This is a genomic window from Paraburkholderia gardini (genome assembly GCF_907164575.1).
Taxonomy (GTDB): Bacteria; Pseudomonadota; Gammaproteobacteria; order Burkholderiales; family Burkholderiaceae; genus Paraburkholderia; species Paraburkholderia gardini.
In genome coordinates this window covers 115,344-203,883 of record NZ_CAJQYY010000007.1, presented here as the reverse complement: position 1 = coordinate 203,883, position 88,540 = coordinate 115,344, and the positions used below count along the sequence as shown (strand labels likewise).

General features: G+C 61.4%; 78 protein-coding genes and 4 pseudogenes. 26 read left to right on the top strand and 56 right to left on the bottom strand.

Annotation, left to right across the window (positions count from 1 at the left end; genetic code table 11):
- Positions 1-22 precede the first annotated feature (22 nt).
- From LPA34_RS08100 to aspA, 4 genes and pseudogenes are all read right to left on the bottom strand, one after another.
- Entirely contained in the window at positions 23-568 is a 546-nt protein-coding gene (locus tag LPA34_RS08100; protein ID WP_228976820.1) for an alpha-amylase family glycosyl hydrolase, read from the bottom strand.
- 82 nt (positions 569-650) lie between these two features.
- A pseudogene (locus LPA34_RS08095) lies at positions 651-1,967 on the bottom strand (phage integrase family protein); the annotation flags it as partial.
- 141 nt (positions 1,968-2,108) lie between these two features.
- Positions 2,109-3,596 carry an amino acid permease gene (locus LPA34_RS08090; protein ID WP_228976787.1) on the bottom strand — a complete coding sequence of 496 codons (1,488 nt, stop codon included), beginning with the start codon at positions 3,594-3,596 and terminating at the stop codon, positions 2,109-2,111.
- Between the two features lie 93 nt (positions 3,597-3,689).
- Positions 3,690-5,090, bottom strand: coding sequence for an aspartate ammonia-lyase (gene aspA, locus LPA34_RS08085; RefSeq protein WP_228976786.1), 1,401 nt, complete (start codon positions 5,088-5,090; stop codon positions 3,690-3,692).
- 151 nt (positions 5,091-5,241) lie between these two features.
- Between aspA and LPA34_RS08080 the strand changes: the two genes are divergently transcribed.
- On the top strand, positions 5,242-6,207 hold the full coding sequence (locus LPA34_RS08080; RefSeq protein WP_228976783.1) for a LysR family transcriptional regulator: 966 nt from the start codon (positions 5,242-5,244) through the stop codon (positions 6,205-6,207).
- Positions 6,208-6,268: 61 nt separating this feature from the next.
- Here the strand turns inward: LPA34_RS08080 and LPA34_RS08075 are convergent, their stop codons facing one another.
- The 4 genes and pseudogenes from LPA34_RS08075 to LPA34_RS08060 all read right to left on the bottom strand — a co-directional run bounded on the left by LPA34_RS08075 (position 6,269) and on the right by LPA34_RS08060 (position 11,685).
- Positions 6,269-7,333, bottom strand: coding sequence for an asparaginase (locus LPA34_RS08075; RefSeq protein ID WP_228976782.1), 1,065 nt, complete (start codon positions 7,331-7,333; stop codon positions 6,269-6,271).
- A 154-nt stretch (positions 7,334-7,487) separates the two neighbouring features.
- A pseudogene (locus LPA34_RS08070) lies at positions 7,488-8,599 on the bottom strand (DUF4158 domain-containing protein); the annotation flags it as partial.
- 133 nt (positions 8,600-8,732) lie between these two features.
- The gene (locus tag LPA34_RS08065) at positions 8,733-8,936 is read right to left on the bottom strand and encodes a hypothetical protein (RefSeq protein ID WP_228976777.1); all 204 of its coding nucleotides are present in this window, start codon (positions 8,934-8,936) and stop codon (positions 8,733-8,735) included.
- A 10-nt stretch (positions 8,937-8,946) separates the two neighbouring features.
- Complete coding sequence (locus LPA34_RS08060; protein ID WP_228976774.1) at positions 8,947-11,685, bottom strand: MGH1-like glycoside hydrolase domain-containing protein; 2,739 nt, start codon at positions 11,683-11,685, stop codon at positions 8,947-8,949.
- A 917-nt stretch (positions 11,686-12,602) separates the two neighbouring features.
- Here LPA34_RS08060 and LPA34_RS08055 point away from each other — a divergent pair.
- From LPA34_RS08055 to LPA34_RS08040, 4 genes are all read left to right on the top strand, one after another.
- Complete coding sequence (locus tag LPA34_RS08055; protein WP_228976772.1) at positions 12,603-13,967, top strand: DUF3300 domain-containing protein; 1,365 nt, start codon at positions 12,603-12,605, stop codon at positions 13,965-13,967.
- A 12-nt stretch (positions 13,968-13,979) separates the two neighbouring features.
- Complete coding sequence (locus tag LPA34_RS08050) at positions 13,980-14,897, top strand: DUF2950 domain-containing protein (protein ID WP_228976770.1); 918 nt, start codon at positions 13,980-13,982, stop codon at positions 14,895-14,897.
- Positions 14,897-15,235 carry a hypothetical protein gene (locus tag LPA34_RS08045; RefSeq protein ID WP_228976768.1) on the top strand — a complete coding sequence of 113 codons (339 nt, stop codon included), beginning with the start codon at positions 14,897-14,899 and terminating at the stop codon, positions 15,233-15,235. The genes LPA34_RS08050 and LPA34_RS08045 overlap by 1 nt, the downstream gene beginning before the upstream one ends.
- A 135-nt stretch (positions 15,236-15,370) precedes the next feature.
- The gene (locus LPA34_RS08040; protein WP_228976767.1) at positions 15,371-16,015 is read left to right on the top strand and encodes a VIT1/CCC1 transporter family protein; all 645 of its coding nucleotides are present in this window, start codon (positions 15,371-15,373) and stop codon (positions 16,013-16,015) included.
- Positions 16,016-16,201: 186 nt separating this feature from the next.
- Here the strand turns inward: LPA34_RS08040 and LPA34_RS08035 are convergent, their stop codons facing one another.
- The gene (locus LPA34_RS08035) at positions 16,202-16,786 is read right to left on the bottom strand and encodes a BPSL1445 family SYLF domain-containing lipoprotein (RefSeq protein ID WP_228976765.1); all 585 of its coding nucleotides are present in this window, start codon (positions 16,784-16,786) and stop codon (positions 16,202-16,204) included.
- A gap of 644 nt (positions 16,787-17,430) precedes the next feature.
- On the opposite strand from LPA34_RS08035, the gene LPA34_RS08030 reads away from it, so the two are divergent.
- Positions 17,431-17,904, top strand: a complete 474-nt coding sequence (locus LPA34_RS08030; protein WP_228976763.1) for a glycine zipper family protein — start codon at positions 17,431-17,433, stop codon at positions 17,902-17,904.
- A gap of 100 nt (positions 17,905-18,004) precedes the next feature.
- Positions 18,005-18,592: a hypothetical protein gene (locus LPA34_RS08025; protein ID WP_228976761.1), complete on the top strand. Its 588-nt coding sequence runs from the start codon at positions 18,005-18,007 to the stop codon at positions 18,590-18,592.
- A 379-nt stretch (positions 18,593-18,971) separates the two neighbouring features.
- On the opposite strand, the gene LPA34_RS08020 is transcribed toward LPA34_RS08025, so the two are convergent.
- From LPA34_RS08020 to LPA34_RS07935, 18 genes and pseudogenes are all read right to left on the bottom strand, one after another.
- The gene (locus LPA34_RS08020; RefSeq protein WP_228976759.1) at positions 18,972-19,559 is read right to left on the bottom strand and encodes a PqiC family protein; all 588 of its coding nucleotides are present in this window, start codon (positions 19,557-19,559) and stop codon (positions 18,972-18,974) included.
- The gene (locus tag LPA34_RS08015; protein ID WP_228976757.1) at positions 19,556-21,175 is read right to left on the bottom strand and encodes a PqiB family protein; all 1,620 of its coding nucleotides are present in this window, start codon (positions 21,173-21,175) and stop codon (positions 19,556-19,558) included. The genes LPA34_RS08020 and LPA34_RS08015 overlap by 4 nt, the downstream gene beginning before the upstream one ends.
- Positions 21,159-22,442: a paraquat-inducible protein A gene (locus LPA34_RS08010; RefSeq protein ID WP_228976755.1), complete on the bottom strand. Its 1,284-nt coding sequence runs from the start codon at positions 22,440-22,442 to the stop codon at positions 21,159-21,161. The genes LPA34_RS08015 and LPA34_RS08010 overlap by 17 nt, the downstream gene beginning before the upstream one ends.
- The gene (locus LPA34_RS08005) at positions 22,439-23,950 is read right to left on the bottom strand and encodes an efflux transporter outer membrane subunit (RefSeq protein ID WP_228976752.1); all 1,512 of its coding nucleotides are present in this window, start codon (positions 23,948-23,950) and stop codon (positions 22,439-22,441) included. The genes LPA34_RS08010 and LPA34_RS08005 overlap by 4 nt, the downstream gene beginning before the upstream one ends.
- 1 nt (position 23,951) lies before the next feature.
- A complete protein-coding gene (locus tag LPA34_RS08000; RefSeq protein WP_228976746.1) occupies positions 23,952-27,185 on the bottom strand; it encodes an efflux RND transporter permease subunit in 3,234 nt (1,077 codons plus the stop codon).
- A 12-nt stretch (positions 27,186-27,197) separates the two neighbouring features.
- Positions 27,198-28,502 carry an efflux RND transporter periplasmic adaptor subunit gene (locus tag LPA34_RS07995; protein WP_411178864.1) on the bottom strand — a complete coding sequence of 435 codons (1,305 nt, stop codon included), beginning with the start codon at positions 28,500-28,502 and terminating at the stop codon, positions 27,198-27,200.
- Positions 28,503-28,518: 16 nt separating this feature from the next.
- Positions 28,519-28,980, bottom strand: coding sequence for a hypothetical protein (locus LPA34_RS07990; protein WP_228976744.1), 462 nt, complete (start codon positions 28,978-28,980; stop codon positions 28,519-28,521).
- 142 nt (positions 28,981-29,122) lie between these two features.
- Positions 29,123-29,509 (bottom strand): response regulator transcription factor, encoded by a 387-nt coding sequence (locus LPA34_RS07985; RefSeq protein ID WP_228976742.1) that lies wholly within the window; start codon positions 29,507-29,509, stop codon positions 29,123-29,125.
- A 181-nt stretch (positions 29,510-29,690) separates the two neighbouring features.
- A complete protein-coding gene (locus LPA34_RS07980) occupies positions 29,691-30,314 on the bottom strand; it encodes a response regulator transcription factor (protein ID WP_228976740.1) in 624 nt (207 codons plus the stop codon).
- Positions 30,311-31,768 carry an ATP-binding protein gene (locus LPA34_RS07975; RefSeq protein ID WP_228976738.1) on the bottom strand — a complete coding sequence of 486 codons (1,458 nt, stop codon included), beginning with the start codon at positions 31,766-31,768 and terminating at the stop codon, positions 30,311-30,313. The genes LPA34_RS07980 and LPA34_RS07975 overlap by 4 nt, the downstream gene beginning before the upstream one ends.
- A gap of 127 nt (positions 31,769-31,895) precedes the next feature.
- Positions 31,896-32,207, bottom strand: a pseudogene (locus LPA34_RS27135) (hypothetical protein); the annotation flags it as partial.
- Positions 32,208-32,632: 425 nt separating this feature from the next.
- A complete protein-coding gene (locus LPA34_RS07965; protein WP_228976737.1) occupies positions 32,633-34,054 on the bottom strand; it encodes a DUF2252 domain-containing protein in 1,422 nt (473 codons plus the stop codon).
- A gap of 253 nt (positions 34,055-34,307) precedes the next feature.
- Positions 34,308-34,691: a potassium channel family protein gene (locus LPA34_RS07960; RefSeq protein WP_228976734.1), complete on the bottom strand. Its 384-nt coding sequence runs from the start codon at positions 34,689-34,691 to the stop codon at positions 34,308-34,310.
- Positions 34,692-34,839: 148 nt separating this feature from the next.
- Positions 34,840-35,853 carry a DUF2955 domain-containing protein gene (locus LPA34_RS07955; protein WP_228976732.1) on the bottom strand — a complete coding sequence of 338 codons (1,014 nt, stop codon included), beginning with the start codon at positions 35,851-35,853 and terminating at the stop codon, positions 34,840-34,842.
- An 8-nt stretch (positions 35,854-35,861) separates the two neighbouring features.
- Positions 35,862-36,986, bottom strand: coding sequence for an HlyD family secretion protein (locus LPA34_RS07950; RefSeq protein WP_228976731.1), 1,125 nt, complete (start codon positions 36,984-36,986; stop codon positions 35,862-35,864).
- Complete coding sequence (locus LPA34_RS07945; protein WP_228976730.1) at positions 36,979-38,535, bottom strand: TolC family protein; 1,557 nt, start codon at positions 38,533-38,535, stop codon at positions 36,979-36,981. The genes LPA34_RS07950 and LPA34_RS07945 overlap by 8 nt, the downstream gene beginning before the upstream one ends.
- Positions 38,536-38,553: 18 nt before the next feature.
- Positions 38,554-39,657 (bottom strand): AI-2E family transporter, encoded by a 1,104-nt coding sequence (locus LPA34_RS07940; protein WP_228976729.1) that lies wholly within the window; start codon positions 39,655-39,657, stop codon positions 38,554-38,556.
- 74 nt (positions 39,658-39,731) lie between these two features.
- Positions 39,732-40,298 (bottom strand): lipid-binding SYLF domain-containing protein, encoded by a 567-nt coding sequence (locus LPA34_RS07935; RefSeq protein WP_228976728.1) that lies wholly within the window; start codon positions 40,296-40,298, stop codon positions 39,732-39,734.
- A gap of 686 nt (positions 40,299-40,984) precedes the next feature.
- Here LPA34_RS07935 and LPA34_RS07930 point away from each other — a divergent pair.
- The 7 genes from LPA34_RS07930 (at position 40,985) to LPA34_RS07900 (ending at position 48,010) form a co-directional block, all read left to right on the top strand.
- A complete protein-coding gene (locus LPA34_RS07930) occupies positions 40,985-42,241 on the top strand; it encodes an ABC transporter substrate-binding protein (protein WP_407672554.1) in 1,257 nt (418 codons plus the stop codon).
- 28 nt (positions 42,242-42,269) lie between these two features.
- On the top strand, positions 42,270-43,139 hold the full coding sequence (locus LPA34_RS07925; RefSeq protein ID WP_228976727.1) for a carbohydrate ABC transporter permease: 870 nt from the start codon (positions 42,270-42,272) through the stop codon (positions 43,137-43,139).
- Positions 43,109-43,990, top strand: coding sequence for a carbohydrate ABC transporter permease (locus LPA34_RS07920; RefSeq protein WP_411178863.1), 882 nt, complete (start codon positions 43,109-43,111; stop codon positions 43,988-43,990). The genes LPA34_RS07925 and LPA34_RS07920 overlap by 31 nt, the downstream gene beginning before the upstream one ends.
- A 57-nt stretch (positions 43,991-44,047) precedes the next feature.
- Entirely contained in the window at positions 44,048-44,602 is a 555-nt protein-coding gene (locus tag LPA34_RS07915) for a PI-PLC domain-containing protein (RefSeq protein WP_228976725.1), read from the top strand.
- A 281-nt stretch (positions 44,603-44,883) separates the two neighbouring features.
- A complete protein-coding gene (locus tag LPA34_RS07910; protein ID WP_228976723.1) occupies positions 44,884-46,089 on the top strand; it encodes a paraquat-inducible protein A in 1,206 nt (401 codons plus the stop codon).
- Positions 46,086-47,378 carry an MlaD family protein gene (locus LPA34_RS07905; protein ID WP_228976721.1) on the top strand — a complete coding sequence of 431 codons (1,293 nt, stop codon included), beginning with the start codon at positions 46,086-46,088 and terminating at the stop codon, positions 47,376-47,378. Before LPA34_RS07910 ends, LPA34_RS07905 begins: the two co-directional genes overlap by 4 nt.
- Complete coding sequence (locus tag LPA34_RS07900; RefSeq protein WP_228976719.1) at positions 47,375-48,010, top strand: PqiC family protein; 636 nt, start codon at positions 47,375-47,377, stop codon at positions 48,008-48,010. Before LPA34_RS07905 ends, LPA34_RS07900 begins: the two co-directional genes overlap by 4 nt.
- A gap of 102 nt (positions 48,011-48,112) precedes the next feature.
- Here the strand turns inward: LPA34_RS07900 and LPA34_RS07895 are convergent, their stop codons facing one another.
- Positions 48,113-48,667: a type 1 glutamine amidotransferase domain-containing protein gene (locus LPA34_RS07895; protein WP_228976808.1), complete on the bottom strand. Its 555-nt coding sequence runs from the start codon at positions 48,665-48,667 to the stop codon at positions 48,113-48,115.
- Positions 48,668-48,871: 204 nt separating this feature from the next.
- Here LPA34_RS07895 and LPA34_RS07890 point away from each other — a divergent pair, with 204 nt between their 5' ends.
- Positions 48,872-50,170 carry a DNA topoisomerase IB gene (locus LPA34_RS07890; protein ID WP_228976717.1) on the top strand — a complete coding sequence of 433 codons (1,299 nt, stop codon included), beginning with the start codon at positions 48,872-48,874 and terminating at the stop codon, positions 50,168-50,170.
- A 17-nt stretch (positions 50,171-50,187) separates the two neighbouring features.
- Here the strand turns inward: LPA34_RS07890 and LPA34_RS07885 are convergent, their stop codons facing one another.
- On the bottom strand, positions 50,188-50,460 hold the full coding sequence (locus LPA34_RS07885; protein ID WP_228976715.1) for a hypothetical protein: 273 nt from the start codon (positions 50,458-50,460) through the stop codon (positions 50,188-50,190).
- 14 nt (positions 50,461-50,474) lie between these two features.
- Positions 50,475-50,582 (bottom strand): four-helix bundle copper-binding protein, encoded by a 108-nt coding sequence (locus LPA34_RS27065; protein ID WP_411178861.1) that lies wholly within the window; start codon positions 50,580-50,582, stop codon positions 50,475-50,477.
- A gap of 425 nt (positions 50,583-51,007) precedes the next feature.
- Between LPA34_RS27065 and LPA34_RS07880 the strand changes: the two genes are divergently transcribed.
- Positions 51,008-51,160, top strand: a complete 153-nt coding sequence (locus tag LPA34_RS07880; RefSeq protein ID WP_228976714.1) for a DUF6496 domain-containing protein — start codon at positions 51,008-51,010, stop codon at positions 51,158-51,160.
- A 91-nt stretch (positions 51,161-51,251) separates the two neighbouring features.
- Here the strand turns inward: LPA34_RS07880 and LPA34_RS07875 are convergent, their stop codons facing one another.
- A complete protein-coding gene (locus LPA34_RS07875) occupies positions 51,252-51,560 on the bottom strand; it encodes a chemotaxis protein (RefSeq protein ID WP_228976713.1) in 309 nt (102 codons plus the stop codon).
- 558 nt (positions 51,561-52,118) lie between these two features.
- Entirely contained in the window at positions 52,119-53,135 is a 1,017-nt protein-coding gene (gene kdgT / locus LPA34_RS07870) for a 2-keto-3-deoxygluconate transporter (protein ID WP_228976710.1), read from the bottom strand.
- 271 nt (positions 53,136-53,406) lie between these two features.
- Here kdgT and kduI point away from each other — a divergent pair, with 271 nt between their 5' ends.
- The 3 genes from kduI to kdgR all read left to right on the top strand — a co-directional run bounded on the left by kduI (position 53,407) and on the right by kdgR (position 56,058).
- Entirely contained in the window at positions 53,407-54,243 is an 837-nt protein-coding gene (kduI, locus tag LPA34_RS07865) for a 5-dehydro-4-deoxy-D-glucuronate isomerase (protein WP_228976707.1), read from the top strand.
- A gap of 64 nt (positions 54,244-54,307) precedes the next feature.
- Entirely contained in the window at positions 54,308-55,063 is a 756-nt protein-coding gene (kduD, locus tag LPA34_RS07860) for a 2-dehydro-3-deoxy-D-gluconate 5-dehydrogenase KduD (protein WP_228976705.1), read from the top strand.
- 107 nt (positions 55,064-55,170) lie between these two features.
- A complete protein-coding gene (kdgR, locus tag LPA34_RS07855) occupies positions 55,171-56,058 on the top strand; it encodes a DNA-binding transcriptional regulator KdgR (protein ID WP_228976702.1) in 888 nt (295 codons plus the stop codon).
- A gap of 33 nt (positions 56,059-56,091) precedes the next feature.
- Here the strand turns inward: kdgR and LPA34_RS07850 are convergent, their stop codons facing one another.
- Together LPA34_RS07850 and LPA34_RS07845 are read right to left on the bottom strand one after the other, a co-directional pair.
- Entirely contained in the window at positions 56,092-56,535 is a 444-nt protein-coding gene (locus LPA34_RS07850) for a cupin domain-containing protein (RefSeq protein ID WP_228976700.1), read from the bottom strand.
- Positions 56,536-56,632: 97 nt separating this feature from the next.
- The gene (locus tag LPA34_RS07845; protein ID WP_228976699.1) at positions 56,633-57,535 is read right to left on the bottom strand and encodes a DMT family transporter; all 903 of its coding nucleotides are present in this window, start codon (positions 57,533-57,535) and stop codon (positions 56,633-56,635) included.
- 219 nt (positions 57,536-57,754) lie between these two features.
- Between LPA34_RS07845 and LPA34_RS07840 the strand changes: the two genes are divergently transcribed.
- The gene (locus LPA34_RS07840; protein WP_228976696.1) at positions 57,755-58,705 is read left to right on the top strand and encodes an RNA polymerase sigma-70 factor; all 951 of its coding nucleotides are present in this window, start codon (positions 57,755-57,757) and stop codon (positions 58,703-58,705) included.
- Positions 58,706-58,748: 43 nt separating this feature from the next.
- On the opposite strand, the gene LPA34_RS07835 is transcribed toward LPA34_RS07840, so the two are convergent.
- From LPA34_RS07835 to LPA34_RS07825, 3 genes and pseudogenes are all read right to left on the bottom strand, one after another.
- Positions 58,749-59,375, bottom strand: coding sequence for a glutathione S-transferase family protein (locus LPA34_RS07835; RefSeq protein ID WP_228976694.1), 627 nt, complete (start codon positions 59,373-59,375; stop codon positions 58,749-58,751).
- Positions 59,376-59,486: 111 nt separating this feature from the next.
- Entirely contained in the window at positions 59,487-59,873 is a 387-nt protein-coding gene (locus tag LPA34_RS07830; RefSeq protein WP_228976692.1) for an ArsR/SmtB family transcription factor, read from the bottom strand.
- A gap of 79 nt (positions 59,874-59,952) precedes the next feature.
- Positions 59,953-60,191, bottom strand: a pseudogene (locus tag LPA34_RS07825) (efflux transporter outer membrane subunit); the annotation flags it as partial.
- A 206-nt stretch (positions 60,192-60,397) separates the two neighbouring features.
- On the opposite strand from LPA34_RS07825, the gene LPA34_RS07820 reads away from it, so the two are divergent.
- Positions 60,398-61,951, top strand: coding sequence for a phospholipase D family protein (locus LPA34_RS07820; protein WP_228976690.1), 1,554 nt, complete (start codon positions 60,398-60,400; stop codon positions 61,949-61,951).
- A 166-nt stretch (positions 61,952-62,117) separates the two neighbouring features.
- Positions 62,118-62,885 (top strand): bestrophin-like domain, encoded by a 768-nt coding sequence (locus LPA34_RS07815; protein ID WP_228976687.1) that lies wholly within the window; start codon positions 62,118-62,120, stop codon positions 62,883-62,885.
- A gap of 65 nt (positions 62,886-62,950) precedes the next feature.
- Here LPA34_RS07815 and LPA34_RS07810 read toward each other — a convergent pair whose 3' ends face one another.
- The 3 genes from LPA34_RS07810 to LPA34_RS07800 all read right to left on the bottom strand — a co-directional run bounded on the left by LPA34_RS07810 (position 62,951) and on the right by LPA34_RS07800 (position 66,924).
- Positions 62,951-64,129 carry an MFS transporter gene (locus LPA34_RS07810; RefSeq protein ID WP_228976684.1) on the bottom strand — a complete coding sequence of 393 codons (1,179 nt, stop codon included), beginning with the start codon at positions 64,127-64,129 and terminating at the stop codon, positions 62,951-62,953.
- A gap of 132 nt (positions 64,130-64,261) precedes the next feature.
- Positions 64,262-65,044 (bottom strand): SDR family oxidoreductase, encoded by a 783-nt coding sequence (locus tag LPA34_RS07805; RefSeq protein WP_228976681.1) that lies wholly within the window; start codon positions 65,042-65,044, stop codon positions 64,262-64,264.
- A 50-nt stretch (positions 65,045-65,094) separates the two neighbouring features.
- A complete protein-coding gene (locus tag LPA34_RS07800; RefSeq protein WP_228976679.1) occupies positions 65,095-66,924 on the bottom strand; it encodes an acyl-CoA dehydrogenase in 1,830 nt (609 codons plus the stop codon).
- Between the two features lie 303 nt (positions 66,925-67,227).
- On the opposite strand from LPA34_RS07800, the gene LPA34_RS07795 reads away from it, so the two are divergent.
- Together LPA34_RS07795 and LPA34_RS07790 are read left to right on the top strand one after the other, a co-directional pair.
- Positions 67,228-67,734, top strand: coding sequence for a YgjP-like metallopeptidase domain-containing protein (locus LPA34_RS07795; protein WP_228976677.1), 507 nt, complete (start codon positions 67,228-67,230; stop codon positions 67,732-67,734).
- Positions 67,735-67,845: 111 nt separating this feature from the next.
- A complete protein-coding gene (locus LPA34_RS07790) occupies positions 67,846-68,877 on the top strand; it encodes a class I fructose-bisphosphate aldolase (protein WP_228976675.1) in 1,032 nt (343 codons plus the stop codon).
- A 51-nt stretch (positions 68,878-68,928) separates the two neighbouring features.
- Here the strand turns inward: LPA34_RS07790 and LPA34_RS07785 are convergent, their stop codons facing one another.
- From LPA34_RS07785 to LPA34_RS07725, 13 genes are all read right to left on the bottom strand, one after another.
- Entirely contained in the window at positions 68,929-70,263 is a 1,335-nt protein-coding gene (locus tag LPA34_RS07785) for a vWA domain-containing protein (protein WP_228976674.1), read from the bottom strand.
- A 21-nt stretch (positions 70,264-70,284) separates the two neighbouring features.
- The gene (locus LPA34_RS07780; protein ID WP_228976668.1) at positions 70,285-70,917 is read right to left on the bottom strand and encodes a TadE/TadG family type IV pilus assembly protein; all 633 of its coding nucleotides are present in this window, start codon (positions 70,915-70,917) and stop codon (positions 70,285-70,287) included.
- 1 nt (position 70,918) lies between these two features.
- Entirely contained in the window at positions 70,919-71,413 is a 495-nt protein-coding gene (locus tag LPA34_RS07775) for a TadE/TadG family type IV pilus assembly protein (RefSeq protein ID WP_228976666.1), read from the bottom strand.
- 69 nt (positions 71,414-71,482) lie between these two features.
- Positions 71,483-72,442 (bottom strand): type II secretion system F family protein, encoded by a 960-nt coding sequence (locus LPA34_RS07770; RefSeq protein WP_228976664.1) that lies wholly within the window; start codon positions 72,440-72,442, stop codon positions 71,483-71,485.
- A gap of 49 nt (positions 72,443-72,491) precedes the next feature.
- Entirely contained in the window at positions 72,492-73,469 is a 978-nt protein-coding gene (locus LPA34_RS07765) for a type II secretion system F family protein (RefSeq protein WP_228976663.1), read from the bottom strand.
- Positions 73,470-73,499: 30 nt separating this feature from the next.
- Complete coding sequence (locus LPA34_RS07760) at positions 73,500-74,876, bottom strand: CpaF family protein (RefSeq protein ID WP_228976661.1); 1,377 nt, start codon at positions 74,874-74,876, stop codon at positions 73,500-73,502.
- A gap of 19 nt (positions 74,877-74,895) precedes the next feature.
- The gene (locus LPA34_RS07755) at positions 74,896-76,098 is read right to left on the bottom strand and encodes an AAA family ATPase (RefSeq protein WP_228976656.1); all 1,203 of its coding nucleotides are present in this window, start codon (positions 76,096-76,098) and stop codon (positions 74,896-74,898) included.
- A 36-nt stretch (positions 76,099-76,134) separates the two neighbouring features.
- Positions 76,135-76,428 carry a hypothetical protein gene (locus LPA34_RS07750; RefSeq protein WP_228976653.1) on the bottom strand — a complete coding sequence of 98 codons (294 nt, stop codon included), beginning with the start codon at positions 76,426-76,428 and terminating at the stop codon, positions 76,135-76,137.
- A 35-nt stretch (positions 76,429-76,463) separates the two neighbouring features.
- Positions 76,464-78,578 carry a pilus assembly protein N-terminal domain-containing protein gene (locus LPA34_RS07745; RefSeq protein WP_411178857.1) on the bottom strand — a complete coding sequence of 705 codons (2,115 nt, stop codon included), beginning with the start codon at positions 78,576-78,578 and terminating at the stop codon, positions 76,464-76,466.
- Between the two features lie 71 nt (positions 78,579-78,649).
- Positions 78,650-79,477 carry a Flp pilus assembly protein CpaB gene (gene cpaB / locus LPA34_RS07740; RefSeq protein ID WP_228976652.1) on the bottom strand — a complete coding sequence of 276 codons (828 nt, stop codon included), beginning with the start codon at positions 79,475-79,477 and terminating at the stop codon, positions 78,650-78,652.
- A 54-nt stretch (positions 79,478-79,531) separates the two neighbouring features.
- On the bottom strand, positions 79,532-80,950 hold the full coding sequence (locus LPA34_RS07735) for an ATP-binding protein (protein WP_228976650.1): 1,419 nt from the start codon (positions 80,948-80,950) through the stop codon (positions 79,532-79,534).
- 180 nt (positions 80,951-81,130) lie between these two features.
- Complete coding sequence (locus LPA34_RS07730; RefSeq protein ID WP_228976648.1) at positions 81,131-81,664, bottom strand: A24 family peptidase; 534 nt, start codon at positions 81,662-81,664, stop codon at positions 81,131-81,133.
- A gap of 108 nt (positions 81,665-81,772) precedes the next feature.
- The gene (locus LPA34_RS07725) at positions 81,773-81,964 is read right to left on the bottom strand and encodes a Flp family type IVb pilin (protein WP_228976646.1); all 192 of its coding nucleotides are present in this window, start codon (positions 81,962-81,964) and stop codon (positions 81,773-81,775) included.
- Positions 81,965-83,341: 1,377 nt separating this feature from the next.
- Between LPA34_RS07725 and LPA34_RS07720 the strand changes: the two genes are divergently transcribed.
- Positions 83,342-84,793, top strand: coding sequence for a sigma-54-dependent transcriptional regulator (locus LPA34_RS07720; RefSeq protein ID WP_228976642.1), 1,452 nt, complete (start codon positions 83,342-83,344; stop codon positions 84,791-84,793).
- A 28-nt stretch (positions 84,794-84,821) separates the two neighbouring features.
- On the opposite strand, the gene pip is transcribed toward LPA34_RS07720, so the two are convergent.
- Positions 84,822-85,799, bottom strand: a complete 978-nt coding sequence (gene pip / locus LPA34_RS07715) for a prolyl aminopeptidase (RefSeq protein WP_228976641.1) — start codon at positions 85,797-85,799, stop codon at positions 84,822-84,824.
- 213 nt (positions 85,800-86,012) lie between these two features.
- On the opposite strand from pip, the gene LPA34_RS07710 reads away from it, so the two are divergent.
- Positions 86,013-86,636 carry a LysE family translocator gene (locus tag LPA34_RS07710; RefSeq protein WP_228976639.1) on the top strand — a complete coding sequence of 208 codons (624 nt, stop codon included), beginning with the start codon at positions 86,013-86,015 and terminating at the stop codon, positions 86,634-86,636.
- 12 nt (positions 86,637-86,648) lie between these two features.
- Here the strand turns inward: LPA34_RS07710 and LPA34_RS07705 are convergent, their stop codons facing one another.
- Positions 86,649-87,482, bottom strand: a complete 834-nt coding sequence (locus LPA34_RS07705; RefSeq protein ID WP_228976637.1) for a class II glutamine amidotransferase — start codon at positions 87,480-87,482, stop codon at positions 86,649-86,651.
- Positions 87,483-87,561: 79 nt separating this feature from the next.
- Positions 87,562-88,233, bottom strand: a complete 672-nt coding sequence (locus tag LPA34_RS07700) for a MarC family protein (protein ID WP_228976635.1) — start codon at positions 88,231-88,233, stop codon at positions 87,562-87,564.
- Positions 88,234-88,540: the final 307 nt, after the last annotated feature.

Here is an 88,540-nt window from a genome sequence, read left to right as displayed (position 1 = left end):
TTCCAGATAAGATTTCTGAACCTCAGAACCGGACATTTCTAAAAAGTCCAGACCCGGACATTTGAAACCAGCCTCGACATGGTGTAACGGTTTGGCTCCTTAACGACGAAAGTTCACACCCGGCGATTCTCTCCAGTTCGCCAATCATGGCCTGCTGCAACTCCGGGTTGCCATAATTCAGCTGAACCGTGTCGGGCCAGCCATCGAAGTATGGATCGCGACCGTGAGCCAGCAAAAGCGGCCCTGTCCTTGATTCGACCCAGCAGTAGTTTTGCGGTGAGCGAGCCAGGTCAGCCTCGTTGCCATGAACAAAGTAGTCCGGATGCTCGTCGATCCATGGGTGATCCGGCGCCATGTGATTCGGCACGAAGTCGAGCATCAGTTTCAGTCCGCGCCGCTGCAGCCGCTGTCGCAATCGGGCGAGCGATTCAGGGGTGCCGAGATCGCGATGGATGCTGTAGCTCTGAATGGCGAAGCCCGAACCCGCGATGTCTTCGATCTTGAGGTCCGACAGCGTTTGCGCGAACTCGTGTCGCCATTCAGGCTTTGCACGCGAAACTTGGGGCATGAACAAGGTAAGCGCAATTTCCTATCATAAGCCCTGAAGTTATGAAAGTTCGTGCACTTATGTGGATGTCTGTATAAACGGCCTACCGCTTTAAATCTCGTGCGGCGAACGCCTGATCAAACTGCCGGGCTCGCTGCACTTCGTCGCTGTGCAGATAGGTCGACGTCGTGGAGATCGAGGAATGGCGCAGATTGTCGCGCACCATGATCAGCTCGGCGCCTCGCGCCAGCGCGTGTGACGCGTGCGTGTGCCTCATCCAATGCGGGCTCGCCCGGCGCAGCCTCTCGGCCGTCGCGGGCCGCTCGTCCTGGATCGCGTCGGCCACCAGCACGAAGAACCGCCGCAGCACGCGCCAGAGCCGCGTGCTTTCGATGCCTGCGCCGTCCTCCTCAAGGCTTGCGACAAGCGGCGCCGCCGGGTTCCAGCGAGCGGGCGTGACCGGCAGGCCCCGCTGCACGAGATAGTGGTCGAGTGCCGTTCGCGCAAGCGGCGGCAATGCAACCTTACCGCGCTTGCCACCCTTGCCGAGCACGTGCAGCCAGTGATCGCCTTGCTCGTCCCAGCGAATGTCGGCGAGCGTCGCGCCAACCAGCTCGCTGGCGCGCAGGCCCGTCGCATAGCCGAAGTCCAGCAGAAACCGCAGGCGCTGCGCGGCCGGCTCGCTCCAGCCGCAGGACCATTCGAGGCCGTCGGCAACGGTGCGGATCAGCAGCCACTCGCCCTCCGAGAAGCCCCGCGACACGTCCAGTCCCGCGCCCAGCGCGTGGCTCTTGACCTTGACGCCGGCGAATGGATTCGCCAGCACGTAGCGCTGCTCGACCAGCCAGCGGAACAGCGCCGACAGGACGTTCAGTGCGTATGCCGCCGATCGGGGTGAGAGCGCGCCGGTGAACGGCCGCCATTCAATACTGCGCCGCGGCCGCGACGGCCCGACCCAACGCTCGCGCGGCGAAGGGCGGCGCAGGAAGGCACGATACGCGATCGCGTCGTCGGTAGTGAGCGACGACAGCGCACGGCCGCGCTCGACGATTGCCCACAGGATCAGACGTTCCGCTTCCTTGCGGTAGGCGCGCTGCGTGGCGGCCGATTCGTGCAGCGACAGCCAGGATTGGATCGCCTCGTAATCGTTGGACGCACTCAGCAGGCAGGGGGCCCGCGGCGCGCGGAACTGTCCTTGCGAGCCGTCGACTTCGTGCGGCACACCCAACTGTTCCCACGGCACGATGTTCCCGGCCGGTGCGGCGACGATCAACGCCCGCGCCCGTTCGGTCAACGCCGGGTACGTGGCAAAAAACGCCTCCACGCGGCGAGCGCCGGCGACGCCGAGCCCGGCGATACCTGTCCACCAGCGGCGCCGGCGCGGAATCCGCACGGTTAGATCAGCTAGCGTCCGGATGCCCGCATGAATTGAGAAGGAGCGCGAGGAATAGCAGAAGTGTCTTTCGGCACACGCCGCTGACTGCAAATCCTCGCCTGTCCCGTCCCAGCGTATGCTCACGCCGCTCATTTGCCGTCCGTCGGTATCGGTGGACAAACGAGCTTACGCTTTTTCGGGATTACGCCTACTGGCGGGCGGGTATGCCAATGCGTGCGCAGTCCGCCGCGTTTTGATGCGCCATCCGATAGCCAGAACCAGCCCCCAAACCGGGATCATGGCAACGGTCCACGTACCGCTCGGGTAGTCGAATGCCATCAGGACCAAAACTCCCAACAAAAACATCAGCGTCAGCCAGGAGGTGAAGGGAGCGCCCGGCATACGAAACGACACGTCTTCACACTCGCCCCGATTGACCGCGCGACGGAACAGGATCTGGCAACCGACGATGAAGCCCCAAGCCGAGATGATCCCGAGCGATGCGACATTCAGCACGATCTCGAACGCCTGTGCTGGCACGACGTAGTTCAACGGTACACCGATCGCATTGACCGCAACCGTGACAAGGATGCCCCCGTAAGGAACACCGTTGCGATTCATACGCGCGACGAAGCGCGGTGCGGAGCCACCCATTGCGAGGGACCGCAGGATCCGGCCTGTTGAATACAGCCCGGAATTGAGACTGGAGAATGCAGCGGTCAATACAACCACGTTCATGACCGTGCTGGCGTAGGGAACGCCGAGCTTCCCGAAGAAGGTCACGAACGGGCTTTCGTGCGCACTGTATGCCGTCCACGGCAACAACATGGTAAGCAGCACCACCGCGCCGACATAGAAGAGTGCGATCCGCCACATGACTCCATTGATTGCCTTCGGCAGAACCTTTCGCGGCTCCGCTGTCTCACCGGCTGCGATCCCGACTAGCTCGACGCTCGCGTAGGCGAAAACCACACCCTGAACAATCAGAACGGCAGGAAACAGTCCGTGCGGGAAGAAGCCGCCATTCTCAGCGACGAGATGAATGCCGGGCACCGATCCGGCAACCGGATGCCCGCTCGCCAGGAAGAAGATGCCGACGAGCAGGAACAAGCTCAATGCCCCGACCTTCACGAGAGAAAACCAGAACTCCATCTCCCCGAAAACCTTCACGCCTATCATGTTCATCAGGGACACGATAGCCAGGGCGCCAAGAGCGAACACCCACTGAGGAACGTCTGAGAATACGGCCCAATACTTCATGTAGATCGCGATAGCCGTAATGTCTACGATGCCGGTTGTCGCCCACGCTAGGTAATACATCCAGCCGGCCACATACGACGCACGCTCGCCCATGAACTCGCGCGCGTAAGACACGAAGCTCCCACTGGTTGGACGATGCATCACAAGCTCGCCCAAGGCTCGCATGATAAGGAAGGCGAACGCGCCGCACACGAGGTACACGATTGCCAGCGCCGGGCCAGCTAGCTGAAGCCGACTGCCAGCCCCAAGGAATAGGCCGGTGCCAATAGCACCTCCGATCGCTATCATCCGAACGTGGCGCGACTTCAGTTGCTTTGCGTATCCTGCTTCATGCGATGCAAACAGTGCTTCTTTGTCCGATTGCTTTCCATCGGCATCACGCTGTGCGTAAGCCGGAGTATTAGTGTCACTCATTGTTTCCTCCAGTGCGTCGCGCCGCGGAAAGGCGTTTTATTTAGGATCACTTATCCGAAACTACGTGGCGCCGTACGCTTTTGCTGATAATGGTCAGTACACTCGCGGCTTGATCAGTGCGTCGGGCCGGAGCGCTTCGTCCAACTTTTCGCTTGTCATGAGCTGTTTGCTGAGAACGACCTGCCTAACCGTCGCTCCCGTCTCATGCGCTTCGCGCGCCACGGACGTTGCGAGCTTGTAGCCGATATACGGGTTAAGCGCGGTTGCGAGAGAGGTGGAGCGTTCCACGGCTTCACGCATCCTTTCCGGGTTCGCGGTGATTCCCTTGACGCACTTGTCGGCCAGAGTCACGCTAGCTGCCGTGAGATGGTTAAAGCTCCTGAACAACGACGCGGCAATGATCGGCTCGAACGCATTGAGTTGCAGTTGGCCCGCCTCTGCTGCGAAGGTTACGGTAATGTCGTTGCCGAACACTTCGAACGCCACCTGATTTACGACTTCGGGGATGACCGGATTCACCTTCCCCGGCATGATCGAAGAACCTGCCTGCATCGGGGGAAGGTTGATCTCACCGAAGCCTGCGCGCGGGCCGCTCGCAAGCAACCGCAAGTCGTTACACGTCTTGGAGAGTTTGACGGCGATGCGCTTGAGGACCCCAGAAATCTGCACGAACGCGCCGCAATCTTGCGTAGCTTCGATGAGATTCGGCGCGATACTGAGGTCAATCCCGGTAATGCGCTTCAGTGTCTCCACTGCCCGGCCTGCATACTCGGGATGCGAGTTGATGCCTGTCCCAATTGCGGTCGCACCAAGGTTGATTTCACGAATCAAAGCGTCCGCTTCTTTTAGACGTGCCATGTCTTCTTCGACCATTGTGGCGAAAGCAGAGAACTCGAGGCCAAGCGTCATCGGAACCGCGTCCTGAAGCTGCGTGCGCCCGAGTTTCAGCAAGCCGGCGAATTCGACGGCCTTCTCTTCGAACGCATCATGCAAGCGGCCCATCGCCTCGATCAGGTGCTCGATCGCAAAGCTTGTCGCGATGCGCAATGCAGTGGGGTACACGTCGTTTGTACTTTGCGCGAGATTGACGTGCTCGTTGGGATGCAGGAAATCGTACTGCCCGCGCTCGTGCCCCAGGATTTCGAGCGCGCGGTTGCAGATGACTTCATTGGCATTCATGTTGGTGGACGTGCCTGCGCCACCTTGAATGATGTCCACCACAAACTGGTCGTGCAGCCGACCTTCGCGAATTTCGATGCACGCGCTCTCAATTGCGTCTCGGCGTTCTTTTGACAGTAGGCCCAACTGGTAGTTGGCCTCCGCGGCGGCTTGTTTGATCGATGCCAGCGCGCTAATCAGATAGGGAAATTTCGAAATGCTGACGCCGGAAATCTGGAAGTTTTCCTTCGCGCGCAGTGTATGAACTCCGTAGTAGGCGTCCGCGGGGACGTTCCGCTCGCCCAACAGGTCGTGCTCAACGCGATACTCTGTCACTGTCCCTCCTTCGTGTCTCGTCTTGGTTCGGCCGGGAAACTGGTCGAAGCCGGCTGTTTAGCCGACGTTGAAATTCTATGCTTTTGCGTCATGGCAACAATATCTGTATTATCGAACTCGGTTTTGCGTAGCGCGCAACAGTGGGGGAGCGATGAAACAGAAGCCGATTGATCCGGGCGTCGATCACCTTGGCGCTATGAGAGCGTTCGTAAGGGTCGTGGAGACAGGGAGCTTTTCTGCGGTCGCAAAGGAGACGCATGTTTCCACCTCTACCGTTGCGCGAAAGGTGTCCGCAATCGAGGAAGCGCTAGGCGTGCCGCTGTTGCACCGCACGACGCACAGCGTCACGCTGACGGAAGCGGGCCGCATCTATCATGAGCGAGCGATCACGCTCATCGCGGACCTGGACGACACTCTTCGGGTCGTTGCAGAACTTAATGCTCAGCCGAGTGGACCACTCAAATTGACCGCCCCCGTCGCATTCGGTCGCCGGTACCTGGCACCGCTGGTAGCGCCATTTCTCGAGCAGCACCCGACGATTCAGCTCGACGTCCGATTGACGGACAACCACAACGACCTCGTCGCCGGGGGATTCGATCTCGATATACACGAAGGGGAGAACTACCTCGATAACCTGATAGTCCATCGACTATCGCGTAACGACTCTATCCTGTGCGCGTCGCCTGCCTACCTGGATCGCTCGGGTCGCCCGAGCGTGCCTGAGGATCTCGCGAAATTGAATTGCTTAAGATACGTTCATCCGGAGGGCGATCCACGATGGCATTTTGTCAATGACGCAGGCCGGCAAAGTGTTCTGCCGGTTGGCAATCTGACTACCGACCATTCCGAACTGCTACTGGAAGCTACTTGCGCCGGGCTGGGAGTTGCCGAATTCGAAATCTGGCTAGTCCGAGACCTGTTGGCAAGCGGTCAGCTGGAAGCGGTTTTGCCGCGGTATCAAATGCAAAGCAAGTTGACCGGAGATTTCATTTATCTGGCCTACCTGACGAATAGGCGCAGCTCGGCGAAGCTGCGCGTTCTCAAAGACTTCCTTGCGGACCGACTGCGCAACGTCGGCGAACTTTCCGAAAAGGAAATCCAGAAAATACGCGGCTAGCCTGGCAACGGGCGGGCGAAAGTCTATGTGTCCACTCGTCGCATTGCGGCCCTGCGCGCCCTTAGTGCTTCGTCAATTCGAATGGGAACTCCGCATGTCCAATGGTGACGCCCTTCGTGTTCAGCATCTTCGGCCGATGATAGGCCTCGATCTGACTCCGTTGGCTTGGCGTCCCGATCTGAAGCCTCTCCAGCACTTCGCTCACGATCATGTACGCCACGTCGATATTGCCATCGCCGACCTTGACCGAGATACCGATCGCACCACTTGTACCCAAGCCCTGAGTTTGCTGCGATGCGCGAACCCCGACGCCGTAACAAGCATCCGCTCCGAGCTTGCCGACGAGTTCTCCTTCGAATGCATGCATCAGGACAGTGCAATATCTACCGTCGCCAGCAACCATTTCGGGATACTTCGTCATCGCCCGATAAATTCTCGCTAGCGCGGCTGATCGCTGGGTCAATTCCGTGTCCTGGGCCTCGGATGCGTCGGCAGCGTGGGCCAGCTGCGCGTAGAGGAACGCCAGCCGATCAAGCGGGAATGCAGGCGTAGGCAGGTTGCAGCCGTCGATACCCCACTGCACGAGGTCATCCGGCAACCCACATAGTTCCGCAGTTACGCGTTTCACCAGGCCTTGCATCGGGTGGTCAGGTAAGTGGTATCCCGCCATGGCAGCACCAAGCGCCTGTGCGCCGCCCAACATGCCAACATGCTTGCCCGAGCAGTTACTGCAAACAGCGGTCGGCTCGTAATCGCGCTTGACCCACGACCGATAAACGGCGTCCGACAGAGGCGCGTGGCCTCCACAGCGCATGTCCGATTCTTGCGCATCCACCTTCGTAAGCATGGACTTCGTTCGCTCAATATGGCGATCCTCGCTGTTATGCGATGCGCACATTAGAGCGAGGTCCCCTTCGTCAAATGCGAATCGGTCGAACGCTCCCGATTCGAGTACAGCAACCGCCTGAGCTGGCTTCGCAGCTGAGCGGGCGAGTGTCATTCGCGTGGGGTCTCCGAAGCTGTACAAAAGCTTCCCATAAGCGTCCACGATTGCAATGTGCGCGCTATGGACATTTTCAACTGACTTGTCGCGGTACGTGATCACCGCCTCATCATTCCTTTCCATCCTCGTACTCGCCTCCATTCGTCCCTCCTTGCGACCGCCAGAACATAGGGCCTGACTTCACCAGTACGCGAGTGTATCGGTCGCTTCCCGGTTCTGATTGCCCCCATTTGGAAATCCGTCTTGCGCGGAATGCAAAAGAAAGCGCGCGAGTCGGAGCAAACAAGGCCGCACAGCTTTCGCGCAGCGGCTCAGGTCGCCCTTCGGGGCGAGCAACTTGCGAACGGCCTTCGCGATGGCGGTCTCGTCGGATTCGTCGGCAAGGATGTCAACCACGCCGTCAAGCATGCCCACCAGGTCCTCGACCTGTTCGCGCTGCTTGCGCTGGATCACGTCCAGCTCGTCGCTCGCGCGCTTATGGATCGCTCCCACCCGGCGCACGAACATATCGGCGAGATCGTCGCGGGCGCGCACGCGCATTCGATTGAGCAACGCGATGATCAGCGTGTAGCGCTTTTCCGGGAGCGTATCGTTCTTGAGCGCCGATGCATCGAGCGCCATGGCCTGTTGCGCCAGCGAGCGCAGCTTCGCGGCGGGAATCCCGGCGACAGCCAGTGAGAAATCACCAAGCTCGTCGAGCCAGGCGATCTGGTCGATCAGCAGGTCCAGATGCTGGCGCGATGGGCGTTTCGCATGGCGTTTGATCCGGTTGTAGGCAGTCTGCCGGCTCGACAGGTCGCGCGCGAGCAGCCGGTCGAGCACAAGCTTCTGTTCATCGGTCAGGCGTCGCGTGACGCGCTTGAAGAGTCGCGACTGCGCCCTGGCGTGGATCTGTTCGGTGAGACGATCGAGCGTCGAGAACGCTGGCAGCTCGATATCGCGCGCAATGAGTTCGTCGATCGTCGCATTGATGATGTCGACCGGCTGGTCCATCGTCAGCGACGCAGTGTGCGCCGCCCGCGTCGCGATCGCGTTCGCGTCGGTGCCGTAATACGGCTTCACGTCCAGGTAGGCGCGAACTGCTGAGTAATGCCGGAACAGCGTTGGGGAGGTCTCAGTGTCGTAACCGAAATGCACGGTGTCGCCGATATCGGCAGCCGCCCGGACGTGATCAAGGATGGCAGTCGGGATGGTATCGAGCGGCGGGAAATAGTGCAGTTGCTGAAAGACCTTCAGCAGCACCAGCAGGCCCAGTCGACGTCGCTCGCCGCGCGTTGACCGGCGTGCCCATTCGAGCTCGTCGGGCAGTGGCGTGTAGCACGTTTGCAGTACCCGGGGTGCCAGAACCTCGGGAAAGCGCGGATAGGCGGTACGTTCGAGGGTAGCCATTGCGGATCGTCCGGATCGCAGAGGGCCGCTCAGCTTAGCGCAAGAAAAATCGGACGTTACTACCCCAGATAGTAATAACTAGGGCAGTTCTTATAACTTCGAGGCTTATGATAGGAATTTACGCTTACCTTGTTCATACCCCAACTTCCCGCGCTGCCTTGTCGGTCTGCCAGATGCTCAGGAACCAGACCCAATCGAAACCGAGGTCAGCCAGGCGATCCAGTTCGGCATCCGGAATATCGTCGAACGTCACGCGCTTACCCAGCTCACGAGACAACGCGGTAAACCAGACACGCGTGTTGATCTGATACAGCGCCGGATAGCGTACGTCGGACATCGATCCTCCGTCACCTCTGATTTACGGCTTCTCCGCCAACCTGCTCCTTGACGACCTTAGCCATCAGGTACCCGCGTTCTGTTTCAAGCATCGAATGAGCGTCGACGCGCGCAAACAGGTCAAGCAGGGGCGCGACCAGACCCGTCCACCCTGTCTGGTGGCTGGCTCCCAGCCCTGCGCCATTGTCACCGTGGAAGTACTCGTAAAACAGGATCAGGTCGCGCCAGTGCGGATCGTCCTGGAATTTGTCCGATCCACCATACACCGGCCTTCGCCCATTTTCATCGCGCAAGAACGTGCCCGTTAGCCGCCGGACAATTTCCTGGGCCGCCTCGAAGAGCGTCATCTGCGGACCCGAACCCGTGGGACACTGAACCTTGAACTCATCGCCGAAAAAGCTGTACAGGTTCACCAGTGCCCGGATGATAAGCATATTGACTGGCATCCAGACCGGACCTCGCCAGTTGGAGTTGCCCCCGAACATCCCGGTATCCGATTCGGCCGGCAGGTACTGTACTTTGTACTCTTCACCCCCAACCCTTAACACGAATGGATGTTCAAGGTGATAACGCGAAAGCGAGCGAATACCGTATGGCCCAAGGAACTCGTTCTCGTCAAGAAGACAGGCAAGTACGCGCACGAGCTTCTTTTTATTGAGGACGGACAACAGACGCCTTTCCTTATAACCGATGAAGCCGGTTTCCGTCGGGGCTATCTGGGCAATCAACTCGGGGTGACGTTTTCGGAACTGGGCGATCAGCTCCATCAGCTTCGGATAGCGAGTGGCATAATCCGCCTCGAACACCGTCGACGCGCATAGCGGCAACAGTCCTACCATCGACCTCACTTTCAAACGGCTCGCCTGCCCGTCCGGGAGGCGCAGCAAATCATAGAAAAAGCCGTCCTCCTCGTCCCACATTTCGTCATGGTGTTCGCCGCGGCGGTCCATTGCATAGGCGATCCACATAAAATGCCGGACAAACTTGAAGGCGACCTCTTCGTAGAACGGGTCGTACTCAGACAGAATAAGCGCGATCTCCAACATGTTCTGGCAATAGAATGCCATCCACGCCGTCCCGTCCGCCTGCTCCAGCGTTCCGCCGGTCGGAAGCTGCGCGCTGCGGTCGAAGACACCGATGTTGTCCAGACCCAGAAAGCCGCCTGCGAAGACGTTGCGCCCGGTGGGATCCTTGCGATTGATCCACCAGTTGAAATTGAGCATCAAACCCTGAAACGATCGCTCCAGGAAGTGCGGATCAGCGCGGCCCAGTTGTTTCTCGTACTTGTATAGCCAGAGTGTCGCGGCGGCATGCACCGGCGGATTCACGTCGCCGAAGTTCCACTCGTAAGCCGGAATTTGCCCGCTCGGGTGCGAGTACAGGCTGCGCAGCATCAGCAGTAGTTGATCCTTGGCGAAATCGAAATCCACCAGTGCCATGGAGACCGTGTGAAACGCAAGGTCCCAGGCGGCGTACCAGGGATATTCCCACTTGTCCGGCATGGAGATCACGTCGGCGTTCAGCATGTGGAACCAGTCTGTATTGCGCACGTCGCGACGAGCGGACTCGAGCAAAGGATGACTCTTGTGCTCACGTAGCCACTTGTCCAGGTCGAAGTAGTAATACTGCTTGCTCCATAGCATTCCAGCCAGCGCCTGGCGGTGCACACGGCGTTGATCTTCTGTCAGCGACTTTGGCGCAATCCGCTGGTAGAACTCGTCGGCTTCGGCGATACGGCTCTCGAATATTTTGTCGAAGCCATCGAAAGGATCATTCATTCTGGCGGCCGTCAGCCGCAGCCGGATCGTCCTGCTTGCCCCGGCAGGCAGTTCGAAAATATAGTGCGCCGCGGCCTTCGTGCCTGTCCTTGCGGGATTTACCGCATCGCGCTGCTTCGAAACGATGTAGCGGTGGAATGCATCCTTAACGTAAGGAGATGCGTTGGGCTCGCCCCACAGACGCTGCGCATTGCTTTCGTTCTCCGTGAACAGCGACTCCGGATCTCCCTCGCAATGGAGCCAGTACGGGTCCAGTTCATGATGCGTGACGGCAATCGTACCCGGTCCGGCTTCGTACAACGATGGCTTGCGATCGCCCTCTCCCCAGGACCAGGTGTTTCGAAACCACAGTGTCGGCAACACTCTTAGCGGTGCCGCCTCCGGTCCGCGGTTATGTATCGAAATCCGCACAAGAATATCGTCAGGATCTGCCTTGGCGTATTCGATGAACACGTCAAAATACCGGTCATCATCGAAGATCCCGGTATCAAGCAGCTCATACTCAAGCTCGCCCCGTGAACGGTTTCGGTTGGTCTCGACCAGGTCCTGGTAGGGATACTCCCGCTGCGGGTACTTATAGAGGTACTTCATGTAGGAGTGAGTCGGCGTGCTGTCGATATAGAAGTAATATTCTTTAACGTCCTCTCCATGGTTGCCCTCGCTATTCGTGAGGCCGAAAAGGCGTTCCTTCAAAATCGGGTCGCGCTCGTTCCACAGCGCCAGTGCAAAGCAAATCCGTTGGTGGTCGTCGCAAAGTCCGGCGAGTCCGTCCTCCCCCCACTTGTAGGCGCGTGCGCGCGCCTGATCATGAGTGAAGTAGTTCCAGGCGTCGCCGTTTTCGCTGTAGTCTTCCCGGACTGTCCCCCACTGCCTCTCGCTCAGATAGGGCCCCCACTTCTTCCACGGGACATGGGCCTCACGCGTTTCGTTCAAACGCATTTGCTCCGTTACATCCACGATGACAACCGCCATGGCTTTTTCTCCGCTACGGGGAACGAATGCAGCGCGACATCCGGGCAGGAATGCGTCCGTGGCAGACCGCAGACTTGAAAACTTTACACGAGAGAATACGTAATCCGGCTATCGAGGCATGTTCCGGTCTCTAACCGGATCGAGGTCGCCTGAATGACACGAGCCTGTCGCATCAATCCACAGGTGTGTCGCTACCGTGATAACAACAGATGCCCTGCCATTCAGAAAAATTGCTTAACCAGTTTATTTCTATTCCTGAATGCTCGACCTTGACGTGTTCATGGACAATAAGACTTTGGTCCCACGGTTTGCCGGATTTTTCGACCCCGTAGCGAATGAAACGCGGCTGGCTTCCAGCGTTGGCACGACGCAATCATCGACGCAGGAAGCGCGCTATCGCACGGGTATAGGACCAAAGGCTAATTGCAGGTCAACAATCCGGAGTTCAATAATGAAGCTGTAGAGATGTCGCGCCGCAATAGATCACGCGGTTCGGTATGGCGCTATCCCGCGCAAGGCGGCAGTGCGTATCACCTGGAAGTCGCGCCCTGGAAAGCGTCTGCTGGGAGTAGATCGCGGCTGTCGCAAAGGTCAGCGACGAAGCCATCGCTGCGGCCCATAGGGGTGTGGTTCATCGGCAAGGATCAGGGTTTTGACAGGCGACGCGGCATCCAGTGAAGAGCGGCGTGAATTCAAGATAACACTATGCATTACAAATGCGCCTGGCAAGTCAACCGGGCGATGTCAACTTCATCGCGCTCGCACAATTGGCTTCAACGAAACCGGGTGCGCCTGGGCCACAACGTACGTGTGCCACGCGAGCGGTCGAAACTGGTGCAGTCACCGGCTGGAACTCGCAACCGGCAACAGGAAATCCACAAGACAGCTGGCATTGTGATCAGTTGGGAGGAGTCGCCATGAACCGGTGGAGTGAAAGACTGTTGCGAGCGGTCCACATGTGGTTCCTCGTTGTACTGATGATGGGCGTGGGCAATGCGAGCGCCCAGAGCCAGCCGCAGCAGCAGCCCACCCAACCGCAGCAGCAGACATTCAAGCCAGAGGAGATCGAGGCGCTGGTGGCACCGATCGCGCTCTATCCGGATTCCGTTCTGTCCCAGGTACTGATGGCCTCCACGTATCCGCTGGAGATCGTGCATGCGGCGCGCTGGGTCAAGGACAATCCGAACGTCAAGGGCGATGCCGCGGTAAAAGCGGTACAGGGACAGCCGTGGGATGTCAGCGTGAAATCGCTGGTCGCGTTTCCGCAAGCACTCGAGCCGATGAATGACAAGCTCGAATGGACCCAGAAGCTTGGAGACGCCTTCCTCGCGCAGGAGAAGGACGTCCTCGCCGCGGTACAGCGACTACGCGCGCGTGCGCAGGAAGCGGGCAACCTGAAGTCCAATGAGCAACAGAATGTGACCGTGGAACCCGCGCCAGCGGGCGGGCAAACCACCCAGACCATCGTGCGCATCGAGCCGGCGAACCCGGCGGTCATATACGTGCCGGCCTACAACCCGACCGTCGTGTACGGTACGTGGGGCTATCCGGGCTACCCTCCATACTACTGGCCTCCGTACCCGGCTTATTATCCAGGCGCCGCGCTCGCCACTGGACTTGCCTTTGGTGTCGGCCTCGCCGCTGCCGGAGCAATTTTCGGCAACTGCAACTGGGGAGGTGGGGACGTCAATATCAACGTCAACAAGGCAGCCAATATCGATCGCAATTTCGATCGCACCAAGGTTCAGGGCGGCAAGTGGCAGCATGACGCGAGCCATCGCCAGGGTGTCGCCTACCGTGACAGCGCATCCCGTGAAAAATTCGCCAACAATGTCTCCGGTGCTGGCGCGCGCGATGACTTCCGTGGCCGCACCGGCGACGCAGGCGACCGGGCCGGCGCAGCCAATCGCGCAGGCGGAGCGAACAATGCCAATCTGGGCGAGCGTGGCGGTGGAAGGAACAACGCCAGTGCCGGCGAGCGCGGCGGTGGCGGGAACAACGCGGGCGTGGCCGACCGTGGCGGCGGAGGCAATGCCGCAGGTGTCAGCAATCGTGCCGGCGGAGCGAACACTGCCGGTGCCGGCAATCGCGCGGCCGTGTCCGACCGGGCCAGCACCGGAAGCGGTGGCCGCGACAGTGCCTTCCAGGGTGTGGGCGGCGGTGGCCGTGCCCAGCAGCAGGACTTGAACCGGGGCCGATCCAGCGCACAGTCTTCGAACTTTAACAGAGCGGGCGGCGGCGGAATGCGGGCGGGCGGTGGCGGCGGACGCGGCAGGCGCTAAGGAGACACGAGCATGAAGTCACCACTACGATTTCTCGCATCGCGGCCAGGCGCGATCGGCACTTCAGTCGCGCTTGCACTCGCACTCTGCCTTGGGACGCCCTCTTCTGCGTACGCCCAGAAGACCTTCAAGTCACCGGAAGCGGCGATGACGGCGTTTGGCAACGCTGTTGCCAGTAGCGACGAAGCAAAATTAAGGGCTTTGCTTGGCGCCAACTTTCGGGAACTCATCCCTCCGACCGGCTCCGAAATCCGGAGCCGCTTCCTGACGGCCTGGGACATGTCACATGCGATTCAGGTGGCGGATAGCGAACACGCCGATATCGCGGTGGGCAACGATGGCTGGACTCTTCCCATCCCCCTCGTGAAATCGGCCCACGGCTGGCATTTCGACACGCTCGCCGGCGTCGAGGAAATGCGCTTGCGCCGTATCGGACGCAACGAGCTTGCTGTCATCCAGACGATGCTGGCGATCTACGATGCGCAGCGCGAATATGCTGAGACGGACCACGACGGCAGTGGCATTCTCGCCTACGCGAACAGGTTATCGAGTTCGCCTGGCAAGCAGGATGGTCTGTACTGGCCGACTGCCCCCGGTGCTACGCCGAGCCCGCTTGGAGTCGCGTTCGCGACGGCGGGCGCGCGCCACACAGAGAGGGCAGGCTATTACGGCTACCACTACAAGCTGCTCACCTCGCAAGGCCCTCACGCTCCTGGCGGGGCCTACGACTATGTTGCAGACGGCAGACTCTTTGGTGGCTTCGCCGTCGTTGCGTGGCCTGTTCGCTACGGGGACACCGGCATCAAGAGCTTCATGGTCAGTCACAAAGGACAGGTCTACGAGCGTGATCTCGGACCCGACGGCGCGGCGAAAGCGGAGGGAATGCGGTCGTTCGACCCCGGTCCCGGATGGGCGAAGGTGTCACCTTGATGCGCCTCATGCTCACCGCTGCCTGCGGCGCCCTGGTCGCGCTATCGGCATGCACTTACTACGGCGTGCCGGCAGGCACCGTGGTGATGACGCCAGCCAGCTACGATCGCTCGTTCGCTGCGGCGGCGGGCGCAATGCGCGACGAAGGATTGACCATCACCGTCCAGGACCCGGCGAGCGGCACCGTCGTGGGCAACGTCGACAGTAGCGTCGTGACGGCCGGCGTGCGCCAGCAGGCCGATGGCAGCGTTCAGGTACGATTCGATTCCAGCAACACACACGACCCGACCTTGCTTCAGCGCGTCTCGCGCAGCTACGACCGTCGTATGGGCCGATGAGCAGTACCGGGATATCCGGCGAAGTCTGGAAATCACCCGCGCAAACGCCCGCATCGGCTCGACGAGCGTGAACACCGTCGCACGCCGGTACCTGAAAATCCGGGCAGCAAAACAGGACACGGCGAGAGAGTGTCAATGAAACGCGAAGCGTTGCTCGATCCAGTCGATAGGGTTTCCGAGATCCTGTTTGGTCTCATCATGGCGGTCACTATCGTGGGCTCCGCGTCGATCGCGTCCAGCACGGAAAACCCTGGCCGTGCAGCGACCATTGCGGCGTTGGGCTGCAATGTCGCATGGGGTCTCGTGGATGCGGTGATGTATCTGCTACGAACGGCGACAGAGCGGACCCATCTCAGGCGCATCGGCTATCAGGTCATCCAGGCAGATAATGAACACGCACGCCGCATCATCGAGAAAATCTTGCCCGATTACGTGCGCGCGATTGTCGGCGAGGAAGAGATTGAAGGCATGCGCAAACGAGTACACGATCTGTCTTCGGAAGGTCGTCGTCGCGCGCTCGAACCGCGGGACTATCTCGAGGCTTTCGGTATATTCCTGCTGGTCGTCATCGCCACTTTCCCCGTAGTATTGCCGTTCCTGATACTGAGTTCCACACCGCTTGCCATGCGGGTCTCACGCGTAATCGCGATCAGCATGCTGTTCGTACTGGGCTTCGCACTCGGGCGACACGCCGGGTATCGAAGCCCGCTGTATACGGGATTCGCGATGGCCGCGCTGGGCGTCGCGCTGATCGCGATGGTGATAGCGCTCGGCGGCTAATCCGATGGTATCGAAACGGGCTGTAACTCGGGCAACGGCACAGCCGCGCATGACCAGAACGCACCGCGCAGCGGGAATCAGCCTGCCCGAAGACCGTTCGCACCAGACACGCAATACACCGCTGCCCCGAGTTCGCCATTGCCCGTGAGGTCATTGGGCGTGCGTGAGACAAGCCGGTCTTCACCTTCACAATTTGAGCCGCGTTACCTTCGCGCCGTTGACCGAGGCGTCCGCCATCAGACCGGTATTGGTCAGCACGAGCGCCACGACCTGCGAGGAGACAGATGTTGTGTCGATTGTGCCGTTCGCGCCGACTTTTATGATCGACACCGCGACGTCGCTGCCAACCGACCACCCAGCCGCGTTGCGGAACGAATCGAGCGCGTCACGCGTCATGAACATGTAAATGACTGCCGTCGACTGCGCTCCAGCCTGAAATCCAAACGAAGCCGCCGCCGTGCTGTAATAGCCGGCCGTCACGCCACCCACACGCAATGCGCCTTCGCCATACGCCGCGCCTGCGATGAAGGCCGCCTTCTTCACGTCCGGAAACACCAGAATGCCCTGGGCCTTGGATGCGAGCTCGCGCGAACCCGAGACGGTCGCGAAGAGCCGGTTCAACGTGCCATCAACACTTGCGTCGATCGCCTGGCGCTTCGAGACATCGGTTTCCGGGCTTTTGCCGCTGTCTGGTGTCATGGTGCAGCCAGCGAGTGCCAACCCCAGGGCACTGACAGTTGCGCCGGTTATCACAAAGTCCCGTCTGTTCATGATTGACCTCCATTGAGTTGCCGGGGCGAGTCCCCGGTGGGTGAGTCTGGCCGCTACATCCTTCGATCCCGTTCGAGCCAGCGCTGGTTTCCTGCAGGGTGTACATGCAGCGTCGGCAGCGTGGCGTTTTCGTCATTTCTTTCGAGGAATTTGTGGGCGTCGACGATGTCGGCTGCGAGCAGGTTCGCGACATTGCGATTGATGTGAGGCCTTAACACAGCCCGCGGACTTGTGCCCTTCTCTCAAATCGGCCTCTCAGCTTCTACAATGATTCTTCTCATAGCCCGAAACAATACGACCTTGGTCTCACAGTCCATGCACCGCCCTGGAAAGCGGTTGCGACCTTGAGCAGCCTGATCCGACGGGTTATCTCGTGGAGTGAATAACTGCATCGGATCCTGGTCCTGGGTCATTTACCCAGAACGCACCCTGCTCTGCCGAAACGCACGATGCGCGGCAAATACGACCTTGGTCCGATTGCGCGCGGCATGCCGGGAACGCAATGATAAAAGCGAACCTGCCGCTGCTGCACACACATCGTCCAGCGCGAGATCCGCCAGAACTGACCTGACCGGTGCCGGTTACGGCATCACTTTCAGGCAGTCGACGACCTGCATTAGCGCGGACTCAAGCAAGGAGCTGCCATGAATAAATTAGCGAAATGCTGCGTTTTAGCCGTTCTAGCCGGCTCCATACCATTGGACGGAGCAGCGCAAGGAAGACCGATCGCCTATCCCGCCAAGGGACAAAGCCAGCAACAACAGCAGAAGGACGACGGCGCATGTTATTCATGGGCCAAGACCAACACCGGCATAGATCCCGCTGCCATGTCCTCGGCCCCGCCTCCGCCTTCTGGACCGGCGGTGGGCGGAGGCGAACGCGTTCAAGGCGCTGCGCGTGGTGCGGCCGGCGGAGCGGTGATCGGAGCCATAGCGGGTGACGCAGGAAAAGGCGCGGCGATTGGCGCCGCGACGGGAACGATGGTCGGCGGCTCGCGCGCGCGGCAGAACCGCCGGGCTGCCGCGGCGTCCACCCAGTCTCAGTCCCAGGGTGCAATGGACACCTACAACCGTGCCTATGCCGCCTGTATGGAAGGTCATGGCTACACGATCAAATGAATGCTCGCTCAATGGCAATACGACGCGCCTGTGTCATGAGAGAAAAGGCGGCCAGTCAAGCCGCAAGAGAATGCGTACTTATCCGTTCAAGGAGAGCAGCATGAGAAACAGCAAACTCGTTGTTGTCGTGGCACTCGTGGCGCTCGCGAATGTCGGGTTCGCACAGACGAAACCGGAAGTGGACGTCACAAGCGCGCCCGGCAAGGTATCCGTGACTGGAACGGTCAAGACGACGTCGACTGTCGTGGGTATCGAGCCGGATACGCGAACAGTCTGGCTGAGGGATCCCAAAGGAAAGGTCGTGCAAGTCGTGGTAGGTGAAGAAGCACGCAACTTCGACCAGATCAAGCTCGGCGATGTCGTCAAAGCCGAATACTCGCAGGCCATTACCCTCACACTTATAAAAGAGGGCGCAACGGTGGGCGCCAATGAAAATCACTCGCTTGAGCGTGCGCCACTCGGTGCGAAGCCGGGAGGCACCGCCACCCGACAGATCACCATCATGGCCAATGTCACCGCGGTCAATACTCATAGCAGCGTCGTGACACTGAAGGGTCCGCAAGGCAATTCCGTGGACGTGGTCGTGCAGGATCCGGACCAGCTAAACCGGATCAAGAAAGGCGACCATATGGAAGTGGTCTACAACGAGGCTGTTGCAATTTCCGTCGAACCTCAAACCAGCAAATAGCCCAAGGCTCAACAAGCGAGATATCTGGCTGCACTACCCGGCGTCTCTGCGAGACGAACCCTGCACCGCAGTCTGTTCGTTGAAGCGGGGCATCCCCATGCGTTTTCGAAGCGTTCATGGTTGTTGACCGGTGCGAGAATCATCGTCTTTGCGCCCGACCAGACTGAAACCCCCGGCTTTTCGCTGATTCCCGCTCGTTACTTAGTACTTGATATCTCTGGCGGTCTCACGCCCGTGCTGCCTGGTCTGGCGCTTCTCGTGCCGGCATTGTGAGTTGTTTTTCTGGTTGTCCGCGCGACACCCCTGCTTTGTGTCTCGCGCGCCCTGACGGGTGTCCTGGCGCACGTCGCGCCTTTTCAGTTGCCGCAGGCGATGATTCTCACTGCGGGCCGCTCGCCAGTACCACCGCTGCGATATCGCGACTGACTGACGCGAGCGCGCGGTCATGGGCCGCGACGATCGGCTCGTAACCAGGGCCGGAAATCACCTCGTGCGCAACGGAGTGGCCGAGCACCGGGCGTGTCTTTCCGGGAGGGCGCACAGCCCATTGCACGTCAACGGTGACGTCCCGCCCTGGCACGGACTCGAAGTTCACAACATCGAGCCGCACACGCCATGTGGTCAGCGGGTCATCCCATCCCTCGAAAACCGATACTTGCTGCGAGTTCAGCAGCGCGCCAAGGTCTGCGGCAATCACGCGCGCAATACCGCCTTTCAACGATTGTGCCCAACGGGCGAACTCGTTGATTTCGACTTCGTTGGCGTCGACCCGCGTCACGATCTGTGGCCGATCGACGATGTCCGGTATCGTGACAGGACCGATCACCATCGACACGGGCCTCGTCGTCCCGGAACGGGTGAGCGATGCGTCCGGGCTAAGTGTATAGAAACTGGTCGGCGGCGACGCGCATCCACCCAGCAGGGCGGCCACCAGTCCAGGAATGAAACAGGCTCGACCGTATCTCATGGTTTGTCCCCCGACTTGCCGCGAACCAGCGCCTCTGGATGTCGCGACAGATAGTCGGCAAGCGTGCGAAGCGACGCGGCAGTGCGGGTCAGTTCCTGCATTGCATCTGCCGTGGATTGCTGCAGCGCCGAATCCGGTTGCAACGCGGTATTGGCGGAATCCAGCATTGTCTGCGCCGACGTCAGCGTGTCATGAGCCCGCGGAACGACCTCGGTATCAAGCTGGGATAGCAACGCATTGGCGGTGCGCAAAGTCGTCCGGGCGTCGTTACCCAGGCCCTCGAACGGAATGCTATTGAGCTTGACCAGCAGTCGGGTAACCGAGTCCTGCAGCGATTGAAGCGTACGCGGTACCGCAGGCAACTCAGGCGGTGACTTGTCCCAGTTTATCTTTGCCCTGGCCGCATCCGGGAAATAGTCCAACGCAAGATAGAGCTGTCCTGTCAGCAGATTTCCATTCCTGAGCTGGAACCGGAATCCGTTGTCCACCAGGTAATTCGCGATGCCACGCGGGTCGTCGCTGATACGCCCTCCGGTGCGGCCATCCTGGTAACGCGACGTAAAGCGCTCCGGATAGATCTCGATTTCGACGGGGATACTGAAACTGTGCCGCTGAGCGTCGAACCGCGTATGAATCGCGGTCACTCGCCCGATCTCGATGCCGCGGAAGTCGACAGGCGCACCCACTACCAGCCCGCGTACCGAATCCGCGAAGTTCACGACGTACTTATCGATAATGCGGTCATGCTGTTTCATGGCGTCGGTGCGCGTCGGGTACAGCTCGAACTGCGTGTTGGCCGCGGCATCGGCTTCTTCCACCGAATCCGGCGGCGACTCGAACGCAATACCGCCGACGATGACAGACACGATCGACTGGGTTTCAATGCGCACACCGTTGCTATCGAACGCCATGTTGAATCCGCTCGCGTGCCAGAAACGCGTGTCGGTTTTCACGAACCGGTCGTATGGCGCGTTGACAAACACCTTCAGCGTGACGCCTTTGCCGTCCGGATCCAGTTGATAAGATGCGATCTGGCCGACCTGAAGCCTGCGGAAATAGACGGGCGACCCCACATCCAGCGAGCCGAGCCCCGCACTCTTCAATATGAACTCACGCCCCGGCACGTCACTCGCAAACACAGGTGGCTCTTCGAGCCCGACGAAATCGCGCCGCGCTTTCGCCGCATTGCCCACATCGACGTCGACGTAGGAGCCGGATAGAAGCGTGCCGAGTCCCGAGACCGTACCGCCCGAAATGCGCGGCCGGACCACCCAGAAACGCGTATTGTCCACGAGTAGACCCGCCACGTCGCGAGCGACCTCCGCTTTCGCCAGCACGTGTTTGTGGTCCGGCGCAAGCATCACCGTTTCCACCACGCCGATGTCGACGTCCTTGAACTTGAGCCTGGTCTTCCCGGCCTCGAGGCCCTCGCCTGTCTTGAAGCTAATGGTGATGTTCTCGCCTCTTTCCATGACAGCCTTCACGGCAAGCCACCCGCCAATCAGTATCGCCACGATCGGCACGAGCCACACCAGTTGCATGCGCCAGCGCGAGCGCGGCAAAGGGTCCGCGGCGGGAAGATCGGGAATATCGGGTTCTTCATTTGCCCCGGACATGATCTCTCTCCGCTTCGTCCCATATGAGGCGAGGATCGAAAGACATCGCCGCCAGCAGCGTGAGCACGACGACCGCTCCGAATGCTATTGATGCCGGGCCTGCCTTGATCGTCGCCAGTGCCTGGAATTGCACCAGCGCGACCAGCATCGTGATGACGTAGATATCGAGCATCGACCATCGTCCCACCAGCTCGACTATGCGGTAGATCCAGGTGCGCTGCTCAGGCAGCCATCGCGAGTGGAGCTGTGTCGAGACCGTCAGATACACGAGGCCCAGGATCTTGAGCATCGGCACCACGATGCTCGCCACGAAGACGAGCACGGCGAGTAGCCACGACCCCGACACCCATAGATAAACCACACCGCTCATGATCGTGTCCTTCTGGGCGCCGAAGAGCGAACTCGTATCCATCACGGGCAGCACGTTCGCGGGCACGTACAGCACCATTGCGGCCACCAGATACGCCCACGTCCGCGAGAGGCTCGCGGGCTTGCGCATATGCGCCCGCGATCCGCACCGCGCGCAAATACACACACCAGCTTGTGCCGGCGGCCGCATCAGCAGGCCGCACTCGTGGCACAGTACCAGCCCGTATCCAGACGCCGTCACGGCGGCGCGGCGAACCTTGATGGGAGGCAGCCGCCATGCACGACCGGCATTTTCCCCGGCTACGATGCGCGCCCACATCTCACGCGGGTCGAATGAAGCCGACGCCGCCGCGAGCAGCAGCATCAGCACGATGAACGACCACAAGGCGGTGCCCGGGACCACGGTCGCAATGTGCGCCAGCTTGACGAGCGCAACGAGCAGCCCAAGGATCAGTACCTCGGTCATGCCCCACGGACGCGCCAGCTGAAACAGCCGGAAGGCGGCGGGCGCTTGCCACGGCACGCGCCCCAGTTGCAGCGGCAGGAGTAGCCACAGCATCGCAACGGTTTGCAGAACGGGCATGAGAATCGTCGTGATGCCGACAAGCACCGCGAGCGGCCACGTGCCGTTGACGTAAAGTACGCGCACCGAACCCGCCAGCGTGGTTTGAATGAGATTGCCGTTAACCGACAAACCGACAATCGGAAAAACGTTCGAAATGACGAGCAGCACCGCCGACGCGATGGCAAATGCCAGCGCATTCTCGGGTCCGTTCGATCGCCCTCTTCGAAGCACCGCGTGGCACCGGTGGCAGCGTAATGAGCTGCCCGGTGTGACGGCCGCGCCGAGCTGGAGCAGATCGCACTCTGGACAGGCGATGATCTCCGGCGCTGTCATCGCGCCTCCAGTGCCATCGGCGGGTCGGCTATCGGAGAGGGGTTGCGCGAGACGGGCCCGGTGCTCGCAGGCGTTTGCGCCGCGGGTGGCGGGACCGTCATTTTTTCCGCATCCAGAACCCAGCCGCCTCCCATTGCCTTATAAAGAGCGACGATCGAACTGAACACGGCACCGTTGGTCTGGGTATAGCCGAGCTGCGCGTTGAACAGACTGCGCTCGGCGTCCAGCACCTCGATGTAACTCGTATAGCCGCCCTCATAACGCAGCCGCGCGAGCCGTGCGTAGGTGCGCAGCGCATCGACCTCACGGCCCTGGATCACGAGCTGCTCGCGCGACTTCTGTAGCCCGATCAGCGCATCGTCGACTTCCTTAAAGGCGGTCTGGATCGCCTGCTCGTACTGGATCAACGCCTGTTGTTGCTGCGCTTCGGCTTGCTTCACCTGACCGCTGATACTGCCGGCGGTGAAGATCGGCATGCTCACCGAGCCGGCAAACGCCCAGATTCTCGCCGGTCCGGTAAACAGCTTCGAGAAATCGCCGCTGGCCGAACCAAACAGCCCCGTCAATGAGATCGACGGAAAGTAGAGCGCCCGTGCCGCGCCGATCAGCGCATTCGCGGCCACCAGGTTCTGCTCGGCCTGAAGCAGATCGGGGCGGCGTTCGAGCAGATCCGACGGCAGCCCGGCCGGTACGGCGGGAATCACCAGATCCGACACGGCGCGGCCACGCATGATGTCGCCAGGGTTGCGGCCCAGCAGGACCGAGAGCGCGTCCTCCTGCTGGGCGATCTGCATCTCGAGCTGCGGAATCGTCGCGAGCGACGCTTCGTATTCCGACTGGCTCTGCGCGAGTTCCATCTGGGACACGTTGCCGCCCGCAAAGCGCAGCGTGAAGACGTGTACCGATTCCGCGCGGCTCTCTGTCGTGGCCCTGGCGATCTCGAGCTGCTGGTCGAGATCGCGCAGATTGATGTAGGAAGTCGCCACCGACGCCACCAACGTCAGGATCGTCGCGCGGCGCCCCTCCTCGCTTGCGAGCAGGCTCGCGCGTGCCGCTTCGGTCTCACGGCGCACCTTGCCGAACACATCGATTTCCCACGCCGCCGACAGTGTCGGCTGGAAATCGTTATAGACAGGCGACAACCCCGCCGGCAACGGCACAGCTCCAGCCTGCGAGGCACGCTGGCGTTGTGCATCGAAGCTCGCACCGACCTGCGGGAACAGCCCCGCCCGGGTCGTCACGAACTGACCGAGAAACTGATCCACGCGTGCAGCCGCGATCTTCACGTCCTTGTTATTCGCCAGCGCGGTGGTAATCAGGTCGTTGAGCACCGGGTCCTGGAATTGCTCCCACCACGCGGTGTTGGCGACCTCGACGCTCTCAGCGGCAGTGAAGCGATAAGTGGCGGGTGTTTCAACCGTCGGCCGCACATAGTTGGGCCCGAGCAGACAACCGCCCAGTCCCAGCACGATCGGCACCAGAAACGGCAAGGAGACCGAGCTACGCATGTCATTCATCCTCGCGTCGGGCCGACGGCTTGACTGTCGGGCCGCCAGGGCCCGCGCCCTGACCGTGTGCGGGGCCTCCGCCCGATGCGCCGTCGCTTGAGCCCGGTGTCTTCTTGCTGCCCGATTTTTCGGACATCGTCTCGAGAACGTAGAAGAACATCGGGATGAGGAACACGGCGATCACCGTTGCACCGAGCATGCCGCCGATCACGCCGGTGCCGATCGAATGGCGGCTGTTGGCCGAGGCGCCGGTCGCAATGGCAAGCGGCACGCAGCCGAGAATGAACGCGAGCGAGGTCATCACGATCGGGCGCAGCCGTTCGGACGCCGCCGTGACGGCGGAGTCGTACACCGACTCGCCCGACTCGCGATTGAGCACGGCGAACTCGAAAATCAGAATGGCATTCTTGGCCGCGAGCGCAACCAGCATGGTCAACCCGATCTGGAAGTAGACGTCGTTTTCGAGGCCGCGTAGCAGGATCGCGAGCACCGCACCGAATACCGCGAACGGCACAGCCATGAGTACCCCTACCGGCAGGCTCCACTTCTCGTATTGCGCGGCGAGTATCAGGAACACCATGACCAGGCCGAACACGAACACCAGCGATGAGGAGCTGCCGGCCTGTCTCGCTTCGTAGGCCTCACCGCTCCAACCCAGGTTGTAGCCCGCCGGCAGCGTCTGCGCGGCGATGTCGTTGAGTGCGGAAATGACCTGGCCAGAACTGTAGCCCGGAGCGGCATTGACCGTGATTTTCACTGCCGGAAAATTATTGAACCGCGTCACCAGATCGGGACCGGTGACGTACCGTGAGGTCATCACCGACTTGAGCGGCACCATGTTGTTCGTCTTGCTGCGCACATAGATCTGATCGAGATCCATCGGCGTGAGCCGATACGATGGCTCGGCCTGCAAGATCACCTGCCACAGGCGGCTCGAACGGTTGAACTGCGACACGTACAGCGAGCCGAACATCGTCTGCATCGCGCTATACACTTCTTCAATCGGCACGCCCAGGGTCTCCGAGCGGTCGCGGTCCACGTCGACCAGCAGTTGCTGCGCAGACGCGTTGAAGGTCGAAGTGACGCGCGCCAGCTCAGGCCGTGCCTTCGCCCTGGCGATAAATTCGTCCACCACTCCGGCCAGTTGCGCGATGGTGGCATCGCCCTGGGCCTGTACCCATACTTCGGTGCCGCCGGTCGTACCAAGGCCCGGAATCGACGGTGGATTGATCGGCAGAATGATCCCTTCCTTCACCCTGGACAGCTTCTCGTAGGCGTCGATCAGGACAGCGCGCGCGTTCTGGGTTTTGATGTTGGCGGACTTGTAGCGCTCGTCAAAACTCTTGAGGCCGATAAAAAACGTTCCTGCGTTGTTCTTGTTCTGGCCATCAAGCAGGCTGAAGCCGTCGACAACCGTCACATTGCTGACGGCCGGCTGCTTCATGAAATAGTCCGTGACGTGCTGTGAGACTTCTCCTGTACGGTCGAGGCTCGCTGCATCCGGCATGATGACCGCGCCGAGCAGATACCCCTGATCCTCGGGCGGCAGGAACGAGCCAGGCACGGTCCTCATCATCACAACCGTAAGCGCGATCATGCCGGCAAAGAGGAGCAGCGCTATCACGAAACGCTTGATGACCAGCTTCACCGCGTTCGAGTAGCTCTTCGTCATCCGCGCGAAGGCATTGTCGAACCACCTGAAGAAGCCGCGCTTTTCATGGTGGCCTGGCTTGAGCAGCAAGGCAGCCAGCGCCGGCGACAGCGTCAGCGCAACCACCCCCGAGAGCACCACCGAGATCGCGATGGTGATGGCAAACTGCTTGTACAGCTGGCCGGTAATGCCGCCAAGGAATGCCACCGGCACGAACACCGCGCACAGCACCAGCACGATCGCGATGACCGGACCGGAGACCTCGTCCATCGCGCGCTTGGCCGCGTCCTTCGGACTTAGCTTGAATACGTTCATGTTGCGTTCGACGTTCTCGATCACCACAATCGCATCGTCCACCACGATGCCGATCGCGAGAACCATTCCGAACAGGGTCAGCATGTTGATCGAGAAACCGAGCGCGAGCATACCCGTGAACGTGCCGACGATTGAGACCGGAACGGCGAGCACTGGAATCAGCGTGGCACGCAGGCTCTGAAGGAACACGAAGACGACAATCACCACCAGCACCAGCGCCTCGAAGAAGGTATGGACAACGTCGGAAATGGATGCCCGGGTAAATTCGGTGGTATCCATCGCAACCTGATAGTCGATGCCCTCGGGGAATTGCTTCTTCATCTCGGCGAGCGTCGCGCGCACCTGTTTAGATACGTCGAGCGCGTTAGCCCCGGGCTGCTGATACACCGCGATGATGGTGGCAGGCTTGCCCTGAAACTTGCTGCGAATCGAGTAATCCTTCTGACCGAGTTCCGCGCGGCCGATATCCTTGAGCCGCACAATCGCCGCACCACTGCTTGCGGCGCGGATAATAATGTTTTCGAACTGTGCAGGGTCGGTCAACCGGCCCGTGGTGGTAACCGCAAACGACTGTTCGACCGCTGTGCCGGTGGGTGACTGGCCGAGACGCCCGACCGCGAACTGCTGGTTCTGGTTGGCGACAGCCTTCTGCACGTCGCCCGCCGTGATGCCCAGTTGCGCCATGCGGTCGGGTTTCAGCCAGATCCGCATCGCGTAGTCCGGCGTGCCGAAGATACTCGACTGGTTCGCGCCCGGGATACGCTTGAGCGCATCGAGCACATAGATGTTGGCGTAGTTGGCGATATAGGTCGCGTCGTAGCGGTTACTCGGCGAGTAGATGGCGATAACCATCATGAACGCCGACGATTTCTTCTGCACCTGGATGCCCTGCGACTGCACCGAGGACGGCAATTGCGGCAAGGCCAGATTCACGCGGTTCTGCACATCGACCTGCGCCAGTTCCGGGTTGGTGCCGATCTGGAAGAACGCGTTGAGCGTATAGGAACCGGTCGATGAACTCGACGAGTTCATGTAAATCATATTGTCCGCACCGTTGACCTGCTGCTCGATCGGCGCGGCCACATTGTTCGCGACCACGTCCGCATTCGCCCCGGGGTAAGTGGCGGAGATCGTGATCTGCGGTGGCGTGACGTCGGGGTACTGCGCGATGGGCAGATTGACCATCGCCACCGCGCCCCCCAGCGTGATGACAATCGAGATGACTGTCGCGAAAATGGGCCGGTCGATGCAGAAGTGGGAGATGCTCATGTCGTCAGCCCCTCACTTCGTCACGGGCTGGCCAGACTCCCGCCCCGCCAGGCGCTGTGGCTCGCCAGGCGGCAGGCCGGCGGCGGCAGGCTGACTGGCCGGCGCACCGGGAGCCCCGGTGACCTTGAGCGGCGTGTCCGCTACGACGCGGATCGCGCCGTCAACCACGACACGCTCGCCTGCTTTGAGACCGTCGGAAATGAACCAGTCGTCGCCATGCCAGTCACCGGTTTCGACGACGCGCTGATGGGCTTTGGAGTCTTTATCGACCACCCACACGAAGTGGCTCTTCGCGCCCTGCAATACGGCGCGCTGTGGCACGAGAATCGCGTTCGGGCGCACCCCCCCGGAGACCACCGCGCGCACGAACTGTCCTGGGCGCAGCGTGCCCTGCGGATTGGCGAACGACGCGCGCACGAGGAACGTACCCGTGGTCGTGTCAAACGCCGGGTTGGTAAAGTTGATCTCACCGCGCTGAGGAAACACCGAGCCGTCCGCAAGCACGACGGTCACCTGGAAACTCTGATTGACGGGAAACTTCAGGCGGCCTTTGGATTCCTGGTCGCGGTAACCCAGCAACTCATTTTCAGAGATGCTGAAGTTGACCCACATCGGATCGAGCTGGTAGATGTAGGTGAGCAAACCGTTAGGGCCGGACGTCACATAGCTGCCGTCCTGCTGTCTCGCGAAACTGGATAACCCCGCGAGGGGCGACTTGATCGTCGTATAGCTGAGGTTGAGCTCGGCAGTTTGCACCTGCCCCTGAGCTGCGATCACGGCGGCCTCCGCCTGCTTTTCACTGCCAGTCGCGTCGTCGAGGTCTTTCTTGCTCAATGCGTTCTGCGCGGCAAGCGGTATTACACGCGCAAGATTCGCTTTGGTTACATAGAGCCTTGCCTGCTGCTGGGCAAGCTCGCCCTTTGCAGTTTTCAGCACGGCCTCGAATGGCTTGGGATCCATCAGGAACAGTGTCTGGCCGGCGTGGACCAGTTGCCCCTCGGTATACACCCGCTTGTCGAGAAAGCCGTCGACCCGTGCACGAATCTCGACTTCACGTGAGCTTTGCGTCTGCGCGGTGAATTCGAAGTCGACCGGCGTGTCATGCGGCTCAACTGTCATGACGGTCACCTCGACCGGTCCGGCCGAGGGCGGCGGCGCCGCTTTGTGGCAAGCGCAACAAAGCGTCAGCGTGGCGCAGACGAGCATCAGCGTGCGGCCAGTGAGACCGTACACCGGACGACGAAGCAGGAATGACCTGGACAGGGATCCGCGAGAAACCGGCCACGGCATGATGTGAAGGATGGAGACGTTTTTCATCGCGTGCCCCGCCTGGTCACAAGGCCGTACAGTTGCCGAATAGCACAATTGCATCCTCGCTATTCACGATCATCAACGTCATCGAGCCGTCTCCCGAGTCGAGCGCGAGCGTCCACCCATATCCCATCTCCATACCCTCGATGACGACCTGATTCGGCTCTTTGTTGACGGTCAGCATGGGTGTCGTGCGTGCGGGTCCGGTGATGACTTTCTTTTCGAAGTTGACGGAAAGAAACCTGGGTGCTCCGATGTCCGCCGGCAAGGACCGCTTGCACGTGAGTCCTGGATCGCATGAATGTGCTTCCATGGTCGCGCAGAGCAGCGGCTTGCTGCCGTCGAAGTCGGCTGCCGGCACATCGGATGCAACAAGGCCGAGCAAAATCGTGAGTAAAACGGACCTGAATCTCATCACGTACGCTCCCGCATTTTCTTTGAACGCGACCGCGCATCGCACGGCGCGCGCGTCGAAACCATGCACGCGCCTCGAACAACCCGGCCGCGCATCCAATGCGCGACACCTGGCCTTCAAATTGACGCGTTGACCTGGTTCAGTTTGGTAGCTGTGCAAAAGGGAGACAATCGGACCTTGGTCTCATATCGACCAGCAGGGCGAAAGTGCTTCAAGGTTGCGGCGTGTTGCCTATCGCCATTTCCACGGCCTTGATCAGGATCGCGCCGTTTAATGGCTTGCGCAGGTACGCGGCGGCGCCAGCCGCAATCGCGGTCTGTCGGGCGGAAAGCTCGTCGTAGGCAGTAATCATGATGACAGGCAAGCCCATCGGCGCAAGCTGACGCTGGACTTCCAGGCCGTTAACGCCAGGCATCTGGATGTCCAGGATCACACATGCAGGCCGATATGACGGAATCGCCGAGAGCGTATCCAGGAACTCGCTTCCGCTGGAAAACGTTTCTGCTGCTATACCAACGGAGCGCAGCAAACGCTTGATGGCTCGGCACACCGATTCGTCATCGTCGATCACAGCGACGATTTGATTGAGATTGACCATATGACGACGCGAACGCGTGCTCGCCCTCCCATGAGTAACCTTTGCAGCTTCAGCCTAACGGCGGATAGCAAAATGGGATATAGGGCTTTGGTCCACCAGGCGCTCTGGTCCACAAGCGCATTGCGGCAGCGGATCAGCGCAAACAGGCCTCTTCCGGGGCATTTATCAGACTTTCAGGAGACTACGCCTCGTCGCCCGCGTATACACCGGCCTTTTCCGCAAGCCGGACGAGTTCGACAATGGATCTCGCCTTCATCTTCTCCATCACCCGGGCACGATGAATCTTGATGGTCTTTTCGGCTGCGCCCAACTCGCTGGCGACCTGTTTGTTCAGCCGCCCCCTCAACACGAGCACCATGACTTCGCGCTCGCGGCGGGTGAGATGACTGACCCGCTCCTCGATCTCCGCCCTTTGGCTCCTGGTCGCACACTCTATGCACGCACGCTTGAGTGCGCGATCTATCGCAGCGAGTAATAGCGATTCGCACACCGGCTTGACCAGAAAGTCGAGTGCGCCAGCCTTCATCGCATCCGCACACGAGCTGACGTCGCCATGCCCGGTCAGAAACACGATTGGAAGAAGCTGGTTGAGCTTGCTCTGTACCTCCAGCCCGGTCATGCCAGGCATCTGCAAATCGAGAACGAGGCAGGCGGGTGCACTCGTCAGATCGGCTTTATTCAGAAGTGCTTCTGAACTCTCGAAACATTCGACGCAATAGCCAGAGACGCGCAGCAACCGGGCGAGCGCGCTTCGTATTCGTTCATCATCGTCAACGATGAAAACACGGTTGGCAGTCTGGCTCATGGTGACTGTGGGCCGCTGTCCTGCCGTGAGCTGGTTCCCCGTGGCAGCGTTACGTGAAACGACGCTCCCTTGCCAGCATTGTTCTCCGCCCATAGTCGGCCTCCATGACCGGTGATGATCGTTCGACTGATAGAAAGACCCAGTCCGAGCCCTTGTGGCTTGGTCGTGAAAAACGCCCTGAAAATCTTGTGCATCTTGTCGACGGTCAGGCCCGGCCCCCAGTCCATCACCGTAATCCGCACCCCGCCATCCGGTTCTTCGCGCACGGTTGTCTCGACCATGCAATCGGCGGCCGCACAGTCCTTGACGGCATCGAAAGCGTTCAGCAGCAGGTTGAGCACGACCTGCTGAAGTTGGACCCTGTCACCGCAAACCATCGCCAGATTGTCCGAAATGTCGAAGCGGGTGCGAACGCCACGAGCCATGGCGTCGCTGTGCACAAGAAGAGCAATGTCGCGGACGACGTCGCCGACGTCCAGAAGTCGCAGTTCGATATCGCCTTTCCGTACCAATGTCCGGATCTTCTGGATGACTTCGTTCGCGCGACAGTTATCCGCGATGATATCGTCCAGCACGTCACGAAGCTCCGCTGTGTCGGCCGTCTCCGACTCGATGAATTTCTGTGCCGCTTGCGCGTTGAACAAAATAGCGGTGAGTGGTTGCTTCAGTTCGTGAGCTAGAGATCCCGCAAGCTCCCCCAAAGAAGAAAGGCGCGCCAGGTGTTCCAGTTCCGCGTCGCTTCGCTCGCCTTCGCCGCAGGCACTGCGATCCAATATCGCCGCGATCCGCAAGATCTGATTGACGTCTCGGTAATTCGTGGTGTTGACGCCCGTGGGGAAATCAACCCCGTCAGACCGCCGCGCAATCAGCGTCTGCGTGGTTGAAACGTTGGCGATTCTGTTTTCAACGCCATCGTCTGCGACTGTCAAATGATTGACACGCTCAGCATGAACCGGGAACAGTGTCTCGACCGACGCGCCGGCTAGTTCTTTCACGGTATAACCGAACAGTTCCGCCGTTTTAGCGTTTGCAAACGTTATGCGGTCCCGATGATCGATTACCATCATCGGGACCGGCATTAATTCAAGCGTTTCCCTCAGTGAAAACCTTGCGTCCAGTATCCGGCGCGTGCCGCGGCCACTTCCCCGTAACCATGAAACGAACGCAACAATGTATCTTTTCGAGCTCGGCCTTGACTCGGCAAGCTCACGCGTATCGGGCATGGTTTGCTCGATCGACGTATCAGCGTCACTGCAAACGAGCGGAGATGAGGTGTGTCCGAATATCGTCAAACGAACACGGCCGCCTTCTTGAATCAGGCGGCCATCGGTTCGGAAACCCTGCACATCAGGGAAAAGCATTCGAAGAAGACAGCCCTGCTGCACGAACCAGTTTTTTGATATCTCAACTGCGTCTATCGCCAGGTGTCTGCCCTGCATGATCAGATTGATCATCGGTGTCTCCGTACCCAGCGAGTGCGGATTGAGTGCTGCCGCGATGTCTGCTCCGCTGGATTGAACCGTCTAGGTTGACTTCACGATAGTAGTTGTTACTCCACCGGCAACGGCAAATCAGAGCGTGTCAGGAACGTTGCATAACAGGTCCAGCATGAACGGGCATGGCGAAGACGACGAAATGCCCGCCAGGGTTTCGGGCAGGCACTCGTCCCCCGAAGGGGACTTCCTTCGGGGCCCAGTCGCGTGCCTGCTGCCTGAAGTGGTTGGGCCAGCCGAAACCGCCCTCGACCACCCAACGGGGGCAGCAGCATGAAGCCCTTGTTCACCTCGGGCAACTTGATGACCTGCAGCCTCCATCCAGGATAAGCACACCTGGCCGGAAGCATTGCCACGATGCACCGGCTCGCGCCATCCAGCGCAGCGCGTTGAACATTTCGGGTCGTATCGTTGTGTTTAGTATAGGTCGCGGGAATCCATTTGCAATGGAGTTGCAGTAATTCATTCCACTCGATTCTGTGAAGGTGCGCCGGATTTTCCGGGAGACGTGTAAACGACGAAGGTGCTGAGCCGTCATTTTTTATCCAGTTAGTTATTTTTAATGCAAGCGCGAACGCCGTTGGACTTGCAGATTTCATGCGTTGACGTTGCTTGCGCAACGGCCTTTTCCACTGCGGTCAAGCGAACCGCCCCGGGGAATCGCGGAGGCGGGCTGGCTTAAGTTAAGGCGAGTTCAGCGGCTGGTGTTTCAGGTTGCCGGTAGCAGTTTGCCTCAGCTTCAGTGGGCGGGATATAGCTGGGCGGTTCCATCAGCCGATGGTGATCGAATCAGGCCAGTTCCGGCTGGTCGTTCGCCGAACCTTTTCAGCCGTCACTCAAGACTTCAATACTTCCGTCACGGATCGCGCCGACGAATGTGCGGTAATCATGCTGGTTCTGCGAGCTGTACTCGGTCGCGAACTCGCTGATTGCATCGTCCATCGTTCTTCCCGAACCCATGTATCCCGCAATCATTGCAGCGTCGCCGGAGCGGGCGTGCGCCCGGGCAAGTGCATGCGCGCACATCCTCGCGTACTGACGCAACATGGCTGTGTCCCAATCCTCGATCACGGCAGTCATTTTCATATCGCGAAGCTGACGGACATAGAAATCGCGCCCGTTCTTTCCGCGTGTCCATCCGAGGAACACGTCGCTTGCGGCCTGCATGATACGTTGCCCCGCTATCACCCGCTGACCATGATTCGCGTGCAAGCTTTTGCCGGCATAAGGTTCGAGTACCGAAGCGCGCGCTTCCTTCACCTGCAGGAAGAGCGGGTCGTGATCCGCCGCCATGAAGAGCCCCAGGCCGCACATCGTCCCGACGCTGCCCACACCGACGACCTTGATCGCCATATCGAGAAAGTGAAAGCGGTCGAAAAGGATGCGGGTGTGTTCCGGTAACGTCTCGCGGTAGGACGCAATCGCGTCGACATACCCGGATTCGAGTCCAGGAGCCACACTCGCGTCGGGATGGTAGATCAGCGGCGGCTCGTCCTTGATTCTGGGTCTCGCGCCTTCCAGAGAAACCAGCTTCGGATAGAAATGGTCAGGAACCGTCCGCCGCCGCTCGGCTTCGATCCGCTCGGCGAGGCGCTTACGTGCTGCTTCCACTATCTGCGGATTGCCGCAGCGATCGCTATATTTCTGCAAGTCGATCCGGTCGTACCAGACATCGAGCGCGCGCATCGACGCATAGTCCATCATCCGTTCACGGTATTCACGTACGAGGTCTCTGGAAACACGTGCTTCGTCGCTGCGCGGGAGCTGGAGATACTGTGCGGCGATCACGACGCTCGCGGCCAGCCGCTTGAGGTCCCACTCGAAAGGCGCCGGCAGGGTCTCGTCGAGATCGTTGATGTCGAAGATGATATTGCGCTCAGGGGTCGCGAATCCGCCAAAGTTCATCAGATGCGCGTCTCCGCACGCCTGCACACGGATGCCGCTGGTCGGCGTCCTGGCCAGATCCGCCGCCATCAGTATTGCAGAACCGCGAAAGAAAGCGAATGGAGAAGCTGACATGCGCTCGAAGCGGATCGGTATCAGCGTCGGAATGCGGCCTTCATTGGACCTGACGAGCAGGTCTATCGGATTTTCGCGATCCGCGGAGGCTTTCCACCCGGCCTGCGACGCTCTCGGTACCGCATCGCGCAACAGCCGTCCGTTGTGTGCACGCTCATCGGCAGTCAGGTACGTTCCCGCGCTTTGTGACGCTGCGATCATACGGGGATCGCTGAGGGCCTTGCGCATGTTAATTCTCCGCTCTTCGGCTCACACCGTTCGATTGGCGCCAGACAGCGCGATTCACCCGGACGAGAGCAACGCTTCCTTACCACCCGCCTTACGGGTGACGTTAATGCAACCGTCGCAGCCGGTTGATGCATGCGCACACCGGCGATTTGAAGCAAGCCTAATGCGTGAGTCGGAACGGCAATATAGGACTTTGGTCCATCACGGACGACGGCCACGCCCATCCACTTTTTGAGCGACACCCGGCGTAGCGTCAGGAAGGCGTGATTGTCGCCTGTTGTGAAGCCTCCTGGACAGCGCGAACGGACGCGGCGATGACAATGCCCGTTATGAGTAGCCCCACCAGTCCGAGCAGGATAGAGTCGATTCGGCCCACGGCAGTCGTGGGGACCACGTCGCCATACCCGATGGTGAGCGCTGTAATCGAGCAGAAGTACAGCGTTTGTCCAGGCGACGCTGGCGCTCGGGTCGCCGCCTCCACCGGACCACCGGCATAGTGCATGATAATCGCAAGCACGATGAAAATTGCCAGCAGACTGGCGAGAAACACACGCAGATACCAGAGCGTCCTGGCAAACTCCACAAACACCTGGCGGGCCCTTAGCGGGGCGTCCGCAGCTTTTCCGGCATTGTCCATGGCGGCATCCTCTCGCGATCAGAAAGCGGCCAGCAACGAGGCTTGTCCTGGACGGATACGGACAGAGCGCTGGCCCGGCATCACCGTGAAACCATCTACTGCGTTACTTTGGCATTCAGACAGCGAATCTCGCACGCCTCGTGCAGAGCTACCGCACACGGCGGGGTCGGTCGAGAAGCTGGAGCATCAGGCAGGCGTAGAGGGAGACGGCAATAAAAAGCCCCATACGCACCGCAAATGCACGATAGACATCCTTTCCCGTCACGCTGTCCTGCACCGACTGGCCGAGCAGGATAATCAGGGTAACGAAGCTATTTAGCCAGAAGCCGGGATGGTATCGCTGCGGCCTGCGCGCATAGAGCCTGCGCGCCAGTACCAGGCCAAACAGCAACATCCACAGGAAGAGCATCCATAGATCCACGAAGAGCCTGAGTGCAAACCAGAACACGACTGCGAGCAGGCCGCCGAACAGCGTAGAGCCGAGGAGTTCGCGTGCCGCGCCGCGAGCCGTTGTCGTACAGCTTTGTCTGCCAAGACTGACGGACTTCATGATGATCGGCATGTAGCTGGCGGGATCGATCAGCGCCAGCAGGAAGGCCGGCATTACCACCAGTGCGGCGCGTAGCGCGATCCGGCCGGCCTCGGCATCCGACAGGGCCTGGGCAGCGGGCGGCGCGCGGTCGCTGGCGGGTTCGGGAAACAGCCAGTGGCTGACAGCCAGTACCAGCAAGGCAAGCAGAAGTCCCTTGACGAGAGCACCCACGACCGTGGCGGCTAGTTGATAGTCTGCGGTGCCGGCGGCGGAGATCATGGTCAGCCCGGCCACCAGAAAAGTCGCGACCAGATTGTTGCCGCCGCGCAGACCGTAGCGAAAGGCAAGGAAAAGACCCAGGCCGATTAGCAGCACACCCGGGACAGGGTAGTAGCGCAGCAACGGGATGAGGAGCAGGCCGCAGCCGGTGGTCAACATCACCACCAGCGCGAGACCCAGCGCGGCCTTGAGCGACAGCGGCTGGTTGAGCGTGGCGAGCAGAAAGACGGCGAATACCGGCGCGACCACGGGAATCGGCAGGTCGAGTGCGAAACTGGCCGCAAGACACAGCGCAGTGCCGCTCGCGAGGCGCAGCGGACGCTGGCTGAGCGGTTCACGTTCTTTGAACACGGTCGCCATCAGTAGATGTAGGAAAGCCAGCTCATCAGACGCAGGAACACCCGGCCCGGCAGGTTGAGCAGGTTGCCCGGCCTGGGAAATGCCATGACTTCCGCCTGCCCGCCAATACGGATACCGCGAAGCGCAGGTGCCACGCCCGGGGCAAACTCGACAGTCACCGGGAAGCGCTGCGCCGGCCGTAGCCAGTCGCGACTGTTCTGGATGGTCGGCAGGCCGCCGGGCGGCGTGCTTTGGCCGACGCTGACGCCATAGCCGATGCTGCGAACGTGTCCTTCAAATATCTCACCCGGCAGCGCGTCCAGCACGATGGCGACCGGCGTGCCCGGCTTGACATGGCCCAGGTTGTTTTCGGTCATATCCGCGCTCACCCATACATCGCGTATGGAAATCAGCGTCATCACGGGGCCGCCGGCGGCGACGAACTGGCCGACGTCAGTGCGCAGATCGGTGATCAGGCCACCTGAGCGTGCGCGTATCCGGGTATTGGCCAGATCCAGTTCGGCTTTTTTCACTGTGGCGGCAGCGCTGCGTAACTGCGCGTTGTCCGCGTCGTCGCCGCCTTGCTGCTCGCGCGCGCGCTCCACGTCGGCACGGGCCGCGGTGACCTGACTGATGGCCTGTTCGTGGGTCGCTCGCGCCACTTCGAGGCGGCGCAGCGAAACGGTTCCCTCGTCTTCGCGGTACAGCCTTTCGAGACGTTCGCTATCCTGGCGTGCCTTGACTTCGTTCGCGATGGCGGCGCGCAACGATGCCTGCGCGGAATCGATGCCTGCGGTGCTCGCCCCTATCTGACGCCGTGTCGATTCGAGGTCGGCACGCGCGCGGTCAAGAGCGATCTGGTACTGCAGCGGATCCACTTCGAACAGGATGGCGCCAGGCTTCACTTCCTGATTGTCATGCACGAGTACCCGGATCACCCGCCCCGATACTTCCGGGGCCACCGCGACAACGAAGGCCTGCACCCGCGCCTGTTGGGTGTATGGCGTGAACCGGTCGGCCAGCAGGTACCAGACAAGGCTCACGCCGATCACCGCGGCGACCCACTTGACACCCTTGCCGGCCGGATCGGCGGTGGGCGCTGGCGGCTCCGGCGGCATGGCAGGAGGTTTCGGGGTTTCACTCATCGGGACTGCCCTCGGGCAACGCGTGGGGCGTCGTCACGGACGGCGGCTTCGACTCTTTCAGCAGATCGCCCCAGTTGGTGCGTTGCTCCATCTGCTGGCGCGTGGCCGCGTCGACGAGCGGCGCTTCGCTCTGCCAGCCGCCGCCGACGGCCGCGTAAAGGCTAATCAGACTGGACACGGCATTGCCCCGGTTCACCACATAGGCATCCTGCTGCGCGGAGAGCGCACGCTGGGCATCCAGTACCCGTTGGAAGTCCGAGTAGCCTTCGCGATAGATGGTGTTGGCGAGCGTCAGCGAACGCCGCGCGGCGAGTTCTGCGTCGTGCAGGATACTGTCGCGCTCGAGTGCTGTGACGAGACCCGTCGCGGCATCGTCGGCCTCGCGCGCAGCCTCGCGTACGGTGTTCTGATACGCAACGATCAGTTGTTGCAGACGGGCGTCCTGTACGCGCACGTTGTTCCTGATCTTGCCATAGTCGAACACGTTCCAGCTCACGCTGGGACCGCCGACGAGCGCCAGGGTGGCTGGCGCGCCCGCCACCGAAGTGGCGGTCCAGGCGAGGCTCCCCAGAAGCGTCACCGAAGGATAGAGATCGGCCTCGGCCACGCCGATCAGCGCCGACTGGGCCGCAACCTGAAGTTCGGCGGCGCGAACGTCGGGACGGCGCAGCAGCAGGTCGGCGGGTACGTCCTGCAGCACCGCACGGTCGACGAGCGGGATCATGCCTTCCTTGCCCGGCTGTTCGTCCAGTTCGGGCAGCGGCCCGGGCGGGCGGCCGATCAGGAGGGACAGCGCATGGCGGGCAACCATGATCTGATTCTCGAAATCGGGGACGGTGGCTAGCGTACCCAGGTACTGCGTCTTCGCCTGTTGCAGATCCAGCTCATCGGTTTCGCCGCTCTTGAACAGACGCTCGGTGATCTCATAGCTGCGCTTTTGCAGTCTGGCGTTGTCGCGCGCGATGCGCAGGCGCGCTTCGGCCGTGCGCAGGGCGTAGTAAGTGTTGGCCACCTGGGCGTGCAGCAGCACCAGCACATCGTCATGGTTCGCTTTGGCGGCAAAAAACGCGGCATCGGACGACTCGATCGCGCGGCTAAAACGCCCCCAGAAATCGAGTTCCCAGCCTGCGCTGAAGCCCGCGCTGTATTGCAGGAAGCCGCCGTAGTGGGGATGGCTTCCGCCGGAGTGCCTTTCATCGCCGTACAGAACGTCGCCGTTGATCTGCTGTACTTGCGGATAGCGCCCGCTCAAGGCAATCCCCAGTTGGGCTCGGGCCTCCATCACGCGCAGGCCAGCGATCTTCAGGTCACCATTGTGGGCGTCTGCCTCAGCAATCAGACGCTCGAGATTCTGATCCGCGAATACCTGCCACCATTGCCGGGCGTCGGGTTGCGCCCCCTGGACGGTGGCCTGTTCGATCGCCGGGCTGCTCCAGTGTTCGGTCCAGGCCTCGCGCTGCGGATGAAAGTCGGGCCCCAGCTGGATACAGCCACCCAGGCACACTGCGCCGATCAGCACAAGGCGTTCGGGACGGACCAGGCGCGGCACGGGGCGACCCTCGCGGCATCAAAGCTGCTGCTGGTCTTGTGACAGCTCGGCTTTCGACCGGTCCTCCACCCACCGCCAGAACAGTTGATAGCCCACCGCAAGCACGACCGGACCAATAAACAGGCCGATCACGCCACCGGAGACCATGCCGCCCAGCGCGCCGATCAGCACCACCGGCATCGGCACGTCAACGCCGCGACCCAGCAGCAAGGGCTTGAGCACGTTATCGGCCAGTCCCGCCACGAACACGTAAATCGAGAAGATGATCGTCGCCGCCCCTACCCCTTTGGTGGCAATCACGAAAGCGATCACCGGGATGGTGATCAGCGTGGCCGGCAGTTGCATGATCCCGAGCAACAGCACCCCGAGCGCCAGCAGGCCAGCAGCTGGAACACCCATCACGACAAAACCGACCCCTACCAGGAGCATCTGGATGAACGCGATGCCGACCACGCCTTGCGCGACCGCGCGGATGGTGGCGGTGCACAGTTCGGTGATCTTCGGGCCGTGTTCCGGGCCCGAGATGCGTGAAGCGATCTGCACTGCGCTGCGGCTGCCCTCCTCCCCAAAAGCCATGAAGATGCCAGCGACGATCAAGGCAAGGAAGAAGATCACCAGCCCCGAGCCGAGGCTCGCGACCGTTCCCAGCAGTACGACGCCGACATCCTTCAACTGGGGAGTGAACTTCAGCACGAGACCGGTCAGATCGGTGGCGGCCTGCAACCAGAAATCGTACAGCCGCTTGCCCACCAGCGGCCAGGCCGCCACCGACTCTGCCGGCGCGGGAATCTGGAAGCTGCCGCTCTTCGCGATGGTCACCGCACTATCCAGCGAGTCGGCCATCGCGCTGCCCAACATCCAGGTCGGTACAAGAATGATGATGAAGGCAGCGAGAACGATCACCGTCGCAGCATAACCGTCTTTCCTGAGTAGCCCTTCGCGGAGTTTCACCTGCAGGGGATAGAGGGTGATCGCGAGGATCAGGGACCAGACCATCAGGTTGAGAAACGGGAAGAAGATCTCGAAGCAGGAAATCGCGAGAACCGCTATCAACCCCGCGCGGATCAGTACATCGAGCAGCCCGCGCGACAGCGCCCTTCCGGAAGTGTGCATCGGCAGCATCAGTTGTCTCCTTGCCGGTTGACGCCAGCGGAGCTGCATACCAGACTGACCCGCGCCGGATTATCGCTGTGCGTTTAGTCTTGGTTCAGGTCGCTGTCCTTGTAGTACTTCGTCCCTTTAGCGGTAAGTTCGAGCGCGAGGCCTGTATCGGTAATCTGGTAGAGCCAGACGCCAGGCCCCACGGCTACCGCTCCCTGATATGCGCCGCCGGCGTCACCGGTTTTCGCCGCGGCAGTCGCCTGCCCACCGAACGTCCACCCGGACGTGATGAAGTCGTTCAGCGCGCTCTCGTTCTCAAACACCCAGACCAGTTGGAACTTCTTGATGCCCATGCCCAGGCCAGCCTGAATCTCGGCCATTTTCATGTAGGTCACGGCGCTGGTCTTTTTGTTAACCGCGATGCCCTCGCCCGACCCTCCGCCAGCAAGGAGGATCTTCATGCCGAAGTTGCTGAACGCCGCATAGCCTGCCGCTGACTCCACGGCCTTGCGCGCCGATGGCTGCGCCCGATAGAGTGCGGCTAGCGCGCCTTGTGCCGATTTGCGGACTTTCGCCTGCTTTTCTTCCTTGCTTGCGCCGAACGCGATGGCAGGCAGGGACAGCGAACAGACCAACCCCAGCATCAACATGCGACGATTCATGAGAGCCCCTTGATGAGCCTGGAATGCTGCCTCGGCATTGGATTCACTGTGGCCCAGACTTACAGGCACTGATTGATGACGCTGGTTGCAATGCTGTCTGCTCCGCGGAATCCCACTGAAGAGCCAGAACCTCCCGAGTCCTGTCTTTGGTAGTGCAGACTGTTCCCGATGTGCCGAATGGGCCGTGGTCCGCCTGCGACAGCACAAAATAGTTCAAGCGCCTGACGCGTAAATCCGATCTGTTGCATAACCCGCGGCCATTCAGTCCGAGGGCCCTCGATATCCGCGGCATGCCGGTTGCACCTCTTGTTCCGCATGGCAGTTGCTCCGGCACGAACGTAGCGCAATCGCATCACAGGCTTGCAAGTACATCGTACTACGCGGGCACTTTGACTCAATTGGACTTTGGTCCTACACGGCGGCGTGGTAACCGCGACAGTTCTGGTCACTCCGACGCTCTCGGGGGACATTGACAACGGTCCTGCTGCCCAGGCTGTATACGGATTCGAACGCTACGCCTCAACCCTGGTTGCTGACACATGTTTGTCATGATAGGTTGCTGCAATCCCCGCTGCTGTATCTGGCATCCATTTTTCCGCGACTCCGCGCGTGATGAAGAAAGACGGGATGAGTAGCTCTGGACTCATCGTACGAATACGCCTGTCCCCAAGAGGAATTCGAGAGCCATGGCTTTAATGATCCAGTGGGCGGCGCTGTTCATCCGCCTCCGCGCGGCTTCTGTCGCTGCTTTCCTGTCCATCGCCGCATTCGGAGCCCATGCCGCGGATCTCGTGATCGCAGGCCGGGACGACATCTACGGCCGCGGGCTCGCGCAGGCGGTGGACGGCTACAGGAAACAGCACCCGGGCATCGATATCGAGCTGCTGAAGCTGCCGAACAACGACCTCTATCAGAAGCTGAAGCTCTCGTTGCGGGAAAACACGCGCGCCTATGACCTGGTGATGATGGACGACACCTGGTCCCCCGAATTCATCGCCAACGGATGGCTTCAGCCGCTGCCCGCCACGCTCGCGGATGCCGACATGGTGTCCTCCACGGTCTCCCTGGGACGCGCGTCGACGGGCGCCTTGTATGCGATGCCGATCGTCGGCAACGTCGAGATGTTCGCTTACCGCAAGGATCTGCTGGCGAGTCGCGGCCTGCAGCCGCCGCGCAAATGGGACGACGTGCTGAAGATCGCACAGACCATCGGCACAGCCGACAAGAACGTTTCGGGTGTCGTGTTTCGCGGCACGAAGGGCAACCCTGTCGTCACCGGTTTTCTGCCGATCCTTTGGGCGTATGGCGGAGAAGTCTTCGACGCGAACGGCAAGGTCGCGATCGATTCGCCCCAGGCGCTGGCCGCGCTGAAGATGCTCCTCGCTCTCAAGAAGTGGGCACCGAAGGACGTCGACGTATATGGCGCCGGCGAAGTGCGCGACGCGTTGCAGGGCGGCACGGCCGCGCAGGCCATCGAAGTGTGGCCCGCCTGGCTGCCCGCGCTCGACGACCCCGCGATGTCGCGCGTCGTCGGCCAGGTCGAACTGCAACCTCCGCCCGGAGAGGTCAAGGGACCGGCGCCGATGCTCGGCATCTGGCAAATGGGCATTGCGAAAGATGCAGCGCATGCGAAAGTGGCAGCGGATTTCCTTGCCTATCTGACTTCGTCAGCGACGCAAACGCAACTTGCCGTGCTCGGCATTCCGCCGACGCGCAAGAGCGTCTTCGCCAATCCGGCGCTCGTCAAGCAATATCGCTGGTATCCGGACCAGCTCAAGGCGCTCGAAGCGGGCCGTGCGCGGCCTCGCGTGAAGGACTGGCAGCAGATCGAGGCGATTCTCGGCGACGCGTTGCAACTCGCGCTGACGGGGCAGGCCGCGCCCGACGCAGCCCTGCATCAGGCCGCGCAGAAGATCGCCCAGGCCAACGCCGTATCGCAGTGATAGCGCAGACTGCCGTGGGGACGGGTCGATGAGCCGGTCGCGGCGTTACCTGCCGCTGCTCGTCCTGATGAGCCCAGCCGCGCTCGTGCTCGTCGTGCTGGCGCTCTATCCGGTGGCACGCGTGCTGATCGATTCGTTTTTCTCGGTGGATTACGCGTCGGGGCATCGCGCGTTCATCGGGCTCGCCAACTATCGGTCGGTCATTACGGATGACGAGTTCGGCACCAGTTTCGTCAATACGATCCAGTTCATGATCGTAGCTTCGATCCTTGAAGTCCTGTTCGGACTCGCGCTCGCGCTACTGTTCGTGCGCCCGTTTCCGGGCCGGCGCATCGCGTTGCCGCTCGCCGTGCTGCCGATGATGCTCTCCACGCTCGTCTGCTCCGCCATCTGGCGCAACTGGCTCAATTACAGCGGCTTCCTGAATGCGCTGCTCACGGCGGCAGGTCTGCCGCGAGTGCTCTGGCTATCCGATCCGCACCTCGCGTTGTGGTCGTTGATGCTGGTCGATATCTGGCAATGGACGCCAATGGCGTTCCTCATCATTCTCGCGGGCCTGCAGTCGATTCCGCCTGAAATCACGGAGGCGGCGCGCAGCGACGGCGCAAACGAATGGCAGTGCCTGCGCTACATCACGCTGCCGCTCGTTGCACCGCACGTCGTCCTGGCCCTGCTGCTTCGATCGATCGACACGTTCAAGCTGTTCGACAAGGTGTACGCGCTGACGGGCGGCGGTCCAGGCAATGCCACGCAGACGTTGTCGACGTATATCTACGACACGGGCTTCCGGTTCTTCAACGTTGGGCCTGCCAGCGCGGCTTCGGTACTGATGCTCGTCACATGCGCGGTGCTGGTCTCGGGGTACATATGGAAATCAGCCGTCAGGCGCGACAGGTGACGCCGGTCGCGCGCCTGCGGGGTTTCGCGCGGCGCTCATCCGGTGGCGCGATGCGTGGGCTGCTGCGGCTCGGCGCGCTGGCGGTGCTGCTGCTGCCGTGCGTATGGATGGCCGGCGCAGCCTTCACGCCAACGCTGGAGCGCCTCGCCCATCCGCTTGCGTTGTGGCCTTCCGCGCCCACGCTCGAGCATCTCGCGGCGGTGTGGGAAAGCGGCATGGCCCAGTCGGTGGTGAACTCGGTGTGGGTCGCGCTGGGCGCCACGCTGCTCGCGCTCGCGCTGGCGTTTCCGGCCGCCTATGCCCTCGCGCGGCTCGCGTTTCCGGCGCGGCTCGACCTGGTGTTCCTGATGCTCGTGCTGGCACTGAAGCTGATGCCGCCGATCACGGTGGCCGTACCGCTCTTTTCGCTCGCAAAGTGGTTCCATCTGCTCGATTCGCTGTTCGGGCTGATACTCGTGTATCAGTTGTACACGCTGCCAATGGCGATCTGGATGTTGCTGCCGTTCGTGCGCGACGTGCCCATCGACTTCGAGGAGGCCGCGGCGCTCGACGGCGCGAACCTCGCACAGCGCATCGTCTTCATCGTCCTCCCGCTTTGCGCGCCGGGGCTCGTCGCCACCGCCATCTTCGTGTTCATCACGGCATGGAACGAGTTTTTGCTGGCGTTGTTGTTCGTCTCGTCGCCAGGTCATTTCACGCTGCCGCTCGCCATGGCGGGCTATGTGACCGAGAACGGCATCGACTGGGGAGAACTGATGAGCGCGGGGCTGATTTCGTCGGTGCCGACGCTTCTGCTCGCGGGCTATGTGCAGCGCTACCTGGTGCAGGGATTTTCGGGTGGGTTGAAGTAGCGTGCTCCAGCCCCATGTCGCTGCTGCAGCAGACGCTTTGCTTATTCAGAGGTTTTCTTGCGCCCTGCCCTGACCGATCCCGGCGTTTCGCCGGCTGACTGGATGTCGGCAATCGATGGCTACCGGCTGCTTTCCGCACTGACCTTGCCGGGCAGCCACGACACCTGCGCCTGGACAGTCGATGACCGGCTCGTGCGCACGCAACATGCGACGCTCGACGACCAGTTGCACCATGGCGTGCGGGTCCTCGACATCCGTTGCCGCCATGAGCGCGATCGCTCCATCCAGGACGAGTTTCGCGTGCCGGTGCCGACATCGATTGCGTTCAAATGGCGCGCCATCGATTCGTTGCTGAACCTCACTCCAGGTCTGTGCGGCGAACGTTGGGTTATCAACTTTTGCAGCGGCACGGGGATGGCGGCACCGCCGGTCGTCGTGGCGTCTGGCGATACACAGCATCGCGGTATTCACGAGCAGCTTGCCGGGCGGCTCGCGGCTCGTTCGGGAGCGCGCCAACCTTGTTTGAGCGGCTCACGCGGCATACCTGTTCTTCTCCTCCGTGCGTCGCGGGGGCGTGGTGCGGATTTCTCTCGAACACCGCTACTTGAATAACGCGGATCCCCGACGCGTATTGCGTCCGAATCTGAACATCGCGCGGCAACGGTGATGAGGCATTTTCCTTGCTTGAGTTCATCTGCTAGCGAGCAAGCGATGTGCCTTATATCTCAACGCGATATAAATCCGCGCGCGGCAGGTTGGCGGAATCGCGTGATGCCGGCCCCGGGAGAAACGACGTAATCCGGACCACGGCCGGGGCCTTGGGAAACCACGGTCGACGGGAACGAACGATGCTAGTGAGAGTGAACCACTGACCAGACGAACGAAAAAACGCCATGACGATCGGCTGCCCCGAATGCGGCGCGCTCGAGGACATCCCGCCGCTTGCCGCGCGTGCCCTCGCACGTTGCCGTGTCTGCCACTATCCGCTGGAGCGTCGCAGCGGCCGTAGCCTGAATGCGGCATTGGCCTGCGCGTCGAGCACATTCGTGCTTCTCTTTCCAGCCAACGTGGCGCCCCTGATGACGGTCGGAATGCTGGGCGCGGAGCGCTCGTCAGTACTTTCGTCAGGCATCGTGGCAATGTGGAATGGGGGTTGGGTGATCCTCGCACTGCTGCTGGGAATGTTCGGCATTGTTCTGCCGTTCGTGCGTTTTGGCGGTCTCGCACTCGTGCTGGGCGCAGTCCGGTTCGGATGGCGTTTCAAGGGCATCGGCGCCCTCTTTCGCTGGACACTCTGGCTCGACATCTGGGCCATGCCCGACGTGTATCTGGTTGGCTGCTTCGTCGGATATGCGCGCGTGACGCAGAACCTGACCGGCACGATCGGCGCAGGCGGCTATTGCTTCATCGTCGCGGCGCTGATGTCGATGCTCACGCGCGCATCGCTCGACCGGCGGACCGTCTGGCGTGCAATCACCGCTGAACAGCGGCTGACAAAAGACGAACCGGTGCTCTCCTGCCCGGTGTGCGACCTTGTCGAGCCGGCCTCGCGTGAGGGCGAGCCGTGCGCGCGCTGCGGACTGAAACTGCGTGTACGCAAACCGGACGCGGTCGTGCGGGCAGGCGCCCTTTCGCTCGCGGCGCTCGTGCTGACGCTGCCCGCGAACCTCTATCCGATGACCTTCTCGACACAGCTCGGCAAGGATGTGCCTCACCGGATTGTCGATGGCGTGTACCAGCTGTTTCATGCAGGCCTGTGGCCATTCGGCATTCTCATCTTCTGCACGAGCATTGTCATACCGGTGGCAAAAATCTTCGGCATGGCGTGGTTCATCATCTCCGTCAAGCAGCGATCGCGCCGGCATTTACGTTTGAAAGCGCATCTGTACCGATGGATCGACGAACTCGGACGATGGTCGAACGTCGACGTCTTTACGATCGCAGCCTTTGTCCCGTTGATCCACTTCGATGGTCTCGCCTCGTCACGGCCCGCGATGGGCGCGACGGCGTTCGCGCTCGTCGTGTTCCTGACGATGGCGGCTTCGCGGGCGTTCGACCCGCGGATGATGTGGGACGTCCGTATCAGGAGACGGTCGTGAGTAGCACACGCCCGCGGCGCACGCAGGCCGAGGTGCGGCGCAGCGCGTGGCCGGGCTGGATCTGGTCGGTGCCGATCGCCGCATTAGGCGTGGCGGGATGGCTCGGCCTTCGTGCGCTGGTTCATGGCGGCGAGACGGTCACCGTGACGTTCGCGAATGCCTACGGCATGAAGCCCGACGATACCAGCGTCATGCTGCGCGGCGTGAAGGTGGGCAGCGTCTCGGACGTCGCGCTCGAGCCCGATGGGCAGCACGTTGACGCAAAGCTCAGGATAGACAGCGCCGAAAAAAAATATCTGCGCAGCGGGACGAAGTTTTTCCTGCGCGGTGCACAGCCCGATTTTAGCGACCTGTCGTCGCTCAAGGCGCTGGTTGCCGGGCCTGAAATCGTCATGGAGCCGGGACCCGGCCAGCCCGCCAACCACTTCGACGGCGCCGATCGTCGACCTGCGCTGCCTGCGCGGCACGGCCCGATCGTCACGTACGTCGTGCGGTTCGACGGCGCCGTCGGAGCGCTCGACGAGGGCGCCGCCGTGGAACTGCGCGGTTTTCATGTGGGTACCGTCACCCGCGTGCACCTCAACTACAACGCGGACACGGGCACGCTGAGCACGCCGGTGGAAATCGCGCTCGACCCGCTCGCGCTCGGCATCAGCGGCGCGCCGCCGGCCAGCGGCGACTGGCGGCCGCTCGTCGATGGCATGCTCAAGCGACTCATCGCGCAAGGATTGCGTGCGCGTCTCGCGCAGAACCCGCCTCTCGTTGGTCCGCGCAAGGTCACCCTCGACTTCGTGACCGATGCGCCGGGCGCGACGCTCACCGCTGAAAACGGCATGCCGGTAATTCCCAGCGTCGCGTCTTCGGACCTCGACGCCATCGCGTCCGGAGCAGATCAGGTTATCAGGAAGATCAACGGTCTTCCGATCAAGGAAACCGGCGAACAGGTGCGCAGCATCGCGGCGCGGGTCAACGCGCTGAGTTCGTCGCCGCAGATCAAGGACAGTCTCACGCACATCGACCGCGCCGTGACGCAGATCGACCGCACGTTACAGCAGGTGTCGCCGCAAATCGGCCCGCTCGTCGCGCAATTGCGCGAGACGGCGAACGCGGCCGATCAGGCCGTCACCGCGGCAAATCACACACTGGGGGGTGACGCGACAAGCCAGAACGATCTGCCTGCGGCCTTGCGTGAACTCACCGATACCGCACGCTCGATCCGGGCGCTCGCCGACTATCTCGATCGCCATCCGGAAGCGCTCATTCGGGGCAGACAGGAGGAGAAACCATGACGCGCAGACCCTCGAACCCGATCCGCCGCGCGCGCGCCGCACTTGAGACAGCGACCGTCCCGCTGACAGCGACGGTCGTCGCCCTGATCGGGACAATCATGAGCGGGTGCGGGCAGGGTCCGCCCATGCGCTATGTCACGCTGAACGCGGCGCCGCTGGCCGCGCCGCTCGCAACCGCTCCAGTACAGCCGGTTCAGTTGACCGCCGTGCACATTCCCGCCGAGCTCGATCGGCTCGAGGTCGTCACGCAGGTTTCGCCGAACCGTCTGGCGGTTAACGAAACCGAGCGGTGGGGCGCCCCACTCGCGCAGATGATGCGTCGCACGCTTGCACAGGACCTGGCGACGCGTTTGCCCGCGGGTTCCTTCGTCCTGCCGGATGCGCCGGCACCGCCTGGGACGCGCACACTGGTGGTCACAGTGCTGACCTGCGAGGCCGATGCAAGCGGGACATTGACGTTGCAGGCGGCCTGGACATTGTTGTCGGGGCACCCTGCCCGCGTGAACCTGACGCAACAGGCGACACTCAGGTCCACGATGGCGGGGCGCGACGCGGCGGCGCAAGCGGCTGCACTGAGTCAGATACTCGGACAGCTGGCCGACCGGATCGCCACATCCATCGTCGCGCGCTAACCGGACAATCTCCAGACTTTTCGACCGGATGCGAGCGGCGGGTGTTATTCGTCTCCGCGCGCCATGGGTTCACGTGCGAGCGACGCCAGCCCCGCGCACATGTCACGCACTCCGACGATGGCTCGCCAGTTGAGCGATCAGCTTCTTGTTGAAAGCGGGAAGATCGTCCGGCTTGCGGCTTGTGATGAAGTTGCCGTCCTCGACGACCTGCTTGTCGATCCATGTGCCGCCGGCGTTGCGGATGTCGTCCTGCAAGCTGGGCCAGCTCGTCATCGTGTGCCCCTTGACGATGCCAGCCGAAACCGGCAGCCAGCCGCCATGACAAATCACCGCCACAGGTTTCTTCGCGCCATCGACAGCTCGCACGAACGCCTGCGCTTCGGGAATCAACCGGATCGCATCGCCGTTGATCACGCCGCCGGGCAACACGACAGCGTCGTAGTCGTCGGGACGAACCTTGTCGAAGGTTGCGTCCACGTCGACCGTCTCGCCTTTGTCGACGTGCCTGAAGCCCTGAATCTTGCCTGGTTTCGCCGAGACCACGTGCACTTCCGCCCCAGCTTCCGTTAGCGCGCGTTTCGGTTCGAGCAGCTCAGCCTGCTCGAAACCGTCAACCGCGAGCACCGCTACCTTGCAGCCTGCAAGTTCATTGGCCATCTTGTCCTCCATGGGAAGTTCTCCATCCGTTCGAATACGCCGAAGGCGACCCGGTTGACTGGCTATTGAGCATCCCTCGTGCCCGTATGCCACCGGTTTGCTACAACCCTTGCAAAGCGGAACACGCATCGGGCATCGGTCTTGCTCATAGCCCTGCGACTGGCGCAACCCGCACCCTGTCCGCTGAAATTTTTATCGATAACAATGGCAGCCCCAACTCATCCCGTTCACCCAACCCGGCACCGCATAGACGACGCCTCCCGGCCATTCAATTCCGGCACGATTGCGCCGGGTCTGCGGTACACGGACGACACGCATCCCGGCTACTCCCGCAAACGGGAAAAGGACAGTTTCGCGTACTTCGACGCGGCAGGCAGACGCATCGACGACGCCGATGAAATCGCCCGCATCGACGCGCTGGCGATTCCGCCCGCTTACGAAGACGTATGGATCTGCGCGGACGCCCGAGGTCATCTGCAGGCGACCGGCCGTGACGCGCGTGGTCGCAAGCAGTACCGCTATCACCCGCGCTGGCGCGAGATACGCGACGCCGACAAATACGAGCGCATGGCCGCGTTTGGCCGCGCGTTGCCGAAGATCCGCGCGCGCGTCGCGCGCGATCTGAAGTTGCCAGGCATGCCTTGCGACAAGGTCATCGCCGCGATCGTGCAGTTGCTCGACACGACGCTCATTCGCGTCGGCAGCGTCGAATACGCGCGCGATAACCAGTCGTACGGTCTGACGACACTGCGCAAGAAGCATGTGAAGATCGAAGCGGGCCAGTTGCGCCTGAAGTTTCGCGGCAAGAGCGGCATCGAGCACGATGTCGCGGTGGATCATCCCCGCGTCAGAGGCATCGTGCGGCGCTGCGCCGATTTGCCGGGCCACGATCTGTTCCAGTATCTCGACGAGGACGGCACGCGCCGCACGATCGGCTCGGGCGACATCAACGACTACCTGCGCCGCGCGAGCGATGCGGACCTCACCGCGAAGGACTACCGGACATGGGCGGGCAGCGTCTATGCACTGGCGGTGCTGCGGCGCCTGATGTGCAGTAGCGCGGCGGAAGCACACCGGCATGTCGTCGCGACAATCAGGGAGGTGGCGACGTTGCTACGCAATACACCAGCGGTGTGCCGGCGCTGCTACATACACCCGGCCGTGATCAGCGCGTTCGAAGCGGATGAATTGCAGGACTTGCCGTCCAGGCAGGCACGCCGCGGCCTGAAAGTGGATGAAGCGGCGTTTGCCGCGCTGCTGGCACGGACGGCCCGGCGTGCCGCGAAGCTCGCGCGTCGTGCGGCAGCCAGTGGCTGCAAGACGGGCGACTCCGCGATGCACGGCGGGATCGAAGGCTCGCTGACAACATTACTCAAGAAGTCCCGTTCGGCGCGCAAGGCGAGCGTTGCGAAATCCGCGACCGGGTCCGGTGCGCAAACGCCGCGCCGCGCATCCAGCGCGGGCCGCGTGGCGTGCTCGCATGCGGTGAGGCAGGCTCGTTAAGCCGTGGATCATTCCGATCACGACATCGTCGACCCCCGCATCCGTTTGACTAGCAGGATCGCGCCGGCCGGCAGATGAACCAGTCCGAAACCTGCCGCGAATGCGAGCCATGACGGCAGGGGTCTGGCCGGCAACCATGCGCAGGTGGCCCCAAACGCGAGGCCGACCGTGAGCAGAACGCCATGCGCTGTTGCGCGCCTGGCAAACCCGAGCGTGAAGCGCGGGATTTCGTAGTGCACATAGCAAACGACTGCCGCAAGCAGCATTGCCGCAACCTCGACTTGCCACACAGCTGGTTCTCCTGTCACATCGCGCGGCCTGCCTGCGCGCAGGCGCGACAGGCACCGCTGCATACGCGGCAATGGTCGGCATCCTCTGGATGCCGGGGCCCTACTCCTCGCGGGGGGCGCATACGCGGGGACGTGGCGTCCCTCGCCTACGGGTTCGCCGGCTCGAAATGCGTTCTTTTGCTTGCTGAAGTGGGAGCAAGCCGTGTTCCGGTGCGCGAGAATGCGCACGCACGAAAAGCGCTGCGATGCATGGCACCAGGACGAACCATCGCCATCACAGGTTGCATTTCTTACGCGTCGTGGTTGAAAGAAGATTCGCGCTTTGGGCGCGCGGTGATCTTGTCTGTGCAGCGGCCGCGATATCCCTTTGCGTGAGCTAAAAAATCAACAACCGCTTTTCGCGTACACACGGGTTCTGTTGCGGGCACGGCCAATGCTTGCTTTCGTACCGCTCGCCCGCCGCGTATTCGACGTCGGCGGTGAATGCGTTGGGGACTGTGTAGCACGGCAAGCCCCGGCGAACCGGAATACTTCAAAGGAGAAGGACATGCCGCTCAGTAAAGGAAAATCGCGCGAAGCGGTCTCGAAGAACATCAAAACCGGGATCAAACAGGGAAAATCGCAGAAGCAGGCTGTAGCGATCGCGCTCAACGAGGCGCGCAAGTCGGGCGCGAAGATTCCGAAGAAGAGCCGGAAGTAGCGCACGAATGGCGGCCCCCGGAAAGGGCGAGTCGGCCAACGCCGCTGGAGGAATCGCCACGCTGCTTCGCCGGAGCTGTCGGCGCCTGCAACTACGGCGCGTCGGCATCGACGTCGTCGATCCTGTCAGGCAGGACGTCTTCGTCCGGGCGCAACGTTTCGTCGCCGTCCGCCGCAGCGCGCTCGCCCGTGCCGGCGCGATCGGTGTCGCTCCGCGCCTCCTCGGCGCCGGTTTCGAGCGCATGATTGTCCAACTCCGTGTCGCGGTCGAAATCGTGGCGTTTCGCACCCGCGACATCGCTTCCGCTATCGGACGAATCGCCAGGGCCGAGGGCGCCGGTATCCCGTCCCGGCACGTCCGGTTCGGGCAAATCGTTATCGGAATCTAGCGTGCTGCTCATGAAATCCTCCTTCGTCGAAAGCACTGCCACGAACGCGGAAACGCAAGCGGATGGCGGTCACGTGGGCACTCATGACGCAGCAGGTGATGTGCCTGGCAAACTGGCCAGCGCGGTTTTCCGGTCGAACCGGCGCGGTTGCGCATCGGGTTGGCTTCGGATGCCGCCGGAGAAAAGCAGCAGGTCAGTCGACCAAACCTTTCTTTTTCCTTTCTGTTGAGATTTAATATGGGCGGTCCTTCACCTCAACGGAGCAGCGTATGTCACCTTTCATGCAAGGCGCGGTCACCCTCGGTGGCTGTATCAGCGTGTTCGCATTCATCGTCAGCGTGATCGAGATGCTGGCCAACTGAGACCGCGGCGGCACCGTACGCATTCGAAACGCAGCGCGTGGGACCCTGCGTGCGGCCGTGGACTATCAATGGATCAGCGGTTTGGTCCAGATCACACGATCGATCGGGAACAGAACCAGAACGCAAAACGCCCGCTGCGTGATGCAATCTCACACAGCGGGCGTGTCTTTAGTCACTCTTTGGCCACGTGCGGAAGCTTCTATTTACGTCACACGTGAACGTCGCGCTCGTTCAGCGGTTGTGCGGTCGCATCCTCGATCTCCTCGCGCGATGCGTCGCGCGGTTGAAACCTGCGCACCCATAGCGCCGTGAGAATCGGCACGAGAATAGCGGTCACGAGGCAGGCCGTCGCCACCATCGCCGTTGCGGCCGGCACCAGCGGCTTGAAGCGCGGAATCATCTCGCCGATGATCGCCGGATTCGCCACCGCCGCTCCCGCCGTCGACGACGCCGCGAGTCCCGCCGCTCCGTTGCCGCCCGCGATCCAGCGGTCAGCCAGGATAAGCGGAATGCCCGTCACGACGATTACGCCGAAGCCGATCAGGACGCCCGGCAGTCCGCTCGTGGCGATCACGTGCAGGTCGATGCCGTTGCCAAGCGCAAAGCCGAAGAACGGAATCAGCGGATGCACGCAGCGGCCAAACAGGTCGCGCAGATCGCGGTCGAGATTGCCGAGCACGAAGCCCACGACAAACGGCAGCACCGCGCCGGCAAAAAGCCGCGGCTCGAAGAACGCGACGCCGGTCGCGCCGAGAATCAGCATGCTGATGAGCGGCCCCGATTCGACCGACATCAGCACGAACGCACCCGCCTCTTCCCGCGTGCCGTATTGCTGCATCACGGCGGCGTAAAGACCGCCGTTGGTCATGTCCATCGAGGTCGTGATCGCGAGTATCGAGAGGCCTGCGAAAAGCCCCGCCTTCACGCCGTCTACCGGAATGAAGTGCGAAGCGACAATCGTCGCTATCCATGCAACGATCATTTTCGTCACGAGCAGTGTGCCCGACTTGCGCAGGACCACACCGGTCGCCCGCAGATTGATGGTCGCGCCCATGCAGAAGAACCACACCGCCAGAATCGGCACGGTGCCGGCAATCAGTCCATTCGTGAAGGACCCGAAGTACTTCCCGGCGCCCGGCGCGAAGGTGTGAACACAGGCGCCCAGCAGCAGCGGCACCAGCATCAGGCCGCCAGGTACGCGGTCGATGGCCTTCTTGATATTCATGCCTCCTCCATGGACTTTGCGTCCTGTTGTCGGGTCGGTGACCCGGGGTGATGTCCCGTTCACGTGACGGGCTGCTCCCTTTCGGCGCAATATAGCATCACAAAAGGAACGATGTTCCGATATTGATCGAGTTTAAGGTAATCGTTTACCCCCATGCTGGACGGAGGTATTGTCACGCCTGGCGTGACGGTGCAATATTTTTGGACCGATGTTCCGGAAACGATATTTTGCGCTACAGTCGTGACCATTCCGACGCAGCAGGAGACAGACAATGGAAGTGAGACAGAGCATCAACAGCGAGTACGCGAAGACACTCGATACAGCCGGCCTGCGCAGGGAGTTTCTCGTCGACCAGGTGTTCGAGCCCGACGCACTGAAACTCACTTACAGCCATATCGACCGCATCATCGTGGGCGGCGTGCTGCCCGCCACGCGCGCGGTCGAAGTCCCCAGTTCGCTCGGCAAGGCGATCGGCGTCGGTTATCTGCTTGAGCGCCGCGAACTCGGTGCGATCAACATCGGCGGCGACGGCTGGGTCGATGTGGACGGCACGCGCTATCCCGTTCGCAACGAAGAGGCGATCTACATCGGCAAGGGTGCGCAGTCGGTCGCGTTCGGCAGCGAAGACACCGCGCGCCCGGCGAAGTTCTACCTGAACTGCGCACCGGCGCATGTGTCGTATCCGACCCGCACGATTTCACTCGCACAGGCATCGCCGCAGACGCTCGGCGATCCGGCCACGAGCAATCGCCGCACGATCTACAAGTTCATCGTTCCCGAGGTACTGCCGACCTGCCAGCTCTCGATGGGCATGACGAAACTCGAACCCGGCAACCTCTGGAACACGATGCCGTGCCACACGCATGAGCGCCGCATGGAGGTGTATTTCTATTTCAACATCGCCGACGATGCGGCCGTCTTTCACATGATGGGCGCGCCGGATGAAACGCGGCACATTGTCGTGCACAACGAGCAGGCCGTGATTTCGCCCAGCTGGTCGATTCACTCGGGCGTCGGCACGCGGGCCTACACGTTCATCTGGGGCATGGTCGGCGAAAACCAGGTGTTCGGCGATATGGATCACGTCGCCGTGAGATATCTGCGCTGATCGCCGACGCGCTTCGCGGGCAATACGAAACAGACACTACACCGGCACAACAGGGGCTTACGCAGTGAAAACCTTCGATCTGGGCGGCAAGGTCGCTATCGTTACCGGCAGCAACACGGGACTCGGCGCGGGCATGGCCGTCGCGCTTGCCGCAGCCGGCTGCGACATCGTCGGCGTGAGCCGCGCGGGCGCGAGCGACACGCCCGCGCGTGTCGAGGCGACCGGACGGCGCTTCGCGGACGTGCGCGCCGACCTCGCGTCAACCGCACCAGTCGACGACATCGTGCGCGCCGCGATCGAAGCGTTCGGCCGAGTCGATGTGCTCGTGAACAATGCGGGTATCATCCGCCGCGAAGACGCGCTCGCCTTCACCGAAGACGACTGGGACGCGGTGATGGACGTGAATCTGAGGAGCGTATTCTTTCTGTCGCAGGCCGTCGCCCGGCAGTTCGTGAAGCAGCAGCGCGGGGGCAAGATCATCAACGTTGCGTCGATGCTGTCGTTTCAGGGCGGCATTCGCGTTGCGTCCTACACGGCGTCGAAAAGCGGCGTGCTCGGTCTCACGCGGCTTCTCGCGAACGAATGGGCCATCCACGGCATCAACGTGAACGCGATCGCGCCCGGCTACATGGCAACGGCGAACACGGCGGCGCTGCGTGGCGATGTCCAGCGTAACGACGAAATTCTTGCGCGGATTCCAGCGGGCCGCTGGGGCGCGCCGGACGATCTCGCGGGACCTGTCGTGTTCCTGGCCTCGCCGGCGTCGGACTACGTGCACGGTCATACGCTCGCAGTGGACGGAGGGTGGCTCGCGCGCTAGGCTCGCGCGCCGCACGGTTACGCAGCGGCGGCACGTATCGCGGCGCACGGTGTACCCCGCACGCCTGGTATCGACAGGACATGATGGATATGACGGATATGACGGATATGACAGCTATGGCCAAACAGCGCAGGGAACCCGCCGTCGCGCACAGACAGGAAACGGACATCGCCGGTTGCAGTGGCGGTGCGGGTCACGACCGGGGTGAATCGGCCTCGTCCATCGGCAGGGTATTCGCGATTCTGTCCGCTGTTGGCGACAGCGGACAGACCGGCATCAGCGAACTGTCGCAGCGGCTCGGCATGTCGAAGACGACGGTACATCGCGTCATGCAGACGCTGAAGGCGCTTGGCTACGTAACGCAGGAAGTCGAGACCGAGCGTTACCGGCTGACGATCCGTCTCTTCGAACTCGGCGCGAAAGCGCTGGAGAGCGTCGATCTCGTGCGCGAGGCCGACGTCGAGATGCGCCGCATCGCGCAGGCCACGCGCGAAGCGGTCCACCTTGGCGCGTTCGACGAAGACAGCATCATCTACATTCACAAGATCGACGCCGACTACGGGCTGCGGATGCAGTCGCGCATCGGTCGGCGCAATCCGCTGCACAGCACGGCGATCGGCAAGGTCCTGCTTGCATGGATGGACCCGGCCGACGCGCGCGAAGTGCTCTCGCACGCGGAATTCCGCAAGTCGACGCCCAAGACGCTCTCCTCCGCCGAAGCCGTTCTGGGTATCCTGCCGCATGTACGCGAGCAAGGCTATGGCGAGGACAACGAGGAGCAGGAGGAAGGGCTTCGATGTCTCGCGGTGCCGGTGTTCGACCGCTTCGGCCGCGTGATCGCCGGCCTGTCGATTTCATTTCCGACCATGCGTTGCGGCGCCGACACGAAGTCGCACTACGTCGCCCTGCTCCAGCGCTCGGGACTCGCGATCTCGACACGGCTCGGCTATCGCGATGCAACCGCACCGGAACATGCGGCCGTCGAACAGGGGTGAAACCGCGCTGAAACGCCGCGAATCCGGTACACGCTACCGCGAAGGCGCGGGCACCAGTCCATACTTCGCCATGACTTCGACGAGCTTCTGGCGATCGGGCGGGCCGCCGGCGGTGAAGACCGACCTGACATCGCGAAAATACTGGGCACCGACGTCAGGCGTAAGGACGATCAATGCGCATGCTGTGACATCGTGCGGGTTGCTGAAGTGATGCACCGAGCCGCGTGGCGTGAACATCCACTCGCCTGGCGTCAGGTCGCGAACCACGCCATCGACCGAGTAGCGCAACGTGCCCTCCAGGATATAGACGCATTCGTCGTTACGCGTATGACTGTGCGGCGGCGGAACCGGCGAGCCGGACGGCACCGTCAACTCGAACATGCCCATTCCGCCCGTCGCGGTTCCATCGATCAGGTATCGAATGCCCAGTTGACCGATGTTGATCGGTTCGCCTGCCGCCGTGCCGCCGGAAGTCATCGTCAAACTCCTTCTGGTTGAAGAATTTCGTCAGTTCACCGAGGTTAACCGGGGGCGCCCGATCAGCAGGGATTATGCGCCAGGCCCCCGCGCGACGTCACGCAAGCGGACCCTCGGGGTCCTTTCTGCGCACCGCGACCGCGATCGCACTGCCGACGATCAGCGCGATTCCCACGAGAGACAATGGCGGCATCGTCTCATTCCATATGACGTAACCGAACACGGCTGCCCACACGATGCTCGTGTAGTTGTAGGGCGCGAGTTTGCCTGCATCCGCCTGGCGGAACGCAACGGTCATCAGCAATTGTCCGGCGGTCGCGAAGACGCCGAGAATCGCCATGGTCAGCAGCGCCGCCAACGATACGTTTCGCCAGCTGAAGAAGAGCGTGCATCCGGTCACGAGCGTCCCCACCAGCGTGAAAAAGAGCACCATGGTTTCGGGATCGTCGGTGGAACGGATGCGCTTGATCTGCACGATCGACAGCGCGCCGAAGAACGCGCTCATCAGAAGCAGCGTCGGGCCGAGCCAGCTCGACTGGCCGCCGGACGGACGCGCCACCAGCAGCACACCGCAGAAGCCGGCAATCGCGGCCGCGACGCCCGGGCGCGTCAGGCGTTCGTGCAGGATCAGCGGCGCGAGCAGGATCACGATCAGCGTCTCCGAATACGCAAGCGCGACGGCCTCGCCGAGCGGAACGTAGGGCAGTCCGGCAAAGAAGAGGCCTGACGCGCCGAGGAGCGTCAGCGCCCGCACCGTCTGGCCCTTGACGTCGAGATTCGCGAGTCGTTCAGACCACAAAAGACGTCCGGTGCAGCACATCGCCACGGCGGGAACCAGCCCGAACAGCATCCGGAAAAACGTCACTTCGTTGGCCGGATATGGCAATGCGACCGTCTTCGCCAGCGCGTCCACCACGGCAAAGCAGAACATCGAGGCAAGTATGCCGCCGATGGCGCTCAGCGGAAGAGAACGGGCGGAAGCGGTCGTGGAAGATGACATGTCGTGACGCGCGGTGATCGGCAGAGAATATTACAATAAGCTTCCCCGAACACTGAGACTGCCGTTGCGGCCGGCGACCCGACGTCCCGTCACCTGACAGACCGGAAGGGGTCCTGCCCCGTCAAATCCGCGAATCCGGGCGCAAACCGGCACGCGCGCCATGACCCTCACGTGTAGTCACGTGTCACAACACAGCGGTATCAAACGTCTGGGGTAACCATGATCGAAGCAACCGACATCTTCAACCGCCTCCGCCGCCGTCTTCAGGGCATTGCTTATCGTATGCTGGGCTCTTCGGCTGAAGCCGAGGAAGTTGTTCAGGACGCGTGGATCCGGTGGCATGAAACCCAGCAGGATCGCGTGGAAAACGCCGAAGCCTGGCTCGTCTCGGTGACGACGCGACTGGCTATCGACCGGCTCCGCGCGGCGAAAGTCCAGCGCGAGCACTACGTCGGCCTGTGGCTGCCCGAGCCGCTTCTCGAGGAATCGTCCAGCTCGCCCGAACAGATACTGGAACATGCCAACGACGTTTCGGTGGCCTTCCTCACGTTGCTGGAACGCCTCGCTCCCGAGGCGCGCGCAGCCTGGCTGCTGCGCGAAGTATTCGATGCTGGATACGACGAGGTCGCCGAAGTGCTCGGCAAATCCGAAGCGGCGTGCCGGCAGATCGTGCATCGCGCGAAAGTGCAGGTGCGCGACGAGCGGCCGCGCCACACGGTTGCGCACGAAACGCAGTTGCGGTTGCTGCGCGGATTTGCCGATGCGGCAGTGCGCGGCGAATTCGCCGCGCTCAAGGCCATGCTCGCCGACGACGCGCAACTGATCGGCGACGGCGGTGGCAAGGTGCCGAGCTTCGGCGTGCCGATGCTCGGCGGCCAGCGTATCGCGCAGCTATTTTTCGCCACGCGCCTTCGCTACCCCAACGCCGTACGATATGAAGTGGTCATGCTCAACGGGCAGTGGGGTTTGCTGCGGTTTATCGATGGCGCCCTGGAGTCGGCCCAGGCGCTCGAAACCGATGGCGAACGGATCGTGCGTTTTCACGTTCAGCGCAATCCCGACAAGCTCGCCCGCATTGCCGCGGCGCGAGGCTGCAATCTCAACGGCACACAAGTCACGAATGATCCCCGTGTCGCCGATGTCACAGGTGCGCCTCCCCAAACGTCATGACCTGTACCGGCACAGGCATGACGACACAGTCGCGAATGAAAACTCAGGCGTTTGCCATCGCCCGCGCCGGAAACGGATTGCGCCAGGCGTCGAGCGTGTTGAGTTGATCGTGCCAGCGCTGAACCTGCGGAAACTCTTCCAAAGGCATGGCCGCCGGCTTCGCATACGGCAACGTCACCGCGACGGAAAAATCAGCGATCGTCAGATCGTCGCCGACGAGCCACTGACGCCCCTCCAGGTGCCGGTCCAGCACGCTCGCGTAGCGGCGAAACGCGTCCCGTGCCTCCGCCACCGCGGTCGCATCCGGTTCGCCCAGACCGAAGCTGGCCTTGATGAGATGCTCGAAATACAGCGCGCCGCCATACCGGTAGAAATGGTAGCCGTTCCAGCTTAGCCAGCGCAGGACCTCGGATTGACGTGCATCGCCTGGCCACAGGCTGGAGCCCGCGTGCTGCGCCAGATGGCAAAGAATAGCGTCCGCCTCCCAGATGATCCTGTCGCCATCGACCAGACACGGCACCTTGGCGTTCGGATTGATCGCGCGATAGTCAGGCGTGGTGTGCTCGCCTTTCTTCAGATCGAGATAGACGTAGTCGATCGGCAGACCCAGGTATCGGGCAACGGCACATACCTTGCGCGGAGCCGGCGTTTCAGCGTAGTAGAGCTTCATTGGCGACCTCAGTATTGATTGCATCTGTCTTGAAGACCACATCGTGCATGGCGAAAATGCCGCATGCACAGCCTTGGTACCGGTGAATACACAGGGCCGGCCGCGCCCTCGTCAATCGTCGTTCTTCTCGACAAAATCAGCGAGCCGGTCGAGGCTGGCCGACCAGAACCGCTCGTAACGCCTGAGCCAGGCCATCGCTTCTTCCATCGGCGCCGCGACCAGTTCCACCGAGACGGTTCGGCCCCGCTTGGTGCGCGACACCAGGCCCGCTTCACTCAGCACGTCGAGATGCTTCATGACTGCCGGCAGCTTGAGCGGCAGCGGGTGGGCAATCTCGCTAATCGACAGGCCCGGTTCCCGCTCGAGGCGTGCCAGTATCGCCCGGCGTGCAGGGTCCACGAGGGCCGAAAACGTACGATCGAGCTGACTGACTGGACACTTCACCATATGGTGAACTATAGACGACGTGAGCAAACTGTCAAGAGGTATCGCTGTCATGGCGCGGGCTGTCTGTCCGTGTTGCGTCCGTGGCGGGCTTTGCTGTATCGCCGGCCTGGCCGTACGCCCTGTTGGTCATGCGCCCGGCGTCGGGCACTTCGATATAGCTCGTGTAACCGCCTTCGTAACGCAGCCGTGCAAGGCGCGAATACGTGCGAAATACGTGCGAAGCGCATCGACCTGACGCCCGATGACCACAAGCTGCCCGCATGACTTCTGAAGCGCGATGAGCGCGTCGGAGACTTCCTGGAACGCAACCTGGATCGCCTTCTGATACGGGTACAACGCCTGTTGCTGCTGCGCTTCTGCCTGACTGACCGAACGGTTTCACTTTGCTCATGGCGTATATTTCCCGTTCGGGCACGACGGCACACAATCTGTCTTGACTCACGAAAAACGTATGACAATGCAAGGCGTGTCGATAATGGACTTTGGTCCCATGCGGCACGCACACGCAGCACGCGCCGGCAGCCGGACCGCGCGCACTTTGCCCGGGCGCCCCCCGCACGATGGAGGATCAAACAATGACAACGTTTCGCGCCACCCTCGTGGTTTTTCTTGTCGCGCTGCTGTCGGCCTGTGCGGGTCTGCCGCCGCAGTCCAGTCGCGTGGAGTCGCACGCGCTCTACGACACGGACACCACACGTCTCGGCACGATGCTCGTGCCGCAGGCACAACAACATCCGGGTGAAAACGCGTTTCACCTGCTGTCCACCGGTGTCGATGCGCTCCTTGCCCGCATCGTGCTCACCGCGAAGGCCGATCGCACGCTCGATCTGCAGTACTACATCTGGCACAACGACCAGACGGGACAGGAGCTGGCAAGCGCCGTCCTCGCGGCGGCCGACCGGGGCGTGCGGGTGCGTGTGCTGCTCGACGACCTCGGCACCGGCGCGGACGACAATGTCCTGCTCGCCATCGCCTCGCACCCGAACGTGCAGGTCCGGCTCTTCAACCCGGTGGCAAGCCGCACCTTCAAGACACTCGGCTCCGCGCTCGAATTCAGCCGTATCAACCGGCGCATGCACAACAAGGCGATCATCGCGGACAACCAGGCGGCGATTCTCGGCGGTCGCAATATCGGCGACGAATACTTCGGCGCATCGAACGACGTGTCGTTTGGCGATCTCGATGTGCTGACGTTCGGACCGGTCGTCCATAAGGTGTCCATGGCGTTCGACCAGTTCTGGAATTCCGAAGCCGCCTATCCCATCGAATCGCTGACCGGTCATCCCGCTGCCCCCGACGCGCTCGCAAACTACCGCACGAAACTGGCGGCATCGGTCGCCTCGTACGAAAACTCGCCGTACGTGATGCAGGTGAAGCAGCGTCTGGCCGACCTGGTCGCCACACATGGTGCGAAGTTTTCATGGGGAAAAGCGACGCTGCTCTACGACGACCCCGCCAAGATCACCCGTTCGCCCGACGATCCCGAAGGTCATCTGCTGTCCCAGTTCAACGCGCTCAGCATCACGCCGGACAAGGAGATGCTGATCGTCTCACCGTACTTCGTCCCCGGCAAGAAGGGCGTCAAGTGGATTCGCTCCCTGACCGCGCGCGGCGTGCGCGTGACGATCCTGACCAACTCGCTCGCGGCCACCGATGTCGCCGCGGTGCACGCCGGATACCAGCGCTACCGCAAGGACTTGCTGGATGCGGGCGTGCATCTGTACGAGCTGAAGCCCGCCGCCAGCGAAGACCCGAAAGCGAAGAAGAAATCGATACTCGGATCGTCAAAGGCCTCGCTGCACGCCAAGACCTATGTGTTCGACAGAAAGAGCATCTTCATCGGGTCGATGAATCTCGACCCGCGGTCCATCACGCTCAACACGGAAATCGGCGTCTACTGCCAGAGCGCAGCGATTGCAGCCGAAGTGGTGGACGGGCTCGAGCCCAAACTCGACCAGATCGCGTGGCGGCTCGAAGAACGCAAGGATGCGAACGGCAAGAGCCGGATCGTGTGGATCGATACGGCAGCCGACGGCACGGTGAAGGAACTCGACGAACCCGACGTGTCCACGATGAAACGCATCGGCATCTGGTTCCTCGGCCTGCTGCCGATCGAATCGCAACTGTAGACAACGGTCGGCCACTCAACCCGCCTCACGATCGATACCGGGCACGGTTTGCGTTCCCGGCGGCACGCGCGTCCGGTACACTGCCTGGGCGCCGCAGCCGCGTAGTCGCGAGGTCGACATGGATGGGCGGTGGCGGAAACCGGTCAGCGTTCAGGAGAAACCGTGCATGGAACAACTTGTCAGTCACCCGCTTTTTTTCTTCCTGGCCACGATGGTGCTGATGTCGCTTGCGGCATGGATCGGCGCCACCGTCCTGCGCGGCAAAAAGCCCCTCGATGACGCGTCCCGCGACGACTTCAGCGTCGTCCAGTCCGCGACGCTGACACTTCTCGCGCTCGTGATCGGCTTCAGTCTTTCGATGGCCGTCGGACGTTACGACCAGCGCAAGAACTACGAGGAAGAGGAAGCCAACGCAATCGGCACCGAGTTCCTGCGGGCCGACCTGCTGCCGGCCCAGGAAGCGGCGGCAACCCGTGCGCTCCTGCTGAAGTATCTGGACCAGCGCATCCAGAACTACCGGACCCGCGATCCACAGGAACTCGCGCAGATCGACGCGACCACGACGCAGTTCGAAGCGGATATGTGGACGGCCGTGCGCACCGGCGCCGCTGCCCAGCCGAATCCGGTCACCGCGCTTGCGGTCGCCGGCATGAACGACGTGATCAACGCGCAAGGCTACACACAGGCCGCCTGGTGGAACCGTGTGCCCTTTGCCGCCTGGACGCTGCTGGTCATCATCGGGCTGTTCTGCAATCTGCTGGTCGGTTACGGCTCGCGTACCGGAACGGCCAGAGCCCGCTTTCTGCTCGTCATGCCGCTCGTCGTCTCGCTGTCGATCATGCTCATCGCCGATATCGACAGCCCGCGTAACGGCATCATCCGCGTCGTGCCGCAGAACCTGATCAGTCTCGCGCAGTCGCTGCCCAAACCTTAGCGCCGCCTCACGTATGTAGCATCAGGAGCCTGACGTCACGCGAACGGTCGACTGCCCGCCGCTAGCTACGCGTCGTCCTGATGCGGGGGCACGACCGGGCTGAAGCGATAGATCGCCGTGCCCAGCGCGAGCGGGATGGCGGTGAACAGAAAGAGCCGCTCATACAGCGCCGCATCCGATAGCCCCGCTGCCCGGGCATGCCCGGTAATCCAGCCGAAGCAGCTGCTCGTCAGCGCGATACCGAGAAACACCATGCTGTTGAGCAGCCCCAGGCTCAGTCCGAGTCGATGCGGGGGAATGATCGCGCGCGCCTGCGACATCACGAGCGGATGAATCGATCCGACCGAGAACAGCACGCAGAGCAGCACGACGCTCAGCACCGCGCTTTCGCCAGGGCTGAACGCAAGCAGCAGCGCAGCGGCGAGACCCGCCAGCAGCCACACCGAAGAAATCGTTTTCGGCGCCCAGTAACGGACCGCGACCGGCACGCAGAACGATGCCGCGATGGCGACGATACTCGTCACCGTCATCGCATTTCCACGCGCGATCACATCGAAGCCGAATACGTCAGCAAGATAGGGGCCGCCCCACGACGTCCGGAACGTGCTGCCGACCGACAGGGCAAGACACGCCGGCATGAGCGTCCAGAAACGCGTCGAACCGCTGGCTGGCGGCTGTGCCTGCGCCATCCTGTCCGTCTTTCGTGTCTGCGCGACGTTATCGCCGCGACGCACGAAACACAACACGGCGAGCGTCGCGCACAGCATCGCGAACGCGGCCGTCGCCATCACGGGACGCCAGCCGAAACTGGCCGTCGCGCGGCTCAGCGGAAACGCGGCGAGCAGCGCCCCGGCCATGCCGATGGCACTCGCCGTCGTAACCGCACGGACGTTGCGATGACCGTGCCCGGTTCGCAGCACATGGTTCAGCAGGCCCATGAAGATCGGCGCGCAGCCGATACCCATGCCTGCCTGCGCGACGATCGCGAGCGTCACGTTCGACGTGAACGACAGCAATACGGCCGAAACAGTGCCGACGGCCATGAGCGCGACCGTCGGCAGACGAACGCCAAAACGGTCGAAAAGAAGGCCGACCGGTAACTGCGCGAGCGAAAAAACGAGAAAGAACGCGCCGGCAAACCAGCCGAACATCTGCGGCGAAAACTGGAAACTGTCGATAAGCTGGGTGGAAATCACCGCGATATAGCTGCGGAAGAACTGGCTCAGCACGTAGCTGAAAGTCAAGGCCCACAGCCCGTAGTCAACGGCCGATGCAGACGATGGCGATGCGCTCACGCGTTTGCGGATCTGTTGCAAAGGCTGAAGTCCTGAAAGTTACACGCGGCGCTATTTTGCCACGTCAGCCGACGCAACCCGTCACACGGCGCTCACGCCGCCATCGACTGCCAGGATCTGCCCGGTGATATGCCGGCCCGCTTCCGAGGCAAAGAGAAGCGCCGCGCCATGCAGATCCGTGTCCGTCCCGAGACGCCGCAGCGGCGCCTGCGCGGCCACGGTTTCGGCACCCATCTGTTCGAGCAGGCCGTGTGTCATCTTCGATGGAAAGAAGCCTGGCGCGATCGCGTTCACGGTGATGCCGTATTGCCCCCACTCGCCCGCCAGCGCGCGCGTGAAATTGACCACCGCGCCCTTGCTGCTGTTATAGGCGATCGTGTTCATCGCGCCGGGCGGATTGCCGCGCAAGCCGGCAATCGACGCCACGTTGATCACCCGTCCGCTACCGTTCGGAATCATCGAGCGCTTGCCGATGCGCTGCGTGAGCAGAAAGAGCCCGCGAATGTTCAGGTTGAAAACCTTGTCCCACGCCTCGACCGGATGGTCTTCCGCTTTCGCACCCCACGTCGCACCGGCGTTGTTCACCAGAATGTCGATACGTCCGAGGCGACCGAGCGCTTCGTCGGCAAGGCTCGCGATCTGGTCGTCGCGGGCGGTGTCGGCCACGGCATACTCGACGTCGATGCCGTATTCCTTCAGTTGCGCCTGCGCGTTACGCAGTTCGTCGACCTTGCGCGCGGAAATCATCACCCGCGCGCCGGCACCGCCCAGCGCACGGGCAATCTGCAGCCCAAGCCCGCGTGAACCGCCAGTCACGAGCGCGCTCTTGCCGCTCAGGTCGAACAATCGTTCGATGAAACCCATGTCTGTCTCCATTTGATGTTTTTAGCCCTGGCGCGAGACCGGCCAGCGTCTCAGAACCACGCGTCCTTCATATCGAGTGTCGTTGTATCGAGGCTTTCAAGCAGATCCAGTTGCGCATCGATCTTCGGCAGTTCCCAGCGCACGAAATAACGCGCCGCCGCGCGCTTGCCATCGTAGAAGTCACCCGCCTTCCCGTGTGCGACGAGTGCCTGATCGAGCCAGATCCACGCAAGCACTGCGTGGCCGAACGCCTCCAGATAGACGCTCGCGTTGGCCAGCGTCACGCGCGGGTCGCCCGCCGACCACAAGCGTTGCGTAGCCGTCACGATCCGCGACCACTTCTGGTTGAGCGTTTCGCCCGCACGTTGCCATTCCGGATCCGTGCAGTCGCTGGCGCGCGTCACTGTCCGCGCGATCGTGGCGACCAGCGCACGCAGCGCAGCGCCATCATCGAGCGTCACCTTGCGACCCAGCAGATCGAGCGCCTGAATGCCGTGCGTGCCTTCATGAATGGGATTGAGCCGGTTGTCGCGATACAGCTGTTCGACCTTGTAATCGCGCGTGTAGCCGTAGCCGCCGTGCACCTGGATCGCCAGATCGTTCGCCGCCAGGCACCATTGCGACGGCCAGCTTTTCGCGATCGGCGTCAGGATACCGAGTAGCAGCGTGGCCGCTTCCCGCTCATCCGGCGTCGCGCCCGTGCGCTCTTCGTCGACGAGCTTCGCGCAGTACAGGTTCAACGCGAGGCCGCCTTCCACATACGACTTCTGCGCAAGCAACATGCGCTTGACGTCGGCATGCTCCGCGATACGCACCTGCGGCGACCCGGCGTCCTTGCCGAGCGGGCCGACGGGTCGTCCCTGCGAACGGGTGCGCGCGTAATCGAGCGCGTGCAGATAGCCGGTGTAACCGAGCGCGGCCGCACCAAGACCGACACCGATACGCGCTTCGTTCATCATGTGGAACATGTACGCAAGCCCGCGATGCGCCTCGCCGACCAGATAGCCCACGGCGCCCGCGCGTCCCATCGGGCGAAAACGGGTGCCTTCGCCGAAATTCAGCAGGCAGTTCGTGGTGCCGCGATACCCCATCTTGTGGTTCAGGCCGGCAAGCGCGACATCGTTGCGCTCGCCGCGCGTGCCGTCTTCGCGAACCAGGTACTTCGGCACGATAAAGAGCGAAATGCCGCGCGTGCCCGGCACGAACCGGCCATCCGCGTCGGGCGTCCTCGCGAGCACCAGATGCACGATGTTGTCCGTGAGTTCGTGATCGCCGCCCGAGATCCACATCTTGTTGCCGGTCAGCCGGTACTGCGCACCGAATGGCGATTCGCCCTCGTAATTGGCGCGCGTGGCGATATCCGACAGCGACGATCCCGCCTGCGGCTCCGACAGGCACATCGTGCCGAACGCGCGACCGTCCATCTGGGGTCGCACGAACGCGTCGATCTGCGCCTCGCTTCCATGTGCAAGCAGCAGGTTCGCGTTGCCGATGGTCAGAAACGGATACGCCGCCGTGGCAATATTGGCCGCCTGAAAATACGCGAAAGCCGCGAGTTCGACGAGTTTCGGCAACTGCATGCCGCCAAGCGCTTCGTCCTGCCCTGCCGCGATCAGGCCGGCGTCCGCGAACGCTTTCAACGCCGTGGCGACTTCCGGAATCAGCGTGACTTTCTCGCCGTCGAATTGAGGCTCATGGCGATCGCCTTTAGCATGGTGGCTGGCGAACAGGTCGGCTGCCATCCGTTCGCAGGTGTCGAGCACGGCATCGAACGTATCGCGACCATGCGCGGCATAGCGCGGTGCGTTCGCAAGCGCGGTTGCATCGAGCCATTCGTAGAGGATGAATTCGATGTCACGGCGGGATAGAAGCAGACTCAAGGTTGATGTCTCCAGGCGGCTGGATCATCGGCGCTGGCGGTGTGTCGTCAGGTCTGCCGCCCACGCATCAATCGGGCGACGGCGCGCAGATGAACGCAATCAGGGGGTTGCGGCAATTTACGAACGATCGTTCGTTTCAAATCGAGTGTATCGCGTGACGGCAAAAACGGGAACCCGCTGGAACTACTCGTTTACGCTAGCCGGCGTGCAACGGTCTCTTCAATGTGTGAGCGCCGGCGCGCCCGGGCACGACCGGTACAATATGGGCAACCCTTCGCCCGAAACCGAAACGCCCGCCCCATCATGCAGAATCTGAAATACCTGAGCGCGTACCCGACGGCGCTCCAGGACAAGGTGCGCCGGCTGATCGCTGAACAGCAACTCGGTGCGTATCTTGACGAGCGATATCCGAACCGGCATGCCGTACAGACCGACCGCGCGCTATACGACTATTGCGCGGACCTGAAGCGCGAATTCATCCGCAACGGCCCGCAGATCGACAAGGTCATCTACGACAGCAAACTGGACGTACTGCGGCACGCGCTCGGGCTGCATACGACGATTTCGCGCATACAGGGCAACAAGCTCAAATCGAAAAAGGAAATCCGCATCGCTTCACTGTTCAGGGATACCGCACCAGAATTCCTCCGCATGATCGTTGTGCATGAGCTTGCACATCTGAAGGAAAGCGAACATAACAAGGCGTTTTACCGCCTCTGTGAATTCATGCAACCGGGTTACCATCAGACCGAGTTCGATCTGCGCCTTTACCTGACACATCGCGACCTCGTGCGTGGCCAGCCCGGCTGACGGTGCATCGACGAGACCGCGCTTCTTGTAGCGTTTTCGCAGATGGATGGCGCGCCGGGAGTATGCTGCACACGTGAACCTGTCCATACCGACGTCAGGGAGGGATACGCGATGAGCACTGCAAGCGAGCTTCAGAACACCGTCGATGCCATGGTCAAACCGGGCAAGGGATTGCTGGCCGCCGACGAGAGCGGACCGACAATCGCGAAACGCTTCAAGACCATCGGCATCGAGTCGAACGAGGAATACCGCCGCGCATGGCGCGACCTGTTGTTTTCGACATCAGGCCTTGGCGAATACATCAGCGGTGTCATCCTGTATGAAGAAACGCTGGGGCAACACTCCAGCAAGGGCACGCCGCTGCCGGAACTGGCCGCCTCGCAGGGCATCGTGCCGGGCATCAAGGTCGATCTTGGCAAGATCCCGCTTGCACATGCACCTGGCGACGAAATCACCCAAGGGCTCGACGGACTCGCTCAACGGCTGGCCGGGTACAAAAAACAAGGCGCGCGCTTTGCCAAGTGGCGCGCGGTGTACAACATCTCGCCGACACTGCCTGGGCGGCTCGCCATCGAGGCGAATGCCGATGCCCTCGCCTCTTATGCGGCGATCTGTCAGGAAGCGGGCATCGTGCCCATCGTCGAACCCGAGGTGCTGATGGACGGCGACCATACGATCGCGCGTTCCCTTGAAGTGACCGAGGCTGTACTACACGAGGTCTTTCACGCGCTGCACCGGCATGCGGTCGTGCTTGAGCATATGCTGCTCAAACCGAACATGGTGATTGCGGGTTCTGATGCGGCCAAAGGCGAGCAGGCATCGGTTGAAGATGTCGCGCGTCAAACGGTGCGGGTGCTTAAACGGACTGTGCCAGCCGCGGTGCCCGGCGTGGTGTTCTTGTCGGGTGGGCAAACACCGGAGCAGGCTACCGCGAATCTTGATGCGATGAACCGGCTTGGGGCTTTGCCGTGGAATCTGAGCTTTTCCTACGGACGGGCGTTACAGGAGCCGCCGTTACAGGCGTGGAAAGGGTTGGCCGCTAACGTTGCTGTTGCGCAGAAAGCGTTACTCAAGCGCGCGCGTTTGAATAGTGAGGCGTGTTTGGGCAGGTATCAGGCTGCGATGGAACGTGCCGGGGAGTGAGCGCGGAACCGGCAACGCCCAGGTGTTTTGCCCGTGCTAAACCGCTCCACCTCATTGCGCGATACGCAGAATCGCTGAAGCAAGCTGTGCATAGCAGGGCTTCAGATCGGCTGCGGTTGCGGCATGGCAATAGACGCCCACCGGCTGTTGGGCGTTGTAGCAACGAGCGGGGGCATCGGACGTGTTCGCCATGCACTTGAGCACATCCTGACCCAGTTCGTTGTCGGGACCTGCTGGTTGCGTCAATTGCACCCCCAGACCCAGTGTGAACACAAAGATCTTGTTGGCGCGGGCATTCTCCGCCATTGCTTCAAGCAGATTGCGCGACGCGCGATTGATATTCTGGTACGTCGGTGTGTTCGTGACGACCCGGGGGCTGCTGGTGATGATCGGGTAGGTCTGGTCGTTCGGGTCGTGTGCGTTGTAAAACGCTGGAAGCTGTTTGATGAAATTCTTTGAAACGTTGCTCGCGTAACAACTTGCTACCTTCTGACTGATCTGGTCTGCGCGATAAAGACCGGTCGGTGTACCGCTCGACGCATCCCCGCTAGCAACCGTTCCTACCGCGCCATCGCATCCAGCGACGCTATTCTGAAATTGCGACGAGAAACTGTTCGGCGCGCCGTCGGAGAAGAACACAATCACCCGCAAACTGGATGGATTGGTCAGGCCGTTCATCTGGTTGCGTGCCTGCCAGAACGCCTCGGAAGAATTCGTGCTGCCCTCAAACGTATACTTGTTGATGGCGGTCGTCATGCCGGCCCGATCGAATCCACGCGAACTGTCAGTCTTGTATGGCACGTCCACGACCGTCCCGTACGCGAAGTGCATGAGCGCGACGCGATCGTTCGAGATATCGAAGTTATTCAGAAACGAAATCGCGTTTGCGCGGACAGCCGCGGGTTGGCCGGCGGTCGTGGTCATCGACTGTGTCACGTCGACAATGAATGCCATGTCCAGATCCCTGCGCACAGTCTCCGAATGCGTCGACACGTTCAACACCTTGAATCCGAACAGTTGCATGAAGTTGACGGGCACCTGAGCCTGTGCCTGAACATCGATCGTCACGGTTCCGGATGCAAACGTGATCGATGGCGTGTCCATCGACGCCGTGGAACCCAGAAAATTAGCCGGATAGTTAGCCGAAAAGAATGCCGCCGCGGCCTGCTGGGCATTCGTGGTCTGGTCCGCCTGGTTATCGCCCCGCGTGACTGCGTGGCCCGCCGCCAGGGCGGCGCCATCCGCGGCGGCATCGAGTCGCGTACGGATCAGATAGCCGAATCCTGAATCGATCGCGAGGCCGAGTACGCCCAGGAGCGCGACCAGCGCGAACACCACGATCACGCTGACGGCGCCTTGCTGGCGCTTTCTTGATGTATTGATCACGTGAGTCCCCGTTGCATGCCGTCAAAAGGCCGTCATCGCGTACAGATCAGGCGAGAGCGCGGGCGTGTTGATGCCAGACCCAAGATTCAACGCTCCGATGAGCGGCGGCTGCCTGTAGAACGCTTCGACGACATACACAACCTGTCCATCCCACAGTTGCCCCTGCAGCGTGCTCACCACGGGAGAAGTACTCGTCACAGGCGGAACATTGGCACAACTCCCCGTCCCATCCGTGGCCCAGCTCGTCCCCGCGGACCCGCAGTTCCAGATCTTGCTGGCCGGAAAATAATTGCCACCGGTCCAGCGGTATTGCGCGGCCACCACACCGGTGCAGTTGTTCCCTTTCGCATCACAGGTGTTATTGCCGACAATCATGGTGATGTAGATCATGCCGTTCGCGCTCATGTTGAGCGGCGGGGTCGTCTGGGTAAGCGACGACATGATGGTCTGCACCGGAAACGCGGTCAGCGCCCGCGACGCGAGATTCGCGCCTTCGCGACTGACGTTGGTCAATATCATCTGCGCCTGAATGTTGCGCGCGAAGTCGTACACCGGAAGGGCGATCGCAATAAGCATTGGCAGCAGCACGGCCATTTCGATTGCCGCAACGCCGCGTTGTTTCTGGCGCCTCGTTTTGAATGCTCTGCGGTTCATGTCAGAAGCCCTCGTTGCGCATCGTCGCGGCGACCGTAAACGCGTAGCTGCCGCCAGGAAAGAACGGACGCACCAGCGGCGTCAGCAGCGGCCACGAACAGTTCAGCTGCAACACGATGATGTCGCCGGCGTTTCCGAACATGCCGGAGCTATAGCCGGCCGGTGTGTTGTAGCTTTGCGGCGTGCCATTGATGGTGACCGTGTAGCTCGGGTCGACGATGTTGTACAAGCCCATCGAACTGTTCTTGATTTCCTGGATAATCGCGAGATAGCGCTGCTGGCCGCTAGCGGCCGGGTCCAGACTGGACTGGCCCGTGACCGCGTAACGTGCGCCCTCGCGCACCGCGTACTGCATCGTCAGATTGACCCAGAGTAACAACCCGAGATCGATGGCGACGAACATCAGGAAGAACAGGATCGGCGCGACCAGTGCAAACTCGACCGCGGTCGCTCCTCGCTGCTGTCGTCGTGATCTCCCGAAAATCCTGGTTTCCATGTCGCCGCTCCTGCGTTCGCCCTCAACACTGTCCGCATCCGGACCGTCACCTGCATACGCACCGCGCGACTAGCCAATGTGTTTCATCGCTGGCATGAGCACGCGCGTGGCCTGGAGAATCGCCGGGCCGATCAGCACGATGATGAGCGTCGGAAAAATGAAGAAAATCAGCGGAAACAGCAGCTTCAATGCGATCCTGGCCGCTTTCTCTTCGGCGCGAAGACGCCGCTTGGTCCGCAGATTGTCGGTATAGACGCGTAGCGAATCACCCACGCTCGTCCCGAACCTGTCGGCCTGGATCAGCATTGCCGCAAGGGTCTCGATGTCTTCCACACCGGTTCTGAGCGACAGATTGCGAAGCGCCTTGTCCCGCCCCGCGCCAGCGCGCAATTCCAGTAGCACAAGTTCGAGCTCGTCTCTCAGCGCCTGGCTCTTCATGCCGATTTCGTCGGTGACTCGCCCTAGTGCCGCGTCGAATCCAAGCCCCGCTTCCACGCACACGGTCATCAGATCAACCGCATCCGGAAGATCTTCGAAAAGCGCGCGCTGACGACGATCGATGAGCCGGGCGAGCACACCGTTTGGAAGATAGAAACCGAACGCCGAGGTACAGAGCAGGACCAGCAACACATAGATGCGAGGCGTGTCATGCATGCTGGTGCCGAACGCGAGCATGGCGACGACGGGAAACGCAAGCGCGAGGACAGTCTTCGACGCGAAATAGATCGCCGGTGCGGATTCGCTTCGAAGTCCGGCATTCAGAAAGCGCACGCGCAGTATTGAATGGTTCCAGTCTTCACCAGGCAACGAAAATTTCGCAACGCGTGACGATGCCTGAGCAATCTTCTCGACCCATTTTCCTGCGTCCTCTGGCTCGGCGCCGACATTGCCGCCGCCCCCGGAGACCGTGCCGATCTGACCGATACGTTGCTTTAAAGGATCGGGTTTTAACAGATTCATCCCGATGAGGGCCGCGGCGAATACGATCAGAAACATCAGCGCGAGCACCGCGATCTGCACGATTGTCATGGTCTCCGGGTTTCCCCGCCCCCGTTATATCGTTGATGGAAGATCGCTTTCATACGTGAATACGTACGATCTTGCGACTCCACAAGATGCCGAACAGCATGAAAACCATCGCCACGCCCGCCATCTTCATACCGGTAGGATCGGTCCAGAAGACACGCATCAACTGCGGGGTGATCAACAGGATCACGCCGGCCAGCACGAATGGCAGCAGACATAGAATCCAGGCGGAAAGCCGTCCTTCCGCCGACAGCACCTTGACCTTGCCCATCAGCTTCAGTCGTTCGCGAATGATCGAACTGATATTGCCGAGAATTTCCGCAAGATTGCCGCCCGCCTCGCGCTGGATCAGAACCGCGATCACGAAATAGCGCAGATCGGGAACAGGCACGCGATGCACCATGTTTTGCAGCGCGACGCTCATCGCCACGCCGTAGTTGATTTCATCGAACGCAAGCTTGAATTCGCCTCCCAATGGCTGCGGCATTTCATCCCCAACCATGCCAAGCGCGCTTGGGAACGAGTGGCCGGCACGCAATGCACGGCTGATCAGATCGGCAGCCTCGGGGAGCTGTCTTTCAAGAATCCCGATGCGCTTGTTTCGCTTGCTGCGCACGACAAGAAGCGGCAAAAAGGCGGCAACTCCGCCGAACACCAGCGCGATCACAACGGGCTGATGCAAAACGAGTCCAGCCACGAGGCCCACCGCGGCACAGCCGCCCATATACCCAAAAAATCGCCCGACGGACCAGGTGAGCCCCGACTGCAGCAACAGCCTGTCGAACATCTGAACTCGCGGCATCAGCATCAGCAGTTGCAGCAGCAGCGGCGAGTCGCTCAGTGTTCGTGTCTTGAGAATCGACAGCTGATCGTCGCCCGACTTTCCACCGGGCGCCGCCGCGCGCACGCGTTGCTTCATCCGCTTGACGGAAGCGCCGTGCCGGTTGTGCCAGAAGATGTACAGCCCTTCGATCATCAGCACCGTCGCGATGAACAGCAGCACGACGAAACCCATAAACGACGTATCCATACCTCACTCCTCAATACATTTCGCGCGGGTTCACACTTCGAAGCGGCGAGCTGGATCGAACATGTTGTCGGGCAGCGTGATGCCGAAAGCCGTCAACCGGTCGCAAAACTTCGGCCGCACACCCGTTGCGCAGAAATAGCCTTTGATGCGGCCGTCGTCATCGACACCCGTTCTCCTGAACGTGAAGATCTCCTGCATGTTGATGACGTCCCCTTCCATGCCGGTGATTTCCTGAATGCTCATCAACTTGCGTCGCCCGTCGGTCAGACGCGACGCCTGCACCACCACGGAAATCGCCGACGCGATCTGCTGACGCATCGCCTTCACGGGCATCGTCAGACCGGCCATCGACACCATGTTTTCCAGGCGTGTGATTGCGTCGCGCGGTGTGTTCGCGTGCAGGGTCGCCATGGATCCTTCGTGACCCGTGTTCATCGCGTGCAGCATGTCGAGCGCTTCACCGCCACGCACTTCGCCGAGCACGACGCGATCAGGGCGCATCCGGAGTGCATTGCGCACCAGCGCGCGCTGCGAGATTTCGCCCTTGCCTTCGATATTCGGCGGCCGCGTTTCAAGTCGCAGCACGTGTTGCTGGCGCAACTGGAGTTCAGCCGCGTCCTCGATCGTGACGATACGTTCGTCGGCTGGAATGAAGCCGGACAGCAGGTTCAGCAACGTTGTCTTGCCGCTGCCCGTCCCACCTGAAATCAGGACGTTCAGTTTCGATTTGATCAGTGCTTCGAGCAGTTGCGCCATCGCAGGCGTAAAGCTCTGGTTGTTCAGCATGTCGTCGACGGTAAGCGGATGCACCGAAAATCGCCGGATCGATACAAGTGGCCCGTCGATAGCCGATGGCGGAATAATCGCGTTTACCCGTGAGCCGTCGGGCAGTCGTGCATCGACCATCGGCGTCGATTCGTCGATACGCCGGCCGACACGCGACACGATGCGCTCGATGACTTTCATCAGATGCGCGTCGTCGTAGAACGTGATGTCGGTGTGTTCGAGCTTGCCGCGTCGTTCCACGTAGACATGTTGCGACGTATTCACCAGAATGTCCGAGACCGTCGGATCGTTTAGCAGCGGTTCGAGCGGGCCGAGGCCCAGCATTTCGTCCTGCACGTCCTGCACGAGACGCTTGCGCTCGAACTCGTTCATCGGCACCTTGTCTTCGTCGACGATGCGCTCGACGAGCTGTGCCAGTTCGCGTTTCACCTGATCGGGCGTCAGTCGTTGCAGCTTGTCCAGTTCCACCCGTTCGATGATCGTCTGGTGGATGTTCATCTTGAGCTTCTGGTACGCCTGACGAGCCGCCTTCGCATCACCCGGAGAGGCCGCATTACTGGAAGCGGGCGCTTCGGCGACAGCCAGATCGCCCTGCATCAAAAGTTGTTCGCGCAATGACATGCTGCTCTCCGGTTATCGCTCAATGACTGGGTTTGAGTTGCTGTACCGCGCGTTGCTTCGGTGCGAGCAGGCGGCCAAACATGCTCTTCGAAGGCGTCGTCGCTTCCGGCCATAGAAAGGCAGCGAGGGCGCCAAGGCTTTTTGTCAGTGAAGAACCTTTCGCAATGGTGAGAAGCGGCACGCCCTGGTTGACAGCCTGGAGCGCGCTCTTTTCATCTCGTGGCAACAGATGGGCGGGCTTGACGCCAAGTGCTTCCTCGATGGCGGCAAGGTCGACCTGCGCCCCCTTGTCATACTGGTTCACAAGTAGATGCATCTTGCTGGCCGAATAGCCCAGCGCGCCCAGTATGTCGAGCAACCGGCGTCCCGCGTGCAACTGTGGAATGGTCTGCTGGGCGACCACGCAGATCGACTCGCTCTGATCGAGCGCGTGAAGTGCCAGCGGATTAATGGTTTGGCCCAGATCGAAGATCACCACGTCGTACTGGTCGCGTACCAGTGCCAGCAGACGTTCGAGGTGCGATGCACGCATCTCGGTCGCTTTCACCGGATCACCTGCACCCGCCAGCACGTCGAGATTCGCGTGTACGTGTGAGACGCAGGCATCGAAGAACGCTGCATCGAGTCGTTCGATCTGCGCGAAGAGGTCCGCGATGGTCGAGGCCGGTGTCTTTTCCGCGACGAGCAGACTCGCGTCCGCGAACTGCTGGTCCAGGTCGACGAGTAGTACACGCTTGTCGCGTACAGCTGCGAATGCGTAGGCGAGATTCGTGGCGATCAGCGTCGTGCCGGCCCCGCCTCTGCCTGACGCGAGCGACATCACGCGGCCTTCCCGCCGTGTGCTGGAAGTCTTCTTTCCAGCAACGTGCGAGAGTTCCTGTGCAAATTCCCGTGCGTCGATCGGCCAGGACAACACATGCCGCACGCCGGCGCGCATCGCCGCCATCAACATGTCGGTCGACAGGGCCGACGCCACCAGCATGCAGGTCAGATTCGGGGCATGGCCGATTGCTTCCCCGATCGCAGCCAGGTCGCCGACCACGAGTGCCGTATCAGCGACGATCAACAGATCGGCCTTTTTGATTCGCTCGGCGTAGCGTGGCAACTGCTTCGCCGCGCCGCGCTCGGAATGCAACCGGTGCCGGACGTCGCTTGCGGCGAGCAACGCTTTCACTTCGCGCTCATGCTCGTCGCTGGACGAAATCAAAAGGATGTCGATCATGTGTATCTCCACTGCTATGCGAACCTGCTTCGAAAACTAGTTGCTACTACCCGTGCCGACGCCAATCGTGAATACGTTTGCTGGAGGTGTTGGCGCGGTAAAGGACTTGACGTAGTTTGTCTGCGCCGCTATTGCCGCACTCCCGTCAATGCCGGCAACAGGATCGTCGTTTGCCGATGCCATCGGGTTAAGCATCTGCATCGTTCTGATCTGCGTGACGGATTCCCCAAAATGCTGGTCCCACTCTGGCGTCGAGCTGAGGCAACCGCCGAGTGTCGCGCAGGCTCCGACGCAAAGCGCAAGGCGAATGGAGGTCTGGATTGTGTTCATGTTCTTCTCCAATAAGTCTGCAAGACGGATCCTGTTCACTGTGTCGTGCTGATCTGTGTTGCTGGCGAAACGGTTCGGGCGATGGACGTGTCCGGCGGATCAAGTGCGCTGGACGCCAAAGCGGAAACCGGTGGAGAAGCCGTGTAGGTATCAGGCCCGGGCTCAAGCGGCCTGGCGCTGGATATCGCAGTGGGCGGCGATTCGTCCGGCACGCTCGCAGTCGACGCAGGCAGTGGCGTCACGCTTATCTGCGCGGTTTGCACTGCATTGACGCGCGGCTCGTCGAGCGCGATGGGCTTGCCGCCTGGCGACACAAGATTGGCGGGCGATGCGGCATCCGGTCCCGGCGCCTGCGTCGAAACCGGTGCTGCGGGCGGCATCGCGGCAGGACCCGCCACCGGCGGCACGACAGCAACAGCACCGGTTACCGCAACGGGGCCGGCACTGCTGGCACCGCTGGCACCGTTAGCGCCATTTACAGCAGGCGTCGCCGAAGCAGGCGCGGCCGGGGGCGCGGGCTTGCGCCCTTCCATGTTGCCGGTCGCGTAAAGATTGCCTTCGTTGACATTCGCGAAGCTGTCAGTCGGCAGCGGATACTCACGGGGCAGCGGTTTGGCGAGACGCGGCGTCACGACGAACACCAGTTCCGTCTTGTCCTGCTGGTAGTTCGTGCTGCGGAACAGCGCACCGAGTACCGGCAGCTCGCCTATACCCGGCAAGCCCTTGATCGTGCCAGTCACATTGTTCTTCATCAGGCCGCCGATGGCAAAGCTCTGTCCGTCATACACCTGCAGCGTGGTCGACGCGCGACGTGTCGTGATGAGTGGCAGGATTGCCGTGCTGCTCGTCCCGCCGGCCGTCACGGCGACGCCGGTCGGCGAAAGCTCGGACACTTCCGGCGCGACCTTCAGATTGATACGGCCACCCTCGAGCACGGTCGGCGTAAAGGTCAGGCCGACGCCGAACTGCTCTTCTTGCAGCGTGATCGTCGTACCGCCGGTTCCGTTGCTTTGCGGCACCGGGATGAATACCTTGCCGCCGGCGAGGAAACTTGCTTCCTGTCCGCTGATCGCCATCAGGTTCGGTTCAGCCAGAATCTTGACGAGCTGATCGGTCTTCTGGGCATCGATCGCGAGGTTAAGCGGCAGATTATTTGACTTCGCACCTGCTATGGCCGCCATCCCGCCCGAAAGGAAATTCGCGAGCAAGCCAAACGACCAGCTGCCGATGCTGCCTTGCAGGTTTGCCTGCGCGCCCAGCTGATCGATCAGTGTCTTTGAGACTTCCGCGACCTTCACTTCGAGCATCACCTGTTGCGGGGCAGCGACCTGCAGCATGTTGATGATGCGCTCCGACTTGTCACCGCTCGCCGCGGGCGCCGCTCCGGCGCCGCCCTTCGCACCGGGAAGCGGTAACGCTGAACTGGGCCGCTGCGTGTAGGCACGGGCAAGCTCCACGATGCGCTGTGCCTTGGCGCCGTCCGTCACGACACCCGTTAGCACGAGCGCATCGCCCGCTGCCTTGATCTGGACGCCGGTTTCCTCTGGCATCAACGAGGCGAGCGTCTGTTGCAATCCGGCAGGATCCGTTCCGACAACCACGTCGATCACGCTGCACGAACCGCTCTTGCCCTGCACGATCATGTTGGTCGTGCCGATGTCGGAGCCCAGCAGATAAAGTGTCTGTGGCGACACGAGCATCGCCTGCACCACCTGCGGGTTGCCGACCGTACGTTCCCTGACCGGCTCGCGCAAATTGATCATTGTCGATTTACCGAGCGGCACGACAACAGTGCTATGTTCGCCGACCGGCCCGGTGCAGTTCGGCCCTTTGGCGTTTTTCGCGGGAGCAGCACCTGCCTGCGATTCGTCGGCACCGCCGATCGTGAGACGGATGGGGCCATTGGCTGCGACCGTGAACGGAGCGGCCAGCGTAGCCGCCTGCCTTGGGGGATTCAGCGCAGCAGGTTGAACGGCGCCCACGACACTCGCCGCTTCGCGTGTGCTTTCGGCTTCGGCGGAAGGCTGCACCCAAAGGAACAGGCCGATCGCGCTCAGCATCGTGGTCAGCACAAAGCGCGAACCGCCTGCCCTCCGTTTCTGCGCGCGTCGATGCGGCGCTTGCGCCGGACACCTTGTTTTCGCGTTCATGTCCTTCCCCCGTCAGGTGCTGCTATATGTGAACAACTTATGATGTGGCTACTGCCTGCCGGCGATGCCGGTCAGAAACATTCCTGGCCCTTCTCGCTACCTGTTATCACCCGCACGCAATTGCTGGGTGCATGCGCGGCGACGCGCCGGATCACGCGCGGAGCTTCGGGTTCCGATGCAGCTGCGGCAACGACGACCGGCGTTTCCAGTAACGTCGACCGCGTCGCGCCGGCGGTGGTCGTCGCCTGCGGATCGACCTGGTTGCGTAGCACCAGCGAAAGCGTGCCGATACTGCGTGCAAGGTCGATCGTCTCTGCCTGCTCAGGCGTGACTTCGAGCGTGACGGCATCGACTACTTTCGGCTTGGTCTCGTCGCGTCCGACCTCTTGCGCGACCGCGAGCACAAGAATCTTCTCGAGTACGATCTTTGAAATTTTCTGGTCGCGCGACTGATTGGCATCTTTCTGCGTGTTGACGATGATGTCGACGTAGTTGCCCGGCAGGGCGAAGCCCGCCACGCCGATCACGTCGTTCACACGAACCGTGATCGCGCGCTTGCCTTCGTTGATCACGGCGGACAGGCCGCCGAGCGTGCCGACCGGCGAGAGCTTGGAGGCAAGCACGGGTTCGCCGCGCAGCGCGCTTTCTTTCAGCACACGTCCATCCAGTTTTTGCGGATCGGAGAACGAGCCCGGCGGCACACTGTTCGAAGGCCAGTCGACTACTTTCAGGAGATCGGGCGTCACCCGCTGCCCAAGATTGATGTCCGACGAAGCGACGACCACGTGCGCGTTTGAGCTGGACGTCTGCGACACCATCCAGCGTGAGCCGAACACGACAGCTGCCAGCCCCGCCCCCGTGGCGATCAACAGCATGAATACAGCGCGCGAGTTTTTCATTCCATTCTCCTGCTGCTGGCTGCCGGGTGGCGGCCTTCGGGTGAGCTGTGTTCTTCAGGCGGTCGCCAGTCTGCGGACTACTTCGTTTGCGTGGACGGGCTTTGATGCAATGCTGTCGTGTTCACCTGAACTTGCGAAATAGTTGTTCCACGCGCGACGCAGGGTTTCAGGCGTTGCAACCGGTGCTTCCTCTCGATAGCTGGCGTGGGCAACGACAAGGCCCAGCAGATCGCGCGGATAGCATGCAAGCAGCGGGCGGCGTCCCGGCAGATGGAGGTGTTGCAACAGGTAATCGAACGCACCGTCATCGGACTGCACGCCAAGTTGCGCGCACTGGCTGTCGTAAAGTTCGCGGTACTCGTGCTGATCGAGCGGACCGACGAACAGCTTGCAGCCAAGCCGGCGCAGGAACGCTTCATCGCCGAGTTGCTCTGGCGTGAGATTGCTGGAGAACGCGAGCCGCACATCGAACGGCAGCGAGAAACGCGCGCCGTTCTGCAGCGTGAGCGTTTCGCTGCCGCGTCCGAGCGGGATGATCCAGCGGTTGAGCAGATCCTGCGGCGCGACACGCTGACGGCCCAGGTCGTCGACGATATACAGGCCGTTGTTCGCTTTCATGTGGCCCGGCGCCTGATAAAAACCCGTGCCGGCGTCGTAGCGCAGCTCCAGCATGTCGAGCGTGAGTTCACCGCCGGCCATCACGACCGGACGGCGGCAACGTTGCCAGCGGCGATCCGGTAATGCGTTGATGAGTCCGTTCTCTTCCGCTTCGACTGGTTGATGGATCAGCGGATCGAAGATCTGGACGATCGAACGGTCGATCAGTAGCGCATACGGTACGTCGATGTGCCCGGGCAGCAGCTTTGCGAGACATTCGGCGATATATGTCTTGCCGCCGCCCGCCGGACCATAGAGCAGAATCGGGCGACCGGAATTCATTGCGCCGCCGACGTCGTCGATCATCGCGTCGCTGAGTTTGATATCAGCCAGCGCTGCGAGGGCAAACGAGCGCGAGATGCGCACGAGATTGACCGACTGGCTTGCGATTACTCGCGTATAGGCTTCGAGCGAAACCGGTGCCGGGCCGATGTAGGTGCATTTGGCGAGGTAGCCGATGGCGCGGACACGGCCTTCTTCGGTCAACTGGTACTGGACGTCGAAATCGGCGGCGCCGCGATGCGTGACTTCGAGCACGCGTTCACGGATCATGAAGCCGGTGACTTCGTTGAGCACGGGGATGGGCAGCTTGAGGCGCTCCACCAGATGTGCGAGGGTGATCTTGCCTTCGATGGCCGCGGCTTTGGCCGTCAGTTCCGCCAGAAAATGCAGGTCGAGCCCGGTCTGCCCGACAGAATGCGGCGCGCGGCGGGTTTCAGCTGCGCAGGTCGGCGCGGATACGTTGACGTCGGCGTGTTCACGACGCACGGAGGTGTCTCGGGACGTAATCTCGCCCCAGTCCAGCGCATTATTCATCGTGCTTCCCCGTATATGGCCTGCATTCTTGAAGGCTCATTTCTGTCGGGTTTTACCCATGCACGCATGGGTGTGACCCGCCAGTTAGCCTGCGCCTCTCTGCGGAGACGCGGTGCTTTTGCTTTAATCCGGTCCGACTGTTTTATTGCGCTTTCCCTATTGCATCGTGACTACCGCTGGTCAGGCGGTTGTCAGCAGTACACCTATCGTGCTGATTGCGATCACTACGCCGTACGGCAATCTGCCTACTGAATGCTCTCGCAGGTTTTTACCGTACTGCGTTGCTGCTTTGATACCGCCAGGCAAGACGACGATCATCGAGAGTGCATTCGTCAGGCCGTCCTTCGTGCGCTTGCGTTTGAGGAGCGTAGCCAGTGCCCAGATACCGCCTAGCGCACAGGCAACCAATCCTGCGTATGTCGCGACTGCCGCCCCGCATAAGGCACCAATCGCCGCCATCAGCTTGACGTCGCCGGCGCCGACTGCGCGAATTGCATAGCCCGGCAAAAAAAAGAGGCCACCGACGAGGCAACCGAGCAGCCAGGTCTGCATTCCTTCCATCGGTCCGTGGGTGATCCATTGCAACGGCAGTGCCACAACTAACGCGATGGCTACCAGCCAGTTCGGAATCCGTCTTGTGTTCCAGTCCCACACTGCGGCGGTAATAACCAACCCGAGAACACAGGGTCCAACCGGAAAGGCAATTCCGTTCATTGAAAGCTCCGCATATACGAAACACGACTTGCAACCACTGACTTCCCTGACTCTGCCTCGCAAACGAGTTACAAGGCAGAGCTCGCAGGTGGCCTGACAGACTGGCTATTAGTGAGTGGCAGCGCTTGTGTTGGCCGTTTGCAGTACGGTGCTGAGGGTAGTGAAAATGCCCTTCAAGCTCGTACCCATCAACGTCGCCCCGGTGATGATCATCACCGAGATCAACCCCGCGAGCAGGCCGTATTCAATAGCCGCTGCACCTTCTTCATCACGCAGAAATTGTTGGATCGTGCTTTTCATGCTAACCCCCGTAAGAGAAAAGTCGACTACTCGACGGTCCGCATCCATCAAGGGAAGGTGCGGAATCAAAACGCCCGGTATGGGCGAAACACTGGCCTAACCTCGCCGTTTCGACACTGCGAACAACCGGCGAATGAAGCGGACTTCATTCGTTCGTATTGCTCTTCGTGTCATCACGATCTGGCTTTGCCGCTCTTCTGCATCTGCTCGAGGCGTCTGCCACTTGCGGTGCTGAAGTTTCGCGTCACGTTCGCAAGGTCTGGTCTCCTCCTTGCGGTCGCGACGAATCCGTTTGCCGGGCCATATGCAACGGGTGTGCCATGCACACGCAAAGCCTTATGTTTCCTGGGGACGGTGAAAATCCGACGTGTTTCGAACAGCGCGCGAATGCAGCATCGTTGCGAGTCCGTTACATGGTTTCGAGGCCAGGTGCGCCGTGGACACAGCGCGTCACACCAGAAACAGGAGAGAGCACGGCAAGCACATATCAAGCATTGGCGCGGCTTTCCAGCCAGGTCACGCCACGCCGAACGCATGCCAGGGGGAAATACTTCGTCGAGCAGCGCGTATGAAAAAGCTGTCGCAAAGTTGAGATCGTTCGGGAGGTTCGAGCGAAGCGCACATTCAATTTTGAAACACGGACGTGCCTGATCCGGGTTGCATCACGCGGCGATTAAACCATCGCCGAACCATCCCGGTACACCGTTGCACGCCGCCTCATGAGGCGCATGCAGCCTGGCTCTGCGTCACGTTTTCCAGTCCGGACGATATCTCGCGGCGCACCTTGATCCACATCCCATGCGTCCGGGTTTCACCTCGCCTGTTGCTGGTGTAGCAGTGTTGCAACGCAGCCCTGTTTCAAACTGGAATTCCCGACACACGTGTCGCTTATGACATTCAGATTTACCCATGAATTTGCGATTCAGACCTTCCCTGAACGCACGAACCCAGATCAGTTAGCGACGCTAAAAAACGACACCGCGATCACTCAATTGCCCCAAAAACCCTTGAGGCGGAATTATTTCTATGGCAATTCAAGATTGTTTGATCTATGTTCACTGTCATGCGCCAAACATAGAGCGCATTAAAAAAGCAGGCCAAGGTATTACGGGGGTATCAAGATGACGTTTAACCGTCCACACAGGCGCACGTATCGCTGCGCCGTCCAGTTCCAGCGCGCTCACATCTCGCGCCTGTTTGTCTGAATAAATAAACCCACGCGCCGCCTCAAGACGGTCGCGCGAACACATCGATCAAAACTGTGAAATCGGAATCCGCCGACTGTAGACCAGCAGTCTGAAAATGATTTCGATGCGACCCGCGCGCAAAACCGGCAGTGATTATCCGGTGCGCGTGAGTCCAGGACCGGGGGGCATCATGGATACGATCTGCACGTCAGACATCACATCGCGCGTTGCGCTGTGCGTTTTACCTTCAGGCGACGAGCGCATCGTCCGCTTCCTTGAAGAAGCGGGATGGCAGGTAGCGTACACAACGTCGATTGCCGAAGCCGAACATATTCTCGACTGCTCCGAAATTTCGGTCGGCCTCGTGGAAATACCGGAGAACTGCGCGACCCAGCATCTGCGCGCGCTCGAATCGTGTATGGAGCGCACACATACAACCTGGATCGCGGCTGTCTGGCCGGGCCAGACCGACGACGAATCGCTGCGCCGCTTCATCCTCGATTACTGTTTCGACTTCGTCACGATGCCGTGCGTCGACGAGCGCCTGACTTTCGCGCTCGGCCATGCGCACGGGCTGTCGTCGCTGCGCTCGCGCGCCGCCACGCCGCAGCAGCTGACGCTCGGGCAACACGAAATGATCGGTCAGTGCGAGGCGATGCTGCAACTCTATCGGGGCATCGACAAATGCGCGCACAACGACGCACCGGTCTTCATCGCTGGCGCGTCGGGCACCGGCAAGGAGCTGACCGCACGCGCCATTCATGAACGATCGGTGCGCGCGAACGGCGAATACGTCGCGATCAATTGCGCGGCCGTGCCGCCAACCCTCCTCCAGTCCGAACTGTTCGGCCATGAGCGTGGCGCGTTTACCGGGGCCGCGCAACGCAAGATCGGCCGTATCGAAGCAGCCCAGGGCGGCACGCTCTTTCTGGATGAAATCGGCGACATGCCGATCGAATGTCAGGCCGTGCTGCTCCGTTTTCTGCAGGAAGGCACGATCGAGCGTCTTGGCGGTACTGGATCGATCAAGGTCGACGTGCGCGTGATTTCCGCCACCCACGTGAATCTCGAAGCGGCTGTGGAAGCCGGCCGGTTCCGCGCCGACCTGTACCACCGTCTGTGTGTGCTAAAACTCAGCGAGCCGCCACTTTGCGAGCGCGGCGAAGACGTCAAGCTGCTCGCCAGCTACGCGCTCAACATGTTCCGCCGCGACAACTCGCGCAAGCTGCGCGGCTTCACTTCGGACGCGATCACGGCGATCTGCAGCTATCCGTGGCCCGGCAACGTGCGCGAGCTGTTCAACTGCGTGCGGCGCGCCGTGGTGATGGCGGAAGGTCGTTTCATCACGGCGGCGGATCTGGGTCTGCCGGTCGATCCGGAAAATTCGCGGCGCACCCTGTCGGAGATTCGTGCGGAAGCCGAGCGTGCCGCTGTCCAGCAGGCACTGCGCAGGCACGGCTATAACCTCTCCGGCGCAGCCGAGGAACTGGGCATCTCGCGCGCCACGCTGTACCGTCTGATGAACGCGGTCGGCTTGCGACCGGAGCCCGGGCAGATGCGCCTGCTCCGTGTCTCGCACGCGGCGGACAAGGCACCGGCGAACGGCGATCGCGCCCCAGTCGCTGCCGCCGAGGAGGCTTGAGCGCTCGTCCGCCTTTCATTGTTGCTTGCTACGCGGCGGGCTGTGCGCTCCCCATTTCGGTGCGGAGCCTTTTACCCGCTTCCCGCACTGCCGCTGCCACGCCGGGATCAAAGGTCCAATGCCCGGCCGCATCGACGATCAGGAGGTTCGCGCGCGGCCACGCGTCGGCCAGCGCTTTCGCCTGATCGACGGGGCACACCATGTCGAAGCGGCCATGCACGATCTGACACGGCAGGTGCGCAAAACGCGGCACGGCGGGTAGCAATGCAGGCGGTGGCAATTCGTCGGCCATATAGTGGCGCTCGAGCAGCGCCATCGCGATCGCCGCGCGCGAGGATTCCTCCTCCGTGCGTGCGTCGCTCTCTTCTGCCTGAGTGTCGTGATTCACGCGCGACAATGTCGACTCATAGTCACGCCACGCGCGCGCAAGCGCGGTACTGGCCGCGTCGAAACGCGAAAGCGGAACGCCGCTGAATTCGAGCACCTCGCGTGCGCAGGCAGGTCTTCGGCCGGCTGCCTGTTCGATCGCATCGAGAAAGCTCGCATGCACATCGGGATACACGCGACGGACGTCCCACAGAAACCAGTCGGTATCCTCGCCGCGCGCGAGATAGATGCCGCGCAGCAGAAACCCAAGACAACGCGATGGATGCGCCGCCGCGTACGCCAGCGCAAGCGTCGTGCCCCACGATCCGCCGAATACAGCCCATTGCCCGATGCCCAGGTGTTCGCGCAACGCTTCGATATCACCGACGAGATCCGCAAGACCATTGTTGCGCAGCTCGCCAAACGGGGTCGACTTGCCACACCCGCGCTGGTCGAAAAGGACGATGCGCCACTGCTGCGCATCGAGCAGACCGGCCCATTGCGGATTCATCGCGCCACCGGGGCCGCCGTGCAGGATCACGATGGCAGGTGCCTGCGCGTTACCCTGGCTTCGCCAGTAGATCGTGTGTCCATCGCCTACGTCGAGCATGCCGTCTTCAAAGCGTTCTTCCATTTCCATTTTTGACGCGGTTCCCGTGTTGAATGGCGTTTAACGGTTGCAGATTAGTTCATTTCACAGGCAAGCGCTTCGCGGTCGACCCGGACGGCTATCGCGTCGAAGTGGTGTGCTATACATAAGGATCGACGGGCGAACGGTCTGACCGGGTTCAGACGGATATGGCGCGGCCGCTTCGCCACAAGACAAACAGGAATTTCTGGTTCTGGAGCATTCATGACTGGTGCGGGTCTCTTTCTTACTGCCGCGGGCGTCGGACTCGCGGTCGCAGCGCCCGTCGGTCCGATGGGCATGTTGTGCATCCGTCGCACGCTGACCGAAGGGCCGCGCGCCGGACTGGCAATCGGTTTCGGCATCGCCAGCGGCGACGCGCTCTATGGTCTCGTCGCCGCACTGGGCATGGTCAGCATCTCGCAGTTCATGCTCGCATATGACCGGCCGCTGCATCTGATCGCGGGGCTCTTCCTGCTCTACATCGGCGTACGCACGTTCATGCAGAAACCGGTTGCCGAAACGGCACGTCCCGGCGCGGCGCCCTCCGACGGTGCCGCGCGCGCCTGTGCCAGCTCGCTGCTCCTCACCTTGACGAACCCGCAGACAATCATCATGTTCGCCGCCCTCTTCGCAACGCTTGCGCCGCGCGGACCGTTTTCGATGAGCGTCGCGCTGACGACCGTTTCCGGCGTATTCTGCGGATCGGTTGCGTGGTGGTGCTTTCTGGTCGCGGAGGTTTCGGGCGCGCGCCACGCGCTCGGTACGCGGATGCGCCATCTGATCGACCGCATGGCAGGACTCGCGCTTGCCGCGTTCGGCGTGGCCGAAATCCGGCGCGCGGTGTGAGCGGCGCCTCTCTCAGGGCAGCGCCGGCGTGAACGGATACTGCTCGATGTTCGGGCCTTTCGTGATGATGGCCACGCTCTCGGGGATTTCTTCCCAGGCACCCGGCAGATCGACAAGCGGTTCCGACAGCACGAGATACGCGTCGTCGCCGGCCGCCTTGATACGGGCGTCGTCAGGATACAACTCCCGTAGATGGCGAAACGACGTACTGTGAAAAAGCGAGCGCGATTCACGCTCGCTCGAATAGCGGACGGCCACGATCTGCTCGCCATCGGTCGCACAGACCGTCATGTTCAGCGGATGCTCGACGCCATGCCGGCGCCCTGCTTCCTCGACGACCGCCGCCATCCGTTCCAGCGCCGGAATGGGCGCCAGTTCCAGTCCGAACGTGAGCGCCAGAAAGAACATCACTTCCGAATCGGTCGACCCTTCCACTGAAGCAAACAGATCCGGATCGATCGCCATCATCAGATCTCGCCTGACACTGGGGTAATTGCGGATCAGGCCGTTGTGCATGAAGAGCCAGCGTCCATAGCGAAACGGATGGCAATTGGTTTCCTGCGCGGGTGTATCGGTGGCCGCGCGAATGTGCGCCATGAAGAGCGGCGCCTTTACCGCCCGCGCCGCCTCGCGAAGATTGCGGTCGCTCCATGCGGGCTGCACGCATCGATAGCGAAACGGAATGTCGGTGGGATGTCCGTACCAGCCGATGCCAAAGCCGTCGCCATTCGTGGTCGTGTGTCCCATGCGCGAATGCAGGCTCTGGTCGATCAGCGAATGCTCGGCGCGAAACAGCACTGTCTCGAGCTGGATGGGGTTACCTGTATAAGCGAGCCAGCGGCACATAATCGATCTCCTGTCCCATGCAAATTGCTTGCTGTAAAACTGTGCACTGACATCGGCACGCTTATGGAATCCTTAACGCCTACGGCGTCACGCGCAGCTGGGCAATAGGCGTCAGAAATTCACCGAAACCCGTCAACATGATCTGCACGCCGATGCACAGCAGCAGAAAGGAAGAAACACGCATCGCGACCTTGGTTCCATCGTTGCCCAGGTAGCGGGCAAACAACGTGGCGCGGCTATACGTCAGGTAGATCGCAATGCCGATCAATGCCGTGATCGCAAGCGACGCAATCGCCGACAGAACAAAATCAGTGAGCTTGTGGCTGCGATTCGCAGTCAGCGCGATTGCCGTGGCAAGCGAACCCGGTCCGGTGGTTAGCGGCATCGTCAGCGGAAAGAACGCCTTGGACATTGCATTGTCGCCGTCCACATTGCGCACCGCCGAAGCACCGGGACGCACGTCCGGCGCATTAAGCATCTGCCAGCCGCTCACGGCTACCGCCAGCCCGCCGCCAATGCGCAAGGCCTGTATCGAGATGCCGAAGAAATGAAGCACGGGCGTGCCCAGAAAAAACGCGACGAGGAGCACGATGCTGGCGTTGATGGCCACTTTCCTCGCCAGCGTCGCACGCTCTTCGTTGCTGAGCGATTCCGTGCGATCCAGAAACACAAACGCGACGCCGATCGGATTAATGATGCTGATTAATCCGGTAAAGCCAAACAGAATGTCCGAGATCAGGCTCTCTACCATGGGTGCGCTTCGCATCGAACGGCTAACCCAACGTCCGCATCGGCATCGCTGGGTAGCGTGTTGTTATATGACCGGCCGCGACCGGGATCACGCCATATCCGTGTGCCGGGCTGGCGGTGTCATGGCGCCTCTGCAACCGATGATACTGGAGCGCAAGCCGGAATGGACGGCTTGCTCGATGCAAGATACTCCGCTTCGTTCTATTATTACAATTACCATTCAGTTTTTTTGAAGGTCTTTACGGCGAGGATAGACCAGGCATAAAGTCCATGCGACAACACGCCTGAAAACAGAATCCACCGGACGT

What these genes read in the sequence shown, in the direction of transcription:
- LPA34_RS08065 (WP_228976777.1), bottom strand. Translation starts at nt 8,936, where the DNA reads ATGTCCGACGTACGCTATCCGGCGCTGTATCAGATCAACACGCGTGTC.
- LPA34_RS07875 (WP_228976713.1), bottom strand. Translation starts at nt 51,560, where the DNA reads ATGAGCAGCACGCTAGATTCCGATAACGATTTGCCCGAACCGGACGTG.
- LPA34_RS07975 (WP_228976738.1), bottom strand. Translation starts at nt 31,768, where the DNA reads ATGATCAATCTGATCATGCAGGGCAGACACCTGGCGATAGACGCAGTT.
- LPA34_RS07760 (WP_228976661.1), bottom strand. Translation starts at nt 74,876, where the DNA reads ATGTCATTGCGCGAACAACTTTTGATGCAGGGCGATCTGGCTGTCGCC.
- kdgT (WP_228976710.1), bottom strand. Translation starts at nt 53,135, where the DNA reads ATGAATATCAAGAAGGCCATCGACCGCGTACCTGGCGGCCTGATGCTG.
- LPA34_RS07830 (WP_228976692.1), bottom strand. Translation starts at nt 59,873, where the DNA reads ATGACAGCGATACCTCTTGACAGTTTGCTCACGTCGTCTATAGTTCAC.
- LPA34_RS07720 (WP_228976642.1), top strand. Translation starts at nt 83,342, where the DNA reads ATGGATACGATCTGCACGTCAGACATCACATCGCGCGTTGCGCTGTGC.
- LPA34_RS08010 (WP_228976755.1), bottom strand. Translation starts at nt 22,442, where the DNA reads ATGACAGCGCCGGAGATCATCGCCTGTCCAGAGTGCGATCTGCTCCAG.
- LPA34_RS07795 (WP_228976677.1), top strand. Translation starts at nt 67,228, where the DNA reads ATGCAGAATCTGAAATACCTGAGCGCGTACCCGACGGCGCTCCAGGAC.
- LPA34_RS07805 (WP_228976681.1), bottom strand. Translation starts at nt 65,044, where the DNA reads ATGGGTTTCATCGAACGATTGTTCGACCTGAGCGGCAAGAGCGCGCTC.
- LPA34_RS07965 (WP_228976737.1), bottom strand. Translation starts at nt 34,054, where the DNA reads ATGCGCAAGGCCCTCAGCGATCCCCGTATGATCGCAGCGTCACAAAGC.
- LPA34_RS08030 (WP_228976763.1), top strand. Translation starts at nt 17,431, where the DNA reads ATGAATAAATTAGCGAAATGCTGCGTTTTAGCCGTTCTAGCCGGCTCC.
- kduI (WP_228976707.1), top strand. Translation starts at nt 53,407, where the DNA reads ATGGAAGTGAGACAGAGCATCAACAGCGAGTACGCGAAGACACTCGAT.
- LPA34_RS07735 (WP_228976650.1), bottom strand. Translation starts at nt 80,950, where the DNA reads ATGAATAATGCGCTGGACTGGGGCGAGATTACGTCCCGAGACACCTCC.
- LPA34_RS07820 (WP_228976690.1), top strand. Translation starts at nt 60,398, where the DNA reads ATGACAACGTTTCGCGCCACCCTCGTGGTTTTTCTTGTCGCGCTGCTG.
- LPA34_RS08020 (WP_228976759.1), bottom strand. Translation starts at nt 19,559, where the DNA reads ATGAGATACGGTCGAGCCTGTTTCATTCCTGGACTGGTGGCCGCCCTG.
- LPA34_RS07755 (WP_228976656.1), bottom strand. Translation starts at nt 76,098, where the DNA reads ATGATCGACATCCTTTTGATTTCGTCCAGCGACGAGCATGAGCGCGAA.
- LPA34_RS07815 (WP_228976687.1), top strand. Translation starts at nt 62,118, where the DNA reads ATGGAACAACTTGTCAGTCACCCGCTTTTTTTCTTCCTGGCCACGATG.
- LPA34_RS07745 (WP_411178857.1), bottom strand. Translation starts at nt 78,578, where the DNA reads ATGAACGCGAAAACAAGGTGTCCGGCGCAAGCGCCGCATCGACGCGCG.
- LPA34_RS07850 (WP_228976700.1), bottom strand. Translation starts at nt 56,535, where the DNA reads ATGACTTCCGGCGGCACGGCGGCAGGCGAACCGATCAACATCGGTCAA.
- LPA34_RS08055 (WP_228976772.1), top strand. Translation starts at nt 12,603, where the DNA reads ATGAACCGGTGGAGTGAAAGACTGTTGCGAGCGGTCCACATGTGGTTC.
- LPA34_RS07950 (WP_228976731.1), bottom strand. Translation starts at nt 36,986, where the DNA reads ATGAGTGAAACCCCGAAACCTCCTGCCATGCCGCCGGAGCCGCCAGCG.
- LPA34_RS07935 (WP_228976728.1), bottom strand. Translation starts at nt 40,298, where the DNA reads ATGAATCGTCGCATGTTGATGCTGGGGTTGGTCTGTTCGCTGTCCCTG.
- LPA34_RS07750 (WP_228976653.1), bottom strand. Translation starts at nt 76,428, where the DNA reads ATGAACACAATCCAGACCTCCATTCGCCTTGCGCTTTGCGTCGGAGCC.
- LPA34_RS07725 (WP_228976646.1), bottom strand. Translation starts at nt 81,964, where the DNA reads ATGAAAAGCACGATCCAACAATTTCTGCGTGATGAAGAAGGTGCAGCG.
- pip (WP_228976641.1), bottom strand. Translation starts at nt 85,799, where the DNA reads ATGGAAATGGAAGAACGCTTTGAAGACGGCATGCTCGACGTAGGCGAT.
- LPA34_RS07995 (WP_411178864.1), bottom strand. Translation starts at nt 28,502, where the DNA reads ATGAAAAACGTCTCCATCCTTCACATCATGCCGTGGCCGGTTTCTCGC.
- LPA34_RS07985 (WP_228976742.1), bottom strand. Translation starts at nt 29,509, where the DNA reads ATGGTCAATCTCAATCAAATCGTCGCTGTGATCGACGATGACGAATCG.
- LPA34_RS08100 (WP_228976820.1), bottom strand. Translation starts at nt 568, where the DNA reads ATGCCCCAAGTTTCGCGTGCAAAGCCTGAATGGCGACACGAGTTCGCG.
- LPA34_RS08015 (WP_228976757.1), bottom strand. Translation starts at nt 21,175, where the DNA reads ATGTCCGGGGCAAATGAAGAACCCGATATTCCCGATCTTCCCGCCGCG.
- LPA34_RS07900 (WP_228976719.1), top strand. Translation starts at nt 47,375, where the DNA reads ATGACGCGCAGACCCTCGAACCCGATCCGCCGCGCGCGCGCCGCACTT.
- LPA34_RS07920 (WP_411178863.1), top strand. Translation starts at nt 43,109, where the DNA reads ATGGAAATCAGCCGTCAGGCGCGACAGGTGACGCCGGTCGCGCGCCTG.
- LPA34_RS07700 (WP_228976635.1), bottom strand. Translation starts at nt 88,233, where the DNA reads ATGGTAGAGAGCCTGATCTCGGACATTCTGTTTGGCTTTACCGGATTA.
- LPA34_RS07780 (WP_228976668.1), bottom strand. Translation starts at nt 70,917, where the DNA reads ATGAACCGCAGAGCATTCAAAACGAGGCGCCAGAAACAACGCGGCGTT.
- LPA34_RS07710 (WP_228976639.1), top strand. Translation starts at nt 86,013, where the DNA reads ATGACTGGTGCGGGTCTCTTTCTTACTGCCGCGGGCGTCGGACTCGCG.
- LPA34_RS08060 (WP_228976774.1), bottom strand. Translation starts at nt 11,685, where the DNA reads ATGGCGGTTGTCATCGTGGATGTAACGGAGCAAATGCGTTTGAACGAA.
- LPA34_RS07960 (WP_228976734.1), bottom strand. Translation starts at nt 34,691, where the DNA reads ATGGACAATGCCGGAAAAGCTGCGGACGCCCCGCTAAGGGCCCGCCAG.
- LPA34_RS07925 (WP_228976727.1), top strand. Translation starts at nt 42,270, where the DNA reads ATGAGCCGGTCGCGGCGTTACCTGCCGCTGCTCGTCCTGATGAGCCCA.
- LPA34_RS08005 (WP_228976752.1), bottom strand. Translation starts at nt 23,950, where the DNA reads ATGCGTAGCTCGGTCTCCTTGCCGTTTCTGGTGCCGATCGTGCTGGGA.
- LPA34_RS27065 (WP_411178861.1), bottom strand. Translation starts at nt 50,582, where the DNA reads ATGCGCCCCCCGCGAGGAGTAGGGCCCCGGCATCCAGAGGATGCCGAC.
- LPA34_RS07890 (WP_228976717.1), top strand. Translation starts at nt 48,872, where the DNA reads ATGGCAGCCCCAACTCATCCCGTTCACCCAACCCGGCACCGCATAGAC.
- LPA34_RS07980 (WP_228976740.1), bottom strand. Translation starts at nt 30,314, where the DNA reads ATGAGCCAGACTGCCAACCGTGTTTTCATCGTTGACGATGATGAACGA.
- LPA34_RS08000 (WP_228976746.1), bottom strand. Translation starts at nt 27,185, where the DNA reads ATGAGCATCTCCCACTTCTGCATCGACCGGCCCATTTTCGCGACAGTC.
- LPA34_RS07895 (WP_228976808.1), bottom strand. Translation starts at nt 48,667, where the DNA reads ATGGCCAATGAACTTGCAGGCTGCAAGGTAGCGGTGCTCGCGGTTGAC.
- LPA34_RS08040 (WP_228976767.1), top strand. Translation starts at nt 15,371, where the DNA reads ATGAAACGCGAAGCGTTGCTCGATCCAGTCGATAGGGTTTCCGAGATC.
- LPA34_RS07835 (WP_228976694.1), bottom strand. Translation starts at nt 59,375, where the DNA reads ATGAAGCTCTACTACGCTGAAACGCCGGCTCCGCGCAAGGTATGTGCC.
- LPA34_RS08035 (WP_228976765.1), bottom strand. Translation starts at nt 16,786, where the DNA reads ATGAACAGACGGGACTTTGTGATAACCGGCGCAACTGTCAGTGCCCTG.
- LPA34_RS08090 (WP_228976787.1), bottom strand. Translation starts at nt 3,596, where the DNA reads ATGAGTGACACTAATACTCCGGCTTACGCACAGCGTGATGCCGATGGA.
- LPA34_RS08075 (WP_228976782.1), bottom strand. Translation starts at nt 7,333, where the DNA reads ATGGAAAGGAATGATGAGGCGGTGATCACGTACCGCGACAAGTCAGTT.
- cpaB (WP_228976652.1), bottom strand. Translation starts at nt 79,477, where the DNA reads ATGAAAAACTCGCGCGCTGTATTCATGCTGTTGATCGCCACGGGGGCG.
- LPA34_RS08050 (WP_228976770.1), top strand. Translation starts at nt 13,980, where the DNA reads ATGAAGTCACCACTACGATTTCTCGCATCGCGGCCAGGCGCGATCGGC.
- LPA34_RS07705 (WP_228976637.1), bottom strand. Translation starts at nt 87,482, where the DNA reads ATGTGCCGCTGGCTCGCTTATACAGGTAACCCCATCCAGCTCGAGACA.
- LPA34_RS07880 (WP_228976714.1), top strand. Translation starts at nt 51,008, where the DNA reads ATGCCGCTCAGTAAAGGAAAATCGCGCGAAGCGGTCTCGAAGAACATC.
- LPA34_RS07770 (WP_228976664.1), bottom strand. Translation starts at nt 72,442, where the DNA reads ATGACAATCGTGCAGATCGCGGTGCTCGCGCTGATGTTTCTGATCGTA.
- LPA34_RS07790 (WP_228976675.1), top strand. Translation starts at nt 67,846, where the DNA reads ATGAGCACTGCAAGCGAGCTTCAGAACACCGTCGATGCCATGGTCAAA.
- LPA34_RS07930 (WP_407672554.1), top strand. Translation starts at nt 40,985, where the DNA reads ATGGCTTTAATGATCCAGTGGGCGGCGCTGTTCATCCGCCTCCGCGCG.
- LPA34_RS07840 (WP_228976696.1), top strand. Translation starts at nt 57,755, where the DNA reads ATGATCGAAGCAACCGACATCTTCAACCGCCTCCGCCGCCGTCTTCAG.
- LPA34_RS08025 (WP_228976761.1), top strand. Translation starts at nt 18,005, where the DNA reads ATGAGAAACAGCAAACTCGTTGTTGTCGTGGCACTCGTGGCGCTCGCG.
- LPA34_RS07765 (WP_228976663.1), bottom strand. Translation starts at nt 73,469, where the DNA reads ATGGATACGTCGTTTATGGGTTTCGTCGTGCTGCTGTTCATCGCGACG.
- LPA34_RS08080 (WP_228976783.1), top strand. Translation starts at nt 5,242, where the DNA reads ATGAAACAGAAGCCGATTGATCCGGGCGTCGATCACCTTGGCGCTATG.
- LPA34_RS07730 (WP_228976648.1), bottom strand. Translation starts at nt 81,664, where the DNA reads ATGAACGGAATTGCCTTTCCGGTTGGACCCTGTGTTCTCGGGTTGGTT.
- LPA34_RS07775 (WP_228976666.1), bottom strand. Translation starts at nt 71,413, where the DNA reads ATGGAAACCAGGATTTTCGGGAGATCACGACGACAGCAGCGAGGAGCG.
- kdgR (WP_228976702.1), top strand. Translation starts at nt 55,171, where the DNA reads ATGACAGCTATGGCCAAACAGCGCAGGGAACCCGCCGTCGCGCACAGA.
- LPA34_RS07845 (WP_228976699.1), bottom strand. Translation starts at nt 57,535, where the DNA reads ATGTCATCTTCCACGACCGCTTCCGCCCGTTCTCTTCCGCTGAGCGCC.
- LPA34_RS08045 (WP_228976768.1), top strand. Translation starts at nt 14,897, where the DNA reads ATGCGCCTCATGCTCACCGCTGCCTGCGGCGCCCTGGTCGCGCTATCG.
- LPA34_RS07940 (WP_228976729.1), bottom strand. Translation starts at nt 39,657, where the DNA reads ATGCTGCCGATGCACACTTCCGGAAGGGCGCTGTCGCGCGGGCTGCTC.
- LPA34_RS07910 (WP_228976723.1), top strand. Translation starts at nt 44,884, where the DNA reads ATGACGATCGGCTGCCCCGAATGCGGCGCGCTCGAGGACATCCCGCCG.